Source organism: Paenibacillus sp. tmac-D7 (assembly GCF_006519665.1).
Taxonomy (GTDB): domain Bacteria; phylum Bacillota; class Bacilli; order Paenibacillales; family NBRC-103111; genus Paenibacillus_G; species Paenibacillus_G validus.
The window spans coordinates 113,694-229,036 of sequence record NZ_VIDW01000002.1 but is presented as its reverse complement, the minus strand read 5'-3'; the positions used below and the strand labels follow the sequence as shown (position 1 = coordinate 229,036).

At 50.4% G+C, this 115,343-nt stretch carries 112 protein-coding genes, 2 tRNA genes, 2 pseudogenes and 2 riboswitches (2 of these 118 cut by a window edge); of the genes and pseudogenes, 87 read left to right on the top strand and 29 right to left on the bottom strand.

Features of this window, described 5'->3' with window-relative positions:
- On the top strand, window positions 1-1,598 hold the 3' portion of the coding sequence (gene pnpS / locus FKP33_RS02625) for a two-component system histidine kinase PnpS (RefSeq protein ID WP_141333874.1). Its footprint begins 205 nt before the window's first position; only the last 1,598 of its 1,803 coding nucleotides appear in the window; the start codon falls outside the window, past its left edge; the stop codon is at window positions 1,596-1,598.
- Window positions 1,599-1,703: 105 nt separating this feature from the next.
- Window positions 1,704-2,429, top strand: a complete 726-nt coding sequence (locus tag FKP33_RS02620) for a response regulator transcription factor (protein WP_127608738.1) — start codon at window positions 1,704-1,706, stop codon at window positions 2,427-2,429.
- A gap of 108 nt (window positions 2,430-2,537) precedes the next feature.
- Here the strand turns inward: FKP33_RS02620 and FKP33_RS02615 are convergent.
- Window positions 2,538-3,584 (bottom strand): annotated as a pseudogene (locus tag FKP33_RS02615) (transposase).
- A 289-nt stretch (window positions 3,585-3,873) separates the two neighbouring features.
- Here FKP33_RS02615 and FKP33_RS02610 point away from each other — a divergent pair.
- Window positions 3,874-4,962 carry a Gfo/Idh/MocA family protein gene (locus FKP33_RS02610; RefSeq protein WP_141333873.1) on the top strand — a complete coding sequence of 363 codons (1,089 nt, stop codon included), beginning with the start codon at window positions 3,874-3,876 and terminating at the stop codon, window positions 4,960-4,962.
- Window positions 4,963-5,113: 151 nt separating this feature from the next.
- On the opposite strand, the gene FKP33_RS02605 is transcribed toward FKP33_RS02610, so the two are convergent.
- Window positions 5,114-7,090 carry a methyl-accepting chemotaxis protein gene (locus FKP33_RS02605; protein ID WP_141333872.1) on the bottom strand — a complete coding sequence of 659 codons (1,977 nt, stop codon included), beginning with the start codon at window positions 7,088-7,090 and terminating at the stop codon, window positions 5,114-5,116.
- Window positions 7,091-7,343: 253 nt separating this feature from the next.
- Here FKP33_RS02605 and FKP33_RS02600 point away from each other — a divergent pair, with 253 nt between their 5' ends.
- From FKP33_RS02600 to FKP33_RS02575, 6 genes are all read left to right on the top strand, one after another.
- Complete coding sequence (locus FKP33_RS02600; RefSeq protein WP_373423820.1) at window positions 7,344-8,324, top strand: PstS family phosphate ABC transporter substrate-binding protein; 981 nt, start codon at window positions 7,344-7,346, stop codon at window positions 8,322-8,324.
- A gap of 105 nt (window positions 8,325-8,429) precedes the next feature.
- Entirely contained in the window at window positions 8,430-9,359 is a 930-nt protein-coding gene (gene pstC, locus FKP33_RS02595) for a phosphate ABC transporter permease subunit PstC (RefSeq protein ID WP_141333870.1), read from the top strand.
- Complete coding sequence (gene pstA / locus FKP33_RS02590; protein ID WP_141333869.1) at window positions 9,359-10,228, top strand: phosphate ABC transporter permease PstA; 870 nt, start codon at window positions 9,359-9,361, stop codon at window positions 10,226-10,228. The genes pstC and pstA overlap by 1 nt, the downstream gene beginning before the upstream one ends.
- 25 nt (window positions 10,229-10,253) lie before the next feature.
- The gene (pstB, locus tag FKP33_RS02585) at window positions 10,254-11,009 is read left to right on the top strand and encodes a phosphate ABC transporter ATP-binding protein PstB (RefSeq protein ID WP_127608732.1); all 756 of its coding nucleotides are present in this window, start codon (window positions 10,254-10,256) and stop codon (window positions 11,007-11,009) included.
- Window positions 11,010-11,040: 31 nt separating this feature from the next.
- On the top strand, window positions 11,041-11,700 hold the full coding sequence (phoU, locus tag FKP33_RS02580) for a phosphate signaling complex protein PhoU (RefSeq protein ID WP_127608731.1): 660 nt from the start codon (window positions 11,041-11,043) through the stop codon (window positions 11,698-11,700).
- 194 nt (window positions 11,701-11,894) lie between these two features.
- On the top strand, window positions 11,895-13,736 hold the full coding sequence (locus tag FKP33_RS02575; RefSeq protein WP_181410027.1) for a GGDEF domain-containing protein: 1,842 nt from the start codon (window positions 11,895-11,897) through the stop codon (window positions 13,734-13,736).
- Here FKP33_RS02575 and FKP33_RS02570 read toward each other — a convergent pair.
- Window positions 13,712-14,479, bottom strand: coding sequence for an HAD family hydrolase (locus FKP33_RS02570; RefSeq protein WP_141333867.1), 768 nt, complete (start codon window positions 14,477-14,479; stop codon window positions 13,712-13,714). The two genes, FKP33_RS02575 and FKP33_RS02570, sit on opposite strands and share 25 nt — an antisense overlap.
- 180 nt (window positions 14,480-14,659) lie before the next feature.
- On the opposite strand from FKP33_RS02570, the gene polA reads away from it, so the two are divergent.
- From polA to FKP33_RS02545, 5 genes are all read left to right on the top strand, one after another.
- Window positions 14,660-17,395 (top strand): DNA polymerase I, encoded by a 2,736-nt coding sequence (gene polA, locus FKP33_RS02565; protein WP_141333866.1) that lies wholly within the window; start codon window positions 14,660-14,662, stop codon window positions 17,393-17,395.
- 19 nt (window positions 17,396-17,414) lie between these two features.
- Window positions 17,415-18,278 (top strand): DNA-formamidopyrimidine glycosylase, encoded by an 864-nt coding sequence (gene mutM / locus FKP33_RS02560; RefSeq protein WP_054797452.1) that lies wholly within the window; start codon window positions 17,415-17,417, stop codon window positions 18,276-18,278.
- Between the two features lie 159 nt (window positions 18,279-18,437).
- Window positions 18,438-19,151: a sporulation membrane protein YtaF gene (gene ytaF, locus FKP33_RS02555; protein WP_141333865.1), complete on the top strand. Its 714-nt coding sequence runs from the start codon at window positions 18,438-18,440 to the stop codon at window positions 19,149-19,151.
- Window positions 19,152-19,190: 39 nt separating this feature from the next.
- The gene (gene coaE / locus FKP33_RS02550; protein ID WP_054797453.1) at window positions 19,191-19,787 is read left to right on the top strand and encodes a dephospho-CoA kinase; all 597 of its coding nucleotides are present in this window, start codon (window positions 19,191-19,193) and stop codon (window positions 19,785-19,787) included.
- Window positions 19,784-20,359, top strand: coding sequence for a lytic transglycosylase domain-containing protein (locus FKP33_RS02545; RefSeq protein ID WP_127608725.1), 576 nt, complete (start codon window positions 19,784-19,786; stop codon window positions 20,357-20,359). Before coaE ends, FKP33_RS02545 begins: the two co-directional genes overlap by 4 nt.
- Window positions 20,360-20,449: 90 nt before the next feature.
- Here FKP33_RS02545 and FKP33_RS02540 read toward each other — a convergent pair whose 3' ends face one another.
- Window positions 20,450-20,674 carry an alpha/beta-type small acid-soluble spore protein gene (locus tag FKP33_RS02540; protein ID WP_054797454.1) on the bottom strand — a complete coding sequence of 75 codons (225 nt, stop codon included), beginning with the start codon at window positions 20,672-20,674 and terminating at the stop codon, window positions 20,450-20,452.
- A gap of 95 nt (window positions 20,675-20,769) precedes the next feature.
- On the opposite strand from FKP33_RS02540, the gene nrdR reads away from it, so the two are divergent.
- A complete protein-coding gene (nrdR, locus tag FKP33_RS02535) occupies window positions 20,770-21,252 on the top strand; it encodes a transcriptional regulator NrdR (protein ID WP_054797455.1) in 483 nt (160 codons plus the stop codon).
- Window positions 21,253-21,392: 140 nt separating this feature from the next.
- Window positions 21,393-21,468 (top strand) — tRNA-Ala (locus FKP33_RS02530).
- Between the two features lie 473 nt (window positions 21,469-21,941).
- On the opposite strand, the gene FKP33_RS02520 is transcribed toward FKP33_RS02530, so the two are convergent.
- Window positions 21,942-22,406, bottom strand: coding sequence for a helix-turn-helix transcriptional regulator (locus FKP33_RS02520; RefSeq protein WP_181410026.1), 465 nt, complete (start codon window positions 22,404-22,406; stop codon window positions 21,942-21,944).
- Between the two features lie 99 nt (window positions 22,407-22,505).
- On the opposite strand from FKP33_RS02520, the gene FKP33_RS27570 reads away from it, so the two are divergent.
- The 3 genes from FKP33_RS27570 (at window position 22,506) to FKP33_RS02500 (ending at window position 24,241) form a co-directional block, all read left to right on the top strand.
- Window positions 22,506-22,673, top strand: a complete 168-nt coding sequence (locus tag FKP33_RS27570; protein WP_258313359.1) for a DUF2281 domain-containing protein — start codon at window positions 22,506-22,508, stop codon at window positions 22,671-22,673.
- A 501-nt stretch (window positions 22,674-23,174) separates the two neighbouring features.
- A complete protein-coding gene (locus FKP33_RS02505; protein ID WP_236595974.1) occupies window positions 23,175-23,693 on the top strand; it encodes a DUF6933 domain-containing protein in 519 nt (172 codons plus the stop codon).
- 347 nt (window positions 23,694-24,040) lie between these two features.
- Window positions 24,041-24,241 (top strand): DUF2642 domain-containing protein, encoded by a 201-nt coding sequence (locus tag FKP33_RS02500; protein ID WP_141333891.1) that lies wholly within the window; start codon window positions 24,041-24,043, stop codon window positions 24,239-24,241.
- A gap of 246 nt (window positions 24,242-24,487) precedes the next feature.
- On the opposite strand, the gene FKP33_RS02495 is transcribed toward FKP33_RS02500, so the two are convergent.
- A complete protein-coding gene (locus FKP33_RS02495) occupies window positions 24,488-25,171 on the bottom strand; it encodes a cupin domain-containing protein (RefSeq protein WP_141333862.1) in 684 nt (227 codons plus the stop codon).
- Window positions 25,172-25,398: 227 nt separating this feature from the next.
- Between FKP33_RS02495 and FKP33_RS02490 the strand changes: the two genes are divergently transcribed.
- From FKP33_RS02490 to FKP33_RS02480, 3 genes are all read left to right on the top strand, one after another.
- The gene (locus tag FKP33_RS02490) at window positions 25,399-26,301 is read left to right on the top strand and encodes a LysR family transcriptional regulator (RefSeq protein ID WP_054796549.1); all 903 of its coding nucleotides are present in this window, start codon (window positions 25,399-25,401) and stop codon (window positions 26,299-26,301) included.
- A 121-nt stretch (window positions 26,302-26,422) separates the two neighbouring features.
- Complete coding sequence (locus FKP33_RS02485) at window positions 26,423-27,559, top strand: 5-methyltetrahydropteroyltriglutamate--homocysteine S-methyltransferase (RefSeq protein WP_141333861.1); 1,137 nt, start codon at window positions 26,423-26,425, stop codon at window positions 27,557-27,559.
- A gap of 89 nt (window positions 27,560-27,648) precedes the next feature.
- Window positions 27,649-27,724, top strand: a tRNA-Ala gene (locus tag FKP33_RS02480).
- Between the two features lie 255 nt (window positions 27,725-27,979).
- Here FKP33_RS02480 and FKP33_RS02475 read toward each other — a convergent pair.
- Together FKP33_RS02475 and FKP33_RS02470 are read right to left on the bottom strand one after the other, a co-directional pair.
- Window positions 27,980-28,342, bottom strand: coding sequence for a tyrosine-type recombinase/integrase (locus FKP33_RS02475; protein WP_230876339.1), 363 nt, complete (start codon window positions 28,340-28,342; stop codon window positions 27,980-27,982).
- 248 nt (window positions 28,343-28,590) lie between these two features.
- On the bottom strand, window positions 28,591-28,953 hold the full coding sequence (locus tag FKP33_RS02470) for a helix-turn-helix domain-containing protein (RefSeq protein WP_141333859.1): 363 nt from the start codon (window positions 28,951-28,953) through the stop codon (window positions 28,591-28,593).
- Between the two features lie 240 nt (window positions 28,954-29,193).
- Between FKP33_RS02470 and FKP33_RS02465 the strand changes: the two genes are divergently transcribed.
- From FKP33_RS02465 to FKP33_RS02455, 3 genes are all read left to right on the top strand, one after another.
- On the top strand, window positions 29,194-30,936 hold the full coding sequence (locus tag FKP33_RS02465) for an S-layer homology domain-containing protein (RefSeq protein WP_141333858.1): 1,743 nt from the start codon (window positions 29,194-29,196) through the stop codon (window positions 30,934-30,936).
- A 77-nt stretch (window positions 30,937-31,013) separates the two neighbouring features.
- Window positions 31,014-31,199 (top strand): hypothetical protein, encoded by a 186-nt coding sequence (locus FKP33_RS02460; protein ID WP_141333857.1) that lies wholly within the window; start codon window positions 31,014-31,016, stop codon window positions 31,197-31,199.
- A gap of 1,062 nt (window positions 31,200-32,261) precedes the next feature.
- Window positions 32,262-32,918: a hypothetical protein gene (locus tag FKP33_RS02455; protein ID WP_258313358.1), complete on the top strand. Its 657-nt coding sequence runs from the start codon at window positions 32,262-32,264 to the stop codon at window positions 32,916-32,918.
- 529 nt (window positions 32,919-33,447) lie between these two features.
- Here the strand turns inward: FKP33_RS02455 and FKP33_RS02450 are convergent.
- Together FKP33_RS02450 and FKP33_RS02445 are read right to left on the bottom strand one after the other, a co-directional pair.
- The gene (locus tag FKP33_RS02450; protein ID WP_141333856.1) at window positions 33,448-34,287 is read right to left on the bottom strand and encodes an Rpn family recombination-promoting nuclease/putative transposase; all 840 of its coding nucleotides are present in this window, start codon (window positions 34,285-34,287) and stop codon (window positions 33,448-33,450) included.
- A gap of 424 nt (window positions 34,288-34,711) precedes the next feature.
- Window positions 34,712-35,926, bottom strand: coding sequence for an MFS transporter (locus tag FKP33_RS02445; RefSeq protein ID WP_054799624.1), 1,215 nt, complete (start codon window positions 35,924-35,926; stop codon window positions 34,712-34,714).
- A 242-nt stretch (window positions 35,927-36,168) separates the two neighbouring features.
- Between FKP33_RS02445 and FKP33_RS02440 the strand changes: the two genes are divergently transcribed.
- The 4 genes from FKP33_RS02440 to FKP33_RS02425 all read left to right on the top strand — a co-directional run bounded on the left by FKP33_RS02440 (window position 36,169) and on the right by FKP33_RS02425 (window position 40,595).
- A complete protein-coding gene (locus FKP33_RS02440) occupies window positions 36,169-36,591 on the top strand; it encodes a MarR family winged helix-turn-helix transcriptional regulator (protein WP_127608719.1) in 423 nt (140 codons plus the stop codon).
- Between the two features lie 458 nt (window positions 36,592-37,049).
- Window positions 37,050-37,463, top strand: coding sequence for a VOC family protein (locus tag FKP33_RS02435; protein ID WP_127608718.1), 414 nt, complete (start codon window positions 37,050-37,052; stop codon window positions 37,461-37,463).
- A gap of 229 nt (window positions 37,464-37,692) precedes the next feature.
- Entirely contained in the window at window positions 37,693-38,487 is a 795-nt protein-coding gene (locus FKP33_RS02430) for a helix-turn-helix domain-containing protein (RefSeq protein WP_141333890.1), read from the top strand.
- A 257-nt stretch (window positions 38,488-38,744) separates the two neighbouring features.
- Window positions 38,745-40,595: a PAS domain S-box protein gene (locus FKP33_RS02425; protein WP_141333855.1), complete on the top strand. Its 1,851-nt coding sequence runs from the start codon at window positions 38,745-38,747 to the stop codon at window positions 40,593-40,595.
- Window positions 40,596-40,674: 79 nt separating this feature from the next.
- Here FKP33_RS02425 and FKP33_RS02420 read toward each other — a convergent pair whose 3' ends face one another.
- On the bottom strand, window positions 40,675-42,039 hold the full coding sequence (locus FKP33_RS02420; RefSeq protein ID WP_074730150.1) for an ISNCY family transposase: 1,365 nt from the start codon (window positions 42,037-42,039) through the stop codon (window positions 40,675-40,677).
- A 168-nt stretch (window positions 42,040-42,207) separates the two neighbouring features.
- Between FKP33_RS02420 and FKP33_RS02415 the strand changes: the two are divergent.
- Window positions 42,208-42,498, top strand: a pseudogene (locus tag FKP33_RS02415) (ATP-binding protein); the annotation flags it as partial.
- A gap of 218 nt (window positions 42,499-42,716) precedes the next feature.
- On the opposite strand, the gene FKP33_RS02410 reads toward FKP33_RS02415, so the two are convergent.
- Entirely contained in the window at window positions 42,717-44,030 is a 1,314-nt protein-coding gene (locus tag FKP33_RS02410) for a hypothetical protein (RefSeq protein WP_141333853.1), read from the bottom strand.
- A gap of 357 nt (window positions 44,031-44,387) precedes the next feature.
- Here FKP33_RS02410 and FKP33_RS02405 point away from each other — a divergent pair, with 357 nt between their 5' ends.
- From FKP33_RS02405 to FKP33_RS02330, 16 genes are all read left to right on the top strand, one after another.
- Window positions 44,388-45,380, top strand: coding sequence for a P1 family peptidase (locus tag FKP33_RS02405; RefSeq protein ID WP_141333852.1), 993 nt, complete (start codon window positions 44,388-44,390; stop codon window positions 45,378-45,380).
- Window positions 45,380-47,143 (top strand): CocE/NonD family hydrolase, encoded by a 1,764-nt coding sequence (locus FKP33_RS02400; protein WP_181410025.1) that lies wholly within the window; start codon window positions 45,380-45,382, stop codon window positions 47,141-47,143. Before FKP33_RS02405 ends, FKP33_RS02400 begins: the two co-directional genes overlap by 1 nt.
- Before the next feature lie 19 nt (window positions 47,144-47,162).
- Window positions 47,163-47,876 (top strand): HAD family hydrolase, encoded by a 714-nt coding sequence (locus FKP33_RS02395; protein WP_054799623.1) that lies wholly within the window; start codon window positions 47,163-47,165, stop codon window positions 47,874-47,876.
- A 38-nt stretch (window positions 47,877-47,914) separates the two neighbouring features.
- A complete protein-coding gene (locus tag FKP33_RS02390; RefSeq protein ID WP_141333851.1) occupies window positions 47,915-49,519 on the top strand; it encodes an ABC transporter substrate-binding protein in 1,605 nt (534 codons plus the stop codon).
- Window positions 49,520-49,549: 30 nt separating this feature from the next.
- The gene (locus FKP33_RS02385) at window positions 49,550-50,491 is read left to right on the top strand and encodes an ABC transporter permease (RefSeq protein ID WP_141333850.1); all 942 of its coding nucleotides are present in this window, start codon (window positions 49,550-49,552) and stop codon (window positions 50,489-50,491) included.
- Between the two features lie 10 nt (window positions 50,492-50,501).
- Window positions 50,502-51,314: an ABC transporter permease gene (locus FKP33_RS02380; protein WP_141333849.1), complete on the top strand. Its 813-nt coding sequence runs from the start codon at window positions 50,502-50,504 to the stop codon at window positions 51,312-51,314.
- Between the two features lie 11 nt (window positions 51,315-51,325).
- The gene (locus tag FKP33_RS02375; RefSeq protein WP_258313357.1) at window positions 51,326-52,351 is read left to right on the top strand and encodes an ABC transporter ATP-binding protein; all 1,026 of its coding nucleotides are present in this window, start codon (window positions 51,326-51,328) and stop codon (window positions 52,349-52,351) included.
- Window positions 52,338-53,306 carry an ABC transporter ATP-binding protein gene (locus FKP33_RS02370; RefSeq protein WP_141333848.1) on the top strand — a complete coding sequence of 323 codons (969 nt, stop codon included), beginning with the start codon at window positions 52,338-52,340 and terminating at the stop codon, window positions 53,304-53,306. The genes FKP33_RS02375 and FKP33_RS02370 overlap by 14 nt, the downstream gene beginning before the upstream one ends.
- A 17-nt stretch (window positions 53,307-53,323) precedes the next feature.
- Entirely contained in the window at window positions 53,324-53,722 is a 399-nt protein-coding gene (locus FKP33_RS02365) for a metallophosphoesterase (RefSeq protein ID WP_141333847.1), read from the top strand.
- 328 nt (window positions 53,723-54,050) lie between these two features.
- Window positions 54,051-55,385 (top strand): LLM class flavin-dependent oxidoreductase, encoded by a 1,335-nt coding sequence (locus tag FKP33_RS02360; RefSeq protein WP_219996634.1) that lies wholly within the window; start codon window positions 54,051-54,053, stop codon window positions 55,383-55,385.
- 13 nt (window positions 55,386-55,398) lie between these two features.
- Entirely contained in the window at window positions 55,399-56,184 is a 786-nt protein-coding gene (locus FKP33_RS02355) for an ABC transporter ATP-binding protein (protein WP_127606347.1), read from the top strand.
- 18 nt (window positions 56,185-56,202) lie between these two features.
- Window positions 56,203-57,201: an aliphatic sulfonate ABC transporter substrate-binding protein gene (locus FKP33_RS02350; protein WP_181410024.1), complete on the top strand. Its 999-nt coding sequence runs from the start codon at window positions 56,203-56,205 to the stop codon at window positions 57,199-57,201.
- A 35-nt stretch (window positions 57,202-57,236) separates the two neighbouring features.
- A complete protein-coding gene (locus tag FKP33_RS02345; RefSeq protein WP_127606345.1) occupies window positions 57,237-58,070 on the top strand; it encodes an ABC transporter permease in 834 nt (277 codons plus the stop codon).
- A gap of 216 nt (window positions 58,071-58,286) precedes the next feature.
- The gene (locus FKP33_RS02340) at window positions 58,287-60,569 is read left to right on the top strand and encodes a xanthine dehydrogenase family protein molybdopterin-binding subunit (protein ID WP_127606343.1); all 2,283 of its coding nucleotides are present in this window, start codon (window positions 58,287-58,289) and stop codon (window positions 60,567-60,569) included.
- Complete coding sequence (locus FKP33_RS02335) at window positions 60,556-61,389, top strand: FAD binding domain-containing protein (RefSeq protein ID WP_054796572.1); 834 nt, start codon at window positions 60,556-60,558, stop codon at window positions 61,387-61,389. The genes FKP33_RS02340 and FKP33_RS02335 overlap by 14 nt, the downstream gene beginning before the upstream one ends.
- 1 nt (window position 61,390) lies before the next feature.
- Window positions 61,391-61,888, top strand: coding sequence for a (2Fe-2S)-binding protein (locus FKP33_RS02330; RefSeq protein WP_230876129.1), 498 nt, complete (start codon window positions 61,391-61,393; stop codon window positions 61,886-61,888).
- A gap of 25 nt (window positions 61,889-61,913) precedes the next feature.
- Here the strand turns inward: FKP33_RS02330 and FKP33_RS26930 are convergent, their stop codons facing one another.
- Window positions 61,914-62,114: a peptidoglycan-binding domain-containing protein gene (locus FKP33_RS26930; RefSeq protein ID WP_196426917.1), complete on the bottom strand. Its 201-nt coding sequence runs from the start codon at window positions 62,112-62,114 to the stop codon at window positions 61,914-61,916.
- Here FKP33_RS26930 and FKP33_RS27945 point away from each other — a divergent pair.
- Both FKP33_RS27945 and FKP33_RS26925 read left to right on the top strand, forming a co-directional pair.
- The gene (locus tag FKP33_RS27945) at window positions 62,070-62,813 is read left to right on the top strand and encodes an ABC transporter ATP-binding protein (protein ID WP_141333845.1); all 744 of its coding nucleotides are present in this window, start codon (window positions 62,070-62,072) and stop codon (window positions 62,811-62,813) included. The genes FKP33_RS26930 and FKP33_RS27945 overlap by 45 nt on opposite strands.
- Entirely contained in the window at window positions 62,765-62,944 is a 180-nt protein-coding gene (locus FKP33_RS26925) for a hypothetical protein (protein ID WP_164751759.1), read from the top strand. Before FKP33_RS27945 ends, FKP33_RS26925 begins: the two co-directional genes overlap by 49 nt.
- Before the next feature lie 88 nt (window positions 62,945-63,032).
- Here FKP33_RS26925 and FKP33_RS02310 read toward each other — a convergent pair whose 3' ends face one another.
- Complete coding sequence (locus tag FKP33_RS02310; RefSeq protein WP_141333843.1) at window positions 63,033-64,331, bottom strand: NCS2 family permease; 1,299 nt, start codon at window positions 64,329-64,331, stop codon at window positions 63,033-63,035.
- A 145-nt stretch (window positions 64,332-64,476) separates the two neighbouring features.
- A riboswitch (purine riboswitch) is annotated at window positions 64,477-64,576 on the bottom strand.
- Between the two features lie 183 nt (window positions 64,577-64,759).
- Window positions 64,760-66,226 (bottom strand): aldehyde dehydrogenase family protein, encoded by a 1,467-nt coding sequence (locus FKP33_RS02305; protein WP_127606291.1) that lies wholly within the window; start codon window positions 66,224-66,226, stop codon window positions 64,760-64,762.
- A gap of 1,222 nt (window positions 66,227-67,448) precedes the next feature.
- A riboswitch (cyclic di-GMP riboswitch) is annotated at window positions 67,449-67,538 on the top strand.
- Between the two features lie 43 nt (window positions 67,539-67,581).
- Between FKP33_RS02305 and FKP33_RS02300 the strand changes: the two genes are divergently transcribed.
- The gene (locus FKP33_RS02300; protein ID WP_141333842.1) at window positions 67,582-67,764 is read left to right on the top strand and encodes a hypothetical protein; all 183 of its coding nucleotides are present in this window, start codon (window positions 67,582-67,584) and stop codon (window positions 67,762-67,764) included.
- An 18-nt stretch (window positions 67,765-67,782) separates the two neighbouring features.
- Here the strand turns inward: FKP33_RS02300 and FKP33_RS26920 are convergent, their stop codons facing one another.
- Complete coding sequence (locus FKP33_RS26920) at window positions 67,783-67,938, bottom strand: hypothetical protein (protein WP_181410022.1); 156 nt, start codon at window positions 67,936-67,938, stop codon at window positions 67,783-67,785.
- A gap of 648 nt (window positions 67,939-68,586) precedes the next feature.
- On the opposite strand from FKP33_RS26920, the gene FKP33_RS02295 reads away from it, so the two are divergent.
- The 12 genes from FKP33_RS02295 (at window position 68,587) to FKP33_RS02240 (ending at window position 81,552) form a co-directional block, all read left to right on the top strand.
- A complete protein-coding gene (locus FKP33_RS02295) occupies window positions 68,587-69,903 on the top strand; it encodes a hypothetical protein (protein ID WP_127606287.1) in 1,317 nt (438 codons plus the stop codon).
- A 121-nt stretch (window positions 69,904-70,024) separates the two neighbouring features.
- Window positions 70,025-71,080: a zinc-dependent dehydrogenase gene (locus FKP33_RS02290; protein ID WP_230876127.1), complete on the top strand. Its 1,056-nt coding sequence runs from the start codon at window positions 70,025-70,027 to the stop codon at window positions 71,078-71,080.
- Between the two features lie 65 nt (window positions 71,081-71,145).
- Window positions 71,146-71,562, top strand: a complete 417-nt coding sequence (locus tag FKP33_RS02285; RefSeq protein ID WP_141333841.1) for a cupin domain-containing protein — start codon at window positions 71,146-71,148, stop codon at window positions 71,560-71,562.
- 83 nt (window positions 71,563-71,645) lie between these two features.
- A complete protein-coding gene (locus FKP33_RS02280; RefSeq protein WP_127606284.1) occupies window positions 71,646-72,806 on the top strand; it encodes a Gfo/Idh/MocA family protein in 1,161 nt (386 codons plus the stop codon).
- Between the two features lie 73 nt (window positions 72,807-72,879).
- Entirely contained in the window at window positions 72,880-74,280 is a 1,401-nt protein-coding gene (locus FKP33_RS02275; protein ID WP_244932922.1) for an ABC transporter substrate-binding protein, read from the top strand.
- Window positions 74,281-74,350: 70 nt separating this feature from the next.
- The gene (locus FKP33_RS02270) at window positions 74,351-75,235 is read left to right on the top strand and encodes a carbohydrate ABC transporter permease (protein ID WP_127606280.1); all 885 of its coding nucleotides are present in this window, start codon (window positions 74,351-74,353) and stop codon (window positions 75,233-75,235) included.
- Complete coding sequence (locus FKP33_RS02265) at window positions 75,232-76,062, top strand: carbohydrate ABC transporter permease (RefSeq protein ID WP_127606278.1); 831 nt, start codon at window positions 75,232-75,234, stop codon at window positions 76,060-76,062. Before FKP33_RS02270 ends, FKP33_RS02265 begins: the two co-directional genes overlap by 4 nt.
- 67 nt (window positions 76,063-76,129) lie before the next feature.
- Window positions 76,130-77,164: a zinc-dependent alcohol dehydrogenase family protein gene (locus FKP33_RS02260; protein WP_127606276.1), complete on the top strand. Its 1,035-nt coding sequence runs from the start codon at window positions 76,130-76,132 to the stop codon at window positions 77,162-77,164.
- 104 nt (window positions 77,165-77,268) lie between these two features.
- Window positions 77,269-78,873, top strand: coding sequence for an FGGY-family carbohydrate kinase (locus tag FKP33_RS02255; protein WP_141333840.1), 1,605 nt, complete (start codon window positions 77,269-77,271; stop codon window positions 78,871-78,873).
- Window positions 78,821-79,789 (top strand): phosphotriesterase family protein, encoded by a 969-nt coding sequence (locus FKP33_RS02250; RefSeq protein WP_141333839.1) that lies wholly within the window; start codon window positions 78,821-78,823, stop codon window positions 79,787-79,789. Before FKP33_RS02255 ends, FKP33_RS02250 begins: the two co-directional genes overlap by 53 nt.
- A gap of 14 nt (window positions 79,790-79,803) precedes the next feature.
- Entirely contained in the window at window positions 79,804-80,727 is a 924-nt protein-coding gene (locus FKP33_RS02245) for a phosphoglycerate dehydrogenase (RefSeq protein WP_141333838.1), read from the top strand.
- A gap of 24 nt (window positions 80,728-80,751) precedes the next feature.
- Complete coding sequence (locus FKP33_RS02240; protein ID WP_164751758.1) at window positions 80,752-81,552, top strand: DeoR/GlpR family DNA-binding transcription regulator; 801 nt, start codon at window positions 80,752-80,754, stop codon at window positions 81,550-81,552.
- Between the two features lie 16 nt (window positions 81,553-81,568).
- On the opposite strand, the gene FKP33_RS02235 is transcribed toward FKP33_RS02240, so the two are convergent.
- Entirely contained in the window at window positions 81,569-82,363 is a 795-nt protein-coding gene (locus tag FKP33_RS02235) for a DeoR/GlpR family DNA-binding transcription regulator (RefSeq protein WP_236595969.1), read from the bottom strand.
- A 159-nt stretch (window positions 82,364-82,522) separates the two neighbouring features.
- Between FKP33_RS02235 and FKP33_RS02230 the strand changes: the two genes are divergently transcribed.
- From FKP33_RS02230 to FKP33_RS02185, 10 genes are all read left to right on the top strand, one after another.
- Window positions 82,523-83,188 (top strand): bifunctional 2-keto-4-hydroxyglutarate aldolase/2-keto-3-deoxy-6-phosphogluconate aldolase, encoded by a 666-nt coding sequence (locus FKP33_RS02230; RefSeq protein WP_141333837.1) that lies wholly within the window; start codon window positions 82,523-82,525, stop codon window positions 83,186-83,188.
- Between the two features lie 69 nt (window positions 83,189-83,257).
- Window positions 83,258-84,298, top strand: coding sequence for a Gfo/Idh/MocA family oxidoreductase (locus FKP33_RS02225; protein WP_141333836.1), 1,041 nt, complete (start codon window positions 83,258-83,260; stop codon window positions 84,296-84,298).
- Window positions 84,299-84,334: 36 nt separating this feature from the next.
- Complete coding sequence (locus tag FKP33_RS02220; RefSeq protein WP_141333835.1) at window positions 84,335-85,285, top strand: shikimate dehydrogenase family protein; 951 nt, start codon at window positions 84,335-84,337, stop codon at window positions 85,283-85,285.
- 21 nt (window positions 85,286-85,306) lie between these two features.
- The gene (locus tag FKP33_RS02215; protein ID WP_141333834.1) at window positions 85,307-85,891 is read left to right on the top strand and encodes a glucose-6-phosphate isomerase; all 585 of its coding nucleotides are present in this window, start codon (window positions 85,307-85,309) and stop codon (window positions 85,889-85,891) included.
- 150 nt (window positions 85,892-86,041) lie between these two features.
- Window positions 86,042-86,887, top strand: coding sequence for a sugar phosphate isomerase/epimerase family protein (locus tag FKP33_RS02210; protein ID WP_141333833.1), 846 nt, complete (start codon window positions 86,042-86,044; stop codon window positions 86,885-86,887).
- A 102-nt stretch (window positions 86,888-86,989) separates the two neighbouring features.
- Window positions 86,990-88,477, top strand: a complete 1,488-nt coding sequence (locus FKP33_RS02205) for a sugar ABC transporter ATP-binding protein (protein ID WP_141333832.1) — start codon at window positions 86,990-86,992, stop codon at window positions 88,475-88,477.
- Between the two features lies 1 nt (window position 88,478).
- Window positions 88,479-89,528 carry an ABC transporter permease gene (locus FKP33_RS02200; protein WP_164751757.1) on the top strand — a complete coding sequence of 350 codons (1,050 nt, stop codon included), beginning with the start codon at window positions 88,479-88,481 and terminating at the stop codon, window positions 89,526-89,528.
- An 80-nt stretch (window positions 89,529-89,608) separates the two neighbouring features.
- Window positions 89,609-90,670 (top strand): sugar ABC transporter substrate-binding protein, encoded by a 1,062-nt coding sequence (locus FKP33_RS02195; RefSeq protein ID WP_141333831.1) that lies wholly within the window; start codon window positions 89,609-89,611, stop codon window positions 90,668-90,670.
- Window positions 90,671-90,718: 48 nt separating this feature from the next.
- On the top strand, window positions 90,719-91,792 hold the full coding sequence (locus FKP33_RS02190) for a Gfo/Idh/MocA family protein (protein WP_127606251.1): 1,074 nt from the start codon (window positions 90,719-90,721) through the stop codon (window positions 91,790-91,792).
- On the top strand, window positions 91,789-92,664 hold the full coding sequence (locus FKP33_RS02185) for a sugar phosphate isomerase/epimerase family protein (protein ID WP_054796603.1): 876 nt from the start codon (window positions 91,789-91,791) through the stop codon (window positions 92,662-92,664). The genes FKP33_RS02190 and FKP33_RS02185 overlap by 4 nt, the downstream gene beginning before the upstream one ends.
- A 274-nt stretch (window positions 92,665-92,938) precedes the next feature.
- Here FKP33_RS02185 and FKP33_RS02180 read toward each other — a convergent pair whose 3' ends face one another.
- Window positions 92,939-93,751, bottom strand: a complete 813-nt coding sequence (locus tag FKP33_RS02180) for an AraC family transcriptional regulator (protein ID WP_127606249.1) — start codon at window positions 93,749-93,751, stop codon at window positions 92,939-92,941.
- 217 nt (window positions 93,752-93,968) lie between these two features.
- Between FKP33_RS02180 and FKP33_RS02175 the strand changes: the two genes are divergently transcribed.
- Window positions 93,969-94,586, top strand: a complete 618-nt coding sequence (locus tag FKP33_RS02175; RefSeq protein ID WP_127606247.1) for a nitroreductase family protein — start codon at window positions 93,969-93,971, stop codon at window positions 94,584-94,586.
- Between the two features lie 252 nt (window positions 94,587-94,838).
- Here FKP33_RS02175 and FKP33_RS02170 read toward each other — a convergent pair whose 3' ends face one another.
- Entirely contained in the window at window positions 94,839-95,336 is a 498-nt protein-coding gene (locus FKP33_RS02170) for a shikimate kinase (protein ID WP_127606337.1), read from the bottom strand.
- A 197-nt stretch (window positions 95,337-95,533) separates the two neighbouring features.
- Here FKP33_RS02170 and FKP33_RS02165 point away from each other — a divergent pair, with 197 nt between their 5' ends.
- Window positions 95,534-96,610 (top strand): bifunctional 3-deoxy-7-phosphoheptulonate synthase/chorismate mutase, encoded by a 1,077-nt coding sequence (locus FKP33_RS02165; protein WP_054797682.1) that lies wholly within the window; start codon window positions 95,534-95,536, stop codon window positions 96,608-96,610.
- A 173-nt stretch (window positions 96,611-96,783) separates the two neighbouring features.
- The gene (locus FKP33_RS02160) at window positions 96,784-97,983 is read left to right on the top strand and encodes a DUF5643 domain-containing protein (protein ID WP_141333830.1); all 1,200 of its coding nucleotides are present in this window, start codon (window positions 96,784-96,786) and stop codon (window positions 97,981-97,983) included.
- Window positions 97,984-98,065: 82 nt separating this feature from the next.
- On the opposite strand, the gene FKP33_RS02155 is transcribed toward FKP33_RS02160, so the two are convergent.
- Entirely contained in the window at window positions 98,066-99,238 is a 1,173-nt protein-coding gene (locus FKP33_RS02155) for a MalY/PatB family protein (protein WP_141333829.1), read from the bottom strand.
- A 277-nt stretch (window positions 99,239-99,515) separates the two neighbouring features.
- On the opposite strand from FKP33_RS02155, the gene pruA reads away from it, so the two are divergent.
- Window positions 99,516-101,081 carry an L-glutamate gamma-semialdehyde dehydrogenase gene (gene pruA / locus FKP33_RS02150; protein ID WP_141333828.1) on the top strand — a complete coding sequence of 522 codons (1,566 nt, stop codon included), beginning with the start codon at window positions 99,516-99,518 and terminating at the stop codon, window positions 101,079-101,081.
- Window positions 101,082-101,170: 89 nt separating this feature from the next.
- On the opposite strand, the gene FKP33_RS26915 is transcribed toward pruA, so the two are convergent.
- Entirely contained in the window at window positions 101,171-101,314 is a 144-nt protein-coding gene (locus FKP33_RS26915; protein WP_164751756.1) for a hypothetical protein, read from the bottom strand.
- 275 nt (window positions 101,315-101,589) lie between these two features.
- Between FKP33_RS26915 and FKP33_RS02145 the strand changes: the two genes are divergently transcribed.
- From FKP33_RS02145 to FKP33_RS02135, 3 genes are all read left to right on the top strand, one after another.
- Complete coding sequence (locus FKP33_RS02145) at window positions 101,590-101,871, top strand: DUF1294 domain-containing protein (protein WP_141333827.1); 282 nt, start codon at window positions 101,590-101,592, stop codon at window positions 101,869-101,871.
- A gap of 95 nt (window positions 101,872-101,966) precedes the next feature.
- Window positions 101,967-102,629 carry a CPBP family intramembrane glutamic endopeptidase gene (locus FKP33_RS02140; RefSeq protein ID WP_141333826.1) on the top strand — a complete coding sequence of 221 codons (663 nt, stop codon included), beginning with the start codon at window positions 101,967-101,969 and terminating at the stop codon, window positions 102,627-102,629.
- 136 nt (window positions 102,630-102,765) lie between these two features.
- Window positions 102,766-103,269 carry a hypothetical protein gene (locus FKP33_RS02135; protein ID WP_141333825.1) on the top strand — a complete coding sequence of 168 codons (504 nt, stop codon included), beginning with the start codon at window positions 102,766-102,768 and terminating at the stop codon, window positions 103,267-103,269.
- An 85-nt stretch (window positions 103,270-103,354) separates the two neighbouring features.
- On the opposite strand, the gene FKP33_RS02130 is transcribed toward FKP33_RS02135, so the two are convergent.
- Window positions 103,355-104,074 carry an HNH endonuclease gene (locus tag FKP33_RS02130; RefSeq protein WP_244932920.1) on the bottom strand — a complete coding sequence of 240 codons (720 nt, stop codon included), beginning with the start codon at window positions 104,072-104,074 and terminating at the stop codon, window positions 103,355-103,357.
- Between the two features lie 43 nt (window positions 104,075-104,117).
- A complete protein-coding gene (locus FKP33_RS02125) occupies window positions 104,118-105,062 on the bottom strand; it encodes a helix-turn-helix transcriptional regulator (protein ID WP_141333824.1) in 945 nt (314 codons plus the stop codon).
- 193 nt (window positions 105,063-105,255) lie between these two features.
- On the opposite strand from FKP33_RS02125, the gene modA reads away from it, so the two are divergent.
- Both modA and modB read left to right on the top strand, forming a co-directional pair.
- Entirely contained in the window at window positions 105,256-106,032 is a 777-nt protein-coding gene (gene modA, locus FKP33_RS02120) for a molybdate ABC transporter substrate-binding protein (RefSeq protein WP_127606333.1), read from the top strand.
- Between the two features lie 2 nt (window positions 106,033-106,034).
- Complete coding sequence (gene modB / locus FKP33_RS02115; RefSeq protein WP_372813360.1) at window positions 106,035-106,712, top strand: molybdate ABC transporter permease subunit; 678 nt, start codon at window positions 106,035-106,037, stop codon at window positions 106,710-106,712.
- A 323-nt stretch (window positions 106,713-107,035) separates the two neighbouring features.
- Here modB and FKP33_RS02110 read toward each other — a convergent pair whose 3' ends face one another.
- Window positions 107,036-107,224, bottom strand: coding sequence for a hypothetical protein (locus tag FKP33_RS02110; protein ID WP_127606235.1), 189 nt, complete (start codon window positions 107,222-107,224; stop codon window positions 107,036-107,038).
- A gap of 22 nt (window positions 107,225-107,246) precedes the next feature.
- Between FKP33_RS02110 and FKP33_RS02105 the strand changes: the two genes are divergently transcribed.
- From FKP33_RS02105 to FKP33_RS02095, 3 genes are all read left to right on the top strand, one after another.
- A complete protein-coding gene (locus FKP33_RS02105) occupies window positions 107,247-108,266 on the top strand; it encodes an FUSC family protein (RefSeq protein WP_141333823.1) in 1,020 nt (339 codons plus the stop codon).
- Window positions 108,267-108,418: 152 nt separating this feature from the next.
- On the top strand, window positions 108,419-109,171 hold the full coding sequence (locus tag FKP33_RS02100) for an ABC transporter ATP-binding protein (RefSeq protein WP_141333822.1): 753 nt from the start codon (window positions 108,419-108,421) through the stop codon (window positions 109,169-109,171).
- Window positions 109,164-109,928, top strand: coding sequence for an ABC transporter permease (locus tag FKP33_RS02095; RefSeq protein ID WP_127606229.1), 765 nt, complete (start codon window positions 109,164-109,166; stop codon window positions 109,926-109,928). Before FKP33_RS02100 ends, FKP33_RS02095 begins: the two co-directional genes overlap by 8 nt.
- Here FKP33_RS02095 and FKP33_RS02090 read toward each other — a convergent pair.
- Window positions 109,925-110,872 (bottom strand): SPL family radical SAM protein, encoded by a 948-nt coding sequence (locus tag FKP33_RS02090; protein WP_141333885.1) that lies wholly within the window; start codon window positions 110,870-110,872, stop codon window positions 109,925-109,927. The genes FKP33_RS02095 and FKP33_RS02090 overlap by 4 nt on opposite strands.
- Window positions 110,873-110,984: 112 nt before the next feature.
- Here FKP33_RS02090 and FKP33_RS02085 point away from each other — a divergent pair, with 112 nt between their 5' ends.
- Window positions 110,985-111,263, top strand: a complete 279-nt coding sequence (locus FKP33_RS02085; RefSeq protein WP_127606225.1) for a small, acid-soluble spore protein, alpha/beta type — start codon at window positions 110,985-110,987, stop codon at window positions 111,261-111,263.
- A 117-nt stretch (window positions 111,264-111,380) separates the two neighbouring features.
- Here the strand turns inward: FKP33_RS02085 and FKP33_RS27415 are convergent, their stop codons facing one another.
- Window positions 111,381-111,509, bottom strand: coding sequence for a DUF6254 family protein (locus FKP33_RS27415; RefSeq protein WP_219996633.1), 129 nt, complete (start codon window positions 111,507-111,509; stop codon window positions 111,381-111,383).
- A gap of 173 nt (window positions 111,510-111,682) precedes the next feature.
- On the opposite strand from FKP33_RS27415, the gene FKP33_RS02080 reads away from it, so the two are divergent.
- The gene (locus FKP33_RS02080) at window positions 111,683-112,891 is read left to right on the top strand and encodes an MFS transporter (RefSeq protein ID WP_141333821.1); all 1,209 of its coding nucleotides are present in this window, start codon (window positions 111,683-111,685) and stop codon (window positions 112,889-112,891) included.
- A gap of 56 nt (window positions 112,892-112,947) precedes the next feature.
- Here FKP33_RS02080 and FKP33_RS02075 read toward each other — a convergent pair whose 3' ends face one another.
- From FKP33_RS02075 to FKP33_RS02070, 3 genes are all read right to left on the bottom strand, one after another.
- Complete coding sequence (locus FKP33_RS02075) at window positions 112,948-113,145, bottom strand: hypothetical protein (protein WP_054797694.1); 198 nt, start codon at window positions 113,143-113,145, stop codon at window positions 112,948-112,950.
- A 160-nt stretch (window positions 113,146-113,305) separates the two neighbouring features.
- Window positions 113,306-113,482, bottom strand: a complete 177-nt coding sequence (locus tag FKP33_RS26910; RefSeq protein WP_164751755.1) for a hypothetical protein — start codon at window positions 113,480-113,482, stop codon at window positions 113,306-113,308.
- Window positions 113,483-113,606: 124 nt separating this feature from the next.
- Window positions 113,607-114,038: a MarR family winged helix-turn-helix transcriptional regulator gene (locus FKP33_RS02070; protein WP_054797696.1), complete on the bottom strand. Its 432-nt coding sequence runs from the start codon at window positions 114,036-114,038 to the stop codon at window positions 113,607-113,609.
- A gap of 205 nt (window positions 114,039-114,243) precedes the next feature.
- On the opposite strand from FKP33_RS02070, the gene FKP33_RS02065 reads away from it, so the two are divergent.
- A complete protein-coding gene (locus tag FKP33_RS02065; protein ID WP_181410021.1) occupies window positions 114,244-114,684 on the top strand; it encodes a MarR family winged helix-turn-helix transcriptional regulator in 441 nt (146 codons plus the stop codon).
- Window positions 114,685-114,706: 22 nt separating this feature from the next.
- Window positions 114,707-115,343, top strand: the 5' portion of a protein-coding gene (locus tag FKP33_RS02060) for an efflux RND transporter periplasmic adaptor subunit (RefSeq protein WP_141333819.1). 17 nt of this gene lie beyond the right edge of the window; the window shows 637 of its 654 coding nt (coding positions 1-637); its start codon is at window positions 114,707-114,709; its stop codon lies off the right edge, out of view.

The window sequence follows — 115,343 nt, the reverse complement described above, 5'->3', positions numbered from 1 at the left end:
AATATTTCACCGGGAAGGCATTGATGCTGAAGCAATCGGCCGATGCGCGTGTGACGTTCATTCAAGCGGACGGTACGGTGCTGGGCGATTCGGACAGCGATCCGAAAGGAATGGAGAATCACTCGGACCGCGAGGAGATTATTGCGGCGTCCCGGGACGGCATCGGGTATGCGACCCGGTTCAGCAGTACGCTCGGACGCAACATGCTGTATGCGGCTTTGCCGGTGAAGGCAGGCGATGAGAAGCTCGGTTATTTGCGTCTCGCGATGAGTTTAACTGAAGTGGAGCAATCGATCCGCAAAGTCTGGCTCGGTCTGCTCTCCGGTCTGCTGGTCGTGTTCGTGCTGGCCGGGCTGATCAGCTACCGGATCGCTTATGGGGTCACCCGGCCTATCGAGCTGATCACGAGCGTAGCCCAGCAAATTACGGACATGAACTACAAGTATAGGGTCAAGGTGAGCAAGAAAGATGAAATCGGGCAGCTCGGCATAGCCATTAACCGGATGGCTGACAGCTTGCAGCTGCAGATGAACCGGATTCTCGAGGACGAAAGCCGGTTGAAAAGCGTGCTGGAGAACATGATCAGCGGCGTCGTCATGATCGATCGGGACGGTAACATCGTGCTGTTAAACCGTTCTGCCGAGGAGATTCTCGGATTCTCCGCGCCGGAGCTGCTAGGCAAGCGTTTTGATCAAGCGAAGCAGCAGTTCGAATTTACGCAGCTCATTCAAGAGTGCATCGATTCGAAGGCGCATATCCGCGACGAGATGGTATTTTATTTCCCGACCGAGCGTATCCTCGAAATCAACTTGAACCCCATCTCCGAAGTGAGCGCCAAGTGGTCGGGTCTGCTGATCGTCCTGCACGACATTACGGCGGTTCGCCGCCTGGAACGGATGCGCAGCGAGTTCGTCGCCAATGTGTCGCATGAGTTGAAGACGCCGATCGCGGCCGTGAAGGGCTTTGCCGAGACGCTGCTGGCGGGGGCCCTCGACGATAAGGAAACGGCGCGATCGTTTCTGCAGATCATCTTCGACGAGAGCGAACGTTTGAACCGCTTGATCGGCGATATTTTGGAGCTTTCGAAAATCGAATCGAAGCGGATTCCGCTCCATTTTTCACCGGTGCATCTGCAGCCGTTCATCGGGAACTGCCTGAATGTGCTGCGTTCACAGGCCATGAGCAAAGAGATTGAACTGCAAATGTCGGTTCCTGAAGACATCTATATGGAGGCGGATGAAGACCGGCTGCGGCAAATATTGATCAATTTGCTGTCCAACGGCATTAACTATACGCCGGAAGGCGGCAAAGTGAGCATTCGCGTCGAACATATGACGGGCGGTTCCGATGCGGTGGAGAGCGACAAGGTTCGTTTTACCATCACCGATACGGGAATCGGAATTCCAAAGAAGGACATTCCGCGTATCTTTGAACGGTTTTATCGGGTGGATAAAGCGAGGTCGCGAAGCTCAGGCGGGACGGGACTCGGTTTGTCAATTGTGAAACACTTGGTAGAGCTGCACAAGGGCACCATTCGCGTCGAAAGCGAGGTCGGCGTCGGGTCGAAGTTTATCATTGAGATGCCGCTGATACATTGATCTATTTCATAGCGTGTTACGTTTTTAAAAGTTTTTCGGGTTTGTCAGCACGGACAGGCTATGTTAAGCTTAAAGTATATATAGATATGAAGTCGGGGGATTCCCATGCCGCAAAAAATACTTGTTATCGAAGACGAGCCTACGTTAGCAAGATTGCTGTCCTATAATTTAACCCAAGAAGGCTATGAAACCAAGGTCATCGATCACGGAAGCGACGGTTTGCAGGCAGCGCTGCAGCAGCAGTTCGATCTGATTGTGCTCGATATCATGCTTCCCGGGATGAACGGTTTTGATATTTTATCGAAGCTCCGGCAGAAGGGCAATAAGACGCCGGTTATCATTCTAACCGCACGTAATGCGGAAGAGGAAGTCGTGCAGGGGCTGAAGTACGGCGCAGACGATTACATCACGAAGCCGTTCGGTGTGGCCGAGCTGCTCGCCCGGGTGTCCGCGGTGCTTCGCCGTACGATGTCGGAGGAAGCGGCTCACGAGAAGACGGGGAACGGCGAGAAGGTTATCATGGCCGGCGATTTGATGATTTACCCCGAGAAGTACGAGGTTGTTCTGGGCGGAGAATCGATTCCGCTGCGGCCCAAGGAGTTTGAGGTATTGCTGTATTTGGTGCAGCGGCCCGGGGTCGTCGTGACGCGGGACGATCTGATGAACATCGTCTGGGGCTTCGATTATATCGGCGGCCAGCGTACCGTCGATGTCCATGTCAGCTCCTTGCGCAAGAAGCTGGAGATGAACCAACAATCGGTGCAGATCGAATCGATACGCGGCGTGGGATATAAGCTCGTGACCACCCCGGTGAAGAAGGATAAGAGTTAGAGAAACGGCCCTAGTGAAGAGAGCCCTGCAAAATCCTCAATTTTGAGAAAACAAGTTCTCTGAATTGGTAAAAGTGATTGGAAAACTAAAAAAGCAGCTCGTTCCTCGTCAGAGGGCGGGCTGCTTTTGCTCTATTAACCTAACCATTCGTTTCACATTTACAACGAACGCAGTGAGATAGGCCTGTATTCGCATACGAAAAAGACCTCGATATTTGGCCCTTTCCATACCGTGGAACCTCTTCATCTCTGCGTTTTTATGTTCAATGATCGGCCTACGTTTAATCCGCTCTTTAAACGTATCACTTAGTTCGAACTCCATTTGTTCTTTGAAGTGCTCAGCAATGATTCGAATGGAGTATGTCTTGCTTTTGGACTCCGGTTTGTAGCAGCCCTCGCGCAACGGACATTCTTTGCACTTCTCTACGTCAAAGTAGAATACGAGCGAACGGCTGTCTCCAGTATTTTCCTTCGCGATATGCAATTTGTCGCTTATTGCCCCTTCATGGTCCGGCAACAACTCTTCTACCGTTTGACCAAGCTCGGCGAGATAGCGCAACATGACCTTCTCTGCATCTTCTTGCTCACTCTTGACTTTCGGCAAGGGAGGAAGCTTCTTCTCTAGCTTTGGATGCCGTTTTACCACAACACGAAATAGTCGTTTGGCTGCTTCCCGAAGCACGTTCAGCGGCTGTTGACGCTGGGTTGCTGCATACGTATGCGTGGCATCCATAATGATGGTTTTCGACTTGATGAGCCCTTTGTCGATGCACTGGCCTACTACTTGTTTAAGCACATCAGCCACTTGATTTACGCCAAGACGGTGGTTACGGAAACGTGAGAGTTGCGAAGCATCCGGCAATGCATCTTCCGGATTTACCCCGATAAACCATTTGTAAGCCAGGTTAACCTGCGCTTCTTGTATCATTCGCTCATCCGAAAGATTGTATAGGATCTGTAAAAATAGCAAGCGAAAAAGCAGCTCCGGCTCGTTTGCCGGTCTGCCTTAATGCTCACAATATGAATTTTTCACTAGCTCATGGATGAAACTGAAGTCCACAATACCGTGAATCTTCTTAAGTAGATGATCTTCCGGGATAAATTTATATAACTCCGCATGGAACGATGTGGTCATTTGCTTAGCCGAGTGTAGCAATCTTATTCAACTCTCTTTACTTTTCTTCCAGTATACAACAAACCCAATGCCTGCGCGGCATTGGGTTGTTTTTAACAGAATCTGTATTCGTTTTGCAGGGCCCTAGTGAAGGGGCCGTTTTTTTGCGGTAACAAAATATTTCCCGGGAAACGCCGCGCAGCGGCGCATGCCAAAATCGGATGCAAAGAAAGCCAAATACGCCATATCTTTTTCCTTGGACTTGTCTATACTAAATGTAAAGCGCCTTTATCGGCATTATACAAGCTATGTCCAGGGAGGAATATGAATTATGTCTAAAGTGTATAGAATCGGTATTATCGGCTGCGGCGGCATCGCATTCGGCAAACATATGCCTGCGCTTCAAAACCAGCCGAACGCTCAAATGGTCGCTTTCTGCGACATTCATGAGGATCGGGCCCGGGACGCGGCACAAAAATTCGGCACCGCTGAAGCGAAGGTGTACACCGATTACCGGGAGCTTCTGTCGGATTCGAGCCTGGATATCGTCCATATATGTACGCCTAACGATTCCCATGCCGATATTACGATCGCTTCGCTGGAATCGGGCAAGCACGTCATGTGTGAAAAGCCGATGGCCAAGACGGCGGCCGACGCAAGACGTATGGTCGAAGCGGCCAAACGAACCGGCAAAAAGCTGACGATCGGCTACCAAAACCGGTTCCGTCCGGATAGCCAATTCTTAAAGCAAGTATGCGAGGATGGAGAGCTCGGCGACATCTATTACGCCAAAGCGCATGCGATTCGCCGCCGCGCGGTGCCGACTTGGGGCGTGTTCCTCGACGAAGAGAAACAGGGCGGGGGGCCGCTCATCGATATCGGGACGCACGCGCTTGACCTGACGCTCTGGATGATGGACAACTACAAGCCGAAAGCGGTACTGGGTACGGCGTTCCATAAGCTGTCGCAGAAGAAAAATGCGGCGAATGCCTGGGGATCCTGGGACCCGCAAAAGTTTACGGTTGAGGATTCGGCATTCGGGATGATTACGATGCAGAACGGCGCGACGATCGTACTGGAGTCGAGCTGGGCCATCAATATGCTGCAAACCGGGGAAGCCAAGACGACGCTTTGCGGTACGGAAGGCGGCGCCGATATGTGGGACGGCCTGCGCATCAACGGGGAGAAGCACAGCCGGTTGTTTACAAATGAAATCCAGCTTGATGCAAAAGGCGTAGACTTCTACGATGGAGCCAAAGAAAGTCCGGCCGATCTGGAAGCCCGCATGTGGCTGGAAGCGATCGAGAACGATAGCGATCCGGTGGTCACGCCGGAGCAAGCTTGCGTCGTTTCGGAAATTCTAGAAGCGATTTACGAATCCTCCAAAACGGGCAAGGCCGTTTATTTCGAAGAAAAATAACGCAAAAAACGTACCGGAAGCAGACCATGCTTCGGTACGTTTTTTTTTATTATCGGCGCCAGGAAGTTCGCTTTATGTCTCTTTGCCATCCGCCACCTCGCCCGAGGTTCAAGCCCCTGGCGGGGGGCAGCTCTGTGCGAATGAATCGGACCTATACCGTCACCAGCTTCTTCTTCTCCTCTTCGCTCTTCTCTTGCCCTTCGGCTTTCTTCGCTTCTTGGGTGTTCACTGTTGTCCGCTGAGGTTCCCTGAGGGCATCGTTTCGATCCATCCCCGGGTTAAATCCGCTTGCTGTCTCGGCGTTCGGGCGGTTTTCGCTCCCGCCGTTTCGCTCCTCCAGGGCCATGGCTTGCGCCTCCGGCGCTGCCGGATCGCCGTCCGTTGACGGTTCAGCCTCGCCGATCTTGAATTTGTTGATTTCCGTGAACAGCCACTGGGCCAGCTCCAAGATGTCGTCGGCTTCGCGGGCGATCTGGTGTATAGCCGCATCCTGCTGAAGCGAGGAGGAGTTGACTTCTTCGACACCGGCAGCCGTTTCCTGCGCGATGGCAGCGACATGCTGGATCGACTGGACGAGCTGGTTGTTTTTGTCCTCCGCCGCGGCGATACGCGAATGAATTTGTCCGAAATGGCTGGAGAGCTCGTCCATCGATTGGCGAATTTCCTGGAAAGCCGCGAGGCTGTCGCTCATCTTGCCTTTCTGCTGTTCGAACGATTGCTTCGCTTCCCCCAGAGTTGCTTCAAGTTCTTTAATTTGTGTCATCAACGATTTGACGATGACGGCAATCATCTTGGACGAATCATTCGTCTGCCCCGACAGCAGCCGCACTTCCTCGGCGATGACCGAGAAGCCTTTGCCGTGTACGCCGGCTCTGGCCGCTTCGATCGCGGCGTTCAACGCAAGCACATTCGTCTGCGTGGAAATATCCGAAATGGTGCCCACGATTTTGGCGATTTGCGCGGAGCTGCGCGATAACGTCTCCATAGCCTGATACACGTGATGAAGCACTTCTTCCGAGCGCCGCGCCGCGCTCTGCAGCTCTTCCATCGATTCCGAACCGGTATGCGTATTGATAGCCGCTTCGCGGCTCTTGCGCTGCACCGTGTCAGTGAACTTCGCGATATCGCGCACCTGCTCGTCCAGCTCGTTGATCGTCGTCGAGCTGAGCACCGTATATTGCGCCTGCTGCTCGGCGCCTGCCGAAATTTCATGAATGGCGCGCACAATTTCCTTGTTGGCCAAGGCTGTCGAGCCCGAGAATTCGCGGAACATGCTGGAGTGCGTGGACAGCGACGAGGCGATGCGCTGCGAGTTTTGCAGCATCCCGCGAACTTGCCCGATCATATGATCGAAGTCGCGGCTCAGGTTGCCGAGCTCGTCGCGCGACGTGTTGTTGATCCGGCTCGTTAAATCGCCTTGGGCAATTTGCCTTACGGCTTTTTGCAAACGGCTGATCGGTCTCATAAAGGAGCGAATCAACAAGAAGGCCACACCTGCACTAACGACGAGAACAAGCAATACGGCTATTAAAGAGGTGTTCTGCGACTGCTTCACATATTCGTTCGAGCTGGAGATTGCCGCTTGTACATCGGATTCGTAAGCCTGGTTAAACTGATCGACCAGCTCGAAGATGTATTCCTTATGTACTTGCGACAGCTCGTGCACCTTGGCTAACTGCTCGTTCATCTCCACGGGAGACAAATTGGGGTTGCGGACAATCTGCAGGGCGGTGTTGAACGTAGCCGTATATTCGGTAGACGTGTTGGTCAGCTTAGCGCTCCATTTACGCTGGTCGCTGTTGGAGGCGCTGGATGCGATTTGTTCGACCAGCGTGTAAAAGTCTGCGCTCTTTTGTTCGAACTGGCCGATTAATTTCTCATCTTTGGAAATAATATATCCAGATTTAACGGCGTCGATCTCGTTCGTTTTGATTTTCAGCTCCAGAGCGAGCCGCTGCTTGTTCATTTCCGCATTCTGATGAAGCACTTGTTGATGAATGCCGTTCATTTGGCTTCTATTAAAGGCAGACACGGCGACAAAAATGAGCAGCAGGGCTGTAAAGCTAAGAATCAGTTTGGCTTTCAGCGTAAATTCGAGGCTAAGCCATGTTCGAATAGATGAAACCATTCGTTTCCCTCCCTGTAAGGTGTATTTTTCTATGACTATCGTACTATTTGAAAATTAAGCGATTGTACGAGAAATGTTAATTTCATGTAAATGTTTGTCGAATGAGGCAGCGTTCTTGCGGCACTTTGACGTTTCGTTGCAGAGATTTCGAGATTTTTTACATTGCGTTAACAAATGATTGAATTAGCGAAAACAATAAGGAGATAAGATTGTCATTGTGAGCGACAAACACAAATTTTAAGGAGTGGTCAAGTTGTTTAAGAAAAGCACGTTGGCGGTAACTGCGGCAGTAATGGCATTGTCTTTGGCGGCATGTGGTACTAAAGCAAACGAGAATACGCAAGGTGGCGCAACGCCGGCTCCTTCCGCAGCGACTCCGGCTCCAGCAGGTCTGAAGGGCGAGATCAAAATTGACGGTTCTTCCACCGTGTTCCCGATCTCCCAGGCTGTGGCCGAGGAGTTCATGAAGAAAAATAAAGATGTAAAAATTACAGTCGGCGAGTCCGGTTCCGGTAACGGCGCGAAGAAATTGATCGCTGGCGAAATCGATATCGCGGACATGTCCCGTAAGTTCAAAAAAGAAGAATTGGACGAATTGAAAACGAAACAAAGCACCGAAGCATTTGAAATGCCCGTGGCCTTGGATGGCATTACCGTTGTCGTAAACAAAAAGAACACGTTCGCGAAGGATATGACGGCAGAGGAATTGAAAAAGATTTGGAATAAAGACAGCAAATTGAAAAAATGGAACGAAGTTCGTCCGGAATGGCCGGATAAAGAAATCAAGTTGTACGGCCCAGGTACGGCTTCCGGTACGTTCGAATTCTTTACGGAAGCGATCAACGGCAAAGCAAAAGAATCCCGCGCGGACTACACGGCTTCCGAGGACGATAACGTACTTGTGAAGGGCGTAGCCGGCGATGAGTTTGCTCTCGGCTACTTCGGTTTCTCTTACTACAAAGAAAATGAAGATAAGTTGAATGCCGTTGCGATCAAGAAGGATGCGAACGCTCCGGCAGTAGCTCCGACTCACGAAACGATCGAAAAAATGACCTATGCGCCGCTTTCCCGTTACATCTTCGTGTATCCGACGAAGAAAGCGATCGATCAACCGCACATTAAAGAATTTTTGAAATATTACAACAGTGCGGAAGGCATGAAATTGGTTGAAGCCGTTAAGTATATCAAGCTTCCTCAAGATGTTTTGAACAAAAACCTGGAATTATTGAAATAATGAACCTGAATCTGTAAAAAAGTTTGGAAGCCGTGGCACTCCGGAGGTTCGCTGTGGAGTGCCGCGGTTTTCCGACTATTACTTGCTTTACACGGGGGGATGTTTATGGACAAAAAAGTTTCGCCTCAATTGACAAAAGTAAATTATAAAAAGAAAAAAAACGTATTATCCTCCGATGTGCTGATACCCAAGATATTGGCCTTTTTTGCTGTTATTTCGATTATGACGACCGTCGGCATCGTGCTGATCCTCATCGTCGAATCGTTCGGCTTTTTCCGGGAAGTCCCGTTCTGGGAATTCATCAGCGGCATCCAGTGGACACCGCTGTTCGAGCCGCCGCAGTACGGCATTTTACCCCTGATCTCGGGTACGCTGCTCATTACGCTGATCGCCAGCGTCGTCGCCATCCCAATCGGGCTCGGCAGCGCCATTTATTTAAGCGAATATGCACCTGCAAAAGTGCGGAATATCGTCAAACCGATTCTGGAAATATTGGCGGGCATTCCGACGATCGTATACGGCTTCTTCGCCCTGACGTTCGTTACGCCTGTACTCCGGTTCATCATTCCGCAAACGGAAATATTCAATGCCCTTAGTGCGGGCATCGTCGTAGGAATCATGATTATTCCGATTATTTCCTCTTTAAGCGAAGACGCTATGGTTGCTGTGCCAACAGCGCTTCGCAACGGCGCTTACGCGCTTGGGTCGACCAGGTTGGAGGTAGCTTTGAAAATCGTCGTTCCGGCCGCTTTCTCCGGTATCGTCGCATCCTTCGTGCTCGGGTTGTCCCGTGCGATCGGCGAAACGATGATCGTGACACTGGCGGCGGGCAATATGGCTGTAATGGCCTATAATCCGCTGCAAAGCTTGCAAACGTTGACGGCTTATATCGTATCGGTCAGCTCTGGCGATACACGGTATGGATCAATCGAATATTTAACGATTTATGCAGTAGGGATGACGTTGTTCGTCATGACATTGGCTATGAATATTCTGGCAAGCTACATTTCCAGAAAGTTCAGGGAGGAATACTGATGGAAAGCCATAATGAACTTCAGCACATCAACAAACGCAAAAGCAAAAATAAACGTTTCCATCAGTTGTTTTTTGCATCCACCTGCTTCGGAATTGTTGCGCTTGCTTTATTGCTTATACAAATCTTATATCAAGGTCTCGGCTGGTTGGATTGGGACTTCCTGACCAACTATTCATCGCGTTTACCGGATCGGGCCGGCATTCTGGCCGCCTTCGTCGGTACGTTGTGGCTGATGGCGATTACGGCCCCTCTCACGTTCATCATCGGTGTCGCAACCGCGATTTACCTGGAGGAATATGCCAAAGACACTTTATTCAGCCGTATTATCCAAACGAACATCGCGAACCTCGCCGGCGTTCCCTCCATCGTGTACGGACTGCTCGGATTGACGGTTTTCGTCCGGCTGCTGCATTTGGAACGCAGTATCTTGTCCGGCGCGTTGACGATGACGCTGCTCGTGCTGCCGATTATTATCGTCTCCTCGCAGGAAGCGATCAAGACGGTGCCGCAGTCGCTGCGGAACGCTTCATTCGCGCTCGGCGCGAACCGCTGGCAGACGATCACCCGCGTGGTGCTGCCGACGGCCTTGCCGGGCATTCTAACCGGATCGATTCTGTCGTTGTCCCGGGCAATCGGAGAGACGGCTCCGCTTATCGTCGTCGGCGCGGTCGCTTACGTGGCTTTCTTGCCGCAATCGCCGATGGATACATTCACGGCAATGCCGATCCAGATTTTCAACTGGGCGAGCCAGCCGCAGGCGGAATTTCAGAACGTGGCCGCGGCAGGGATTATTTTATTGCTCATCATGCTGCTCAGCATGAATGCGTTCGCCATCTATTTGCGCAACAAGTATCAGAGGAAGCTGTAGAAGACCGTTCAGGAGGAGCCTAGAGATGACAACGATTGTAGATATAAAGCAGCTGGATTTATATTATTCCGAATTTCATGCGTTAAAGAAAGTGGACATGGAAATTTCCGAAAGCTCTGTCACCGCCTTCATCGGACCTTCCGGCTGCGGGAAGTCGACGCTGCTGCGGACGTTAAACCGGATGAACGATATGATCAAGGGCATCAGGATTGAAGGGAAAGTAGCCATCGACGGTCAAAATATTTACGACCCCGATGTGAATGTCGAGCTGCTGCGCAAAAACATCGGCATGGTATTCCAGCAGCCGAATCCTTTCCCGAAATCCATTTACGATAACATTGCGTATGGTCCGCGCATTCACGGCATAAAAGATAAAGAACAGCTCGATCACATCGTCGAGACGAGCTTGAAGGCGGCAGCGTTGTGGACCGAGGTCAGCGGCAACTTGAAAAAGTCGGCCTACGGTTTATCCGGCGGCCAGCAACAGCGGCTGTGCATCGCAAGAGCGCTCGCCGTGAACCCGCGCATTCTGCTGATGGACGAACCGACGTCCGCACTCGATCCGATCTCGACGCTGAAGATCGAAGAGCTGATCCGCGAGCTTCGCGAGAAATATACGATCGTTATCGTCACGCACAATATGCAGCAAGCCGCACGGATTTCCGACTTCACGTCCTTCTTCCTGAATGGCGAAGTGATCGAATCCGATCAAACGGAGAAAATTTTCACGACGCCGACCGACCAACGGACGGAAGATTATATTACAGGACGTTTCGGTTAATAACGACAACGATAATTAGGAGGAGTAGCGGATGGACACGAGGTCGAATTTTCATCAAGCGGTGGAAGATTTGCAGCAAGAACTGCTCAATATGGGCACTCTGGTAGAGAACAGCATCGAAGGAGCGGTTGAAGCGTTGGCGAAGCGGGACGAAACGCTGGCGAAGCAAACGATCGATCAAGACGATCAGATTGACGATAAGCTGCTGCAAATTGAAGAAAATTGCTTGCGCCTCATTGCGCTGCAGCAGCCGATGGCCAGCGATCTGCGGATCATCGGGACGGCGCTCAAAATCGCCGTCGACTTGGAGCGAATCGCCGATCACGCGGTCGATATCGCGAAGATCGCCCGGCGTCTGGCAGGCAAAGACCCGGTGAAACCGCTGGAAATCATCCCGAATATGGCGTTGATCGTTCGGGAAATGCTGAGCGAAAGCTTGCAATCGTACACGCAGCGGGACGTGCATCGCGCAGCGAGGCTCGCCGAACGCGACGACGAGGTCGATAAGCTGTACAGCTCGGTCGTGGAGGAGATCAACGGCCTCATGAACAGTGACTTGGCGCGCAACCGCGAGCTGTCGCAGCTGATGCTGGCCGCGCATTTCCTTGAGCGCGTCGCCGATCATACGACCAATATCGGCGAAGGCGTTATTTATATGGTTACGGGTAAGCGTAAAGATCTGAATGTTTGAGGAGAAGAGTACAGTTTTGGCCAACTGCCGAAGCTGTGCTTTTTTTTAATTTTCCGTTTAACCGGTGACGGATACAAGAAGCATTAATTTACAATATTTTAACATGCGCTGTCGTTTCCATTTAATACTAGGTTGAAGGTCCTATGTTATAGTGAATGTAGAATAAGACTACAATTCGATAAGTAGGGATGGATATGGCAGCAGACCGAAACTTGATCGAGTCGTCAGCGGAAGTGAGGCGAGCGCTGCGGGAAGAGCTTCTCGACCTGTTGCACTCGAAGAACATCCGCTCCGTGTATCAGCCCATCGTCTCCTTGAGCGACGGGGAGGTCCTCGGTTACGAGGCTTTAACGCGCGGACCGGAACGGAGTGCGCTTCATTCCCCGCTGTCGTTGTTTGAGTTGGCCGAACAAGAAGGCTTGTTGTACCCGCTCGATAGGCTGGCGCGGTCGAATGCGATCGGAAGCGTCACGCTGCGCAGCGGGAAGCAGCAGCTCTTTTTGAATTTGTCGGCGGACATCTTGAACGACCCTTTGTTTGCCCCGGGGCAAACGCTAGAGCTGCTGCGCCTTCGCGGTCTCACACCGGCTAACGTCGTGTTCGAAATTACGGAGCGCAGCTCGATTGAAGATTTTGAGAAGACCAAGCATATCCTGGATCACTACCGGAAGCAGGGCTACCGGATCGCCATCGACGATGCGGGGGCAGGTTACTCGTCGCTGCAGGCCATTGCCGAATTGCACCCGGATTATATCAAGGTGGACCGTTCTCTCGTTTCCGGCGTGCATCGGAACAAAACGAAGGAATATATCCTTGAAACGATGGTGACGTTCGCCGAGAAGCTCGGCGTCTATTTGATCGCCGAAGGGATAGAAACCGAGGAGGAGCTGACGAAGCTTACGCTGATGGGGGTCCATTACGGACAAGGTTTCTTGCTGGGACGTCCTGATAAGGAACCGGCGGATCTAACTCCCGAGCTTCGGCAGCATATTGTCTCACACCGCAAAAAGCTCGAGATGTCAGGGCATGTGCTAAGCATTGGCGAGCTGAGTTCCCCCTCCCCGACGTTCGACGCCCAGACACCGATTTCGACCGTAGCCAATTACTTCAAAGAACATGTAAACGCCCAAGGTGTGGTGGTGACGACTGGGAGCGAGCCCGTCGGCCTTATTATGCGCGATCGGTTATTTCAGCAATTGGCCGGGCAATACGGTTATTCGCTCTTTTGGAATCGGCCGATCGATTCAATCATGGACGTTCGGCCCTTAATCGTTGAGGAGCATACGCCGGTAGAATGGGTTTCGCGGCTTGCCACATCCAGGGATATTCGTAATTTATACGATCTGGTCATCGTCACGTCGAAAGGCTGCATGCTTGGCACCGCCTCCATCCGCACCATTCTGGAATGCATGACGAATGTGAAGATGGAGAATGCCAAAGTCGCCAGTCCGCTTACCGGATTGCCCGGTAATTTACAGATTAACCGCGAGCTGAATCGGAGGCTGACCGAGGGCCGTCACTTCTCGGTCATTTATGCCGACCTCGATTACTTCAAATGGTTTAACGACCGTTACGGCTTTCATCAGGGCGACCAGTTGATTCAGTTTACGGCCGATTGCATTCAACAGGCGATCCACCTTGCCGGCATCCCGGATGACTTTGTCGGACATATCGGCGGTGACGATTTCATTGCCATGAGCGGCACCTCCAACCCGGAATTGTTATGTACGGACATCCTTCAGCGTTTTGACCGGGGCGTTCGGGCGTTTTATGAAGTAGACAACTGGTCTTACGTCGAAGACCGGCACGGCAATCGGATGGAGAGCGGTGGTGTGACATTGTCGTTAGCGCTGGTCGTCTGCAAGTCCGGGCTCGGCGTGACGCCCGAGCAAATTTCACAGGTCTCGGCCCGGCTGAAAAAGCTGTCCAAGGCGTATCGCGGCAGCGTGTATTACTGCGACTGCATCGGCTCGGAGGCGACGGCTCCCGCCGCTGATCCGCAGCCTGCGCATCAAGGGAACAAATCGAGCATCTGATCCAGGCGCTGGATTAAATACACTTTTCTTTTTCCCAGCCGGTGCTGGGAAATTTTTTTGTCCTCCGCCGCGGAGTCGCTGTCCTCGTGCAGCCATACGGCGTCGAGCCCGGCTTTAACCGCTCCGCATACGTCGTGCTTCCACGAATTGCCGACCATGACGGCATGTCGCGGAGGGAGCTGCAGCGCCTGCAGCGCTGTCTTGAACAAGAGCGGGGCGGGCTTTTTGTCCGCCGGCTTGAGGGCGGTGTAGATGCGTTCCTGCGGAAAGAACGGATGCAGGCCGAACCTCTGGAGCAGCAGCATCACTTCGGCGCGCGGGCTGTTGCTGATGATCGCGAGCTTGCAGCGCGGAGCGAGCGCGGCAAGCGTTTCGAGCGTGTGCGGGGGCATGGTCTTGGCAGAGACCTGCAGCTGCAGCACTTCCTTCATAAAATCACGGGTCATCGCGGAGGAGAACGGAATCTGCTGTTCCTCGAACGCTTCGCGCAAGCATTGCTGCTGCAGTTCGTCAAGCTGCTTGAAGGTGGCGCGAGCCTTCTTGCGATGATGCCATTTGCCGATATAGGCCTGCCATAATTGCCCGGCGTCCGGCGTGTCGTCAGTACTCCAACGGGCCGTGTAGCGGCTCCACACCTCGCGAAAACTGGCTTCAAAGCTGAGCCCCCGCACGACCAACGTCTGATTGACATCGAAGAATACGGCTTGCTTTCCGCTAAGCGGTTTGTCTTCAGTCACTTTCATCCCTCCGGTTTCCTGGCGCGATGCGAACGCAAAGCGCGGCTAGGAGCGAGTTAGTTCATTTTATGCGAGCTTAGCCCGGGTCACCCCTGTTCCGTCCGCTTTCGTTTATGTTTTTTTCTTCTGGAGTCGTATGCTATCATGTAGGTAGAAGGTAGTCTGCCTGCGAATGGGGTGTAATCGTTGTCCAAGCTTATTTTGATCGATGGAAATAGTATCGCGTATCGTGCGTTTTTTGCGCTTCCTCTGCTCAGCAACTCGAAAGGGCTGCACACGAACGCGGTTTACGGATTTACGACCATGTTATTGAGATTGTTAGAGGAACATCAGCCGTCGCACTTCCTTGTGGCGTTCGATGCGGGGAAGACGACGTTTCGGCATAAAGGTTATGCGGAATATAAAGGCGGGAGGGAGAAGACCCCGTCGGAATTGACCGAGCAATTCCCGCTGCTGCGGGAGCTGCTTGCTTCGTTCGGGATCAAACAGTTCGAACTGGAAGGATACGAGGCTGACGATATCATCGGTACGGTCACCCGGCTGGCCGAGGGTCAGGACGAGCTGAAGGAAGTCGTCGTCGTGACAGGGGATAAAGATATGCTGCAGCTCGCCTCCGACAAGGTTCATATCGCGTTGACGAGGAAGGGGATCAGCGAGATCGAGCTGTTCGACCCTGCTCATATCGACGAGAAGTATGGGCTGAAACCGCAGCAAATCATCGATTTGAAGGGACTCATGGGCGATACGTCCGATAATATTCCGGGCATTCCCGGGGTCGGCGAGAAGACGGCGCTCAAGCTGCTGCATGAATACGGGACCGTAGAAAACGTATTGGAGCATGCATCGCAGATCAAAGGCAAGATGGGCGAGAAGGTCGCCGCACATGCCGACGATGCGCGGATGAGCAAGGAGCTTGCGACCATATACCGCGAGGTGCCGGTCGATATGGAGCTCGATTCGCTCTCTTATGCGGGTTACGACAAGCAGGCGCTCGGAGAGATGTTCCGCAAGCTGGAATTCAAATCGCTGCTGGAACGGCTCGATTTGCATGGCGTCGGTGTCGGCGGAGACGAATCGTCTGAGAACGGGACGGAAGCGGCTCCGGCCGCTTCCGTGGAGACGGTGCGGGTATCCGATCAGTCGCAGCTGGACAAGCTTATCGCTGCGCTGCCGCGTGTAAAAGCGCTCCACGTCGAAGTGATCGGAGACAATCCGCATACGGCCGAGGTGCTCGGCATCGCGTTCTATGAGGCGGACGATGCGGGAGGCTCCTCCGAAGCGCAGGAGGATTCCGGCGCCGAGTCAGGCCGCGTGCACTACGTTCCGTTCGACGTGCTGACGGGGGATGGCGCCGGCGAAGTTCGCGCCTGGCTGGCCGACGAAGGCAAGTCGATCACCGTGTACGACTTGCATAAGGCAGTCGTCGCTCTTTGGTGGAGAGGCCTCGAGCTGCAGGGCGTGGCCTTCGACGTGCTGCTGGCCGGTTATTTGCTCGATCCGACCGAGTCTACGCTGACGCTGTCCGGTCTGACGTCGCGTTACGGCTTGCCGGCGCTGCCTGCCGACGAAGACGTGTTCGGCAAGGGGGCGAAGTTCCAGGTGCCGGAGCAGGACGTACTGGCCGGCTTCATGGGACGCAAGGCGGCAGCCGTGCAGCGGCTGACGCCGAAGCTGATGGCGGCCCTTGAGGCCAGCGAAATGCACGGGTTGTTCTACGAGCTTGAGCTCCCGCTTGCGCTTGTATTGGCTTCGATGGAGAAGAAGGGCATCAAGGTCGATACCGAGGAGCTGAAGGCGTACGGCGCCGAATTGAGCGGACGGGTCGAACAGATTATACAGAGCATCTATGAATCGGTCGGCACGGAATTCAACATCAATTCGCCGAAGCAGCTCGGCGAAATTTTGTTCGAGAAGCTGCAGCTGCCCGTTGTGAAGAAGACGAAGACCGGCTATTCCACCGACGCCGAGGTGCTCGAGAAGCTGCAGGACCGCCACCCGGTCGTTGCTCAAATTTTGCATTACCGCACGCTGGCGAAGCTGCAATCCACGTATGTGGAAGGGCTGCTGAAAGAGGTTCGGTCCGATACCGGCAAGGTGCACACGTACTACAGGCAGACGATCGCGGCTACGGGCAGGCTGAGCAGCCAATACCCGAACCTGCAGAACATCCCGATCCGTCTCGAAGAAGGACGCAAAATCCGCAAGGTGTTCGTACCATCCGAACCGGGGTGGCGTATCTTGACGGCCGACTACTCGCAGATCGAGCTGCGCGTGCTCGCGCACATTTCACAGGATGCGCGGCTCATTGAAGCGTTCCGCAACAATATGGACATTCATACGAAGACGGCGATGGACGTGTTCGGCGTGGCGGAGGAGCAAGTCGACTCGAATATGCGCCGTCAAGCGAAAGCCGTTAACTTCGGCATCGTGTACGGCATCAGTGATTACGGCTTGTCGCAGAACCTGAACATTACCCGTAAAGACGCGGCTCAGTTTATCGAGCAATATTTTGCCGTGTTCCAGGGGGTTCGCCAATATATGGAAGATATTGTGAAGAAGGCGCGGACCGACGGCTACGTCACGACGCTGCTCCACCGCCGCCGCTATTTGCCGGAGATTACGGCGTCCAACTATAACATCCGTTCGTTCGCGGAACGAACCGCGATGAATTCGCCGATCCAGGGATCTGCCGCGGACATCATCAAGCTGGCTATGGTGCAGCTGGATCGGCGCATGCTGGAAGAAGGCGTGCGAAGCCGCTTGCTGCTGCAGGTACACGATGAATTGGTGCTTGAAGTGCCGGAAGAGGAACTGGAGTCGATGAAGCGCATGGTGGCGGAAGTCATGGAATCGGCGCTCCAGCTGGACGTGCCGCTTAAGGTCGACGTCGACAGCGGCACGAATTGGTACGAAGCGAAATAATCGGGAGGGACACAACATCATGCCGGAATTGCCTGAGGTCGAGACGGTCCGCCGCACGCTGCAGCAGCTTGTTGTAGGCAAAACCGTCGAACGGGTGACCGTCCGCTTGCCGCGGATCGTTCAGCATCCGGACGACATCGAAATTTTCGCCGCGCTGCTTGTTGGTGAAACGATCCGTTCGGTGGAGCGGCGCGGGAAATTTTTACGCTTCATCTTCGATCATTATACGCTCGTCTCCCATCTGCGGATGGAAGGCCGATACGGGGTTTACCGTTCAGACGAACCCCTTGAGCCGCATACGCATGTCGTGTTTCATTTCACGGATGGGAGCGAGCTGCGGTATAAAGATGTGCGACAGTTCGGCACGATGCATATTTTTGCCAAAGATCAGGATTTGCAGGAGGCGCCGCTGCGCAAGCTCGGTCTTGAGCCGCTCGACGAGGCGTTCACGCTGAAGGCGATGACCGACCGGCTCGCGAAGCGGACGACCAAAATTAAGCCGCTCCTGCTCAATCAGGAATACATTGTCGGCATTGGGAATATTTATGTGGATGAATCGTTGTTTAGGGCCGGCATCCATCCGGAGCGGGAAGCGAACTCGTTGTCCGCGTCCGAATGGGCCAAGCTGCATGAGGCGATTGTGTCGACGCTGCGCGATGCGGTAGCGGCCGGCGGCTCCTCGATCAAATCGTTCGTGAACGGACAAGGCGAGATTGGGATGTTTCAGCACCAGTTCAACATGTACGGCCGTCAAGGAGAGCCTTGCCCTACTTGCGGGCAGCACATCGAGAAGAAGGTCGTGGCCGGACGCGGCACGCACTACTGCCCGAAGTGCCAGCCGTTGAAACGCAAACGCAGCTCGGGCGGCAAGACCAAAGCGTAACGGCGGCCGCTTATGAACGAATGATGCACCACCCGCCCAGAACTCCCATATAGTAACCAGTGAGACGTTCGCGAGGTATAAGCTTTAGGGCTGACTGCGTCGTTGCACAACGATTGAACCGCCGCTAACTTCGACGGTTTCTAGCTGGGAGGAAAGAGCATGCTGCCGGTCTTTTCATTAATGCTGCTGGCGCTTGCCGTCAGTTTGGACGGTTTCGGCGTCGGCGTCACGTACGGGCTGCGCAAAATTCGGATACCGTTCTTGTCGGTGGCGATCATTTGCTGCGTCTCGGGCTTGATTATTTTGCTCTCGATGCAAATCGGCGTATGGATGAGCGGTTACGTTCATCCGAATGTCGCCAAGGATATCGGCGCTTTCATCTTGATGGGCATCGGTGTGTGGGCGCTGTATCAGCTGTTTATGCAAAAAAAGGATGAGGATCCAGGTCTGGATTCTAACGATGGAGAGGAATCCGTATCGGCAGCCGGGAGGTCTGAAGCAAGCGAGGCGCCGCCAGTTGCGGTCACGGCGAAAGAGATTGTGTACATCGAGCTGAAGCGATTCGGCCTGGTTATCCAAATCTTGCGGAAGCCGTCGATCGCCGATATGGACCGTTCCGGCAATATCTCGGCGTACGAGGCGACGCTGCTTGGTCTGGCACTGTCTCTGGATGCGTTTGGCGCAGGGATCGGGGCCGCGTTGATCGGCTTTACGCCCTGGCTCACAGCGGCAGTCATTACGCTGTCGAGCGGCATTTTTCTCGGATTCGGCTTGAGAATCGGGTTTCGGTACGCAGAGATGAAATGGGTTCGCCGGTTGTCGGTGCTGCCCGGATTTGTTTTGATCGTGATGGGCATCATGAAATTGTTATAACTACGTTCTTGATATGGTGGAATAGGCAGGGATCTTACGATGAATATCGGATTAACCGGCGGCATCGCGTGCGGGAAAAGCACGGTGGCCGCCATGCTCGTCCGCCGCGGCGCACTGCTTGTCGATGCGGACCGCATCGCCCGTGAAGTGGTTGAGCCGGGCACGCCCGTGCTGGCGAAGGTCATTGAACGTTTCGGGGCTGATTTGCTGCAGGAGGACGGCTCGCTCAACCGCAAGAAGCTTGGCGAGCGTATCTTCGGCGACCCCGAGGCGCGCCGTGACTTGGAGGGTCTGCTGCATCCGTCCATTCGCGCAACGATGCGCGAGCGGATGCGGGCTTATGAGAATGAATTTCCGGACAGGCTGGTAGTCGTGGATATTCCGCTGCTGTACGAATCCGGCTTACAGTCGATGGTGGAGCGGGTCATGGTCGTGTACGTTCCGCGCGAAGTACAATTGATGCGGCTGATGGCCCGCGACGGGTTATCGCCGGAGCAAGCGGAGCAGCGGCTTCAATCGCAAATGCCGATTGAAGAGAAACGGCGACTGGCGGACATTGTCATCGATAATACAGGCTCGCTGGAAGAAACGGAAAAGCAAATCGAGGCGTTCTGGAAGGAAAGGGGGCTTACATGAAGTTTTGGCGCAAGAAGCGGGTATTCGCCATATTGCTGCTGACCTTTCTCATTTTTTTATTTTTGAGCAGCTCGTTCATCGGACGTCTATTGTACCCTATTCATTATGAAGACGACATTCGCCGGAACGCGTTTCAGTATGAGCTTGATCCGTTCTTGATTGCGGCAATCATTCGTGTTGAATCCAATTATAAGCCGGATACCGAATCGAATAAGGGAGCCTACGGCTTGATGCAGCTGATGCCCGACACTTCGAATTGGATTATCGAGAAAGCGCCGTTTGACACCGAGTATAAGAAAAAATTAGGCACCCCGGCGGTCAGCATCGAGCTCGGCTCGTGGTATTTGCACTGGATGGACAAACAATTCGGCGGAAATATGCATGCGATGATCGCGGGTTACAATGCGGGGCATGGCAAAGTCAGCCGATGGCTGCAGGAGAAGGCGTGGGACGGTACGTTACAGAACGCCAATCAAATTCCTTACGGTGAAACGAGACATTACATTCAACGCGTGATGTACTACTATAACAAATATCATAAACTGTACGGGGACGAATGGAGCCGGGGTTAGTCCCGACCTTTCAATGCAAAGAAGCATCGGACAGGCAGCCCTTGCGGGAGCCTTGTCCGACACTTCTTGCGTATTCCTCAAAACGTGTTATTATTTGAATTGACCGGCTAGTTGCTGCTCAGCGATTTGTACCAGGCGTCGTGTGATGTGACCACCGATTGCACCAGTATCACGAGTAGCCATGTTACCGTAGTAACCATCCTGAGGAATGGCGATACCCAGTTCCTGTGCTACTTCGTATTTCAGTTGATCCAACGCTGCATTTGCTTGAGGGACTACCAAAACGTTGCTGCTGCGGGATTGACCTGCACCCATGTCTGTTCACCTCCTTGTCGTTGGTAATCCTATTATGTGCGTAATGGCGATCTTCATGTGAGGAAGTCGCTGGAAACTTGAAAGGATGAAATTCGATGAAATGCCCTTATTGCGACTATCCCGGGACGAAAGTGCTTGACTCCCGCCCCGCTAATGAAAATAAATCGATACGCCGCCGCCGCGAATGCGAGAAATGTACGAAGCGCTTCACGACGTTCGAGATGGTGGAAGAGACTCCGTTGATCGTCATTAAGAAGGACGGCAGCCGGGAAGAATTCAGCCGGGAGAAAATGCTCCGCGGCCTTATCCGCGCTTGCGAGAAGCGTCCGGTTTCGGTCGAGCGTCTCGAGATGATCGTCTCCGAAGTCGAGAAGCAGGTGCGCAACACCGCCCACGCCGAAGTAGACAGCCGCGATATCGGCGAAATCGTCATGAGCGAGCTGTACCCCGTGGACGAAGTGGCCTACATTCGCTTTGCTTCCGTGTACCGACAATTCAAGGACATCAACATGTTCATGAAGGAGCTTAACGAGCTGCTCGGCAAGCATCATGTCGGCGGCGAAGGCGGGAAAAATTAATTAACGCAAAAGCGTTGACAAGCTTAGCTCCTCTGTGTTATTATCTTTTTTGTCGCCACACGGATCATTAGCTCAGCTGAGATTCCAAACTTGGCAAATGCACTACCTTAAAGTAAGTGATTGAATTAATTGGAAAATTTGGGGCCATAGCTCAGCTGGGAGAGCGCATCGCTGGCAGCGATGAGGTCAGGGGTTCGATCCCCCTTGGCTCCACCAATATCTATTAAATTAACGCAGCCAGAGCGGCTGCGTTTTTTGGTATGGCGGTAACTCCTGAAGAGTCGGTCTTCTTTTTCTACAGCGGAATAACCATCACACTGTGTTTATTTTCAAATTCTTGTAGGTAAGCCAGTGGATTTTTTCTGAACCTTCGGCGAAGGACGCTTTCTTTTAGTCGGTTATTCCAATGCTGTTTTTGTTGTTTGTAATTCTCATAAGAAACAAGACTTAGTCTGTCAGACAAGTCTTTCTGTCGCAGTGCATCGTCGACAAGCACAATATATTCGCCATTTCGAAGTATGTATTCATTCCAGCTACGACGACCTGTCATCCGACGATGACGCGTCTTCGTCTGTCGGAAAAAACGTTCATGGTCATTGTTTGTTCGTGAACAGAGGTCGAAAACCTCTGTTGTATGGTTATTCCGCTGTAGTTTTTTTTACTTATTTCCAACCTACATACCCTGATTTTTAAAGACTCATCAGTTTCTTTATCAGTTCAGTTTTTCCTTTTACTCCAGCTTTCTCATAAATCCTGCCCAAATGCTTTTTGACGGTGATTTCCGTCACATGAAGTTGTTCGGCCATCTCAGCGATCGAGGAACTGGTCATAGACGATAAGGCAATTTCACGTTCACGGGGAGTCAGGTTGAAAGTTCCCTTAGGTAGGGTTGGATTCAATGAGACCCCAGCTTTTTCAATGAGGCCCTTCACATAATTTTTTAGATTCATCCCGCGTAAATCGATTTTGTTCGATTTGCTCTGTTGCCAACACAAAGGAAACGACTTGTCCGTATTAGCGGCAACGTGCGGTAAAGAAGAGTCAGGCAGGTAGATTGCCTGGCATGACTTTTTTCTCGCCGACACGAGGGCACGTGCGCGGCGACAAAGGCAACCGTTATTATCTATCCTCATCGAAGCTTTAGAAGATGCCATGGTCTGGCGACCTGATGGCATCTTTCTGTCTAAGTTCCGCTCCATTTGCGGTATAATGGGAATAATCTGTTGTTGGTGTATGGAAAGGCGGTGAACGGGTTGAGTGTAGACCGGGAAGAACTGAAAAGAATGATCGATCAAATCCCCGAACAAGACGCAATCGAAGTTTATGATTTTATCGGGTATTTGAATATGAAACGGGAAAGAGCCGTTCTGGAACAATTGGATGTCGCATCGCTCGCGGAGGATGCTGATCTCATTCGATAAGTCGAGCAGAGCCGCGAAGATCGTGAACATGGGCGCATATACAGTAAAGAAGCGGGACTTGACTATTTGCGCAGCAAGGTCAAGGAATTTGAGCATGAACAAAACGTATAGCGTTTATTGGACGCAAACGGCTTTGGATGAACTCAGCAGAATTCTCGCCTATCCGCCGGACGTGAAGGAAAGAATTTATCTGGAATCGTTTAACGACTGCTATTTACACCAACTCTTACCGCCAAACCAATCCTGACAGGCAAATTGAAAGGACAATGGGCAAGGCTGGGGCTGTATCAAGTCATTCTCGTGTTTGAGGTTAACGAAGACGAAGCAGTCGTTTGGATAAATGGCATTAAACATAAAAGAGAGAATGTGTATCATGTCCCGTATGTCAATTCCTACAAGCTGCTTGTTAATCAGCATATTCCGTTCTTTACTTCAGTTACAAGTTATACCGCATTTGTTGAATACTGGAACTCAAAAGTTCATGATATGAGGTAACTGTCAATGATCACAGTACAATGTACAAAAAAGCTGGCAAGCGAACTGGGTGTTCCCTTGTTAATTGAGAAGCCGAAACATTCTAATCCACTGTATTGCTGGCATGCTCATTTATTTTCATTTAGTCGCCGAAAGTGTGTATTGGTTATGAATAACGAAACAAGATACAATTTTGTGATGTTTGGTTTGGTGAAGGTTGATTTTAAACGATTCGATGACTTGATCGTAAAGCAAATCTCCGACAATTTGCTTGCAGATGGAATGGAACAAGTATTGGTTGATAAATATTTACTAAATTGTGGAGATGTTAGTTATACCCCGACAAGCGACAGAAGCATAATTGGTCAAATCAACGAAATGATAATGGTCGCACAATACGAGATGGAAGGCAACATCGATGAGTATGGTGATCCGAAAATTGATCAAGTGAATCGCTTCTTGAACAGATTTGTTATCCTGAAATTACCGAAGCTATATTCGGGTGAAACCATGTATGATGCGTTGCAATATATAGATGTTGAATGATTAAATCTATCGTGTTTAAGCCAAACCTCCCTCAATCTTGCGATCCGGGGAACTTATAGCAATCGAGCAGTTCCAATACCGGATGGACGAACAGAATAAGGCGGGATTATGGGATTGGGAGGAAAAGCATAATTTCATTGTGAATCTGGAAAAAGGAAAGAATGTACCTACATAGGTTAAAGGTCGGTGCACAACTGGTATGTTCCTTGCTGGAATGCCAGTCACACCATTCCTGAGGGCGACTCCAAGGACAAATAAATCCGCTGCGGAAACAAGACGGCTCCAACGAGGCGGGCATCTTGCATAATATAGCTTTAGCGAATTTTCCACGATTTTGTTATTATGAAATGGAGGCCCCTGTGTTTGTGCAACACTTAAGTCGCCATCAAGGCCAAAGAATGGCGTTAATGACGACTGTGGGGAGAATCGAAGGTATAAATGCAGGTGTGGCGGTGGATCACTTCCAAATAAACTTAGAAGACCGCTCTCTTCATATTCGAATTTCACAAATCGTATATTTTGAAGGACCTTTAGCTTCTTATCGGTAAGAAATCGAGTGAGGCGCTTTGGCTTAAATCAGGCGTCTTTCTCAAAGTGAAGTCAGGTTATTATGGTCGTGGAGCTGATGGTACGAAACTTGGCAGAAGCGATCTGGCAGCGTTTATGTACAAACAGTTTCGCGATTCGATGTTCATTGGCAAAGCTCCCGTAATAAGCAGTTGATAGAGATGGATAAATCAAACCACTTCATCCGAAGTGGTTTTTGTTGTGCGTCGTGTCCAGAAACTGCAAACTCAATTTCGCCCGTCATATTTCCAGCCATTACCGATGACGGGCTGTTGCTGCCGGTCATCCAAGTTTGGACGATGAGGGTGACCCTGTGCCTGGTTGTAGTCCCGGTTCGAATAGGCTGGATGAGCCGCTTTTCCTTGGACCTGATTTGGCTTGCAATCGCTAGGCGGTCCGATGACAACTGTTTTTGTAATGGGTGCCAGCGTATCCTTCACTTTTGCTTCATTGAGGCAATACGTATGGGCAAACACACTCGCTGGCGTTAATCGCAACAGGTCGGATCCGCCAATGAATTCCGGAACTGGCGCATCGAATATGGCCAATAAATGCGTGTTGTCGACCGAAGCAATTTCATAATGCCACCATCCCTGAGGCACATTAGCCACTTGGCCCGGCTGGATTGGAAAATTAAGAAGCTCTTTCGTAAACGGATTAATCAAGGAGACAACAGCCGCGCCTGAAATACAGTATACCAATTCTGAAGCATTTTGATGGATGTGGGGCTCGATTACGTTATCCTTGCTAAGATAAATGTCCAGCAGGGACACATTTCCTAATGTGTTTAGCTGGTTGATGGAAAGAAAATTAATAAAATTCCGGCTATCCTTTTTGAAAAATGGGTTGTTGTTTAAATCATACGAAAACTGTACGGATGGTGAAGAAAAGTCCATATAAGAAACCGCCACTTTATTCCCCGCCCTTCATTTAATCATTAGGCTTTTGACTTATGGGTTATCTTATGTATCTTCCCGGATGAAAGTGCACCGTTTATTATATTTGAAGGTATTCGCCATGTTTAGGCCGTGCAGCTAAATGACGCCAGCTGTCCTTTGAATTTAGTATATAATGAGGAAAATACATATCATTCACGCTTCACATTGAATTGACCGAAGCCAAGAGAGGATTAAGTCCATTGACGCTACAACAGTTGAAATATGTGATTGAGGTTGCCAATCGCGGATCAATGAATGAGGCAGCAAAGCGGTTGTTTATATCCCAGCCGAGTCTTTCCAACGCCATAAAGGATCTGGAGGAAGAAATTCATATTACGATTTTCGAACGCACCAATAAAGGCATCTCCCTTTCCAAGGAGGGGGCCGAATTTCTCGGCTACGCCCGACAGGTGATTGAGCAGGCGGAGCTGCTGGAAAGCCGGTATTTGAACGCCAAGCCTTCGCCTCAGCATTTTTCGGTATCTACGCAGCATTATGCTTTTGCGGTGAATGCTTTTGTACATTTGGTTCGTGAATATGGTCAGGATGAATATGAACTAGCATTGCGGGAGACCAAAACGCATGAAATTATCCAGGATGTCAAAACCCAGCGCAGTGAAATGGGGATACTGTATCTCAATGAGTTCAATGGCAAGGTCATTAACAGATTGCTGAAAGACGCTAACCTGAAATTTACCAGCTTGTTTACGGCAAAGCCGCATATATTTATCAGCGTTCATAATCCCCTGGCTAAGCAGTCTATCGTAACCGTCGATCAGCTTCAGGACTATCCTTACCTGTCCTTCGAACAGGGGGAGTATAATTCGTTTCATTTTTCCGAGGAAATTCTAAGCACGCTATCGCATAGTAAGAGCATTCGCGTCAATGACAGGGCAACGCTCTTCAATTTGTTGATTGGTTTGAACGGATATACGATTTCTACAGGAGTGCTCAGTGCCGACTTGAACGGCAATGAGATTATTCCTGTCCCCCTGGCGTGTGAGGAAACGATCAATGTCGGATGGATCAGCCATAAAGATGCTGCGCTCTCCAAGCTCGCCTTGGCTTATATTGAAGCGCTACATCAGGCCATTATCGAGTAATGGGTTGGCTATAGCTTTAAGCTATAACCAGTTATAGTTAATTGGACTTACGGTATAACTAACCATATGTGCTATCTTTCTTATAGCAAATAGAATTATACAGCTAAAGGAGATAGACCGAATGAGCATAGTGATTGAAAGTGCCAAACAAAGAACCGCAACCCCTTTTAGACATGATATGGTCGGCAGCTTCCTGCGTCCGCATGCGCTCAAGGAGGCCAGAATCCAATTTCAGAACAACGAGATTTCCGCTGACGTGTTGAAAAAGATTGAAGATCAGGAAATCATCAAGCTGGTGAAGAAGCAAAAATCGGTAGGGCTTCAAGCGGTGACGGATGGCGAATTCAGACGCTCCTGGTGGCATCTTGATTTTATGTGGGGCCTGGATGGAGTGGAAAAGGCGAACCTAGAAAAAGGCTATCCATTTCAAGGCATGGAGACGAGAGCGGAAACTGCACGTCTGTACGGGAAAATCGGATTTTCCTACCATCCGTTCGTAGAGCATTTCAAATTCTTGAAGGATGTCGCCGGCTCTGATGTCATCGCTCGCCAGACCATTCCGGCTCCCGCACAATTCCTGGCGGAGCTTCAGCGTCCGGAGAACAAGGCGAGCACGGATGCTTTTTACAGCAGCACGGAAGATTTGGCAGCTGATATTGCGAAGACCTATAAAGCTGCGATTCTGGCCTTTTATGAGGCCGGCTGCCGCAGCCTGCAATTAGATGATTGCACGTGGGGGATGCTCTGTGACAAGAACTATTGGGATTCCAGACAGCAGGAAGGAGTTAACGTTTCGGAAATTGCGCAGTTGTACGCCCGTGTCAATGAAGAAGCGATTGCCGGCCTGCCTGACGATCTGATCATTACCACCCACGTCTGCCGGGGCAATTATCACTCCACCTGGGCATCCTCGGGCGGTTATGAGCCTGTCGCGGAAACTCTGTTTGGAATCGATAACATAGACGCCTACTACCTGGAATTTGATACGGATCGCGCGGGGGACTTTGCGCCGCTGCGATATTTGAAAAACCAGCAGGTTGTGCTGGGACTCCATTCCTCCAAAGTTGGAGAGCTTGAGGATCGGGAGGTCATCATCAGTCGTATCAGGGAAGCTGCGCAATATGTAGATATCAATCACATTTGCCTTAGCCCTCAATGCGGATTTGCTTCCACAGAAGAAGGAAATCTTCTGACGGAAGAGCAGCAGTGGAACAAGCTTGCCTTGATCAAGGAGATTGCGGATGAAATTTGGAAGTAATCCACGAATTATTTTCCATTTAGTAGGTGAGTTTGACTAACCGTCTTGAGGAGCGCATCGCTGGCAGCGATGAGGTCACAACAGAATAAGGGGCATTAGCTCAGTTGGGAGAGCGTTGCACTGGCAGTGCAAAGGTCAGAGGTTCGAACCCGCTATGCTCCACCAAAATGCCGATAAACCCTTGATACATAAGGGTTTTTTCTTTTTTTCTGATCGGCTTCTGAGGTCGTTAATGTGTGTAGAGATGACTTTCTGAATCTTAATGGTCGCTTCAGAGTTCACTAATAAAGTGGCCGTGGTCACATCTGTGGTCACAAAACAATTTTATTGGTTGATGTGGTCACAATGGTCACAAACCCGTGAAAACGACAAAAAGTTTCGTTCCGCATGACGCTCGCCATACAGTACAAAACTTTTTGGTTAAAGCATATTTTCTTTTCCGAACAGCATGTCGCCGTACTTCTGAGCGGTTTCTTTGTGGATGCTTGGCAATACATGACTGTAAGTATCGAGGGTAATTCTGATATCGGAGTGTCCTAGAATTTCCTTTACGATCTTGGGGTTTATCCCTTCCTTTAACATCAGCGTTGCAACCGTATGCCGGAGGTCATGAAATCTGATCTTCGGAACTTCGGCTTTTTTGATGATTGAATAAAAGCTTCTCAGCAAATTTCTTGGAATGACTGGCGTTCCATTGCTCGTACATACTACAAGGTTAAAATCTTTGTACAACGGCCCGCAGGCCAGTTTTTCTTTTGCAATGATCCGCTTATGTTTTTTCAACTCATTCCCTCCCGTCATCGTGGAAGCCTCTCACCTTCCATGCTAGTGTCCTCGCTGTCATGCACAATGCCACAAAAAAAGAAAAAGGACTGCCGTCCGCAGTATAACAGCAGAAAGCAGTCCATATGCAACCGGGTGGGGCATGAAACGGCAGACCCCCCCTTATTAAAAAAGCAGGGTGGTGCCTCCGAAAAATGTATGCAATTTTTCCCCTATATGGCCGATTAAACCAACCTCTAATGTAACCGTCAACGTTTCTTGCGGTCAATTGTGTTCAGGAATTCCCGGGCCACATTAATCACAAAGTCTACTTCATCAACTTGACGCCCACTCAGTAGAGCGTTCAAATACTCGATCTTGGTGCGGATTTCATCACTGCCAAAATGCATCGGTAGCTCTTCTATATCCTCAAACAGTTTAGCGGGTTTTACACCCAATGCACTGATGATTTTGCCCAACGAATCCAGCGATATATTACGAGTGCCTCGTTCCACGTCACTTATATAGCTGAAGCTAAGACCGAATCGCTCCGCCAGCCGCTCTTGCGTCATGCCTTTGAGCTTCCGTATCTTGCGGATTTGCTCACCTACTATATGGATAAACTCTGCCATGCCATCACCTCTACATCAGATTAGTAGAGTGAAAGCAAGACTTTTATCCTATCATAGTGACACTTAATATCTTAACTTATAAGTGTAATTCGTTGTATAATAGGCCTATCTGGCTATTGCCAAGATTCTACAATTTTCATCAGAGAGAGGGAGGGCATCACCAATAGAAAAATAGAGAAAATCCTGATTTCATCAAAAGTCACTATTTTCAAAGACAATCAAAGGAGGAGAAAGAGCCCTATGTCAGTGAAGAAAATTACATCTTTACTCGTCACAGCAATATTAGTGTTCAGCTTGTTCGGAACGGCATCGGCGGCACTGCCTGGGTATGGTGAGGAATTGCAGAATGCACCGTCCAATACGCCGACCATCACCTTTACAGACGTGCCGACTACGCATTGGGCAAGCAAATACATAAGTGAAATGGCGTCCCGTAAAGTTCTCGAAGGCTACCCGGACGGTAAGTTCAGGCCGGAAAATCAGGTATCCCGAGCCGAATTCGCAACAATCATTGTCAAAGCATCGGGTCTACAGGCGAAGAAAGTAAACTATTCTTCATTTTCGGATGTCAAAACGACGGACTGGTACTCTCCATTCATTGAGGCTGTTAAAGATTACATGACGGGCTATCGCACCGCCGACGGTAGCTACATCTTTAACCCGACTGCACCTGCATTACGCGAAGATATCACGGTTGCACTTGTGAAGCTCAAAGGATATGACGTTTCCCGCCTTGCGAACCAGAGTATCATTGAGGCCATGTTCCAAGACTACGCAGGTATCTCGGAAGCCGCAAAGGATTACGTCGCTGTCGCTGTCGAAAATGGGCTGGTATCCGGCTATCAGGACGAAACATTCCGTCCGCAGGCTTCGATTACCCGAGCTGAGGCGGCAACGCTTCTCTGGCGGGCTTATCAGTACGGTAATGATAACAAAGGCGTAGGTGGCGGAAACCAAACGACCCCAGCAACGCCTACGCCACCGGCAACAAATCCGACAACACCAAGCCAGCCGCAACAACCATCTCAAGCGGCAAAATTTAGCGTGGATACCTTGGTTGGCGGGATTGGCCAAGGGGATACGGACGGGCCTGTAAGCATAGCTAAAATCAATGCTGTTAATAGCATGGTTGTTGATAAGAACAACAATATTTACTTCTTGGACAAAGATAAGAAAAAAGTGCGTAAATTCAACAATTCTAACGGCACCGTAGAGACTTTTAAGGCCATAGACAGCACCTTTAACTGGGGAAATTCTTCCGACGGAAAGACTGTTACGAACTATCTGTTTAACTATATGACCCCAATGAAGCTCGCCTACAATGTGGCGAATGACAGTGTTTACTTGGGGATTAAATATGCATCAAGTCCAAATTACGCTTCGCTTCTTTATCAACTTACACCTAACGTTCAAGTATCGGTTTATGGCATACCAAAAAGGGTTGCAACAGGCACCTTCGACTTCATCAGCTTTAGTAATCAAGGAGTAATTTTCAGCGGCTCCAATCGGAACTATAACGACCATTATGACGCTGTTATTTATAGCGGACAATTGGGGGGGCAAGCGGACGAAATTGCATCAACAACTGACAATACGTGGGTTCGCTATATAGGCGGTCGATATAAATACTCACCCTTAGTAGATGCTATCGCCCTCGATAATCAAGTTTATGTATTCGATGGTAACGAAGGTACTCTTTCAAAAATCCAGTTGTTCCCGAGAAAACTAGATACAATTGTTACGCAAGACAGTATTTCCTTTGATGCAGTAGCGGCTTACAATGGCAAGTTTTACGCATCCAGCGGTGCAACGATCTATGAAGTCAGTCTTGATGGCAGATTGACCACCTTCATTGACGGCAAAGACCTGACTTATAAAGATGGCAATCCGATCAAGAAAATCAGTCAATTGAGTTTCGACAGTAAGGGGAACGTCATCGTCTACGACGACGACAACAAAGCAATCCGCCGAATCAATCTGTAAACTTCATAATCAATTCAGGGGAGCCGCCGTGCTCCCTCTATTTACATCGACACTCCAAGCGAAAGAAGGTGTATTCCTTGGCATTATTGTTAAAAATCATCGGTGCTGTTTCCCAAGTCTCCAGCATTGTATATATCATTACCGCGATCATCAAGAAGAAAAAAGGGCATGTCCGAATCGGATTTATCATTTTGGTTGTAGCTTGCATTTTGCTTATTATTGCGACTCGCATGGAAGATAGCCTTCGAGCAGGGTACCGCTAAGCAGAAGGTGGAACAAAGAGAGCATGGAAGCAATCGCGGCTCCGCAATTGTCCGTCTGCTTGAATACCATAGTTATCATCACAAGGTTGCCTGTCCAACAGCTTCGACTGAGCGATGAAGGTGGATATGCGTTCGGCGGAGGGGATAAGTCTCTCCGCATTTTTTATTGTAAAAACAACATGGCCGAAAGGCGGGATTTGGGTGGATAAATTCTTCGAAATATTTTTAGGTGAAGCCTTTAAGTATGGGTTGAAGAAGCTGTTTGGAGTCAAGGAGGAACGGAGTTCAGATACCGCTGGCAGTCTCGGATGTTTGATGATAATGTTGATGGCTGTGCTATATCCTATCGGCATTTACTGGCTGAAGCCGCGGCTAACAACAGGCTCGTTTTGGTACGAGCATATCTATACTTGGCCGCTGTATATCATCGGGTTATGGCTTTCATTGTACATTCTTCGGTTTATTTTTTACTGTCTAAGGGTAGCTCCGTTCTATACTTTGCTGTTAGCCGGAATCATCTGGTTTGGGTGGTACGCCCATAAAAGAGGATGGATGTAGACGCTACTACAAGTTCACCGTTAATACTGAATATAACTTCACGATCCGATTCAAAACGAATTCGGCTTTTATTATGCCATTGCTACGTTACAAATCTTCAATATTTACGATATATAGAATATTGATTTACCGACATCAACCCATCATCGGCTGAAACGTGAGCTATGGATTGATTTCATCGGGATTTATGCCCGCGTTAAGAGGTACCGGCCCGGAAATTTATCAATCTGCCGATTCTATTCCCAATTCACGTTACATAACCCGGTTCAGATAGATATATTGAAGAAAACAGGAACAAAGACCTAAATTCTGGTAAAATCAAACATATCGAATGCGAGATGCTCATCATGGTCAGAAGGTACGAATAAAGGTAATTTCCAACTTTCCTTCGTGGATTAAAGAGATTGACCAACTGTGCATCTGCCCACAAGCATTCTCCTCTTATAAAATAAAAGGCACGCAAAGCATATAAAATTGGAGAACACGAATGCTGAAGGCGTAAAGATGCTGCGATCATATATTGAATTCGCAATGAATGGGCCCGATGCAATACTTAATGAACTGACATATTCCGATACGGTTAACGTTGACTCCCCTTTTGAAGATTCTGTGTATGATTTCTTAGTAAAAAATGGATTTATGGTCGCTACTCAAGTTGGTTGCTCCGGATATAGAATCGATCTTGCCGTCAAACACCCTACGTTAAGCGGCAGATTCGTCCTTGGGATAGAATGTGATGGAGCTACCTACCACTCAGCTAGAACTGCTAGAGAACGCGATAGGCTGCGTCAAACGATCGTAGAGGATATCGGTTGGAAAATATATCGCATATGGTCCACTGACTGGATTAAAGATCCTTTAACAGAAGGTCGGAAATTACTAGATGCTGTCAACAAAGCCATAAGCGAGTACACGGAAAGCAACGTTAATTCTGGAGCGATGCATAAGCTTCAAGATGCACTACTACAGCAAACGATTGATATCGAGGTTATAGAGTCTCCCGCGGCTCTTGATGAGTCCTCTTACGATAACCCCTATTCGTTTGATTATTACGAAGAAGCGAATATCTATGAGGTTAAACGGCCAGCAAATGATGCGACATACTTAAAAAATGTAATAAATTATGTTGTACAATTGCCTCTCCTTTGTTTTTTTCACTAGAATTCATTGTGGTTGATTGCGAAATTTCTTTACAGTGTCAACTTGGCGATAGATGATTAGGATAATATGTCTCTGTCGCGGAATCAGAAGAAAAAAATCAAGTTGTCTTTCCCGTTGATTTAAGTTCTATAATTCTTCGATAGTATTGCTTAAAAAACCTCCAATCCTTACCATTTGAAAATCGTTTTCTGTGGTCAATACTTTGGTCATAAAAATACCTAAAAACAGCCGGAAACATGGGGATACATAAGAACAGGAAGACACCCGAAAAACCTTATGGGAGTAGGCTTCCGGGCATCTTAAGAAACATACGATAGTACATCCGAAGACAAGGGGATATATTTTTAGTTTACCATATCAAGTGATACGGTGAGTCTTATCATTAGTTTACAACCGTTATTACGAATAACCTTCCGAACTCCTGGGATATGAATCACTGTTCAGTCGAACAAAGTCCCGTCCGTTAAAACAATAAATGCCGAAAACCATGTAGCGTATAGCGGCTTTCGACAATTGTGATTGCTTGTCATTACTGAAGGGTTATCAGTTTTTCAATTTCGTCCTTGGTAAGCCCGGTGGACGAAGCAATAACCGCTACATCGACGCCCGAATCAAGCAAGTTTTTGGCGATTTCTATGGCCTTCTTACGTTCCCCCTCGGCCTTGGCTCCCTCGATCATCGATGCCTCGTCATGAAGATATTTCTGCCGGGCTTCATACAATCGACGAGCCTCTGCATCTTGGCTCAGAAACTCTAAGGTCGTCATCGCTTTCTTCAACATCGGCTCATTCATCATCAGCACCTCCCAAGTCGATTTGTCCACGCCTTTTAGAAACAATAGCCAGTTGATCAAACCGCCTTCAACCGGAACGCTTGAAGCATCAAGCTTAGGCAATTCCAAGAAATGAATCTCGAGATCATCAGTAAGCGGGATGGAAGATCGTTGCTCGCGTAAATGAAAGACGTTATGGTATTGTTCATTCGGCAGATAAGTAAAATCGAGAATATTGATTGTAACGCACTTCTTCAATTCCCGATAAGGCTGGCCTTCTACAAGCTGATCCGAGTACATCTTGCTCCAGTAGTATAGAGTGCGTTTGTCAATGTCGTAGCGGTTAAATAGCTGGATTTCGATGTTAATGAGCTTGCCGTCAATTGTCCGGGCTTTAATATCAAGGATGGATTGTTTAGCTTGCGGAGCGTCTTTTTCCGTGTATGGGTTCATTAAAATGATGTCCGTTAACGGTGGCTCATTGGTTTCCATAAACGTCCGGTTCAGGAAAGCCAGCAAAATATCCTTGTTCTCTTCGCTACCGAAGATGCGTTTGAATACAAAGTCATTACGCGGATCAAGCAGACGGTCACCCATTTTGAAATCATCTCCAATCGTTATCATTATTATACCACGAACGCGAATGTTCAGTAATGAGTAATAGCTGTCGGCCTTGAATTCGCACTTCAAGTGTGGTCACAGCCTTGGTCACAAAACCCTCGATAACAGTCGGAAACACGAGGGTACACGAAAACAGGGCGATGCCCGAAAACCCTTATAGGAGTAGGCTTCCGGGCATCTTGAGATACGCGAGGACAGTACATCTCCACGCTAGCAGCGATGAGGTCAAGGGACGAACCCCTGGGGCGTCCGCGAGCGCGGAGCAGTGAACCTGAGGTCCCCGCAAAGTTGTTGGCGTATACACCGAAGCGTGGTCATCACTTTGTGGGGCTAAACCAGGATCACGGCATTGAAAATACGCTGCTGTAATCGTCCGTATGCCCGCTACCCTATAGCTGCATCAATGAGCGGCTCCAGCATGGTCGACATGCTTCAGATGCTTCCGATTAAGCGTAATGAACAGTACGGAAATCATGACAAATCCTGCACCAACAATGAACGGTACATGCGGATTGAAGACCTCAGCCAGTTTACCCGCCAAATACGGGGCCGCAGCTCCTCCAAGGAAGCGCAGAAAGCTGTAAGCAGCCGACGCCGTGGAGCGTTCGACAGGGGCCGCATTCATCACGGCTGTCGTAATCAAAGTATTGTTATTACCTAATAACGCACCGGCAAAAATAACAGAGGCAATGATGACCCATTGCGTCGATGTCCAAATGCCCATCGTCAACAGGACCAGACCAAACAAGAACAGCATCGCGCACATGGATGTAACGGTTCCGAACCTTTGCTGCAGCTTTGGTGCCATGAAAACAGAGGTGATAGCCAGCAACAAGCCCCATCCTAAAAATACGTAGCCAAGACCATGCTCATCCAAGCCCATGACAAAAGGCGCGTAAGCTAATAAGGTGAAGAACCCGAAGTTGTACAGGCAAGCCGCTATGCCGAATACGACAAGGGAACGGTGCTTCAATGCTCGGAAAGGATCGAGCAAAGAAGTTTTGTGTTTGGTAGTATTAGTCATTTTGGATTTCGGCATCATAATAAGAAGACTGAAAAAGGCAACCAACATCAGCGTGGCGACTCCCAAGAACGGTCCTCGCCATGAAATGGCGCCCAGTTCTCCGCCCAGCAGGGGTCCAACCGAAATTCCAAGTCCTATCGCCGCTTCATACAGTATGATAGCTTTTGCAGTACCGGAATTTGAAAGGGACACAATAGCCGTTAAAGCAGTTGCGACAAAAAGCGCATTACCAAGTCCCCAGCCCCCTCGAAGCCCGATAAGATTCCAAATCCCGTTGGATAACCCTCCGAGCGCTGAAAATAAGGCAATAATAACAATGCCGGTAATCAGCGTCCACTTGATCCCGAGCCTTGACGAAATAGCACCGGTAATTAACATCGCAACCGCCATGACGGCATTGTAGCTGGTGAATAGCAAGGTGACTTCGCTCTGCGAGGCGTGCAATTGTTTGGCGATTGCGGGTAAAATCGGATCAACAAGCCCAAGCCCCATGAAAGCGATGATACAAGCGAAAAATACGGCCCACACCGAACGAGGCTGTTTAAGAAGACTTGTCTCTGCAATGGTTGCTTCTTGGGATATGGTCGACATTTATGGTCACTCCTAACCTCATTTATTTTTCCTAAAGGAAATGGTTTTCTCCTAAATGCAGCTATCTAATTCTAGAATTTCGATCCGTTAACAAGTTGTATGATGAAACTTTATAATTGTATTATGCAACTATATAGGATGTCAATACGACCTTTAAGTCGGGTGTCGTCATTTCAAAAATAATTGGTGTTATGTTACTATGGTTTCAATTGAAATGATGTTCGCAGTGAGGGGGTACAGAAATGAAGGAACAGTCGCTGGAAACGATTGAATTTGAATTGGCGGTCTTGGTTCGTCATATCACATCAATAGCATCCAATAAAAAAAACTGGACTCTCGACCGGTCTGCGTATCTTTTACTGCACCAAATTTTCGCCCATGGTTCCGCTGGAGTTAAAGCTCTGGCTGATGAATTCCGTTTGGATATTTCAACGGTCAGCAGGCAGGCTGCAGCTTTGGAGCAGAAAGGATATGTGTGCAGAATTCCCGATCCGCTGGATGGCAGGGCTTTCTCCTTTCAGATTACGGATTTGGGAAAAAAGGAATTAGTCGAAAACAAACAGGAACGGTTGGCTAGGGTAACGGATAAGCTGCAGGACTGGTCGGATGAAGAATGTCAAAGGTTTGGACAATTGTTAAGAAAGTTTAATCGTACGTTCAAGTAGGCCATAATCCGGCCATCCGGATTAAACAATGGTGGTGGGATCATTTGGAGTAGTGTAAGTGACTATAGCGGGAGAGCGCATCGCTAGCAGCGATGAGGTCAGGGGTTCGATCCCCCTGGGCTCCATCTTAAACGGAAAGCGCCGGGGAGTTAGGGCGTTTTTTTGTTTTTTTGCATACGACAGATTTATATAAATTAGCAATCGATAAGAAATCGTTTCATTTGTTTCATGCTAGTATTATTTGGAACAGGTTTTTGTTTATATGTCGATGTCACTAGATGGCAGATGTGCTGGACACGCAAAAATTAATGTTAAGGAGGGGATCATAGAGAAAAGTAGTCGCGGGTGGTAAGCGGCGATATTGCGGAGGAGATTTCCCTCCTGAAGCAAGCCTGGCAATGCCTCAAGCGATGAATCTGAAGCTTCGTGCATGAAATTTAACTTAGAGGTGATAGATTATGGGAGTTCAAGCAGATCAAGTTTTTGTTAATTTACCGGTCAAAGATCTGAATACATCCATCGACTTTTTTACTAAAATAGGTTTTGAATTTAACGCCCAATATACCGATGAAAATGCAACGTGTATGGTTATCAATGAAAATACATTTGTCATGTTGCTGGTTGAAGATTTTTTTAAGACGTTTACCAAAAAAGAAATTCCGGATGCAGCAAAACATACAGAAGTGATTGTGGCATTGTCTGTTGAAAGCAGGGGGAAAGTTGATGAGATTGTAAATAAGGCTCTGGCAGCGGGCGGTAAGCCTAATGATCCGATTGACCATGGCTTTATGTATGTATGGAGCTTTCAGGATATAGACGGTCATCTATGGGAATTGTTTTATATGGAAGCAAGCGCAGCAGATAAAGCTTAAGATTGAAAAATCACAGCTTGTCATGGATGATTATCCATAAGTAGGAGATGCCCGGAAAAAGGGCATCTTTTATTTTTTTGATGGTGTAGTTGTTTCAAATACTTCAAATATATGGTATCATTGTTGCGAACGTTTGTTCTCTTGAATTTGGAGAATCGAACGGAATAATTGTTCGAACCAGCGTGCGCAAGCACAAAGTATATGGACGGAAAGAAGGTTGAGCACGAAGGTGACGGACCGGTATTCAGAAATAGATGAAGTGATCGCCTATATTCATCAACATATCTATGATCCGCTTCCGCTTTCCCGATTGGCCCAATACGCAGGCTATAGTCCATATCATTTCACGCGCATTTTTAAAGAAAGAATCGGCCTTTCCCCCCTATATTATGTTTCATCCCTCCGATTGCAAAAGGCAAAAGATTTGTTGTTGCGCACGAATCTGACTGTTCGCGATATCGCATTGGAGATCGGGCAGCAGAGTCTGGGAACCTTCACCACCCGATTTACCGAACGGGTGGGGGTGACGCCATCCGAATTTCGGAACTCGACGCTGCAAGCGGGCAACCACTTGTGTTCATTGCAGATGCTTAGCGATTGGCGTATGTCGAGCCCTGCTGTAACTGCACACAACCAAATTAGAGGGACGGTTCAAGCGGAAATTCCTTTTGAGGGAGTTATTCTTATTGGTTTGTTTGCCAAACCGATTCCTGAAGGGCTGCCTTTATACGGAACGCTGCTTTCTTCTTTAGGAGATTTTTGCTTTATGAACGTCACACCGGGCACTTATTATCTGATGGCTACATCAGTCTCTTGGGGAATGTGCGCCATGGATATTCTGCTTCCGTACACCACCTTACGCACCAGATCGAAAGAGCCGCTCCTGGTCAATCCTTTTTTATCCGTTCCGCATCAGCAAGTGACACTCCACGTTCCCCGGCTGGACGACCCTCCCATCCTGATATCTCTACCGATTTTGATGAATCGTTTCCTGAGCAGGGTTTTGCAAAATAGCCATCGCTAAGAGCCGCCTGTTGCTTCTGTCCCAAGTTCCTCACTTGCCGAATGAGGCCGAACAGGTTGAAGTTTCAGCAGTGATTACATAGAGGGCAGGATGTAGCCGAAGAGGTGGTATTTGAGTTCAGTGAACGTTGCAATAGCAGCGGTGCCTAGATATTGAAGGTGATAGACAAATAGTCATTTCGAGGATTAGCAGGAATTTCTTGATAATGAATCGAAATCTGTTACATCTAATCACATCGTTATTGCGGGGGCGGCTACATGAGACATTCAAGTTCTTTTGATAGACCAGGCGCTATAAATGAGAGATGGAAGCAAATTTGCTACGCTAGTCCTACTGGTATCGGCGTATGCCATCTCGATGGCCGCTTTGTTAGCGTTAACCCTGCCTTTTGTCGGATGACCGGCCATCACGAAGAAGAACTGTTGACTATGGGCTGGCATCAGCTTGCGTGGTCGCCGGATGTTTCCGTCCTCCAGATGGATGTAGGGCGGTTATTAGAAGGAAGCATCACTACTTGCGCTTCGGAACAACGCTTAACCGATCCGCAAGGACATGAACACTGGTATGGGCTGCAGATGGAGTTCATGTACGATGCATCCAACCAACCCGAGTTTCTCCTTATTCATATGCAGGACATTTCGTTGTACAAAAGCATGGAGCAGCGCTATCATTCGCTGCTTTACTATAATCCGGCGGCGATGATCAGGATCAACACATCCTGTGAGATCGAGGATGCCAATCCGGCTGCCGAACAAGTAAGCGGGTACACCTTAGAAGAAGCGTTAGGACGCAGCTTGGACGATTTCGTGCTTGCCAAGAATGAAACTATCGTCACGATCCAGCACAAAGGCGGCCACGCGGTGAACCTGGAGATCAAAGTCGTACCCATTATGATGGATGAGCGGACCACCGGCTATCATGTTATAGGCAGAGAACTGACGAGTTTGGAACAAGTAGAGGAATCGTTACGCTCGAAGGAACAGGAGCTTCAGGAGATTATTACGAAGCAGCAGGGAATGACGTTTAAATGCAAGGAAATCGACGGCCGGTTTATCCACACGATGTGCGCGGGGGAATTGGTGTATCGTGCGGGGCATACGCCGGAGCAAATTATCGGTCATGAGCTGCGAGATTTCTTACCTGCCGAAACGGCTCTTCGTAAAGAACAGTATTACCGGCGAGCCTGGCAAGGGGAAGAACATGTGCTGTATGAAGGCTATGCAGGAAACGGAGTCACTTATCTGGCTTCCCTGAAGCCGATCAAACGGAACGGCCAAGTAGTCGAGGTGATCGCTTCATGCGTCGACATATCGGAGAAGAAGAAGGCGGAAGAAGAGCTTCGCAGGACGAAGGAGCTGCTGGAGTCATTTGTTCAGCACACGTCGGATGCTATTGATCTGGTTGATTTGGAGGGGAAGGTCCTCTGGGTGAACCCGGCGTTCGAAACCGTATATGGTTGGACGCTGGAAGAGCTTCGGGATCGGAAATTACCCGTCTTTCCGGAGAATACGGCCAGCGAAGAGGAGAATTCTCTGAAGAAGATTACTTTATTCGGGCAATCTGCGACAGGGCTCGGGACCGTACGGAAACGGAAGGACGGACGCTTGATCGATATCGATCTTACTGTTTCTCCATTAAGGGATAACGACGGGGAAATTATTGCTTATTCCGCTATTTCCCGGGATATTACGGAGCGGAAGAAGACGGAAGAGCTGTTAAGAAAGTCCGATAAACTCGGCGTCGTCGGCCAGCTTGCTGCGGGACTCGCCCACGAAATACGCAACCCGCTCACCGCTTTACGAGGGTTTCTGCAGGTGATGAGAAGCGGGCAAGGAGGTAAAAGCGAATATTACGGCATCATGATGGAAGAGCTCGATCGGATCAATTTTATCGTGAGCGAGCTGCTGCTCATTGCGAAGCCGGAGAAGCATAATCCGAAGCAGGCACAAGTGAACGTCATTCTTCAAGGTGTCGCCACACTGCTTGAGTCACAGGCGTTAATGAACAACGTAACCATAGTCACCCGGATTGCGGAGGGGCTTCCGCCGATTGTATGCTCTCCCGTCCAAATCAAGCAGGTCTTCATTAACCTAGTTAGTTGCTCCTGAAAAAGTCCAATTTTAAAAATGGTCTCGGGGAGCCGAGTGGTTTTGTGGATGTCGGTTCCCCCGGATTTCTATTTCTACCTTAGTTTTGAAGCATTTTTGCTGCTCTTTGCAGATTGTGGGTCAGGATTCCGAAGCCGACCCAGCATTTTGAGCCAGCAAAGCCCCGGTACCTGCTGCGGTTCAAACCGTACTTGCGCTTGAGAAGACTAATCTTCGCTTCTCCGGCTGCACGGTAACGCTGCAAGTCCTTAAACCATTTTTCGTTTTCGTACTCCGTGCGGGCAATGCCTTTCTTGCCCTTTCGCGGCAAGCTGGCTCGCTTTACACCAAGTTCAGTAATGGCTGCTTCATTCTTCTTGCTTGAGAAGCCGCGGTCGGTGGCTACGGCCTGCGGTGCTTTGCCGAACTGCTTGATATGTGCTTCTATGGCGGGAACAAGCAATTCGTCATCAGAGGGATTTCCCTCATAGACGGCGTAACCGGTGACGAAGCCGCTTTCCGTCTCGTCGATTCGCACCTTGTATCCGAACTCCGTGCCTTTGGCTAGCTTGCCCTTCTTGATCGGCCTGGCTTCGGGGTCAAAGAAGCTGACGATACGATCGGCGATGATACGATTGCCGGAGACGACCTGTCTGGCTTGTTCCAGCAGTTTCCCGGTAAGCTCGACCGCCGCCGACAGTTTTGCTTTGCTTTGCTGAACGGCCGTTTTGCCCTTGTCTTGCAGTTTTTCTACGACGCTTTGTGCACCCTTTACGACGCTGTCGGTTACTTCGATTACGCTTTGCGTAATCTTGTCAACTTCTTCCCACGATTCCCGTGTGCGACGCCGCAGTACTTTGGCGATGGACAGAATCTTTTCTTTAACTTCAGCCGTACGATCTTCAAAGCCTTGAACGGCGTGGGAAGCGACCTTGCGGATTTTCTGAATCATTCGCGTGATGACCTTCACACCATCCTGCAATAGCGTAGCATCTGTCGGGTGATGAATGTCGGATTCCACGACAGTCGTGTCTGTACGGAATTTACGGGTTTTCAGAATCGCTTTTTCTTCACACTGTTTGATAAGCGCAGCGTTGATGTCCTGGGCGATTTTATCGCCGTAGCGTTTGCGGGCATAGATGAGCGTGGACGGATCCGGCATCTTCTCATCGATGGCAATACGGCAGAACATTCGCCAGGTGATGCTGTCGCCAACTTCCTTCACGAGCGACTCGTAGCCCAAATTATATTTGTGTTTCAAGACCATAAGACGGATGTACTTCTCGATCGCCAGCGTAGGGCGACCGCTCTTCTTGCCTTTCGGATGCAGCTTCGCGAATGGTTGAAGAAATTTTTCGTCGTCCAGCAAGCGATCGATGATGGCAAGTTCGGCCGGCAGCGTTCTAACAGCTTCCGGAAGAATCGCATCCCACATCGTTATTTGCTCGTCACGAAGTTTCAACATTTTCATCACCTCAAGGAAGGATTCCCGAGGCTCTGCGTTGAACTCCTTAAACAAAGGAATTCTTCCCTCGGGGATGGATGGATTGTTATCTGGACAATAACAATTTCCATTTTGAGGTGCCGAATTCCTTTTTATTTTGTCAAAATAGCCCGACTTTTTCAGGGGTAACTAGTTAAAAATGCGATCGAGTCCATGCCCGACGGCGGTGAAATTACGATTCGTGCCGATCTCGTAGAGGGGAATCGGATCGTAACGACCGTCGAGGATCAGGGGTGCGGCATTCCCGCGGAGCGGATTCCTTCCTTAGGTGAACCGTTCTACTCGACGAAAGTCAAGGGAACAGGTCTGGGACTCATGATGTGCTATAAAATTATCGAATCCCACGGTGGACAAATCTGTTTCTACAGTAAGTTAAATCAAGGTACTCAAGTGGAGGTTGTTTTGCCGCTGATTCAATAAGGGACGTTCAAACCGTTCTCACATTCGGATGATTGCTGATTGAATTTTACTACACGGGACGCTTTCAGATAAAAACTAGGCGACCGCTCACCGGTTGAATTCCGGAAAGCGGTCGCCGCTTAATCAAGTACAGTCTCTGTTACATGGTCTGCTTGAAGGGGCTATGACCACCACTCGGGAGCATGCTTTTTGGTAGAAGTTTATTCGTTATTTCTTTGTTATTTGGTTATGCTATGCCAACGTTCCAAGTGTTTCGCATGGGTGTGAAGATACGAATGCGGACCGAAAAATTGATCATAGAAATCCAAATCCAGATGATGGGTCTGCAAGTACATCAAGGAATAGACTGACGGAACGGTCGCCGGGAATTTGCCGAACGTGTCGTAAATATATTGCGCTTGGTGGGCGACCGCGCTGCGAAACTGCTCGTCATGGACTTGGGCGCTGCCGCGCACCTTTTGGCTGTCCTTCCAAGGTCCGGGCGTATCCGGATGGAACGGGCCGTTGACACCGAATTTCCTGTCGCAGAAAGCGTCGACGGCAGCACGCATATCCTTAAAGTGCGGCGGAGTGTAAGAAACGAACACGCCTTCCAGCCCGGTAGGATTCGGAAGAGCCCAGCGCTCATCCGCATCATAACGGAAGCCTAAACCAGGAACCGCAGGGTCTGCGCTGGCGCCGAGAACGGTCAGGCGGTCTATGCCGTCGAACATCCAGCCGCCGAGTCCCAGAGCCTGCTGCATAAGCACGCCGGCATAAGTGGAAGTGGCGAGCTCGGCGGATAGTTCCGCAAGCGAATATTGATCGAGAAACGTTAACGGCAGAGGATTCCCGGTATCGATGATGTCCTGGAATTGTTCGATGCCTGGAATGTTCCGTCCATTGATATCGTCATAGATGCTGAGCCCGTTCTGCACATAGAAACATAGATTGGCTATCGTATGTTGTGCCAGATCCCCTACAGGGAAAGCCAGAAAAGTTCCCGGTTTGTTGGCAACCCATGAGTTATGGCCTTCCATGTAGGGCTCGTAGTTCGGGATGTGCAGTCTTTGTTCCGAAATGCGATGAATATGTTTTTTGTAAGTTAGAATCAATTGCTCGACGTCGTGCTTGCCGTCTTCCCCTTTCTTGACTTCGGGAACGGCATCTCTGGTTTTGAAAATGTAGGTGCCGGTATCATCGGTGAAGAAAATTTCCGACGTATGGAAGCCTGCGGCCGAAGGGAAGGTTCTGCCTGTAGCCGAGCCGGAATAGTTGGACAGGTGCGGCTTGTACCGGTCATGCCTGGTGATGGAATGATGCCAACCGGTGACACCGCCGACCGCGAGCAGAATCAAAATTTTCTCAAGGTCGTCCAGTGGCTCAGGTTCATACTTCGATTTGTAGGCGAGCGGTCCGTCCGGGATTTCCGCTCCGCGGAAGAAACGGCGGGATCGCCGGCCGAACAGCGCTTCGACGAGCGGAAATTGAAGCAGTTCCTGCAAGCGCTCGGAGTCAATCGAGAGGCGGGCGTCTTGAAGCGGTTTCGTCATAGGAGATCCTCCAATGTGGTTGGAATAAAAAAAGACATTCTCTTCGCTAAGAAGAAAATGTCTCCAGTTGGACTGGTCGAACGGAGTATTAGGTTATGTTTGCAGAGCTGATTTGTATTTCAGATGATTGCTATAGTAATGACAAATATGGGGATTGTCAACTACATTTTTTTGGAAAAAGATGTATTGACTTCTCAAAAATAGGTGTGATAGTATTATTCCAACCGAACGAGTCGGAATTTCAGCATTGACCAGATTACTGGAAATGTCAGCTACTAATCGAATGATTAGAGCGGCATTTTTTTTATTTCCACAAAGAAATGATTCCGAAGATACTGAGCAACCGGAGGGGGAGACATGGGGTCCGCTGGATCGATTACAGATGTTCCCGGCACGAAAGTGGGACACGCGGAAAACACCAAAGCATTTACAGGCTGCACCGTTATCACTTGGGAGGAAGGTGCGGTGTGCAGCGTTGACGTTCGGGGTTCCGCCCCCGGTACCAGGGAAACCGATTTGCTCGACCCGACCGGGTTGGTGGATCGAGTCCATGCGGTTTGTTTAAGCGGCGGCTCCAGCTTCGGATTGGATGCAGCCGGCGGGGTTGTCGCATGGCTGGAAGAAAAAGGGATCGGGGTCGATGTCGGAGTTGGCGTCGTTCCTATCGTTCCGTCAGCCGTATTGTTCGATCTGTCCATCGGAGATCCGAAAGTAAGGCCTGACCGAGATATGGGATACCGGGCGGCAGCGCTGGCCTCCCCTACGGAAGACAGGGAAGGTAACGTTGGTGCAGGCTGCGGCGCTTCCGTCGGGAAATTGGGCGGATTCGAGGGCGCGATGAAAGCGGGAATCGGCACGGCATCCGTCCGTTATCCGAATGGGCTCGTGATCGGCGCCATTGTGGCCTTGAATGCGATGGGAGAAGTTCGCGATCCCCGAACGGGCGAATTGCTGGCCGGTTCGCTAGACCGCGAAGGCCATCCGGTGGACAGCCGCAGCTGGTTGTACGATAAGCCGTTTGCGTTTACTAACATTCCGCAAGGGACGAATACGACGCTTGCCGTTGTGGCGAGCAACGCAAAACTGACCAAAGCCCAGGCGAAGAAAGTGGCCGAAATGGCGCATGACGGATTAGCCCGCACCATTTACCCCGTACATACGATGTTCGACGGAGATACCGTATTTGCCGCCGCTACGGGGGAGGTCGAGGCCTCGGTGGATTTGGTCGGAGCGGTGTCGGCCGAAGTGCTGGCAACGGCAATCGTAAGAGCCGTCATGACAGCGGATGGAGCGGGCGGACTTCCGGCCTACCGCGACTTGCGGAAGCGCCGGTTGGAAGGTGACGCCTGATGACCGATAGCACGATAACGTCCATCGGATCGGTAACGGTGGAGAAGAACGTACCGGTTCCGATGCGTGACGGCGTGACGCTGTATGCCGATATTTATCGTCCTGCTGCAGGAGACAAGAGCGAGAAGTACCCGGTACTGCTGATGAGAACGCCTTACAACAAAGAAGACGCGCAAACGATGAATTATGCCCATCCTGCTTGGTATGCCCGCCACGGTTATGTTGTCGTCGTCCAGGATGTGCGGGGACGATGGACATCGGAAGGGGATTTTCATCCTTACGTGAAGGAAGCCGAAGACGGTTACGACACAGTTGAATGGGCTGCATCTCTCCCGGGTGTCATCCCGAATGTCGGGATGTACGGTTTCTCCTATGTGGGAGCCGCGCAATGGCTTGCTGCGGTAAGCCGCCCGCCGCATTTGGTCTGTATCGCGCCCGGCATGATCGGTTCCGATTCGTATCAAGGGAAAGCTTACCGGAACGGCGCCTTTGCGCTGGCTTGTACGCTATCCTGGATATTGTTCGTGGCCCAAGATACGGCATTAAGGAATAACCGGCCGGAGCGGGCGGAAGAGCTGTCTTCTCTATATGCCGGTATCCACGGTTATTACAAAGCGCTTCCGCTGAACAGCCCTCCGGAGGCGGTCAAGGAAACCGCACCTTATTATCTGGAGTGGCTGGAGCACCCGGCCCGCGACGACTACTGGCGCCAGATTTCCTTGAGGGAGAATTATAAAGCCATTGAGGTGCCCGCTCTGCACATCGGCGGGTGGTATGACATTTTTATTGACGGGACTATCGAGAACTACTTGGGCGTAAGCCAGCACGGCGCAACCGAAAGGGCGCGGAAAAATCAATACTTGTTTATCGAGCCTTGGTACCACATGCCGTGGTCGAGATACGTCGGCGAAGTGGATTTCGGACCGGAGGCCGCGAATGAAATCGATTCCGTTCAGCTTCAGTGGTTTGACCGATGGTTGAAAAGTGTGGAGCCGGCTGCTCCCCAGCCGTCCCCCGTTCGTCTGTTCGTCATGGGTTCAGACAAATGGTTGGAAGCGGAAAGCTGGCCTGTGCAGGGGAGCCAAGCAGCAGCCTATTACTTGCACAGCTTGTACAAAGCTAGTTCCGTGAACGGCGACGGAAAGCTGAGCCTGACCGAACCGCTGGATGAACCGCCAGATGTATATGTCTATCATCCTTCGATTCCCGTTCCCGCATTGGGCGGCAGGTCGGGCGCGGTTCCCGATCTCACTCCGATGGGACCGAAAAACCAGCTTCCGGTTGAAATCAGAAACGATGTGCTGGTCTATACGTCCGACGTTCTGAAGGAGGATTTGACGGTAATCGGGGAAGTGTCCGTCGAGCTGTATGCATCCACGACAGCGGAGGATACCGATTTCGTAGCCAAACTAGTGGATGTCTATCCGGACGGAAGAGCGATCAACATTGCCGAAGGGATCGTGCGGGCCAGCTATAGAGGAGGTCTTGAGAAACCGGAGCCGGTTCCGCCGGGCGAGGTGATCCAATACGTCGTTTCACTCGGGCCGACCGCCAATGTGTTCAAGAAAGGCCACTCCGTCAGGCTGGACATCACGAGCTCACTGTTCCCGACCTTCGACCGTAATCCCAACCGGATGATGAATCCCGGTCAGGTGACCGCTGCGGATTTTGTAACGGCTACGCAAACAATTTATCACGACCGCCGCTTTGCGTCGAAGCTGACGCTGCCGGTCGTCAACAGCAAGCAGTCATTCGTTCAATGATACGTCAGCGGAGGCACACATGCAGACATCGTATATATGGTTCGATCTTGGCTATACGTTAGTGTATCAAGAGAGAGAGAAGGAGTATCAGCAATTCTGGCTGGAGCAGGGCATCGAACTCAGCTTGGAAGACATTGAAGAAGCTTATCATTTGACCGACAAGCTTTTTATGCGGGAATACCCGGGGGCGTTAGGCAAACAAATCCATACGTATATGCCCTGGTATGTGGGCGTGCTCAATTATACGCTGGGCGTCCGGTTCGACCTGCACGATCAATGCCGTCGGCTGCGGGATATCCAGATAGCTCAGTCTCCCAGGTGGAAGCCGTTTCCGTTCTCCCACCCTGTGCTGGCCCTTCTAAAGAAAGCTTCGGTCGGCATCGGCTTGATTTCGAATTGGGATGCCAGCGCTAGAACCGTCTTGGAGGAAACAGGACTGCTGCCTTATTTGGACCACATTATCGTATCGTCCGAAGTTCAAGTGGAGAAGCCGGATGTCAGGATTTTTCTCAAGGCGGCGGAACTCGCCGGAGTCGACCCCAAGCAATGTTTATATGTGGGAGATAATTATTACGACGACGTAGTGGGCAGCGCGAAAGCAGGGATGAAGCCGATCTTGATTAATCGGTTCGGCACTCTCGGCATCGAGGAGATCACATTCGAACGCACGTTATTGTCTGTCGAAGAGCTGCCGGAGCTGCTGTTCAGGCAGGACAACAAAATCATTTCGTAACCCCAACTGCTAATCTCAAAAAAAAAGGTGGGAAGCCTATGAAAGCAAAGCGGAATGCTCGATCTTTATTTACAGTACCCTTCATCTTGTTGATCTTGGCCTTAGCGGCCTGCAGCAGCGCCGGAGGGACTAACGGTGAAGGCTCGTCCAATGCGGTGAAGCCGGAGTCGTCCGATTCGCAGGATGCGTCCAAGGCAGGTGCACAAAAAATAAGCGGAGGGAAGAAAGAGGGAGGCAACGTTGTAGTCCTTATCCCTCAAGATCTCGACTACCTGGACCCTCATCTTGCGGTTGCTGCGGGCACGTCCGAAGTACTGTTCAATGTTTTTGAAGGACTGCTGAAGCCTAACGAGAAAGGGGAGCTTCTCCCGGCCGTCGCCGAGTCTTATCAAGTATCGCCGGACGGTCTGACTTATACGTTCAAGCTTCGCAGCGGCGTCAAATTCCATAACGGCAATCCCGTTACTTCGCAGGATGTTAAATTTTCCTACGATCGTTTGGCCGGCACCGCTACCGGCAAGCCGCTAAATCCGGCATTCCAGGATGTGCAAGCGATCGAGGCGTCTGATGCAGGCACCGTCGTCATTACATTGAAAAAGAACAATTCTTCATTCTTGACGGCACTTACGGCAACCGTCATTCCTAAAGATTATCAAGACAGCAACAAGCTTCCAATCGGCACCGGGCCCTTTAAATTCAAAGAATACGTCCCGGGACAGCGTCTTGTCGTGGAGAAGTTTGCCGATTACTACGTGAAAGGCGTTCCCTCATTGGACAAAGTCGAGTTCCGGATCATCACGGATGCCAACGCTTCTCTGGCGGCTCTTAAATCAGGCGAAGCCGACATTTATCCGCGGATCGGAAACGACCCGATTTCAACCCTGGGGGATAGCTACACCAAGCTTAGCGCACCGCAAAACCTGGTCCAGCTGATGACCTTCAACATTTCGTGGAAACCGTTCAACGATATTAAAGTCCGTCAGGCAATCAATTACGCCATCGACAAGGATGAGATCATCAAAGGGGTGGCGCTCGGCAACGGAACGAAGCTCGGCTCCAATCTCAGCCCCGTCTTGTCCAAGTACTATCAGGCCGGTCTGGAAGACACCTATAAGACGAATCTCGACAAAGCCAAGAGTCTGCTTGCTGAAGCCGGCTACAAAGACGGCTTTGAAACGACGCTCTCGGTTCCGTCCAACTATCCATTTCATGTCGATACGGCCCAAGTGATCGTGCAGCAGCTGGCGAAAGTCGGCATTAAAGTGAAGATTGAACCGGTGGAATGGGCGGTATGGCTGGACCGGATTTACAAAAACCGCAATTACGATTTGACCATCATCGGACTGGACGGGAAGCTGGATCCTTACCAAATCTTGAATAAATATTTGTCCGATTCCGCGAATAACTTCTTTAACTACAAGAGCGACGAGTTCGATAAAACGCTGAAAGCGGCGGTGACGGAAGTCGACGACGCCAAACGAGTGGCGCTGTATAAACAAGTCCAAACGATTTTGTCGAATGACGCTGCCGCTGTTTATATCATGGATCCGAACCTCAATGTGGCATTGAACAAAAAGCTGGACGGATACAAGCAATATCCGCTTTACGTCCAGGATTTGTCGACGGTTTACTTGAAGGAGTAAGGACCTACGAATCAAGGAGGAGAACTTGCCTTGCCCTATCTAGTACGCAGAATCCTGACCCTCCTTTTGACCGTGTTATTCGTCGTACTTCTTACTTTTTCCGTATTTCGGATCATTCCAGGCAATCCGGCGCTGACGATTTTGGGTCCTGAAGCTTCCGAAGAGCAAATTGCTTTGCTGGAAGCCAAGCTGGGGACGGACCGACCGCTGCCCGAACAGTTTGCAAGCTGGATGAGAGGTGTGGCCGGGCTCGATTTCGGCGATTCGCTTCGCTTCTCGGAGCCGGTGCTGCATCTGATCGGCAGCCGCTTTCCAGTCACCTTGTCGTTAGCGCTGCTTGCGCTGCTCCTTACGACGGTGACGGCTATCCCACTCGGGATCGCAGCCGCAAGGTCAAAGGGTAAAGCCGTGGATATCATCATTTCAATCGGTTCGCAGATCGGGCTCGCTATCCCGTCCTTCTGGATGGGCATCATCCTCATTCTCCTGTTCGCGCTCACGCTCAAATGGTTTTCGGTCAGCGCCTATGTGCCCTGGTCGGAAAACCCGCTGCTGGCATTTAAATCATTGCTGCTACCTTCCGTTGCCCTGGCGCTTCCGCAAATTGCGATCGTCGTACGCTACTTGCGTACGACGATGCTGGAGCAGCTTCATCTGGATTACGTTCGCACGGCCAGAAGCAAGGGATTGAAGGAATCCACGGTGTATTACAAGCACGTGCTGAAGAACGCACTGTTGCCCGTCGTGACGATTGTCGGCATCAATTTTGGAGAATTACTGGCGGGAAGCCTTGTGGTCGAACAAGTTTTCACACTGCCGGGTCTTGGCGGCCTGCTTATCACCGGTATTGGCAACCGCGATTATCCGCTAGTGCAGGGCATGGTCCTTATGATCGCATTTATCGTCATCACGACCAATTTTATCGTTGACTTGTCCTATCGCTGGCTGGATCCGAAAATCCGCTTAAAGTAGAGGTTTGCATATGAGGACGACAAAATTAAGCTTCAGTCTCGTTGTGGGAGCCGTCTGTATAGCGGTTCTCTTTCTCCTTATGCTGGTCAGTCTGATTTACGTGCCGTACGGGGTCAATGACATGAGCATCGCAGACCGGCTGCAAGCGCCCAGCGCCGCTCACCTGCTCGGAACCGACAATTTCGGCCGGGATATTCTAAGCCGCGTTATGGAAGGAACGCAAACGGCTTTTAAGGTGGGTACGGTATCCGTCGCGATCGGGCTTACGGGCGGCCTGCTCATCGGCACGATCGCCGGTTATGTGGGCAAATGGGCCGACGAACTGTTGATGCGGTTCATCGACGCGCTTCTGGCCTTTCCGGGTGTGCTGCTTGCGCTGCTGCTCGTGTCCCTCTTTAAGCCGAGCCTGTTCCAGACGATGATCGCGATCGGGATTTTGTCCGTTCCGGCTTTTTCAAGGGTCGTGCGCAGCGGATTTCTGCACATGAAGGAAGCCGAGTTCGTGAAGGCGGCAAGAGGTATCGGAGCAGGCCATGCCAACATTATTTTCAAACAAATATTACCTAACATCCTGTCTCCGGTTGTTACGACGGCGGCATTAAGCTTCTCCACCGCGATATTGGTAGAAGCCGCGCTCAGCTACCTGGGGCTTGGAGTCCAACCGCCGGACCCAAGCTGGGGCCGGATGTTGAACGAATCGCAAAGCTATATCGGCAAAGCGCCCTGGTATGCGCTCGCCCCAGGTCTATTCATTACCGTCACCGTACTTGGCTTTAACCTGCTTGGCGACGGCATCCGAGACCTGCGTGACAAACGACAATAGAAGGTGATGAGATGGTTTCTGCAAACTCCATGCATCGGGCAGAGTTTCTTCTCGACATACGCGATCTAGAGCTGCAATTAACAACGTCCTCCCGCGAAACGCTGTCCGTCCTTGGCGGAGTTTCGCTTTCGGTGGCTAAAGGGGAGACTGTAGGTATCGTCGGGGAATCCGGCAGCGGAAAAAGCGTTCTTTCGCTCTCCATTCTCGGACTGCAGCCGAAAGCGATGCAGATCAGCGGCGGCGAAATATGGTTTCAGTCGAAGCATCCGCTGCACCGTCTCGGCCAAGAGGAGCTTCGCCGCATACGGGGGAAAGAAATTTCCATGGTGTTTCAAGACCCGATGAGCTCGCTCAATACGGCCTTTACTATTGGCAGTCAAATTACGGAGTCATTGCGGCTTCATTTCGGATGCTCGCGTAAAGAAGCGAGGGAGCGCGCTCACGAGCTGCTCCGGGTTGTCGGACTGCCTCGTCCGGAATCGCTTCTGAATGAATACCCGCACCAGCTGTCCGGCGGCATGCGTCAGCGGGTCATGATCGCCATAGCGATTTCCGGCGAACCGCATCTGCTCATTGCCGATGAACCTACGACGGCGCTGGACGTCACGATTCAAGCGCAAATTTTGGACTTGATGCGGCAAATTCGCGAAGAGAAGGGCATGTCGATTTTGCTCATTTCTCACGATTTGGGTGTTATCGCGGATATGTGCGACCGGATTGCAGTCATGTATGCGGGACAAATCGTAGAGGAAGGCACAGCGGAAGCGGTGTTGGAAAATCCAAAGCATCCCTATACGATCGGATTGAAGCAATCCGTACCGACGCCGCAAAAGAAATATGAAAGGCTGTTTTCCATTCAAGGTACGGTTCCCGGTCTGCGGGAAAGAGGCCCGGGCTGCACATTTAACTCGCGGTGCGCACATGCGACGGATCGGTGTTTTGCGGAAACGCCGGCTTTGTACAGCATGAACGGTCAGCAATCCGTACGGTGCTTTTTGGTGCAGGAGGAAGGAGTTGCGGTTTATGGCGCCGGCTGAAGACATTGTACAGTTACAAAACATCAAGAAACATTATGCCGGCGGTTTCTGGGGAGGACAGCGGCAAACGCTGCGGGCCGTTGACGGCGTGTCCTTATCCATTCGGGCAGGTGAAACGTTAGGTCTGGTAGGTGAAAGCGGCTGCGGCAAGTCCACGGTCGGGCAATTGGCGTCGCTGCTGCTTCCGGCTACAGACGGCACACTGGTGTATAACGGAAAAGACATCACCGGCCTGAGCGGCCCGAGGGCCCGGTCCATGCGCAGACACATGCAATATGTGTTTCAAGATCCTTATACCTCTTTGAATCCGAGACTCCGGATTGGAGAACTGCTCGAGGAGCCATTGAAAATAAACCGGCTTGGAGATAGCCGGGAACGGAAACGGCAGGTCGATGACATGCTGTTGCGAATCGGACTGGACCCCTCCTACGCCCGTCATTATACACATCAATTGAGCGGCGGACAGAGACAGCGGATCGGCATAGCCAGGTCGCTGATGCTGAAGCCGGAGTTTCTCGTATTGGATGAGCCGGTTTCCTCATTGGACGTATCCGTACAGTCGCAAATCCTGAACCTGCTGAAAGATTTGCAGCGGGAGCTGAACTTGACGTATTTGTTCATATCGCATGATCTGAATGTCGTACATTATATGAGCGACAGGGTAGCCGTCATGTATCTGGGCAAAATTGTGGAAATCGCGGAGGTCGAAGACTTGTACGCCAATCCGCTTCATCCTTATACCAAAGCGTTAGTATCGGCCATACCGTCCGAAAATCGCAGAGAAAAAAGGGAACGGATCATCCTGAAAGGGGATATGCCAAGCCCGCTCGATATCCCGAAAGGATGCGCGTTTCAAACCCGCTGCGTCCATGCGCATGAACGATGCAGTACGGAAGCTCCGGTGCTCACCGGTATTCGCGAAGGCCACTTCGTCAGCTGCCACCTATACACCTGACATAGAGGAGAACAAAAATGAGGATAGGCATATTGTCCGACCTTCATGTGGACAAAAACAATGACGACGAATTCGGAACTGTTCAAGAAGCGTTGTGTAGTGCCGCATCGGCAACGAATACGGACCTGCTCATTGTGGCTGGAGATATTTCAAACAATTACGTGCAAACATTAAACGTGTTAGAGGAAATCGAGGAACGGGCGGGCATTCCATGTTTGTTTGTGCCGGGAAATCATGACATTTGGTATAGCCGCTCTGTCAAATATGCCGTTTGCGGACATGTTCATTACCGAAAAAAGATATCCATCGGCTCCACGCAGTTCATTTGCAATTGTCTGGGCGATAAGAAGGAATGGCTGCATTCCAAGCGGGCGTATGAGGAAGTATCAAAGTCTTACGTGACTATCGACATTTAAACCTGTAGCATCGGCCAGCTTTATAAATGAGGCTGAAGTCGACCAGGCCAGGAAAAAAAGGCGAACGTTCCCCGTCCGAGCGGGTGGAGCGATCGCCTTTTTCCGTTGCTTTTAGAAGGGAATTATCCTATAAGAAAGCAAAAAGCGCCTTGACAGCAAAATAGAAAGATGTTAAGTTTTATACACTATAATTCCAATAGGAATTGAAGGTTCGACCAGACAGCTGGAGACCAACACGTTTTGATGTTGTGTTTCCTGCTGTCTTTTTTTACGAAAAAAATGTGAGCTGCATGTCATCAAGAATACGGTATGGAAAGAGGAGAAAGCTATGCATTCAGAAGCCAGACAGATGCATCTAGGAGCCTTCTTATATTATGTCGGGCATCACCTCGCTGCCTGGAGACACCCGGGTGCGAAATCTAATGGAATCATGGACCTGAAATTTTATAAGGAATTGGCCCAAACGGCGGAACGGGGAAAGTTCGATATGATTTTTCTCGCCGATAATGTCGTAGTCCCCAACGATACGGCCGTATCTTATACCGCTTCCGTGAAGCCGGAGCCGATTACTTTATTATCCGCACTCTCGGCGGTGACGGAGTATATCGGTTTAGCGGCAACGGTAACAACAACCTATACAGAACCTTATCATATAGCCCGGATGTTCGCGTCTTTAGATCATCTGAGTGGCGGACGCGCAGCTTGGAATGTGGTCACATCGGCTTATTCTACAGAGGCCTACAATTTTAGCAAGGAGAAACACCCGGATCACGGATTGCGGTACCAGCGGGCCAAGGAATACATTGATGTCGTCAAGAGCTTATGGGACAGCTGGGAAGACGATGCCTTGGTCATCGATAAAGAATCTGGAATTTTTGCGGACTCCAGCAAAATTCACGCGATTAATTACGAAGGTGAATTCTTTTCGGTGCGCGGTCCCCTTAATGTTTCCCGTACGCCGCAAGGGAGACCCGTTATCATTCAGGCAGGCTCCTCCGGAGCGGGAAAAGAACTCGCCGCACAAACGGCGGAAGTTATTTTTACTGCGCAGCAAACACGCGAAGAAGCAGAGGCGTTTTATTCCAGCGTGAAAAAACAATTAATTCAATACGGCAGATCCGCAGATGAAGTGAAAATTATGCCGGGTGTCTTCCCTATTATCGGCTCCACGCTTAAAGAGGCGAAGGAGAAGGAAGCCTATCTTCAGGAACTCGTTCATCCGATGGCCGGCGTGGGTCTTTTATCAGACCTTATGGATCACGATTTGTCGGTATATCCGCTGGACGGCCCGCTGCCTGAATTTGCCGAAACAAACGGCGGTAAAAGCAGGTTCGATCTTTTAGTCAATTTGGCCAAAAAAGAAAACTTAACGATAAGGGAACTGAGCTTGCGCATAGCCGGAGCCCGCGGTCATCGGACCCTTGTGGGTACGCCCGAAATGATAGCGGATCAACTGGAAGAATGGTTCGTAAACGGAGCAGCCGACGGTTTCAATATCATGCCTCCGTATTTACCGGGGGGCTTGGATGAGTTTGTAAATACGGTCATTCCCGTCCTTCAACAAAGAGGATTGTTCAGAACGGAATACGCAGGACGGATGTTAAGGGATCACCTGGGACTTGCTAAACCGCAAAATAAATTTAGTAAAAGTGCAGTCCTATAAGAAGCGGAAAGGAATGCTTGCTTTGTCAGAAAAATCCCTCCGAGTTGAAAAGGTCAGTAAAACGTTCCAAACCGAAAAAGGTCCACTGTCCGTATTGAAAGATATTAACCTGGAAATCGGTCAGGAGCAATTTATAGCGATTATCGGACCGAGCGGCTGCGGAAAGAGCACACTTCTTAAAATTATAGCCGGTCTGGATAACGATTATGAGGGCGCCGTATATTTGGGAGAAGAGAAAGTGAACAGCGCCAGTATCGAGAAGGGGTTCATTTTTCAAGAGCACCGGCTTTTTCCATGGCTGACGGTGGAGCAAAATATTGCTGCGAATTATTCCTTGAAATCGGCCGATATCCGCAGAAAAGTTGACGAACTGCTGGAATTGACACATCTCAAAGGATTTGAAAAATCGTATCCTAGAGCACTTTCCGGAGGGATGTCCCAGCGTGTTTCCATTGCTCGCGCTCTACTGAGAGAGCCTCAGGTGCTGCTGCTGGATGAGCCTTTCGGCGCGTTGGACGCTTTTACAAGAACCCATATGCAGGAAGCCATTCTGGAAATTTGGGAAAACAAAAAGACAACGATGGTTTTAGTGACTCATGATATCGATGAGGCGGTATTTGTGGCCAATAAAATTGTCATTATGGGAGCCAAACCGGGTGTCATCCGTGACGTCATCCCAAACCATCTTCCTTATCCTCGGAAAAAAGCAAGCGAAGCTTTTCAAAATTTCCGCCTGAAGGTATTGAAGGAATTCGAGAGATGGGAAAGCTTTGCTTTGGTCGAAGGAGCAGGAATTTAAATAATGGGGGAAAGAGAAATGAAACCAAACAAATGGATTGTACTCTTGCTATCTTTACTTGTCATGGCTTCTCTCGCAGGTTGCGGAACCAAAACGAGTAACACAGACGGACAAAACCTAACGGTTAATATTGGCTATATTAAAAATGTAGCTCCTTCCTATTTGGCAAAAGAAAAGGGGTTCGTCGAGAAGCAGTTTGCTGCAAAGGGGGCAAAAGTCAACTGGGTTGAGTTTCAGACAGGGCCCGAAGAATTCGAAGCTCTGTCCGCCAATCACATTGATTTTCTGGCATGCGGCAATACGCCGGTCATTGTGGCTCAAGCAGCAGGGATAGACTTTAAAATCATTTCCTTATATAGTAGCGGTTTGAAAAACAATGTGCTGCTTCTGCCTAAAGATAGCCCCATCACAAGCATTCAGGAATTAAAAGACAAAAAAATAGCGGTTGCCAAAGGCAGCACCTCTTACAATCTGATTTACCGGGCCCTGGATCAAGCCGGGCTGCAGCCGTCCGATGTGAAATTAATTCAATTGGCCCCTTCCGAAGCGAAGCCTGCCTTCGAGAACGGTACGGTAGATGCATGGGGAATTTGGGAGCCGTTCATCAGTACGGAGCAAGCTACCGTCGGAGCGAAAATATTGGTATCGGGCGAAGATCTCAAGATGCCGAGTCCGAACTTTACCGTAGCCAGCACCAAATTTGCGAAAGAGCATCCGGAATTCGTAGAGCTGTATTTAAAAGCGCTGGACGAAGCCGTTGCCTGGCAGACCCAAAACCAAAACGAGGCCGTAGATCTGTATGCCCAAGTGCTCAAATTGGATAAAGCCATTGTGGCCAATATCGTGAAAAATACGGATTTCCGAAATGATCCGGTGTCGGATGATTATATCAAAGAACATCAAAAAACGGCGGACACTCTTTACGATCTTGGTGGAGTCAAAAACAAGGTCGAGGTCGCAAAAGTTATTGACAATACGTTTATTACGAGGGCAAAGCAGGAAACTAAAACAAATTAGTGGGTGGGAAAATGAAGCCATTTCTTTCAGTCTTGATGGCAGGAACAAAATCCAGACCCGAAAAGATCAATCCTGAATCGGGTTCCAGCGGGACAGTCAGAAATAAATCTCTAAGCGCAAGTATAATCAGAGGGCTCTCGTTGCCGGTTTTAGTAATTATCATTTGGCAATTAGCCGCTTATTTCGAAGTCGTCTCCAGTACGATTTTACCTTCTCCCATTCAGATTGCTAAAGCGTTTTGGGAATTGATTGTTTCCGGAGAATTGATCAGCCATTTGAATGTCAGTTTATATCGCGCTTTCTTGGGTTTTCTGCTTGGCGGCTCGCTCGGACTCCTATCCGGCATATTAGCGGGATTGTTTCGGAAGTTCGAAGAAACGATTGATCCGTCCGTGCAAATGTTAAGAACGATTCCGCATCTCGCCATAACCCCGCTTTTTATTCTTTGGTTTGGTATCGGAGAAACATCGAAGGTTCTGCTTATTGCGCTGGGAGCTTATTTTCCGCTATACATCAATACCTTTACCGGGATACGCGGGGTGGATTCAAAGTTGTTCGAAGTCACCAAAGTGCTGGAATTCAGTAAATGGAAGCTCGTTTCAAAACTGATTGTCCCTGCTGCCTTGCCTAATATTTTATTGGGTTTACGGCTATCGATCGGTGTTTCCTGGCTAGGCTTGGTCGTGGCGGAATTAATGGGATCCAGTGAAGGCGTAGGCTACATGATTAATGACGCCAGACAATTCTCCCAAACGGCCGTCGTCATCGTAGGCATCCTCATATTTGCGATTGTCGGTAAACTATCCGACTCGTTCGTTCGCTTTTTGGAGAAAAAATTGTTGAAGTGGCGGGATAGTTATTCCGGATAAACAGGTTGATGAAACGCATGAATCACCGTGACCGGCACCTCTCTTTCAGAGGTGCTTTTCCTTTATTCGGACTGTCATAAGCATCCTTCGGGATTCGTATAATTAAACAATTGGAGGTAAACGGTTAGTACTAAAATTTGACAGGCGAGAAGGGAGCGGAAATCTTTGGAAACGATAGGCAGAAGCATTCCAAAAAAAGAGTCGTTCGACAAGGTGATGGGTACGGCTCTATATACCGGGGATCATCTCGATAACCGAATGCTGTATGCGCGCATGGCGATAAGTCCCTTTGCACATGCCCTAATTTTGGGCATAGACACGAGCGCGGCTTGGCAGGTTCAAGGGATTCGTGCTATTTTGACCGGGGAATGCAGCGAAGTACTGACCGGAGAAGAGATTCGAGACCGTCCGATAATAGCGAAAGATCGGGTTCGTTTTTTCGGAGAAACCGTTGCTGTCGTAGTAGCCGATACCGAAGTGCAGGCGAAGCGTGCCGCGGATTTAATCCGGGTACGGTACGAGCCGCTGCCGGTTGTCAACTCTCCCATGGAAGCTCTGCGGAAGGACGCTCCGCTCGTTCACGAAAGGCTGGGTGAGTATACAAAGGCAGAGGGGGTGGTCTCCATTCCCGGCACCAATATCGCCAGCCTCATTAAAATCCGCAAAGGAGACATGAACAAGGGGTGGAGGGAAAGCGAAGTCATCCTCGAGAACACCATTTCGTTTATGCCCTCGGATCATGCAGCGATGGAAACACGAAGTGCCATTGCTGAGATCAGGCCGGACGGCTACATTCACATCGAGTCGTCAACGCAGGCCCCTTTTGCCGTCAAAAAATTTATGGGCCTATATTTCGGCTTCGATCCCGGCTGGATCGTGGTCAAAACACCGCTGGTCGGAGGCGCTTACGGCGGTAAAGCGGCGATTCAGTTGGAGCTTGTTGCCTATTTGGCTTCCCGGGCGGTCGGAGGCCGAAAAGTCAAAATTATCAATACCCGAGAGGAAGACATGGTTACCTCCCCGGTTCATATAGGGCTTGATGCCACCGTCCGGCTGGGCAGCAATCTGGCAGGGAAAATTACCGCGGCGGAAATTGTCTACCGGTTCGATGGTGGCGCCTACGACGACAAATCCAGTGACGTTGCGAGAGCGGCTGCGCAGGACTGCTCGGGGCCTTATGCGATCGAACATCTCTATTGTGACTGTCTGACTATCTATACCAATCATCCATATGCTTCGGCCTTTCGAGGTTACGGACATGCTGAGCTTACTTTCGCGATGGAAAGAGCGCTGGACGCGCTGGCCGACAAACTCCAAATGGATCCGTGGGAGCTTCGCATGCGGAATATAGCCGTGCCGGGCGATTCTGCTCCGACGCGGGATGTACTTACGTCCAGCAATCTGGGGGATCTTACGACTTGTATGCACCGGCTTCGCACGCTAGCAGGCTGGGATGATTGGAAGGTGATGCAGGTGAACGCGAATACAATCCGGGCCAAGGGCATCAGTTGCTTTTGGAAAAACTCATCGATGGATCCCAATGCAAGCTCGGGCGCTATTATCTCTTTCAATTCCGACGGCAGCTTGAATCTGGAGACCGGGGTCGTGGAGATCGGAACTGGCACGAAAACGGTGCTGGCCCAGATGCTCGCGGAGCGGATGAAAATGAATCCGGAGAGGATTCACGTCAAGTTCGAGGTGAATACGGAAATAACACCGGAGCATTGGAAGACGGTTGCGAGCCGCGGAACTTTCCTGGCCGGCCGTGCGGTTCTTAAGGCGGCGGACGACGCGATCCGTCAACTGCTCGAGATCGCGGCTTGTGTGCTGCGGGCCGATCCGGATGACCTTGAGCTCGGATGGGGTAAAGTGATGGCCAAGGCTGATCCCTCCATCCAAATCGAGGTCAAAGACATCTGTTACGGTTACACGTATCCGAATGGAAATTCCATTGGCGGCCAAATTATAGGGCGAGGTCACTACATCCAACGGCGGATGAATAACCTTGACCCACAAACCGGGGAGGGAACGCCCGGACCAGAATGGAACGTTGGGGCCCAAGCGGTGGAGATCGAGCTCGACACGAGGGATTATTCATACAAGCTGCTGAAGGCGATTTCCGTTAATGACGCCGGCAAAGTGTTGAATCCAAAAGCGGCTTTAGGCCAGATCATGGGTGCGATTTCCATGGGGCTCAGCTTTGCGAACCGTGAAACGTTTGTATTCAGTGATCAGGGAACCGTCGATAATCCTACGCTCCGTGATTACAATCTGATCCGTTACGGCGAAAACCCCGAATATATCGTGGAGTTCATCGAGAATCCGTGTCTGGATGGACCGTTCGGTGCCCGAGGGCTCGGTGAGCACGGACTCATCGGGATGCCAGCCGCGCTCGCTAGTGCGCTTTCCCGGGCCGCCGGGGTCCAGCTAAATCGGTTGCCCCTTTTCCCGGAACGGATTTGGAGAACAAAAATGGGGGAGCCGCATGATACCTTATAATTTCGAATATTATCGGCCTGCCACTCTCCACGAAGCCGTCAGTCTTTTTCAGCAGTTGGATGCTCATGATAAGAGCCCCCTATATTATTCCGGCGGAACTGAAATCATCACACTGGGAAGAATCAACCAGGTTTACACAGGGGCAGTTATTGATCTGAAGCAAATCCCGGAATGCCGCATGCTTGCGGTCCTTGAGCAAAAGATGGTTCTCGGATCTGCTTTGACTCTATCCGAGCTTCACGATTCCCGAGTGTTTCCTCTACTTGGGGAAACGGGGGCCGGCGTTGCCGACCGAACCTCAAGAAACAAAATTACATTTGGCGGGAATATTTGCGGACGATTCATTTACAAGGAAGCGGTGCTGCCTCTGCTGTTGACGGACAGTGAAGTGAGGATCGCTGGTCCCACCGGATTTAGGCAAGTACCAATCGGTCAAGTGTTTGACCGTACCCTGAAGCTGAGTAGGGGAGAGTTTCTCGTTCAAGCGCTCACCGAAGTCAGCTATATAGGTATGCCTTATGTGACGGTGAAAAAGCGCAAAGTGGCTTCTATTGATTATCCGCTGGTGACTGTCACCGCTCTCCGGTCAGATTCGGGGATTCGTGTTGCTTTTAGTGGCGTCTGTTCCTTCCCATTCCGGTCCGCTGCCGTCGAAGAAATATTAAACCGGCGCGAGATTCCTTTGGAGGACCGAATCAATCAGGCGGCGGATCAATTGCCCGCGCCGATCCTCAGTGATATAAAAGGCTCGGCGGCTTACCGCAAGCTAGTTTTGAAAAATACGCTGCACGATACAATAAGGACATTGGGAGGGGGATGACATGTCAAGTAATGACTTTTATGCGGTAATGCTTAACCTGAATGTGAACGGGGAGCTGCGGACCGCAACCGTCCGACCGGCGGATCTTCTTTTGGACGTTCTGCGGGAATCGTTCGGTCTGACCGGTGCAAAGCCTGGCTGCCGGAATGGGGATTGCGGTACTTGTACGGTGCTCCTGGACGGTTCGCCGATGAAATCGTGTCTGATGCTTGCGGTGGAAACGGCGGGAAAAAAGGTTACGACTGTTGAAGGTCTAAAAGACACAGCCGTCCAAAGAGCCTTTGTCGAAAAATTTGCTTTTCAGTGTGGATACTGCACCCCAGGATTTATCATGAATATTTATGCGCTGACCCAAACTTATCCCGAAGCCGACGAGGAAACGATCAAAGATTGGCTGCAATCTAACATTTGCCGTTGCACAGGTTATGAGGAAATTCGGGAGGCCGTCCAATCCGTCTTGAACCGGAGACTTTTGTCGATGGACCAGAACCATCTGTAGAATAGAGTGCCGACTCATAAAACGCTTATTCTACAAGTCCAAGTTCTAAATAATCATGTTGAATCATAACTCCATCCACAGGAAGGGAATGCCCCTCTCGAAGGCTTATGAGTGCTTTTTCGGTTGATGGACCAAATTTTCCATTACAAGCGCCTTTATAATAACCAGCGATTTTCAGCAAATGTTGGATCAATTGCACATCATCCCCACTATCCCCTTTAGCCAACCAAACGACGACTCTTCGTATGATCGCCGGCCTGCAAGTTCCTTCATCCGGATCGATCTTGTTGGACAATCGGGATTTGACGTTTGTGCTGCCTCGGAATCGGTTCAGCTGAGCGGCTATATGGACCGATTTCCCGCCCAATTATCCGGAGGGCAGCAGCAGCGCGTCGCTTTGGTCAGAACGCTCGTCCTGAAGCCGCCGCTCGTGCTGTTCGATGAGCCGCTTAGCAATCTGGACGCCAAGCTGCGGCAAGCTCTAGGCATAGAAATCCGCTCGTTACAGAAGGAGTACGGATTTACCGGCATTTTCGTAACGCACGATCAGGAAGAAGCCATGGTCTTGTCGGATCGTATCGCCGTCATGAACCAAGGACGGATTGTACAAATCGGAACGCCGCAGCAAATTTATACGCAGCCGGCCGATCCGTTTGTGGCTAATTTCGTGGGCGAATCCAATCCGGTGCAAGTATCCGGGGCGGAGGAGGAGCACGGGCGATGGCGGATGAAATTGGCGGGGGACCAGACCATTGCGGCGGAGAGGACTGCCGGACAGCAGACGCCGACCTACGCAATGGTTCGTCCGGAAGCCGGCGAAGTGCTGCCCGGGGGAGTGGAAGCCCGGCCTGCGGGGGCTCGGATGGTTACAATTCGTTGTCCGGCACGGTTTCGTTCATCCATTATACCGGCGCTTCCTACTTGATCGGCGTTGTCATTGAAAAGCTGGACAAGCATTTTACGGCCAGGATGCAGTACGCAACGAAAGAGACCGGCCTGCGGGTTGGCGGGCAGGCGATCGTACGCTGGCCGGTAGAGGCGACTCTGTTATTTTAAATGTACGATCCTTGAGTGGCTGCCGCTGGGCAGCCTTTTTGCATTCCTGCGTTTCGGATACCGGGAACCCCATGAATGACTTCCTGTCTCAATGACTGAAAAACACAATTTGAATAAAAAACAACACGGCGAACGCATAAAAAATCGGATGAACGTCTTTCCTTTTACCACGAACAAGCTTTAAGATCGGATAGACGATGAACCCGATGCCGATTCCCGTAGCAATGCTGTAGGTTAGCGGCATCAGTACAACAATAAGAAAAGCAGGGAAGGCTTCCTCCAGATCGTGCCAATCAATTTTCCGCAAGACATTCATCATGAGAAAACCGACAATAATTAATGCCGGAGCTGTTATCGCAGGAATATTGGCAAGCACGGCAACCGTCGGCGAGAAGAATAGCGTAAGCGCAAGCAGCACGCTGACGGTTACAGCGGTGAGACCCGTTCGCCCGCCTACGGCAACTCCGGAGCTGGACTCAATATAAGCGGATGTCGGACTTGTTCCGAGGAGAGCGCCGGCGGTTGTGCCTATGGCGTCTGCAACGAGCGCCCCCCGTGAACGCGGGAATTTATTATCCTTCAGCAGTCCGGCTTGCTCCGCAACCCCCAGCATCGTTCCCGTCGTATCGAACAGCGTAATCAGCAAAAAGGTAAACACAACCGCATATAGACCGTTTGTAAACACCCCGGCGATATCTAACTGGAAGGCCGTTGCCGCAAGTCCGGTCGGCCAAGATACCCAAGCATCCGGAAAATGAAGCAGCCCCAGTAACCAAGCCAGAATTGCAGTGATCAGCATGCCCACAAAAAGAAATCCTTTAACCTGATAAGCCATGAGGATAAGGGAAACAGCCAGTCCGATAATCGTTAACATCGTCATGGGTTCCTTCAAATTCCCAAGGGTGATTAAGGTGGCCGGAGAATCGACAATAATTTTAGCGTTTTGCAGCCCGATAAACGTGATAAATAAGCCGATGCCCGCCGTAATGGCATGTTTCAGGCTTGAAGGAATCGCATCCAGCAGCATATAGCGGAACGAGGTCAGCGATAACAGCACAAACAAGATCCCCGCCACAAATACGGCGCCAAGCGCAACTTGCCATGAAACGCCGCCGCCCCCCACAACACTAAAGGCAAAGTAAGCGTTCAACCCCATGCCTGGCGCTATCACGATCGGGTAGTTGGCAAATACCCCGATAATCAGCGTTGCGACAATGCTCGCGAGCACTGTCGCAATGAACACACCATGGAAATCCATCCCCGCCTTGCTCAGAATGCCGGGATTCACAATAACGATGTATACCATCGTTAAAAATGTAGTGACACCGGCCATCAGCTCGGTCGAAATCGATGTGCCTCGTTCTTCCAACTTAAACAAGCTCTTCATTCATCTCGCCTCCAATTTAAATAGGACAGGGTTGCTCCAGCCTCATCACAGACAATCGAGCATTGCCTTATCCATTCTCTCCTTACTTGGGATCGCTTAGTAATGTGGAAAAAATAAAATCCTGACTGCGAATATAGGATAGCAGATACACGTATCCCATATTCGTAGTCAGGATTCTTTGGCTCCTTGTAGAAACCCTCAAACCATATTATTGAGGATATACGAACTTGTCTGTCATTTCATTCAATTGATCCTTCCATAGATTAAATGACGGATATACCCGGTGTCAATGTTTTTCTCATATTTTTTCGTAAATTTCCGAACACTTCACAACAATTAGACTAATACGTTCGGTTTTTACGATGTTTGTTGAAATGAGAGAAACCCATGCCTTAACAAGGCACAGGTTTCTCGATTCGGCTTTCGTTCTAGAACGGGAAATCCCGATATTCCCGCTGGACCGATACCCACTTCCGGGTTGTAAATTCCTCAAAGATCCATTCTCCGTTAAATCGGCCGAGACCGGACGCTTTTTCACCGCCGAAAGGAGCGTTAGGATCGTCATTGATGGTCTGATCATTCACGTGGGCCATGCCGCTTTCAATGTGACGGGCAAACTCGATGCCTCGTTCCAAATCGCTGGTGAAAACGGAGGCCGATAGTCCGTACGGCGTATCATTCGCTAGGGCGAGCGCTTCTTCTTCGGTATCAAACGGAATAATCGTGGCTACGGGGCCGAAAATTTCGGTTTGAGCCAGGGTACTGTCATTTTTCGCATCAGCGAATACAAACGGCGTCAGCACATTCCCAATTCGTTGTCCTTCCAGCACCAAACGCGCTTCTGTTTTCCCTGCTTCAATGACGTTCAGCACCTTTTGCATCTGTTTTTCATTAATAATCGGCCCGATAAAGACGTTGGGATCGACGCTAGGATCGCCGTACGGAATTTTTTGCGCCCTTTCTACAAAACTGCTGACGAATTGATCGTAAAGGGAGCGATGCACGAAGATCCGATTCGTAATCATACAAATTTGTCCTTGGTGAAAAAACTTGCCGAAGAGCGCTGCGCTTAACGCTTTCTCCAAGTCGGCGTCTTCCAGCACCACGAAGGGGCTGTTGCCGCCAAGCTCGAGTGACACGCGTTTTAAGTTTCGGCTTGCCACTTCTCCGACGTGGCGGCCGACTGCAGTCGAACCGGTGAAGGATATGACTTTCGGAACAGGGTGCGCGATAAAGTAATCGCCAATATCGGCAATATCCACGGTGAGGACATTCAGCACGCCTTTAGGGAGACCGGCTTCTTCAAAAATTTCGGCAATGACGAGACCGCCGGAAACGGCAGTTTGAATATCGGGCTTCAATACGACGGCATTTCCCGTCGCGATAGCCGGAGCTACGCTGCGCATGGACAGCACGAGCGGAAAATTAAACGGTGAAATGACGCCAATGACGCCAACCGGAACGTGGTAGATCAAATTTTCCTTACCCGGAATGACGGACGGATTGACTCGCGGATTCGTCATCAGTTCGGGATATTGCGCTGCGGCCCGAATGATGCCTGCGCTATTTTTAATTTCAATTTGGGCTTTGGCCATAGAACTTCCTGTTTCCTTGATCATGATGGCCGCTACTTCATCTTTTCTTTGTTCAAGCAGTTCCGCAGCACGCATCAGCACTTGTTTTTTCGCCTCAACAGAGGTTTCTTTCCATGCCTTCTGCGCTTCTTTGGCCGCGGAGTAAGCTTCGTCCACATCCGTTTCATTTCCAAGAATGAAGGTGGCGACGACTTCATTGTTGTATGGATTCAGATCCTGATACGTTTTACCGCTCGACCCGTCCTTCCAAACCCCCGCGATAAACTGTTTGCCGTATGATTTCGAAATAGCCAGACTCATAGACTTGTCCTCCTTCATAAGGTTTGAGCGTTTTTCGTTCCAGTTATTCGTTCAATATGTATGCAGCGATATGTCTTTTATGAATCGACATTCATTTATTGCCAGCGATAAGTTCATTCGTTGAAGACGCCTGACAAGGGGAATGACAGAAGAAGGCAGGATAATACTCAAATATGTAATCGCTTACAAACTGATTTGCATATGTCGGGTAAACGGTTCTTTGATCCACTTATCCTCGTCTCATCCTCCTTATTGAAATTTTGGTATTTGACTCCCGTTTCAAACTATTCGACATGGTGTTAATGAAACAACTTGATAGGACTATGTTACCATGGGAGTATATTCCAATTCAATACCAATATTCCAAATGCTGTCCACATCCGTAACGTATAAAATCATTCGCCGCTGTTCCCGGCTCGCGGATCGGTTACGCCCGCTCCTTACAGCCTCAAGCTCCTCGATATTCGCCGCAACCGATGGGAGCACGTTGATCGGGTTGGCCAGCAGCTATGCGGACGCATTCGAGGCATTACGGGGCAGGACTTGTTCCGTTGCAAACTTCGTTGCTGCTGAGCAAGATTATTTCCTGATATCCTGTTTCAAGGACCGGACCTGCGGGTTATATAGAATGAAGGGGAGGTATGCTATGCCTGCAAGTTATGATCAGGCCATTATGATTTAAGGATATCGTTTTCTCAAGTAAAACAAGTGCCATCTTAAATAAATCATACCGAACAGGTAGAAGGGGACGGAATACCATAGCTTCCACCCTTTATATATCAGGTAACCGGTTAAAATCGACAAATATTCAAAAAGAATGGAAATGAGCACGACTCCTATCAGATAAACAAAGAAGTGCTGCACTTTTTTGGGCATAAAATTGAGGAAAATAAGGCCTATAGAAGGAGGCAGTAACGCTTGAAGGGGGAGATCGGCAAAATTCACCGTAGGCTCAAAAAAATCATACAGATCCAAAATGAAACCGAATGAGAGATCGGTGTAAATGGTTAAGGCAGCCATCCAACCCCATGTGATATAAGCTGGTCAATAACATTTTAAACAACAAATACCGGTTATAAACGGCAGTCGGACAAAAAATTTGACAGGACCCTCATGATTGCTGTGAAAAAGTATAAATAATTGATTAAGCGCTGGATAAAATATGATTCGTTATATTGTAGGGTATGGAAATATTAGGTATAGTAGAAGTACAGATGAAGTCAACGACAAACGGCAAAATCATCGAAAGATGATGACGCAAAGCTATAGGGGCTAATTTGGACGAAGTCCAGAACGCTTGCCAGCTGCCGAAATGACGCCCGTTGACCATTGTGGATTAACGGAGGAGGAAATCGATGTTGGGAAAAGTAGACATGGAAGTTCAGCAGCTGGTTGATATGCTGCATCTCGATGTAGAGGAAATACTTCGTCAATTTCATTTTACCTTCGAAGGCAAGCGATTAACGGAAGCAGAGTCTATTCGCTTTATTATGTATCTGAGAGAGGAACTGGAAAAAAAGAACGACCCGCAAAGGTGACCGGAAACGGTCGCCTTGTTATTTGAAATGATCCTTTATTTCTTCGGAGTCTTTGTCTGTCATAACGGCTGCAAGCAGCTGTTCGATATCAAGCCCGAGTTTAATCCCGACTTTAATGATGTCTAATTCAGCGGCTACTAATTGGAAGTTTGAGCTATGCGGCACGATGATCATGACCTCCTGTAAACCTGTTTATATAGTACTATTATAATGGAATAACGGGAAAAAGCTGTCGAAGAATGGCTGTACAAATCTAAAAAAATTCTGATCTTTATTTGACGCAAGTCTTCGCCTCTCGAAGTCCGCTCCCTGATCCTTTCAGTATGCTCCGTATGGAAGCCCAGCCTGAGCCGCTCCCAAGCAAACCATTGCGATAGAAAAGCTCGCCCCGTAGTCCGTCTGCATTTTAATGTCGGCACGTCTTTATCTATCAATCAAGGCGCCCGTCACAGCTCCCATTGGAGGGCGCTTCCGGCCGTTCTTCGGTATCTTTGCTTAATCCCCATGCTCCTGGATACGGTGCCGCGCAATGGAGTTAGCGGATCTGGAGGTTACAAGGTCTAAGGACTTTGTAGCCTTCTTTTTATTTCGCAGGCAAATCAACACAATATAGTATAATTTAAACTCAATTTCGATGAATTGTTTAATAATGGGAAAGAACCTATGATTAGGCTACAGGTGTTGGATTGAAGAATGAAAGCGCTGTATGGGTTTGGCGGAAATACACGTTATTCATTTAAACATTGACAGAATAAAATGTAATAAAATAAAATAATATTAGATATAAAACAATAATAAATGAAAGGTTAGAGGTGATATGATATGAAAGCGCAATTAGTTCCCATGTACTTCAAGTCCGAAAGAAATAAAGAATTTGATGACCAGGTAAACAGGTTAAGAGAGATGCTGGCCGAGGAAGCCGAAATTTTAGAGCCAGTCGCGCTCGGCTCACCAATTCCCGAAGCGGATGCCGTTATTTTTCCGCAATTGGTGGGAGAAGCTTATCGAGAAATCGAACAGCTGAAAAAAATCAATAAGCCATTTCTGATTGTAACGTCGGAATTTGGAACGGTTGCGATGTGGGACTGGGAAATTATAACATTTTTTAAAGCGGAAGGTATCGAGACATTTGCTCCATATAGTCTTGATCTAACGAAAACCATTTGCCGGACTTTGGCTGTCAAAAGCCAGATGAGAGAGACGAAGTTTCTTATTTTTCAAGACAATCCGGGCGACGGGATGCAGGCTAGTATTTTCAAGCGTTTCTTTTGGTGGGAAGAAGAGTGTATCCGGCGAATTAAAGATAAATTCGGGATTACCGTCGTGAAAAAAAGCTTCAAGAAGCTTGCCCAGGATGCCAAAGATATTCCGGACACGGAAGCGGAACAGGTTCTTAAGGCATGGAATCATCATACGGAAGGCGTTGCACCCAGGGCGCTAAAAAACGCTGTGAAAATGTATATCGCTGTCAAGCAGGAAATTGAACTCGATGAAACGATCCGGGGTGTAGGCATGAACTGTCTGAACGAATCGTTCTATTCGGATACGACGCCTTGCATGACATGGAGCATGCTGTATGAAGAAAAAGGAGTCATGTGGGCTTGTGAAGGCGATATCATGTCGCTGCTTAACAAATTTATTCTACATAAGTCCTTGAAGGCGCCTGTCGTGATGAGTAACCTATACCCTTTCCTGGCTGGAATGGCAGCTATCAAGCATGAAAAGATAGACCAATTTCCTGATGTCGAAGAGCCTGAAAATCATATTCTGGTCGGCCATTGCGGCTATTTTGCTTGTATGCCCAGATCGTTTGCGTCAGAATGGACATTAAGGCCGAAGGTGCTGGGTATCGTGGATGAACAGGCAACGGCCATCGACGCGCGTTACCCGATCGGTGAAATTACGATTGCGGAACTGCATCCAACACTTGGAAAAATGCTGGTCGTCGAAGGCGCCCTGAAGGAATACGTCGGATATCCCGGTTCGGACTGCAGGAATGGCGCATTAATTCAAATTAACGACGGTCACAAGCTGATGAATGCGCTTTATTCGCACCACGGCATATTGATTCCGGGACATAAAAAGGTAGAGATGGATATGGTGCTTCGCGTGTTGGATATGCAGATCGAAGAAATCTAATTTTTATAAAAAATAGTGATTGACTAACAAATGACAATAAAATATAATAAAAACAAGAAAACAATAAGTAAAAATAAGATATAACGATAAAAGAGAACAGAGACGAACGCATTCGGAAAGGATGAATGAGAAGATGCTAGCAGCTATGTTGTATGGCCCCAAAGATTTGCGGCTGGAGGAAATTGCAGATCCGGTAATAACCGAGAATGAAGTGTTACTGGAGGTAAAGAAGGCTGCCATTTGCGGTACGGATGTCCGAATGTTTAATAACGGCTACGCCGGCATCAGCAGTGCTACGCCAAGAATTTTAGGACATGAGATGGCAGGTGTTATTAAACAGGTTGGAAAAAACGTAAAGAAGTATGAGCCTGGCATGAGAGTGACCGTGGCTCCTAATATGGGCTGCGGGATGTGCAGGCAGTGTGTAAGCGGCAATACTCATTTATGCAAGGAATATCAAGCTCTTGGCATCAATATTCATGGAGGCTTTACCCAATACGTGAAAATTCCCGAATCAGCGGTAAGGCAGGGGAACATTTGCGCGTTGGCGGATCATGTATCTTTCGAAGAAGCGGCTCTCGTTGAGCCTTTGGCATGTGTGTACAACGGGTTCCTGAAGGTGGATATTAAACCCGGGGATCACGTGCTGATCATCGGTGCCGGTCCCATCGGATTAATGCATGCCAAGCTGGCCAAGATGGCCGGAGCTTCTAAAGTCATTATGAATGATATTTCCGAAGAGCGGATGGCAATGTGCCGTCAGATTGACGATTTTATTATAACCGTGTCTTCTGACGACTTGAGGAATTACGTAGCTGACATCACGAATGGCGAGGGCGTAGAAGTCGTAATTACGGCCTGCCCGGTACCTCAAGTTCAAGCAAGCTCGCTTGAATTGGTGGCCATGAACGGAAGAATCAATTTCTTCGGCGGTCTTCCCAAAGAAAAGGAAATTGTTCCGTTGAACACCAACCTGATTCACTACAAACAAGTCATTGTAACAGGAAGTACAAGGTCGAGCATTTTGCAATATGTTCAAGCGCTTGATTTTGTTAAACACGGTTTGGTTGATGTAAAATCGCTGATTTCGGCTAATTTCAGCCTGGATCAAATCAATAACGCCTTCGATCACGCAACAAGAGGTATAGGCTTGAAAAATGTCATTTCCATCGGTTGATGGGCGTGTTACCCCTATCGGCAGTACTTTCATTTATATAAATTATACTGAGGAGTTGATTCGAAATGGCTTATGTAGTGAGAGGAAGAAACGATGTAGTGAATTTTCCGGTGGATGAGTGCCATGATGGTCAAGGGACGATTCTCGTCAGACAACTGCTGGGCTATGAACCGCTGCTCCCTGTTCCCGGAAATCCGGAAGATTTTGACTCGCTCATCAATTTTATGCATGAAACGACGCTGCCTGTAGGCACAACAATCGGTTTGCACCCTCATGTGGGTAATGAAGAGATTTACTACGTTGTGGAAGGCAAAGGGGAAATGACGGTTGACGGAGACACGTTTGTTATGGATCCCGGCACCGCGTGTCTGACCAAAAGCGGAAGCAAGCATACCTTCCGGAACATTGGCGACTCCGATTTAAGAATTATTGTTATTGAAGCGGTATTTGACAAGAAAGATAAGAAGAGCAAACAGCATTAATACCGATTGATGAAGAAAGTGCTTAACGCCCTTTCTTTCATAACGCATGCGATGGATTGAAATTTCACAGGAGGTGTCCATTTGTGCAAGAGATCAATGTTGCGTTAATTGGTTATAACTTTATGGGGAAGGCACATAGCCATGCATTTGAGAATGTGCCGTTCTTCTTCGATCATGGCGTGAAGCCCGTCAAAAAAGTAATTGTCGGCAGAACGGAGCATTTGGTCAAGCAGGCGGCGGAAAGGTTCGGCTGGGAAGAATTTGCTACCGACTGGAGAGATGTAATTCATCGGGAAGACATCCACGTGATCGATATTGCAACGCCGACGTCTTCCCATATCGAAATCGCTCTTGAAGCGGCGAAAGCAGGGAAGCATATTTTTTGCGAGAAACCGTTAGCGATGGACGCTCATGAAGCGCACCGTATGTTTGAAGCTGCGGAACAAGCCGGAATTGTCCATATGCTGGGCCACAATTACCGGAGAGTACCGGCGATCGGGCTTGCCAAAAAGCTTATTCAGGATGGACGGCTGGGGGACATTCACCACTTCAGAGGCGTATATTTGCAGGATTGGCTGCTTGATCCTAACTTCCCTGCGAGCTGGAAGCTGAATAAGAAGGTTGCAGGGTCTGGGCCGCACGGGGATTTAAATGCGCACATCGTCGATTTGGCGAGATATTTGGTCGGAGAGATCGATAAAGTGGTCGGCATGGAGAAAACGTTTGTGGACAAACGCCCCAAGGTGAAAGTCGATGATCAATTAAGCTCCAAGCTAACGGCAAAAGGCGAAATGACGGAATATGAAGCGGTTACGGTTGACGATACGACAGCCTTCCTGGCTAAATTTAAAAACGGGGCGGTCGGAACTTTCGAAGCAACGAGATTTGCCGGCGGACGAAAAAATCATCAACGCATTGAAATTAACGGAAGCAAGGGATCGCTCGTCTTCGACTTTGAACGCATGAACGAATTGGAATTCTGGTCTAACGAAGATGATCTGGAAGTGCAAGGCTTTAGACGCATTATGGTGACGGAAGATGTTCATCCGTATATCAATGCCTGGTGGCCGCCGGGACATATCATCGGCTACCAAAACACATTTGTGAATGAATTTGCAGACTTCTTCAAAGCGATCAAGGATAAGCAGCAGGTGTATCCAAACTTTTACGATGGCGTGATGAACAATAAAGTGCTCGATGCGGTTACGAAATCGATTCAATCTCTAACATGGGAAAATGTTTAAGGGCGGGCTGTTCAAAGATTGATTGTAAGCGATTTCATTTCAATAGAAATTTCTGGAGGGTACGACTTTGAGAGTGAAAAAAAATTTTTCATTCATGATTTTATTAAGCACTCTGCTTCTGCTTAGCGCATGCTCCACTGAACCCGGGAGCAGTCCCGCGAATCATGCCGGCGCCTCGGCTTCGGAATCCGGCGGGACTCCGAAAACCGGCGAACCCGTAACCTTGAACAGCGTTTTCCTTGCTTCCACTTGGGGGACCAGCGTACAAGAATTAGCCAAGCAATATGAGAAAGAAACGGGAGTCAAAGTGAACGTCGAGCTGGTCGGACGCGATGTCATTTATCAGAAAATCGCCACGTCAATTGCCGGTAAAGCAAACTATGACCTTTTCAGCGTCGATTACAACTGGATCCCCGAGTTCGCGTCGCAAAACAGCCTCGTGCCCTTGGACGATATGATCAAAACGTATCATTTTGATACTTCCAAATTATTGCCGAAAGCTTTGGCCGCAGGACAATGGAACGGAAAAAACGGTTCTTTCGGCGAAGGCGGCACGATTTACGGTTTACCGCAAACGGTACATCCTCATTTGCTCTGGTACCGTTCGGATTTATTCAATAATGAGACCTTTAAGCAAGAATTTAAAGCCAAGTACGGATATGATTTGGCTCCTCCGAAAACGATGAAGGAATTCCGTGATGCGTCCGAATTTTTCAACGGCAAAGTCGTGGACGGGCAAAAAATATACGGTTGGGCGGCCCAGGCCAGCAAAGGGTTCGGGAATGTACATACGTGGCTGACCTTCCTTTATTCGAATGAGGGCGATGTATTTGACTGGAATACGATGAAATCGTCCTTGTCCACACCGGAGTCCATCGAAGCGACGAAAACCTGGGTCGATCTGCTGCAGTTTTCGCCTCCGGGCATTAATGATTATACGTTCGTCGAAGTGGCTTCCGACGCCGCTCAAGGCAGATTGGCTATGGCGATTCACTGGTCCTGGTCAGCATTTGAAGTCGATGATCCCACCAAGTCCAAAACGCTTGGGAAATGGGATTTCGCGCAAACGCCCGCTATGAAGAAATCCGTCGCCGATTATTCGTCCTGGCCTATGGTCATTCCGAAATCGTCGAAGAACTCCGATGAAGCCTTTAAATTTATGGCTTGGCTGGAGTCGAAAGAAAACGACGTGAACCAGGCCCTGCTGGGCGCAGGGGACCCGGTGCGTGAAGAATCGTACTCCGATCCCGCTTTAACCAACAAGCTAATCGACGGAACGAATGTCAAGCAATTCCGCCGTTACGATGCGCTTAAAGAGACGATGAAAACAACAAAAGCCCGTCCCTGGTTCCCTCAGGATGAGAAGTGGGAGACGACGGTATCCGAATACTTGAGCGCCGCTCAGCACAAACGCATGTCAGTCGAAGAGGCGTTGAAAAAAGCGGATGAAGCGGTTAATAAAATGATGAAATGATAAGTCCATGTTGGAAATCGATTGGAGGGGGACCCCCCTCCCCCTCCATTAGGAATCGGGAGAATAAATCATGAAAAAATTTGGATTGCGATACAGCGGGCCGTATTTGGCCATGGTCCCGGGCATGCTGCTGCTTCTTCTCTTTTCCGTCTACCCGACTGTTTTTCTATTCAAAATCAGTTTTCAGCAATACAGCCCCATCAGTGCGGTGAATCCGTTCATTGGATTGGATAACTATATCGATGTATTCCAGGATCACAATTTTTGGAATGCGCTCAAGGTGACATTTATTTTCGTAGTCAGCACGGTCATCCTGGAATTTGCCATCGGACTGGTATTGGCCGTTATATTGAATAGACTTACTTCGGGAGAACGATTTTATCAGTCCGTCGTGCTGCTTCCGATTGCCATGGCGCCTACGGTCGTCGGGCTGATGTTTCGGTTTATGATGAATGATCAATATGGAATTTTCAATTATTTTATAGAGCTGCTGGGCATGTCCAGAACCGCTTGGCTATCCGAACCGCATCTGGCGCTGCCTGCTTTAATTGTTACCGACATTTGGCAGTGGACGCCGTTTATGATGATTATTTTATTGGCAGGACTTAAAGGACTTCCGGATGAGCCTTATGAGGCGGCCATGATCGACGGCGCGTCCTCCTGGCAATCGTTCCGCTATATCACAATTCCGCAGTTGTCCAGAATTATTTATATCGCTTTATTGTTAAGGACGATTGATGCGATTCGAATTTACGACTCGATTTATATGATGACCAAGGGAGGCCCCATTAACGTTACTTCGACGATGAGCTGGATCGTGTATGACCGGGGGTTCAAATTTCTCGATTTCGGTTATGGTGCCGCCATATGTATCGTTCTCCTCGTGATTGTCGTCACCCTGCTGACGCTGGTTTTGAAAAAGTTTGATTTATTCGAAGTGGAGGGCAGATCATGAGGTCATCTCCGAGCAAGCCGGTCACCGTCCTGAATTACGCGGTCATTATAATCGCGATGCTCGTTTTTATTTTCCCTATAGTATGGATGGTTCTGACATCGCTGAAGCAGCAGGTCGACGCCTACGCCTCGGTGCCCAAATGGTTGTTTAAGGCTACCTTTTCCAACTATCAAACGGTGCTGTTTGAGCGGGACTTTATGAAATATTTGCTGAACAGCTTGTATATCTCTTTCCTCTCCACAGTGCTGGCTCTCTTGTTCGGAAGCGGTATCGCGTATCCGTACGCCAGATATCGTTTAAAAGGCGCGAAAAATGTCCTGTCCTGGATTTTGACGCTGCGTATCGTTCCGCCCATCGTAGCTATCCTGCCGATCTATCTCGTGTTCTCTAAATTAGGGCTGCTCGACACCTATACTTCGCTTATTTTAGTGTATACCTTCATGAATCTGCCGCTGGCCGTTTGGCTGTTATACGGCTTTTATAAAGATGTGCCCGGGGAAATCGAGGAGTCCGCGCTGGTGGATGGATGCAACCGCTTTACGGCGTTTGTTCGCGTTATTTTCCCGATTATCGGGCCTGGTCTCGTGTCTACGGGCTTGTTATCGTTTATTTTTTCCTGGAATGAATTTTTGTTCGCCAATTTGTTGTCCGGTTCCACGGTAAGGACTGCGCCTGTCGGACTTAATGAATATGCGACGCCCGTCAGCGTGCTGTGGGGACAAATCGGAGCGGCAGGAACGATGATCGTCTTGCCGGTCGCGATCATCACGATCATCCTGCAGCGCAAAATGGTGCGGGGACTTACGATGGGGGCTGTCAAAGGTTAGCACCAAGCAACGCCGTTATTGCGGCTTGCTTGCTAAAATAATGCTCATGCTGAAGGAGACGTTGAAAATGAGAGCCGTAATTTTACCTGGAAAAAAAGAAGTTCAAGTCGTCGACCGTCCGAAACCTGTGCCGGGGGACGGCCAAGTCTTGGTCCGCATGCGTGCATCGGCGATTTGCCGAAGCGATATGAGTCTGTACTACGGCGGGAAGCCGCTCGTAGGCGGGGAAGCGGCCAAGACAGGCACCATCATTCCCGGCCATGAGCCTGCGGGCGATGTCGTCGAGATCGGTCCGGGGGTTAGAGGGCTGCAGCCCGGAGACCGCGTCGCCGTCTATCTGGCCATTGGCTGCGGGCATTGCACGTACTGCCTGAGCGGTTATTTATCCTTGTGTTCGCAGTGGAAATGTGTCGGTTTTGACGTGGACGGCGGAGATGCCGATTATATGGTCGTCCCGGCGCAAAATTGTCTGAAGCTTCCCGATCCGATGTCTTATGAAACGGGCGCTCTTCTGCTGGACAATATGGGGACTCAATATCACGCGCAAAAAACGTTGGGCGTATCCGGCAACGATACGTTAGCGATTTTCGGTCTGGGACCGATGGGCAGCGCCGGGGTATTGATTGCAAAAGCGCGTGGAGCCCGAGTCATCGCCGTCGACGTACTCGATTCCAGGCTTGAAATGGCCAAAGAATTGGGAGCGGATGTCGTCATTAACAGTACGAAAGAAGATGCGGTAGAAGTTTTGCGCGAATTGACGCATGGCGAAGGGGTAGATAAGGCGATTGACAGCTCGGGGAACCCTGCCGCCCAGAACGCCGCTCTGGATAGCGTGCGTAAGATGGGGTCCGTTGCTTTGATCGGAGAGACGAGTGCGACTACGATAAATCCAAGCGAACAAATGATCCGGAAATTATTGAAAGTGTACGGTATTTGGATTCACCCGATTTGGATGTTCGAGGAAATCGCCAACTTTGTTATCGACCATAACATTCCGGTGGACCGGTATATTACCCATAGATTTAATATTGAACAGGCTGCCGAAGCCTTCCGCCTGTTTGATGAACGAGTCACGGATAAAGCCGTCTTTGTCTGGGATTGACCTGCCCGGAAAGGAAAGGCATTTTCCTTGAAGACGCATGCGCTGCCCCCGGAAGTCGTGAATTTGATAGGACCCGGCTCATCGTTTGATATCGGGGGCAGCCCGTGTACGCTAAACCATATTGGAAGGGACTGCTTGTCTACATGACCCAAACCCAATTTTTTATCGGGATCGATATCGGTACTCAGGGAACCAAGGTCTCTTTAGTTAATGATGGAGGCAGCATCGTAACGAATTCATTTGTGCCCTCGAATCTGATACGCCTGGACCACGGGATTGTCGAACAAATGCCTGAAGAAATGTTCGCTTCTGTCGTAGACGGGATGACCGAAGTGATGAAACGCTCGGGTGTCGAGCCCGGCCAAGTCGCTGCCATCGGCCTGGATGGACAGATGGCCGGCATTATGGGGATCGATCGCGATTGGAATGCGGTAACACCGTATGATTCATGGCTGGATACCCGATGCGAGAAATATATGCCCCTGATTAAAGAATGGGGGGAAGAGCCGTTTATCCGGATTACGGGCTGCCCGGTTACGTATGCTCACGGCCCCAAGGTGTTATGGTGGAAGCACGAAAGGCCGGAAACTTATCGTAAAATTGAAAAATTTGTCCTTCCGACAGCTTATGTTGCGGGGCGTTTGGCGGGGCTTAAAGCGGATAACGCTTTTATAGACTATACCCATCTGCATTTTTCCGGCTTCAGTGACGTCTCGAATCATTCGTGGTCGGACGATTTGCTCGATGCTTTCCAGGTCAGCAAAGACAAGATGCCCCGCATTGTCAATCCGTGGGACGTCATTGGATATTTATCCAAATGTTATGCCGACAAGTGCGGTTTACTGGAGGGCACTCCGATCGTGGCCGGTTGCGGGGATACCGCTGCTACCATTCTCGGAGCCGGCATTACGACCAAAGGCGCCATTCTGGATGTGGCGGGAACCGCGTCTGTGTTAAGCTGCTGCGTAGATGAATATAAGCCGGATGTGAATACGAAAACATTAATTTACGCGCGCTCCGTCATTCCCGGGCTATGGAATCCGCTAGCTTATATCAACGGGGGAGGGCAATGTTTGGCGTGGTTTAGAGACCTCCTTGCAGCGCAGGAAGGGAGCCTCCCGTTCGATGAATTAAATGCGCAGGCGGCTCATGTAAGGGTGGGAAGCGACGGGATTTTTTTTATTCCTCATTTTGCCGGAAGAGCTTGTCCCAACAATCCCTTCTTGAGAGGCAGCTGGCTTGGACTCAATTGGTCGCATCGTAAAGGCCACATGTACCGGTCGATTCTCGAATCGATTGCTTACGAATATCAAGGTTATTTGGCTACGCTGAAACAGTTGATTCCAGGTCTTCACTTCACCCATGTCAATGTCGTCGGAGGCGGGGCCAAGAGCGAGCTGTTCAACTCGATCAAAGCCGATGTAATGAACGTGCCCTATACGACGCTAAACAACAGCGACACGGCTACAGTTGCGACTGCCGTCATTGCGGGGTATGGCGTCGGGTTCTATCCGGATATCGCGGATACGATGAACCGCATGGTTTATCCCCATAGCACGGTGGCGCCTAACCCTCACCATATAACGAATTACCAAAGCTATGCAGATTGTTATCACATGCTTGTTGAAAAATTAACGCCCATTTATAAGGCCATGGATGAAGGACGTGGTACGTTTGGCCATTCACACCGTGTTAGGTCCGATTCATAACGAGCAATTAGGTTTTTGCCATAGCCATGAACATTTATTTATTGCGGACGGGCAGCCGGCCCGTGTCAATGCGGCTCTGCGAATTGACGATATCGCCTTAACGATTCAAGAGCTGCTGCTGTTTAAGGAGGTTGGGGGACGCAGCCTTGTAGATGCTCAGCCTCTGGGATGCGGCAGGATGGAGAAGTCCCTGGTCTTGGCAGCCCAGGAGACGGACACCCATATCGTGGCCTCCACGGGATTTCACAAGATGATATTTTACCCGTCGGAGCATTGGATTCACACCTATGATGAAGCTGCGCTATACGAGGTGTTTGTGCACGAATTAACCGTCGGCATGTACACGGGAACCGATCGCGGAGAGCCGAATGATTTCATTGATGCGCAAGCCGGGGTCATTAAGACGGCGATCGATGAGGAACGGATACAAGATCCCGAGAAGAAATGGTTTCGTGCCGCCGCCAGGGCCGCGGTTGAAACAGGCGCCCCTCTGTTATGCCATACCGAATCCTGTGTCCAAGCCGTTCAGTTGGTCGACTTGTACCGGACGGAGGGCGTGCCGGCGAATCAAATCATCGTCTGTCATTTAGACCGCAATCTGGGCCAGCTTGAAATTCATAAACAGCTGGCTGATCTTGGCGTATATCTGGAATACGATACGATCGGCAGATACAAGTATCATAGCGACGAAGAGGAAGCGGATTTAATCAGGCATATGGTGGAAAGCGGATATGAGGATCTTATTTTATTAGGACTGGATACGACCCGTCATCGGTTGCGAAGTTACGGCGGGACGATCGGGTTAGATCATCTTTCGCGCCGGCTTTTGCCGTTATTACAGCAATATGGAGTACCGGAAGCGGCCGTTCGTAAAATGATGGTACATAATCCGGCTCAAGCGTTTGATATCAAATGAGGATGTGAATGGACATGAACCGGAAGGTTCTGATCACCCCCCGTTCCTTCGGGAAGAGCAGCTCCGAGCCGTTGGACAGGTTGAAGGATCAAGGCTATGAAATTGTGATGAACCCATATGGAAGAATCATGAGCAAATCGGAAATGCTCCCGCTTATGCATGATATTGACGGCATCATCCTTGGGGTCGATCCTTTGGACAAAGAGGTGCTGCAGCACGCCCCCAACCTTAAAGTGATTTCGAAGTATGGGGTAGGAACGGACAATATTGATTTGGACTATGCCAGGGAGCGGGGAATTCCGGTTACGGTTACTGCCGGAGCCAATAAGGAAGCGGTTGCCGACTATGCCATGGCTTTAATGCTGGGCGTCGCCAGAAGAGTGCCGATGATTGACAAGGCATGCAAGAAATCGAATTGGGGCAAAACGACGACAATTGACATGTGGGGAAAGACACTGGGTTTAATCGGCCTTGGCCATATCGGTAAAGGAGTTGCGATCAGAGCGAACGGCTTTCATATGAAGGTGCTGGCCTATGATGCTATTAAAGATGAAGCCTATGCGAAGCAGCATCAGATTCAATATGTATCCCTGGAAACGCTGATCAGGGAGTCGGATTTTATCAGCATGCATTTGCCGTTAAACGAGAACACCCGCCATATCATCAGCTATCCACAGTTTGAAATGATGAAAAAAACGGCGGTGCTTGTAAACACGGCGCGTGGCGGTTTAATCGATGAAGAAGCGTTGGTTCACGCCTTGCAAGAAAATAAAATTTGGGGCGCGGGCATTGACGTATTCGAACAAGAGCCTCCAAGCCATAAATCGTTTTTCGAACTGGACAATATCATCATCGGCTCACATTGTGCCGCATCTACTTATGAGGCGATCCATGAAATGGGAATGATGGCTACAGCCAACCTCATCCATTATCTGTAGAAAAAACTAGAGGTGATGGCAATTGTGCTAAGCGATAATAACGGACATTTGTTTGCCGACGAAAGAAAAGATCGGATTCTGCAGCTGATTGAAACCCGGGACAAAATATCCGTACCGGAATTGGTGCGGCAATTTAACGTATCTCCGGCCACGATTCGAAATGATTTAAGGGAATTGGAGCAGTTAGGCTTATTAAGAAGAATACACGGCGGAGCTCTTTCGATGGATGTGCCTACGGTCGGTTTTGAAAAAGGAAATGAAATGAAGAACCAGAAATTTCTGAATCAAAAGCACTCCATTGCCAAAAAAGCAATGGAGTTTATTGAAGACGGGGATGTCATTGTGTTAGATGCAGGGACGACGTCCATAGAACTGGCCAGGCTGATTCATAAACGAAGCAATATTACGGTAGTCGTCAACGATCTGGATATTGCGGAATGTTTCGAAGGGGTTGACGGCATTCAAGTTCTGGTCATCGGCGGCATCGTAAGGAAAAAATTTCATTGCACGGTCGGCCCCTTCGCCACAAAAATATTGAACGAGTTAATTGTCGACAAAGTATTCCTGTCCACGAATAGCTTCAGCCTCGAGAAAGGGTGTACGACACCGGATGTCAGCCAAGCGGAAATTAAACATACGATGGCGAAAATCGCCTCGAAAGTGATCGTGCTTTGCGACAGCAGTAAAATCGGCGCCAATTCCTTTGTGCAGTTTGTTCCGATCACAGAGATCGATGTGCTGATCACCGACCACCACATCGAGGAACACATTTTGCAGAAACTCGAAGAATCCGGAATTGAGATTATCGTGGCAAAGGGGAGTTAGGTGCAGCGGTTCCGTGCTAAGTGACAATAACCTTAATCCCCAGGCTTGTTGCTTGCTCCAAGTCGCTTTGCGCGATCCCTTGATCGGTGACGAGCGTTGTAATTTCGGACGCAGAAGCAAAATGGACAAATGAGGTTTTGCCTATTTTGCTGCTGTCGCATAATAAGATGGCTTCATTGGAAATTTCCACGAATTTCTTTTTGATTTCGGCCTGGTTAATATCCGGTGTGGTGCATCCGCGATTGAAGCTGAATCCGTTGGCAGCCAGAAAGACTTTATCCACATTGATTTCAGACAACATTTTTAAAGCGAAAGGACCGACGGTTGACCTGAATTTTTTCCGTAAATTTCCGCCAATGAGAACGACCTGGATATTCGGATAGTCTTCCAGGCATCTGGCAATATCGATGTCGTTGACGATGACGGTTATATTCATGTTTGTTAACATTTTGGCCAATTCCAACGTCGTTGTCCCCGTATCCAGGATGATGATATCGCCTTCTTCAATAAAGTCTAAAGCCGCCTTGGCTATTAATCTTTTTTGTTCGATATGTTCTACCATTTTTTGTTGATAAAACGGTTCAAAGCCTACTTTAGGCGTCTCGATGGAAATGGCCCCGCCGTGCGTTCTTTTAATGAGCTTCAGCGTCTCCAAATCGCGAAGATCATTACGTATCGTGGCAGGAGAAACTTTAAAATGCTGAACCAGCTCGGGAACGAGGACTTTTCCCTTTGTATTGATGAGCTTAACAATTTCATTTTTTCTTTCTTCTGAAAAAAGACTGTTGGAATCGTTATCGAGTTCTTTCACATTCATCATCCTTTATTGTTGATATGTACATTTATTTTACCATTATAACAGCCAATAAAAAAGAATCTTTTAATTATTTTCATTTCTATTCTCTTATTTAGTATAAACACTCTCGGCACAGCGTATTCCATTTATAGAATAGATAAGGAGAAAAATCCTATGAATCCTAAGCAGAACGTGATTAATAAAATTCATCAAACCGGTATTGTTAGCGTCGTCAGGTCCGAAACTAAAGAACAAGCTTACCGAACGATTGAGGCATGCCTGGCAGGCGGCATCTCGGCCATCGAAGTCACGTTTACGGTTCCGAATGCACATCACATCGTTGAAGATTTGGCGGGTAAGTATTCGCACGATGAAATGATACTGGGAGCAGGCACCGTATTAGATGCGGAAACCGCAAGAATTGCCATTCTGTCGGGAGCCCGATATATCGTCATGCCTTACTTCAACCAAGACGTTGTCCGCATGTGCAACCGGTATGCCATTCCTTGCATGCCTGGGGTCATGACCATCAAAGAAGTAGTCGAGGCTATGGAATCCGGGGTGGAGATCATGAAGCTGTTTCCCGGCGAACTGTTCGGTCCAAGCATGATTAAGTCGATTAAGGGGCCTCTTCCCCAGGCTCAACTGATGCCTACCGGCGGAGTGGATCTGGATAACGTCGGCGAATGGCTGGAGGCCGGGGCGATCGCGGTTGGAATCGGGAGTCATTTGACGCGCGGAGCGCTGCGCGGGGATTACGCTTCGGTAACCGAGATCGGGAAAAAGTTTGTTGAAAAAGTAAGGGAAACGAGAAACAAAATGAAAACAAAAAATCGTTGACATGATACATAACAATAAAATATAATAATATATGAGAACAAAAGATAGAAATAAAAAGGAGTGGAGAGCTTGAGAAATACAGAAATTGGAGTATGCGTGATCGGTTCCGGCAGAGCCGGGATGATACACGCCGCCAACTTTAGAAGAAATGTACCTCACGCATCTTTAGTCGCCGTGGTTGATCCGAATGAAGCCGTGGCGAAGCAGGCTGCCGAAAGTCTGGGCATTGATACTTATTATACTGATTATAAAGAAGCGCTAAAAAGCGATAATATCGATGCGGTTATCGTCGTAACGCCAACTATTTTTCATAGAGATATCGTCGTAGCGGCAGCCGAAGCGGGTAAACATGTTTTTTGCGAAAAGCCGATGGCCATGAACGCTAACGAATGCGAGGATATGATAGCCGCAGCGAAGAGGAATAAGGTGAAACTTCAGATCGGGTTTATGCGCAGATTTAACGATAGCTTTATTCAAGCCAAAGAGGAAATAGACAGCGGGGCAATCGGAGACGTCGTGCTGGTTCGTTCCTTGACCCGGGGACCCAGCATTCCGCAGCCGTGGATGTACGATCTTTCAAAAAGCAACGGCCCGCTGGCCGAGGTTAACAGCCATGATATCGATACGCTGAACTGGTTTGTCGACGCCGATATAGAAAGCGTATTTGCCCTTGCCGGCAATTTCAGATGCCCGCAAGCACAGGCGGAATTTCCCGATTTCTATGATAACGTGGTGCTAACCGCCAGATTTGCGAATCAGAAGCAGGGGATGATCGATGGAGCGGTATCCGTCAAATATGGCTATGATTCCCGTGTGGAGATTCTTGGAACGGAAGGCGTCATATTCATTGGTCAAGTGCATGAGAAGACCATCGTAACGGCCAATCGGAACGGGTTGACCCGTCCTGTGATGAACAGCTGGAGAACGTTGTTCAGCGATGCGTATTTGGCGGAGGATGTGCATTTTATCGAATGCATACTCGAAGATAAGGAACCTAAAGTATCCGGGAATGACGGGAAAAAGGCAGTCATGGTCGTCAATGCGGGCAATCAGTCCATTAAGGAAAGAAAAGAAATCCTGTTATCTTCCGTATTAGCGGTAAAAGCGTAATTCCATTTATCTTCCCATGAAAAGGAGATTAACAAGATGATCCTGCCTGCAAAAGCGACCCAGCCTACGATGTATTTTATCGGCGTGACCACGACGCAATCTTCAATTATGAAGCTGTTCCCCTTATGGGCGAGAGAGCTTGGACTGAAAGATGCGGTCATTAAAGGGATTGATATCGACATTCATGCCGACCCAGAGCAGTACCGCGAGTGTGTCCGATTCATTAAAGAGGACCCCCTGTCGTTAGGCGCGCTGGTCACTACACATAAGATCGATTTATATCACGCCGCCCGGGATTTGTTTGATTACCTGGATCCTTACGCGACGATGTTCGATGAAATTTCATCGATTTCCAAACAAGACGGCAGGTTGGAGGGGTATGCCAAAGACCCGATCTCCAGCGGACTGTCTATGGAAGCCTTCATTCCGGTTAACTACTGGAAGCGTCACGGCGGCGAAGCGCTGATTATGGGAGCCGGCGGAAGCGCACTGGCCATCAGCTCTTATTTAACCAGAGCGGATCACGGCGACGATGTTCCTTCCAAGATCATCATCAGCAACCGGAGCGAAGCGAGGCTGTTATCGGCTGAGAAGTTGTTAAGCAACATCGATACGAAAGTAAAGTTTGAATATGTGTTATGTCCAAATCCGGCGGATAACGACAGGCTGCTGAAAGCTCTGAAGCCCCGGTCCCTCGTCATTAATGCGACGGGATTGGGCAAAGACCGGCCCGGATCGCCGTTAACCGACCCATGCGAGTTTCCGGAGCACAGTCTGGTTTGGGAATTGAATTACCGCGGAGAATTGGATTTCATGCATCAGGCGCTGAAGCAAAAGGAACAGAAGCAGCTTCATGTCGAAGACGGCTGGATTTATTTTATTCATGGATGGACGCAAGTCATTGCGGAAGTGTTTCATATCGATATCAAGGGCGATACGTTCGACAAGCTGGAAAGCATTGCGATGAACTTGAGAACGGTAAAATAAATCGGGAGGGTGAGCAGGTACATGGAGAATCTCGAGCAATACTTACAACCATTTTCCGTTTATTTCAGCTTAAACAACGGGTTATCCGATACCAAAGCTTCGATAAAAAGAAATTTGTCCAAAATGAAGGGGATGTACGCGAACGAGCACGCTTATGAAGCGATGACGGTAAACGGCGACCCTCTCATTTACGAGTTTCATGAGTTGGGTGTCCCGGAGAAACCGGGCAATCTTGCCTTTGGAACGAGTATCGTCTATCCGGGTAAAGTGGGCGATGAATATTATATGACCAAGGGACATTTTCATACGATTTTGGATACGGCCGAGGTGTATTACTGCCTGGGCGGTAAAGGTTATATGCTGATGGAGAGCCCGGAAGGCGATTGGGCTGCCGAGCCATTCACGCCGGGGAAAGCGGTGTACGTACCTGGAAGGTACGCGCATCGAAGCATCAATACCGGGACCGAACCCCTGATCACGTTTTATGTGTTTCGGGCGGATGCCGGGCATGATTATGGAACGATTGAAAGCAAAGGGTTCAGGAAGATCGTGATCGAGCAAGCAGGGGAAGCCGCAATTGTAGATAATCCGAAGTGGAATAACTAACCCTGCTGCGTGTTGAATTTCTATTTATTATTATTTATTCCACAATATATTATAATTTGTTCTCAATTTTAGTGAATTGTTTTCATTTGTGTAGATGTTATGATGGATTTAAAGATATCGACAACAAATTTACGGTTTGGGGAGGTTCTCATGAAATTCGGTGCCAGCACGTTCATTTGGGCATCACCCTTTTCACCTGAAACGTTCCATTTGGTTGATAAAGTGAAGGCGTTTGGCTTCGACATTTTAGAAATTTGCATCGAGGACCCACGGACGATACCGGCAGCGGAAACCCGTGCGTACATGGAGGCGCGGGGCATCCAAGCACTCGTATGCGGGGCTTTCGGCCCGAATCGGGACATCAGCTCCGAGGATAGCCGTGTCCGGGAAGAAGGGCTGGCCTACATCCGAACATGTGTGGACTTCGCCGTACAGCTGGGCTCGCCCTTAGTTTCAGGCCCGATGTACGCCGCTACCGGAAAAACAAGGCTGCTCACACCGGCGGAAAAAAAGCAGCAGCTGGAGTGGACGGTTGAGAACTTAAAGGCGGCGGCTGATTATGCCGGAGAGAAGGGCGTCAAGCTTGCGATCGAACCTTTAAACCGTTTCGAGACCGATCTGATCAATACCGTGGAGCAGGGTGTGAATTTGCTTGAAAGGGTGAATCATAGCAACGTCGGCTTTCTGCTGGATACGTTCCACATGAATCTTGAAGAGAAGAGCATTGGCGATGCGATCCGTGCAGCGGGAAAGCACATCTTGAATTTCCATTCTTGCGAGAATGACAGGGGGATTCCGGGAACAGGCCATATTCCCTGGGAAGAAGTTTCGAAGGCCTTGCAAGATATTCAATATGACGGCTATGTCGTCATTGAGGCATTCACGACGGACATCAAAGAAATTGCCAGAGCGGTTTCCCAATGGAGACCGCTGGCAAGCTCGCAGGATGCAATAGCAGCGGAAGGGATTACATTCTTGAAGAGCGTATTGCGATAACCTGCCAAAGTCAAAGAAAACTGAAAGCGTTCACAGCAAGCGGCAAGCGTCTAATGATAAGGAGCGTAATGAGCACAAAGAAAGGTATCGGGAGGTGACAGCATGACTTTATTGCAAGCGAATAACGTACATAAAAGATTTCATGGAGCAGTCGCTCTGGATGGTGTCCATTTTGAGCTAAAGGCAGGCGAAGTTCACGCGCTTCTTGGCGCCAACGGCGCTGGAAAGTCTACCTTAATCAAAATCATTTCCGGATATCATGCTCCTGACAGCGGAGAGATCCTGATCAATGGAACCGGCATCCGCACGAATGATCCGGCTGCCTCTCACGCTGCCGGCATTGCCACCATCCACCAAGAGCATAATCTGGTGCCGCATATGAGCGTGATTGATAACGTCATGTTAGGACGGTGGCCCGGGCGTTATGGAGTCGTTTCTGACGAAGCATGCAGGAAGAAAGTGGAGGAAGCGGTTTCGCGCGTTGTGCCCGGTCTCGATCTGGATTTGTTAGGACATCAGCTAACACCCGCCGAAGGGCAATTAATCGAAATTGCCAGGGCTCTCTCGGAAGATGCGCGCGTCTTAATTATGGATGAACCGACGACCTCCTTGTCGCCAAGGGAAGTGGACCGCCTGTTTCAGGTCATGCGCGAGCTCAAGAATCAGGGGATCGGCATCATCTTTGTCTCGCACTGGCTGGAAGAAATTTTTGAAATTTGCGATCGGGTCACGGTATTTAGAGACGGCCGTTATGTCGGAACGGAACAAATCAAAGAGATTAACGAAAACATCCTGGTCCGAATGATGGTCAATACAGACGTTCCTGAAGTGCCGCCCGTCAAACGAATGCCGGGCAAAGAAATATTGACGGTTAACAACTTGTCAAAGCAAGGGGTTCTGCAGAACGTTTCATTCAGCTTGCGTGAAGGCGAAATTTTAACGCTTGCCGGACTGGTGGGCGCAGGGCGTACAGAGCTCGTCCGGTGTATATTCGGCATTGATCCTTATGACTCGGGCGAGGTCATGATTAACCGCAAGCGAATTAAACGAAACTCGCCCGCTGCTGCTGTCAAGGCCGGTGTCGGTTTTGTACCGGAAGACCGCAAAGGGCAGGGTCTTGTCGGATTGCTTACGGTACGCGAGAATTTTACGCTAAGTCTTCTGGATTTGGTCGCGCCTGCCGGTATGATTCATAAGAATCATGAAATCGATATATCGAACGAACAAAGCGCCGCCTTGAAAGTGAAAGCCGCTTCGATCGAATCGAATATTATGACGCTATCCGGAGGCAATCAACAAAAAGTGATTATTGGACGCTGGCTTGCGCGCAAACCGAGCATCTTAATTTTAGATGAACCGACCAAGGGGGTCGATGTCGGGGCCAAGGCGGAAATTCACCGCTTGATCGGTGAATTGGCGGAATCCGGGGTGGCCGTCCTGCTGGTGACTTCCGAAATGCCTGAGGTGCTGCTGCTAAGCGATCGGGTATTGGTGATGCGGGAAGGGAAATTGACAGGACACTTGAAACGGTCGGAGCTTTCGCCGGAACGAATCATCAAATATGCGACGACAGAGGAGGTTACGATTTAAGATGAACATTATTCGGTCATTAGGAGATGCTCTCCGGCGGATGCAGGTGCAGGGGCTATTGTTCGCCATTCTCCTGCTGGGCATTATATTAAGCTTCGCATCCAGCTCCTTTCTTACGGGGACCAACATCATTAACATTTTATACCAATCCACCATTTTAGCCGTTGTCGCGATTGGCCAAACCTTCGTTATTCTGGTTGGCGGGATTGACCTGTCGGTAGGGTCTCTGATTGCGCTGTCTTCCGTGCTTTCAGTTGGTTTAGCAGTCAAATTGGGGCTGCCGGTTTGGCTTAGTATTCTTATTGCCTTACTCGTCGGAGTCGCTTTCGGGATATTCCACGGTTTGGCTGTAACGAAGCTGAAGATGCCTCCGCTCATTGTAACCCTGGCAAGCTTAAGCCTCGCAAGCGGTTTAGCGTATGTGTTCTCCGGAGGTAAAAATATTATCCCGGTGCCGGATATATTCGAGACGGTCGGCAATGCCCAACTATTCGGCGACAAGATTCCCGTATTTATTCCTTTTGCACTCGCGGTCGCGCTCATCAGTTATTTTGTGCTCTCGAAGACGAGCTTCGGAAGAATGATTTATGCGGTAGGCGGAAACAAAACGGCTTCCCGTCTCGCCGGTATCCCCGCTGACCGAATTATTATCATTGCCTTTGTGATTTCCGGCCTTTCCGCCGTTATCGGCGGCCTCATGATGACGGCTCGTCTGCAATCCGGCAGTCCGATTATCGGTGTGGGCATGGAGCTTACGGTAATCGCAGCAGCCGTCATCGGCGGTACGAGTTTGTTTGGCGGCCAAGGCAATGTGATCGGCACCTTATTGGGAGTCATTTTGTTGACGCTTGCTTCAAACGCCATTGTCCTGCTGGCTATCCCTCCGAATTATGACAAGGTTTTCACCGGCGTCGTGATTGCCCTGGCGGCAGCGCTTGATATATACCGGCAGCGTAAAAGCACGAGAAATATGACCCGATTGCATAAACACGCTTCCAATCGTTCCGTTCTGCCCGATAAAAAGCAAGCAACCAAGGAGCAAGGCGCTTAATGAAATGGTGCTTAAGCGATGGTCACCGGCTTATAGCATCATTATTAAGATAAAACTCTTTTGAAAGGAAGGACGTACTCATGAAAAAAACAGTAGGGAGTCTGGCGGCCATGATTCTAATGGCGACAACGGTTCTTTCCGGATGCGGTTCGGGCAGTGATCAGAAGCAGCAGTCTGCGGCTGCGACATCGGCCGTGGATTCTTCGAAAGGAGAATCCGGCGCTGCCGGAGAAAAATCCCCGAAGGGGAAGAAGGTTGCCTTTCCGTTAATGGGCCTAGGGTTTGAATTCATGGTCATGCTGAACGACTCGGCGAAAGAGGTTGCAGACAAATACGGGATGGATGTTAAAGTATTCGACGCGAATGTTGACGCCAACAAACAAGCGGAGCAAATGCAAAGCATTATCGCGACCCAGCCGGACGCCATTTTGTTGAGTTCCGTGGACGGTGAATTGATCGTACCTTCGATCGATGCGGCGAGGAAGAAAAACATACCGGTTTTCGGCGTGGAATCCAAAATTCTTGGCGGAGACTACTTGACTTGGGTGGGGTATGACAATTACAAAGCCGGCGTCATGGCAGCCGATTATATCGCCAAAGCGGTAGGGGACGCGAAAGGAACCGTGCTCGAACAACGCGGTCTGGTAGGTGCGACGGGGGCGGACCTCAGAAGCTCCGGCTTTAATGACCAAATGGAGAAATATCCGAATTTGAAAGTGGTCACTTTAAATAACGAATGGGTTGCCGATAAAGCATTCTCCAATACGCTTGATGCCTTCACCGCCCATAAGGACATTGTCGCTACTTTCTCAGCCAACGACGAGATGCTGCGGGGTGTCGTTTCCGCTCTTAAGAAATTAGGCAGGGATAAGAAGGTCGGAGAAAACGGACATATTGTCATGATCGGAGTCGACGGTACGCCTACGGGACTACAGCGCATTCGGGAAGGCGTTCAAGACGCTTCTTTGAATCAAGACGCGAAGGCCATGGGGTCGGAAGGCATGGAAAGGGTAGCCAAGTATTTCAGCGGTGAAACCAGGTTCGAACGCGATACGATGATTCCTCCTTCCATTATAGATAAGAACAATGTCGATGATCCTAATCTGTGGGGCAACATCATGGCTCAGAAGTCGAAGAAATAACATCCAACAAGAAATAATATTCAACCAACAGAAAGGAGCAAGAATGGAATGCGTGTCATTCAAATTGGTTTAGGCTTTTGGGGTAACGGATGGTCTGGCGTCATTGCCAATTCCCCATGGACGGAGCTTGTCGCGCTGGTTGATCTGAATGAACAGACATTGAACACGGTAGGCGACTCGGTGGGTCTCCCGCATGATCGAAGATTCACCTCGTTAGCGGAAGCTCTGAGCAATGTCGAGGCTGATGCCGCGCTTATCGTTGTCCCGCCCGAAGCCCATGAAGCTGTCGCCCTTGAAGCTCTTGAAGCAGGTCTGCATTGTATGATTGAAAAGCCGTTTGCGCCAACGCTGTCGTCCTCGAACAGGATCGTGGAAAAAGCGGAGCAAGCAGGCCGTTATATCATGGTGACGCAAAGCTTTCGTTTCAGAAGAGGCCCCCGGACGGTAAAGCGCCTTATCGAAGAGGGTGCGGTAGGGAAAATTGAGACCATTTACGGGCGTTTCCGAAAAGCCCCCCCATTTACAGGCTTCCGCACTGAAATGGAGGAACCGTTGATTGTGGATATGGCCATTCACCATTTTGATTACATTCGCGGTATTTTTGGAGTAGAACCCGATTGGGTGCGTGCGCGAAGCTATAATCCGAGCTGGACCTGGTACAAAGGCAACGCCTCCGCTTTCGTCGAGTTTGAAACAAACGACGGCACGATGATTTCGTATACGGGATCTTGGGTTTCGCGCCGTCCGCACACGACTTGGGACGGAGCCTGGGAAATTCACGGCACACACGCTTCTATTCTATGGGATGAAAATCGTGTGCTGCTTTACCCGCATGGCAATATCATTGGAGAAACCGTCTTCAAGGCGAGAACGCTTGAAATGTCCGACGATATTCTGGAAGTGACGCTCGACCCTGTTGAAGAAGAGGAGCGACTAGGCACGGTCAAGGAATTTGTTACAGCCGTCAAGGCGAATAAGCTTCCGGAAACCCACGGAAAAGACAATCTGCGCAGCTTGGGACTCGTATTAGCCGCCGTCGAATCGACAAAACGCGGTGGAGAAAAAATCGATTTTAACCAATTTTACAATACCCATATTCTTAAAGGAGGAGTTTTACAATGAAATTATCTTTTAACAGTTGGTTGTACGGATCTGCTTTCGGTTGGCTGCCATGCCGTTCGCTCGAGGATACGGTCGATACGCTTGCAGAAATGGGATATGACGGCATTGAAATCGGCGCCGCAGCCCCGCACGGTTTCCCGGCGCATACGAATTCCGCCCGCAGAAAAGAAATGCTGAAGCATGTAAAGAGTCGCGGGATGGAAGTATCGGCTTTATGCCCGGCATTGGGCGGCGGTCCCGGTTATAATCCGGCTTCGCCCGATCAAGAGGAGCGCGATGCCAACTTCCAATATATTTCCGAGTGTCTTCAGCTGGCGCATGATCTTGAATGTGAGCGGGTGATTTGGCTGCCGGGTTGGAAGCGCTACAAACAACCTCGTCAGGAAGCTTGGAATTATGCGGTTGAAGCTCTTCACAAATGTGCGGAGGTTGCGCGTCCGCTAGGCGTTAAGCTGGCGATTGAACCTACTTCGGAAGTGTCGGATGTCATCGAGCATGCGGGCGATTCCCTGAAATTAATGGAAGAGGCGGGAGCTGGCGCCGATGTTGCCGGTGTTATGCTGGATACGATTCACGTCTTCTATAGAGGGGATGATGTAAGGGAACAATTTAACGAAGCGGGCGACCGTCTGATCTATGTTCATATTTCCGATGTGAACCGTGACGCGCCCGGCACACATACCGACTTCAGAGGCGCCGTCGATGAACTTGCATTGATTGGTTATGACGGATGGTTGTCCATGGAGATCGGCTTCCCCCGGCGGGATCGCAATCCTGACGGCATCACCCGGCAAGCTATCGAGTATATGCGGCCGGTCATTGAGGGAACGAAGGATCGTCTTGCCGCTTGGAGAAACTTGCCTAATCGATAAGGATCCACCGTATAACCGCTTCCTCATAGGGAGCGGTTATATGCTTTCAACGAACCCATGAGGGAAGAAGGGGCAGGTTTCCGATGAATATTTACACGTTCAAATCCAATCAGGAATTAGACGAGGCGGGAGCCCCCGATGTCACCGTTTTACTGGACAGCGGAGCCGGAACCTGTCTTTCATCCTAAACTTCGGTCAGTGACCTGCTTCGTTCTGGATGAGAGCTGCAGGTCACGGGCCTGCGAATCTGGAAGGCATTCATTAAGGCCATTCCTTATTCGCTAAATATTTTTCTGAATTTGCCCGGAGGTATACCGGTCAATTTTTTAAACAGCAAATTAAAGTATATCCCATTAGGGTATCCTACTTTGAGAGCGATTTCACGAATGGTTAAATTGGTGTACTTCAGGAGTCGTTTCGCTTCGTCGATTCTGCATTGAATTAAATATTGGATAGGAGGGGTGCCCATTTCTTCTTTATAAATATGCGCCAAATGGTAAGGGCTTACATAAACGATTGCGGCCAGATCACTCAAGGTCAGGTCTTGATAATAGTATTCTTCGATGTATTTCTTGACTTCATGAGTGATAGAAGGGGAAATCTTCGGTTTAACCAGATAAAGCTTTCGAATCGTTACAATAAGGATGGTTCTCGTTAAAGATTCGATCATTTCGTTTGAGCCGTACGTGGGATGCTGATATTCGCTATAAATTTCGGAAAAATATCGACTGGTTGAGCTGTAGTCTTTATCCGTTGGAATGACAGGGCACTGGTCCGGGGAGGTTAAATAACCTTTGGGCATTCCTGATATTTGCACATTCGAGATGGAAATTACGATTCCTGAGATCGGTGTCTGGACGGATGAAATAATTTCATAGGAACTTAAAGTTGGAAAAATAACGATATCTCCTCTCGCAACAGTGAAAATCATTTCGCCTATCACACACTGCCCACTGCCGTCTTGTACGAAAAAAATATCGGTACTCTGTTTTTTTTCATTCAACGTTTTACTCCATGAAGGCTCCCCCTTGATCTCATACGCTGCAATAAATTTCGGGTCTTCTAGAATTTCGGGAACTCCTATCATTAGGTTTTATCCCCCTAGGTTTACCTTTTAACTATCACAATTATAGTAGAATCAAGAGTGAATTCAAGAATCATCCAGCAATACAACAATAAATTATAACTTTCGAACAATTTAGATGTATTTACCATAAATACGCCTTTTTTTGAGGCGTTTGTATAGCGGGCGACGACTAAGATCAAAATAACGGAGTATGACATCACATCCGGAGGACAGATACATGGCAGAAGCGGTAGGAACAGGAAAAGATTTTTTAACAGCAGTACGGGAAAGACGCACGATTTATGGGATTAGCCAGGAATCGCCGATTTCGGATGAGCGCATTGTTGAAATCATTCGGGAAGCGGTGAAATATACGCCGTCCGCCTTTAACTCGCAAAGCGCGAGAGTGCTTGTATTGCTGGGAGAACAGCATCATAAGTTATGGGATTTGACGAAGGAAATTTTGCGCGGTATTGTGCAAGCGGATCAATTCGCATCGACCGAACAACGCATAAACGGCTTTAGAAGCGGGCACGGCACCGTACTCTACTTCGAAGATATGACTGTGATTGAAGGGCTGCAGGCGAGCTTTCCAAGCTATTCGGAACATTTCCCCAGTTGGTCGCAGCAATCGAACGGCATGCTTCAATTTGTCATATGGACTGCGCTTGAGAACGAAGGACTGGGTGCTAGTGTACAGCACTACAATCCTCTGATCGATGAAAAAGTGAAGACGTCCTGGATCATTCCGCAATCCTGGAAGCTCATCGCCCAGATGCCATTCGGGAAACCGACGGCCCCGGCCGGAGAGAAGGAATTCAAGCCTTTGGAAGAACGGATTAAAGTATCGAAATAATTCTTGTCTTTGAGGAAGCGAAAAACAAGCCTCCGAGCCCGCTTAAATCGTGGAATTTGGAGGCTTGTTTTATTTCGTATTGACGCCGCTTGCTTGCAAAGGATATAATTTTTCTAGTTATTTTTATCGATTTAATTTGTTTATGTAACCGTTTGCTATCAATTGTTTTCATCATCAGAGTGACGAAAGAATACGATGCGGTCTGCCCCGGACAGGCCGCATGGTGCATGACGAGGCAGCTTTACGACGTAACTACGAGTAAATCTCCCAACCCAGCTTCAGCGTGTTAATAATGTAATCGGCGGCCTCTTCCGGGTCCAGGTGGTCGGTGTTAACGCTTGAATGATTTAATGCGTATAGGTTTTGCCGGGTGTAAAATAAATTTTCAATCTCTTCCAAAGATTTGTTCTGTAAGACAGGTCGGCTGTCTACAATGAGCTGCAGCCTGTCTTTCCAGGTCTCCCAGGTAAGATCAAGGAAAAAGACGATGGACGTGGACAAGCAGATGTTTCTGATTTCTTCCTGCATAAATGCGCCTCCCCCAAGAGAAATAATTTTCAACCGGGAATTTGTGCATAAATTGGTAATATATTCCTTTTCCATTTGGCGGAATTTCGTTTCGCCGAAAGATTTGAAAATTTGCGTGATAGGCATCTTGTACTGCTGCTCAATTTCATAATCGACATCGATAAAATCTCTATACAGTTTTTTGGCGAGAAGATGACCTATGGTCGTCTTGCCCACACCCATAAAACCGATTAAGATTATATTTTTTTCCCGTAAAGGGATATCGGGGTTGTTGTACACGCTCAACACTCTCTTCTGCTTTTAAGTTTTAAAGTGCGGAAGCACGGGTTACTTTCCATTATAAAGGTGTTTTATAATAGGATCAATCGATATATGAACCAGATACTTGGGAGTTTCAGTCAAAAAAGGAGCTGTATAGCATGAGTACTTCAGATTTGGAAGCCCTTAGAAATAAGTTGGACGAAATCAACGTTCAAATTCTCGAATTGATATCCAACCGGGCTGAAATTGTCGAGAAAATAGGCATTGAAAAGCAAAAGCAAGGCATCCCCCGATTCGATCCGGTTCGCGAAAGCAGGATGCTGGAAAATTTAGTCCAGAAAAATAAAGGCCCCTTCGACGATGCAACAGTCAGGCATTTATTTAAACAAATTTTCAAAGCATCCCTGGAGCTGTTGGAAGAGGAGCATAAGAAGCATCTGCTCGTGACCCGAAAGCGAAAACACGAGGATACGGTCATTCACATTAAAGGGGTTGGAATTGGCGGACCCGACAAAGTCCTTGTAGCCGGCCCCTGCACGGTGGAAAGCTATGGTCAAATGTACGAAGTGGCGGCCTCACTTAAAGCGCAAGGCGTTACGATATTGCGGGGCGGGGCTTACAAGTCGAGAACTTCTCCTTACGATTTTCAAGGGCTCGGCAAGGAAGGTCTCGAGATTTTACATAAAGTCGGCGGGCAATTCGGGATGATTACAGTCAGCGAAATCATGGATTCGTCAGAGCTGGAGCTGGCTGGACAATATATCGATATGGTAGAAATTGGCGCGAAAAATATGCAGAACTTTTCTTTATTAAAGGCCGTTGGCGACTCGGGCATCCCGGTGCTGCTGAAAAGAGGTAATTCGGCAACGCTGGAGGAGCTTCTTCTGTCCGCGGAATATATCGTCTCCCGCGGCAACGCTCAGGTCATACTTATGGAGCGGGGCATACGAACGTATGAGAAATGGACCCGGAACACGCTGGACATTTCGGCGGTACCTATACTCAAGAAGGAAAGCCACTTGCCGGTCCTGGTTGATTTAAGTCATTCGACCGGCCGTAAAGATATTGTATTGCCGTGCGCCAAAGCCGCACTTGCTGCCGGTGCGGATGGCCTCTTGGTCGAAGTGCATCCCGATCCGTCCATTAGCCTTTCAGACGGTCAGCAGCAATTAGACCTTAAGCAATTTGCTGAATTTTATCGGGATTTGAATGCGTTCCAACCGTTCGGATCTTAAGGAGATCGCCCATCGGCTTGCCTTCAAGGCAAGCCGATGGGCGATTTTTTGCGGAAAGCGCCGCACCGGTGCAGGTAAAATGAATGTGGGGCGTAATCAAAAAAATGGGCTGCGTGAACCGTTCGAAGAGCTGGGGCATCTAATGCTTAGACAACAAAAGGAGGCAGTTCCATGTGATAACAGAAATAGACGTCCTGCTGGCCCAAAAAGGGAACAAGGAAGCATTCTCCCGGTTGGTGAAGGCTTTGGAGCTTCCTATGTATCGAGTCGCCCGACCGCATTTTTTCAAAACCTGGTTTATGAGAATCTTGATTAACGAGTGCAACCAATTCCTGCGCCAGCGCAAAAGAACGATACCGGTTGCCGTTCTGCCTGAAGAGCATGCCGAATCTGCGGAATATGGCAAGGTGGATTTGTGGGAGGCGGTAAACCGTCTGGAGGATACACTGCGGCTCGTCGTGAAGCTGCATTATTTGGAGGATATGTCGGTCGGCGTCATCTCGGAGTTGTTGGAGCCCGCCCTTAGCGGTACCGGAAGTCCGGTCGATGAGCATACTTATGCAGGGGTCATCGACTTGATGCCGGCAGAGGATTTGCCCAATCACTTTAAACTGCAGATGGATATCAGCCAAATAGGAAGCACGAAAGGGCGGTGGAGCTTTTCGATACCTGTAACAAAGATGGCCTCGACCAATAAAGTGGTCCTGCCAATGATCACTAAATCGTATGGGGATATCACACTAACGGTGAAGAAGGTTCTCTTCACACCTGGCTCAACAGAGCTTGATGTAGAGGTGAAGCAACCTGCTGATGCCGGCCGGTTTATCCAGTACGATCTGTTCGACGATAAAGGCACGCAATTGCAAAGGCGCAGTGGAAGCGGCAGGGGACAAACGGACGGCAAAAATATCCATATCAACCTTCTCACAGCGTTACGGGCCCGTCAGCCCATTGCCAAAACCATTACGATCCGCCCTTTCGTTGATCTTCCATTCCAAGGACCTTTAAAAGAATCGAAGGCGCCTTTAGACCAGATGCCCACAGAAGAAAAGCCGATATCGTTATCGCAGGGAGAAGCCGGTCATCTATTGATCACCCAGGTGGAACGCTTACCCGATAAAACGCTGGTTCATTATAGAACGGAAGGGCTTATTCCTCAGGAGCAGGCAAAACCATTATGGATCGAAGACAGCGGCGGGAACAAGTACCTTCAGCTGCAAAAGCCTTCCATCACCGTGGATCCGGTACATTATAGGTTTGTCAAGGAATTCCCGGCTTTCACTGAAAAAGAACAGCTGACCTTCGTCACCCGTGAACTGACCCCGCCAGGATACTTGAAGGAGCTGGAAATCACGGTTCCGCTCGAACCCTAAAATCAGCAGGAGCTTGCCGGGATACGACTACTGCAGTCTAAACAGAAAAAGACCGTGCAGCGACGGTCTTTTTTCTGTTTCCTTAACGGTTTCGAGCCGCTTGGACGAACTGACGCAGCGCCTGCTCCACGATGGAACGGGGACAAGCCAGGTTGATGCGAAGCCAGCCTTCGCCTTCCGTTCCGAACACCGAACCATCGCTAAAGGCTACTTTGGCTTGTTTAAACATTAGGGCTTTCAGCTCGCTGACGGTTAAGCCCAAATCGCGGCAGTCGATCCACAGCAAGTAGGTGCCGTCCGGCCGCAGCGGCTTCGCTTCCGGCAAATGCTCCTTGAAATAGGCGAGCGTATAGGATAAATTCCCCTCTACATAAGCAAGCATTTCATCCAGCCAAGCTTCCCCTTCGTTATAAGCAGCTTCCACCGCGTCCTGGGCAAAATGATGGGCCATATGCAGACTGAGCGTTTTGATCCGATGATCGAACTTTCGCTTCATGGACGGGTTGGAAGCCACGATATAAGACGTTTGAAGCCCCGGCAAATTAAACGTTTTGGTCGCGGCCAAGCCGGTAAGCGTGATGTCCGCGAGCTCGGGTGACAGGGAAGCGAACGGGATGTGCTTGTGACCGGACAATGCCAAATCGCAGTGAATCTCGTCGGAAATGACGGTGACTCCATGCTTCAGGCATAAGTCGCCGAGCCGGAGCAGCTCCTCGCGCTCCCATACGCGGCCTCCCGGATTATGCGGGCTGCATAAGAGCAGCAGCTTCGCGCCCCCCTGGAACAACGATTCCAAATGATCGTAATCCATCTCGTAACGGCCGTTGCGGAGCACGAGCGGGTTTTTGGCTACGATGCGGCCGTTGCCTTGGATAACGTCATAGAACGGATAATAGACCGGCGACTGCAGGACGACCTGGCTGCCCGGCTCGCTGAACAGCTCGACCGCTAAGCTTAGCGTCGTGACGATGCTGGGGGAATCCGAGATCCATTTCGGATCGATCGACCAGCCGTGACGCCGCTCGAACCAATTTACGATGGCATCGAAGTAGCTGTTGCTCCGAATGGCATAGCCGTATACGCCCAGAGCGGCCCGTTTCTCCAAGACCGCCTGAACGGCGGGAGGACTTAAGAAATCCATATCGGCAACCCATAGGGAAAGAACGTCGGAATCCCCGAAGAGTTTATCGTTTTGATCCCATTTGTAAGAGCGCGTATGCCGCCGATCGATACGGCGGTCAAAATCGTAAGTCACTTAAGATCACCTCAGCTTCGTATAATGATCGATTATATCATCAAATGACCGTACGTTCGAATCCGGCGTTTCGCCGCTGCTTCATACGGAGCTTGAAGAGCAGGAACTGCCGCCCGATCCGGTTTATCGTATGCAGCATGGTCTCCCATTCATGGAGTGGGGGTTTGTTGAATATAGCTGTATCATGGAGCCCGATTCGTCGATCGTGGCGGTCGAAGCTTCGAAATTCTGCGTCTGGACCTAGCGGCCAAACCTGAACCATAAAGGAGACTGCCCGATGACCGAATATACCGTAACCCCCTTTCAAAACGAACCGTTTACCGATTTCTCGCGGCCTGAAAACAAACAGGCGATGGAAGCGGCGCTTCTTAAAGTGAAAGCGGAGCTTGGGCGGGATTATCCGCTCCGGATCGGATCGGAGAAGGTAATGACGGAGCAGAAGATCGTTTCCGTTAATCCCGGGAATGTGGATCAAGTGATCGGACACGTGAGCAAGGCGACTCAAGACTTGGCGGAGAAAGCGATGAACGCGGCCTTGAACACGTTCGAAACGTGGAAAAAAACAACGGCGGTCGACCGGGCCTGTTATTTATTCCGGGCGGCGAAGCTGATGCGCGAGCGCAAGCATGAGTTTTCCGCGCTGATGGTGTACGAAGCCGGGAAAAACTGGGCCGAAGCCGATGCGGATACGGCCGAGGCGATCGATTTTATGGAATATTACGGCAGGGAGATGATCCGTCTCAGCGAGACGCATACACACCGGCCTTTAACGAAGCTCCCAGGGGAAGAAAACCGCTTGACCTACATCCCGCTTGGCGTCGGGATCGTCATTCCGCCTTGGAACTTCCCGCTGGCGATCTGCGTAGGCATTACCGCCGCCGCGGTTGTCAGCGGCAATACGGTGCTGTTGAAGCCGGCATCCGTCACGCCGGTCATCGCCCACAAGTTTGTGGAGCTGATGGAAGAGGTCGGGCTGCCGGACGGCGTCATCAACTTTATTCCCGGAAGCGGGGCGGAAGTCGGCGATTACTTGACGTCGCATCCGAAGACGCGGTTTATCAGCTTCACGGGCTCCAAGGAAATCGGACTTCGGATCAACCGATTGGCCGCCCAGACGAACGAAGGACAAATTTGGATGAAGCGCGTGATCGCGGAAATGGGCGGTAAAGACGGCATCGTCGTCGATGAAACGGCGGATCTGGAAGAAGCCGCCAAGGCCATCGTAGCTTCGGCCTTCGGATTCCAAGGGCAGAAGTGTTCGGCCGGCTCACGGGTTATTGCCGTGGCGTCGGTGTACGACCGTATCGTGCAGCTGGTCAAGGAGCATACGGAGAAACTGACGGTCGGCTTGCCGGAGCTGAACTATCCGTTGGGACCGGTATCCGATCAACAGGCTTACGATAAAATTTTGGCGTACATTGAAATTGGAAAGACGGAAGGACGGCTGCTCGTTGGCGGAGGGAAAGCGCAAGGCAACGGGTATTACATTGAACCTACCGTTTTTACCGATGTGGACGGTAGAGCGCGCATTATGCAGGAGGAAATTTTCGGGCCGGTGCTGGCCATCGGCAAAGCTAAAGATTACAAAGAAGCGATTGCGCTGTACAACGATACGGAATTCGGCTTGACCGGGTCGTATTTCTCGCAGGATGAAGCTCGAATCGCGTATGCGCTCGAAGAGATGCATTGCGGCAATATGTATGTGAACCGGAAGTGTACCGGAGCGTTGGTCGGCGTTCACCCGTTCGGAGGCTTTAATATGTCCGGCACCGATTCGAAGGCGGGAGGGCACGATTACCTCTTGTTATATACGCAAGCGAAACTGACTTCCCGGAAGCTGTAACGGCGAAGGCGCCGGGTAAACCGGCGCAAGGCCATTCTCAGGGCGGAGGATTCCGCTCTGGGAATGGCCTTGCGCGAGTTGCGGCTGGTTCATAGCTTATTCGACTTCTGTAAGTTTTCCATGCTTTTGAAGAGCTTATCGATGTCCTTTTCCAGCTTGCTCATATCGTTGAACATCTTCTTCATGTCTTTATCGTCGGCAAGCACTTTCAGGATGTGCTCCAGCTTGATCATGATCCCTCACCCCCGCTTACTAAAATTAAGGCCCGATCCGGCCGATCCAACAAGACGGTCACATGGCGGATTTCTTCTTTCTGTATGGACTTGCTCTATCGTATGCTCGCTTGCGGCGTACCGCTTAGGCTTTGCAAACGAAATGCGAAAGCAGGAATTTGGCGGAAAAATGTCGAATGTTGGATTCGGAACGCAGCCGGGATTAACCGATCCGGCCGGGCGGAACAGATAAGCGCTGTCAGAACAGGCGGCAGCGGAAACAGGCGGTGGAGCTAATGTACGTGGTCCTGATCTATGGGCTGATCGTGAATGTGATCGGGTTTATCGTCATGGGAGCCGATAAAATGAAAGCGAAGAGGAAGAGCCGGAGGGTGCCGGAAAAACGGCTGTTTCTATGGGCCTTCCTTGGCGGGGCGGCGGGCGTGTGGATCGCCATGCAGGTGTGGCGCCACAAAACGAAGCATGAATCGTTTACCGTAGGCATTCCCTTCATTTTTATTCTCAACGTGCTGTGCATGTATTTTCTTCTCAAGTGGTTGTTTTATCCGCGGCTCTAAATGGGTCGGGGAGATGCCGGCCGAAGTTCGTCCTGTTGGAGCTGGCTGGAATTGGTTACAATAAGCGCAAAAGGACGACGGGATGGAGTTGAAGGATGATGCGTCTCTTTGTGCTGATGATCGGGCCGACGGCGATGATTTTGTTAGGGCTGCAAGGACTGAACAGCATGCTTTACACATTTGCCTTATTTTACGGGTGGCTGCTGCTGATTCCGCTGGCGGACGGCCTGCTTCAAAAAAAGAGTACGTTATCCGAAAACTTGAAGCAGCTCGGATTCCGGGTCCATAAGAAGAATCTGAAATACGGGCTTATCTTGGGCATCGTCTTACTGGTTGTCATCCCGATGACGGTGGCCTTGCTGCGGCCTCTTCTCTTTGATGTGACGGAACTGAAACCGCTGCTGCAGGCATGGGGCTTCTCCAGGCACGCGGTCTGGTACATCGTCATTCTGGTCGTCGTCAATCCGCTCCTGGAAGAAATCTACTGGAGATGCTACATGTACCGGAAGCTGGAAAAACAGCTGCATGCCGGATTGGCGATCGGTCTCACCTCGATTTTCTACAGCCTGTACCATTTGCTGTGGTTAGTCCCGATGTTCGAATGGCCTTGCGATGTGCTGGCCGTTCTTCTGGTGTTCATGGCCGGTCTATTATGGGGCTGGATGTATCGAAAGCAGCGGTCGCTGCTCGGAGGCTTCATCAGTCACGCTTTGGCGGACGGCGGTATCGTAGCGGTTTATTTGATCTATTTGCAGTAATATACGCACGACAAAGAAGACGGCAAATACTGGACTAAAGTCCAGTCGGCTTCCTTACCCAAGCAGGGGGACGCCAAGTTCCGGGATATGGTAAGTTGGTTGTAATGAACTTGGAGCGATAAAGGAGTGTCTACTCATGAACAAACGGACGATCATCGGAGCCGTTTTCATTCTGCTGGGAGCCAGCTTGTTTCTAAACCGCGGGGCAACGTTCGGAGCAGGCGACATTTTCGGTTATTTCTGGCCGAGCTTATTCGTCATTCCGCTAGGATTGTTTTTCCACTGGCTGTATTTCTCGATGACGGCGCCGCGGGGAGCGGGCCTCTTGATTCCCGGGGGCATTTTGTTTACGGCGGGGATCGTGTGCCAAATCTCCATGCTGTTCGATAGCTGGGGGACGATGTGGCCCGGGTTTATTTTAGCGGTTGCGATCGGGCTGTTCGAGTTTTATTGGCTCGGCGGCCGAAACAAGTGGCTGCTGATTCCGATCAACATTTTGATGGTGCTGTCGGTCCTGTTTTTTGCCGTATTCGCCGTCGGTTCTCTCTTCGGTCAATGGATGGTCAATGGACCGATCGTTGGCATCGTGTTGATCGTCGCGGGGGCTTGGACCCTGATGAAGAGAAAGAGCGGGGCGTAAGCTGGTCGGCAACCGGCGAGCGGCGCCGCTGGCAAACAGAAAAGACCGTCCGGGATGGAAGGAATCCGGGCGGTCTTTGGCATGGCTAATCTTCGGATACGATAAACTCATCCAGGCTGCGATCCGCCTTCTCCTGATTGCAGATGTGACAGGCGCAGACGCAGTTGACGGGCGTCGTGTGACCGCCTTTGGCACGGGGGAGCAGATGATCGATCGTATCGCCGTATTCGCCGCAGAAGTGGCAGGTGTAGTGGTCGCGCGTCAAAATGTAAAGGCGGAACATTCTATTGGTATACACGCGACGAATCGTATGCCGGTTGACGACGACGGCTGCAAACTCCCGCACAAGCGTTACCGCCGTTTCAAGATCCGTTTCCTGCTGCCAGCGGCGGCCTTTATCCGTGCGGCCCCGCATCCAGACGAAGCCTTCGCGGTTGACCCGCAGCACAGACACGTCCGGTCCTTTGGGCCTTGGCGGCGGGATAGGCAGCGGCCGGCTGATCCGCCGCTTCGGCGTAAGAACAAGCGCCTCCTCAGCCGCTGGCCGGGCGGCGGCCCGCTTGCGTGAGCGGGGCCGCTTTCGGGCCCTCGCTTCTTGGCCCGGCGTTTCGCCGCTTTGCGGCTTGCGTTCCATCCGGCAAGCGCGGCATGCGCCGCGGCGGGACGATTTGCCGGAACGTCTGCCGGTTCGCCGCAAAAAGTCGGTAAGCGGCTTCATTTCCTGACAGTGCGCGCATCGTTTATGAGACGGGAGCTCCGCATCTGTATACGGTTCCGTTGGCTCTTGGTTCAGCTCTTGATCCACGTGTTCACCTCGACTTGATGTTCGTTTCGACATATTGCAGCGGTCAACACTCATACATGACCGTCCCCGTATGCGTAAGATCGTACCCCTGGATCGAACGAAGCTCTTTCTTGAAAGCATCCGAACGGACAATTTCCGTGATCAGTCCGATCCATTCCTCATTGTGCGGATGTTTCAGCATGACCAGATCATACCGCTCCTGAATAAGCGGAATGAAATCGACGCCCACCATCGACGCTGCCCGCTCGATGCCGACACCGGCGTCAGCTTCCCCGCTCGCCACTTTGCCGGCCACGCCCAGATGGTTCGACTCCTCGTCGTCGTAACCGTTCACATCACGGGAAGAGAGGGCATGCAGCCGCAGCTGCTCGTCGAGCAGCACGCGCGCTCCCGCACCCTTTTCCCGGTTCACGATCCGGATGTCGTCTCTTGCGAGATCGGCCCAACCCAAGATCCGCTTCGGATTACCGCGGCGCACATATAAACCTGCCCCCCGCACGACAAGGTTGAGGACGACGTAGGCATGGCCGGTCAGCAGCTTGCGGACATAAGGGACGTTGTACGTGCCCGTATCTCCATCCAGCAGGTGGGTGCTGACGATGTCGGCTTGGCCTTGATACATCGCGATGAGACTGTCCAGGCTTCCGACATGGGAACGCAGCGGCCGGTACGATTTCGTCCGCTTCTCGATATGCTTCGTCAAGATGTCGAGGCTCACGTCTTGTCCGGTAATGACAAGCGGCCTGACGCCCGCCGTCTCGCGGATCGTGTCCAGACGCACGGTCTCGGGCTGAGGGACGGCCGGACGCAGGTTCCCGCCCTTCGCTCTGGCCTTATATCGTTCCAAGTCGTCGGCGTCGACGCGCATTTGGCGGCCTACCCGGTACGCGGGCAATTCGCCTTTTTTGATCAGATCGTACACCGTGAGCTTGGATATTTTTAAAATTTTTGCAATGTCTTCGGTTGTATACGAAAGTTCGTGGGACAACAGCTTCACCGCCTTAAGGCTATTATACCGAAAATAAGAACATCCCTCCAGCGATGGCCGAAGGGATGTTCGCGTTGATTATAATTAAACATAACTAATTATAACTAAATATATTTAAATAGAACTTAGGTTGTGCTACAATTCGAGACATGAAAGTAAAAAGAATGGGGGCGCGAAGGGGATGACTGGGTTAATGCGAAGGATATTCATTTGTTTGATTCTGTTTGGGGTTGCGACGATGACGGGGTGTACGGCCGGGAAGCCTGCTCCTCAGGTAGAGCTGGTCGTATCGGCGGCTGCGAGCTTAACGGACAGCTTGAAGGAGGTTCAAGCCGACTTTGAGCTCCATAATCCCGACATCAAGCTGACTTTTAATTTGGGAGCGTCGGGCACGCTGCAGCAGCAAATCGAGCAGGGGGCGCCGAGCGACGTGTTTATTTCCGCCGGGAATAAGCAAATGGCAGCTCTTCTCGAGAAGGGGCTTATCGATGGCAAGTGGCAATCGAATCTGCTGACCAATGAGCTCGTCGTCGTCGTTCCGGCGGACGGCGGCGTATCGCTCGCCTCGCTCGAACAGCTGGCCGAGCCTGCAGTGAAAAAGCTTGCGGTCGGTCAACCGGAATCGGTACCGGCCGGCGCCTACGCAAAGGAAGCACTTACATATCAGAAGCTGTGGGATGCGGTTCAGGCGAAGATCGTATATGCCAAGGATGTCCGGCAAGTGCTGAGTTACGTGGAGACGGGCAACACGGAGGCCGGAATCGTTTATAAAACCGATGCGCTGGCGTCCACGAAGGCGAAGGTGGCGTTCACGATCGACCCGAAAAGCTATAGCGCGATCGAATATCCGATCGGTTTGGTGAAAGCGTCGAAGCATCCGGAGGAAGCGAAGCGGCTGTACACGTATTTGCAGTCTGAAGCGGCTTCGTCTGTCTTCGTCAAATACGGCTTCCGCCTGCCGGGACGATAACGATGAGCAGGATGAATGGGGCTGCCTTCCTTGAGCCGGTGGCCTTGTCGCTGAAGGTTTCGCTAATCGCCAGCGCCGTCGTTTTCGTCGCGGCCGCTTGGGTCGCATGGCGCATGAGTCTGGCGAAATTCCGGGGCAGGACGATCGTGGAGACGTTCATCATGCTGCCGCTGGTGCTCCCCCCGACCGTCGTAGGGTTCGTACTGCTCGTCGTGTTCGGTCGGCAGAGTCCGGTCGGTCGGCTGTTCGAGAACGTCTTCGGACAGTCCATCGTGTTCAGCTGGGGAGCGGCCGTCATCGCCGCCGTCGTCGTCGCCTTCCCGCTCGTGTACCAGACGTTGAAGGTCGGTTTTCAGTCGGCCGACGCCGATCTGCAGGATGCCGCCCGTTCGATGGGGGCGAGCGAGCGGCAGGTGCTGCGGTTTATTACGCTTCCTTTAGCGTGGCGTTCGCTCGTGTCCGGTTATGTGCTCGGCTTTGCGCGCGGGCTCGGGGAGTTCGGCGCGACGCTCATGCTGGCGGGCAATATCCCGGGCCGCACGCAAACCGTACCGACCGCCATTTACTTCGCGGTCGATGCCGGCAACCTGGGCTTGGCCTGGCTCTGGTGTTTCGCCATGATCGCGATCAGCTTTGCGATGCTGTACGCGGCGGGCAGGCCGGGTTTCAGCCGACGTTAATGGCGGCCCGCCGGGCAAGCCTTTAATGGCTTCAGCGCGGCGTCGGCATGTGCCCGAAGCGCATCTGGAGAACCTCCTTTTCGATATAGATTGGGATAGGATCCGGATAGGGCGGATACAGGCCGCTGCCGCCGATTTGACGGTTGCTAGAGCGGCTTAAGCCCGGTATAATCGCTAGAGACAGATGTAGTTTCGAGCGCAGCCGCAACCGAGAGCCGCCCCGCTTGCCGCACGTATCGAATACGATTCGCTGCTGACCGGGTCCGGCCAAAGGGGAACAGTCCGCGTTCTCCCGCGGGCACGCTGGAGCCGTCGGCCGGCCATCAAGTCAGGCCGCAGCTGCTCTCGACTACGACCTCATACATCGTCGTGTCCGGCGGCGGAACGTTCCGCTGCAGCGCCTGCGATTGCGCGCTTGAAGCCGGGATAATAGCCTCGTCACTTGGGGAAGAGCTGGTCCGGTACGCCGCAGATGAGGCGACGATCGCTTCCGGATTCGACTGACGGTTCATTAGCTCACAAGGAGGGATCATCGTGACGTTCGGCGCGCGTATGCTGAAAACCGGGATTGCAGTAACCGTTTCCTTATACATCAGTTCGTTTTTGCACATCTCTTCGCCGGTTATTGCCGCGGTGGCAGCCATTTTTGCGATGCAGCCGACGATTTATCGTTCCTGGCGCCACTTTCTTGAGCAGCTGCAGACGAATACGCTGGGCGCGGTGCTCGCGCTTGGGGCAGGTATGTATTTATCGAAAGACCCGTTCGCAATCGGGCTTATGTGCGTGCTGGTCATCATGATTTGCTTAAAGCTGAAAATGGAGGAGACCGTCGGGCTGACGCTTGTCACGGTCATTGCGGTCATGGAAGCATCCGGCCAATGGCAGTTTGCGTTGAACCGCTTTTTGCAAATATTGATCGGGATCGGAACGGCATCGCTGATCAACATTTTCTTCATTCCCCCGAATCCTCGGGAACAGTTCGTGGCGCAGATCGAAAGCGTGTTCGCGAAGCTTTCGCTGCTGCTCCGGACGGCCGTGTCCGACGAGCTGAAGGAGAGCGTGTTTCGCGACGAGAAGCGGAAGCTGGAGGACGCGCTCGGCGGAATCGAGGCCAAATTCAAGCTGCTCGAAGAGGAGTACAAGAAGCTGAAGGGCGCCAAATTCAGCAAAATCCGCGATCTCGTCGTGTACCAGCAGATGCATGCGACGCTGCGCAAGGGGCTTGATGTGCTCGAGGCAGTGGAGCAGCATTATTTTCAGGCCGACCGGAGCGAGGAGATTGATAAGGCCTTCGACCGGCATCTGGAGAAGCTCATTAAGTTTCACGAGCATGTGCTGCTGAAATTTGATGAAAAGCTGAAGGAAACCGAGCCGCCGGAAATCGAGCGCGTGGAAGCCGACAGCAACCGGTTTATGCGCGAAATGATGGCGGAGAACCGGGAGCGCCCGGACGAGGATTTGCGCTTGGCAATCGTGGCTGCGTCGCTCTTCGATTACGGCTACCAGATCGGCAGGCTCGACAAGCTGGTGGAACAATACCACCGGGGCTCGTAACAGTGAAGGGGCAAGAGGAAAGTTCCCGGATTTCTCTCTTGGCGGATTTATTCTAAACTGGTGCATTCCCGCAGATAAGCGCCTATAATGATCTGTATGTATCACGAATCGATGTTATCGTGACGGATCTTTTAATCGGGAGGTCCTTTTCTTTGACTGTTTTCTTATCGATCGATCAATTATCCAAACGCCGGCACGAAGCCCCCGACCGTTATTTGTTTCAAGGGATTACCGCAGAGGTCCATCGCGGTCAGCGGGTAGCCTTGCTCGGCGTGTCCGGGCAAGGCAAAACGACGCTGCTGCGTATCATCGCCCGGCTGGACGCCATGGACGAAGGCGGTCTATCGCTGCACGGTCAGCCAGCCGACAATTGGAAGCCGCAGGAATGGAGAGCTAAGGTGAGCTACGTTGCGCAGCAGGCCGTGATGTTGACCGGAAGCGTCGAGGACAACCTGCGGACGGTCAGCCGCTTGCACGGCACCCCGTTTGACCGGGAGCTTGCCCGCACGTGCATGGAGGCATTAGGCCTCGGAGCTCTCGCCTGGAGCAAGCCGGCGTCCGAGCTGTCCGGCGGAGAGAAGCAGCGCACTGCCCTGGTTCGTACGCTGCTTGCCCGTCCCGACGTGCTGCTGCTGGACGAAGTGACGGCATCCCTGGATCCCGGCAGCAAACGCGCCGTCGAACAGTGGCTGAACGCGTGGTCGGAGCGGGAGGGCACCGCCTGCGTCTGGATCACGCACGATTTGGAGCAAGCGAAGCAAGTCAGCGATCGCGTCTGGTTTATGGCCGATGGACAGCTGCTGGAACAGGGCGATACGGCGTCGTTCTTCCGGCAACCGGAAACGGAACCGGCTCGTCGCTTCATCGAGTGGCCTGCGGCCGGAAAGGATGAAGCGAATGTCTAACGCCGCGCTTGCCTGCACCTTGATCTTCGTGGCGGTGACAATGGTTCTATCCATTCGCCAGAAGCTCGGATTGGAGAAAGAAATTGCGATCGGCACGATTCGTTCCGCCGTTCAACTGCTTGCCATCGGTTATGTGCTGCACTTCGTATTCGATTCGCGGCATCCCGCGCTCATCGTGCTGCTCGTGCTGATGATGATCGGCGTAGCCTCATGGAATGCCGGCGGACGGGCCAAACGGCTGAAGGGCTTACGCCTTCGGATCGCGGCGGCGATCGGCTGCACTGAAGCGGTTACGATCGGATTGCTGCTCGTGCTGCGCATGATTGAACCGACTGCCCAATACATAATCCCGATCAGCGGCATCACGATCGGCACCGCGATGATCGTATCGGGCTTGTTCTTGAGTCAAATGAAGCGCGAGATGGAGACGTCGCGCGGTGAGATGGAGACGCTGCTCGCCTTGGGAGCTACGGCCCGGCAGGCGGTTCAAGGCTCGCTGAAGCGTGCGGTTCGCGCCAGCATGATTCCGACGGTGGACGGGATGAAAACCGTCGGACTGGTACAGCTCCCGGGGATGATGACCGGCATGATCGTAGCCGGGGCGGACCCGATCGAAGCGGTGCGCTACCAGGTGCTGATCATGTTCATTCTGGCTTCTTCGGCCGCATTGACAGCGATGCTGCTCAGCCTGATCAGCTATAAGTTATGGTTTACCGCCGACTCCCGGCTTAGGGTCACGGAGGATGCGAATCGTTAAATATCGAAAGCCAGCTGCACCGGACGTTGTTCGGTGTTTTTTGCGTTGTCAGGGCTCGGACTAGTATGCTGACCCGACAGCGGTTTATAGGCCGTTAGCCCGTTCGATTGCAGCAGGCGGTCCAGCCGTTCCATAACCTGCTCGCGGTATGGCTTCGGCGCCGACGGCGAGCCTGCATACAGCTGCGCATACCGGCTTACTAGCGGAGCGTAATGCAGGCGAAGCGAATGAAAAAACCATGATTTCACCGCGGCGGTGTTCAAGCGGAGGACGGAGCCCATTACGAAGGTGGCGCCGCTTTGCGCGATGCGCCCGACGAGCGGCTCCAATTGCTCGGCCCCGTCCGTGATCCAAGGCAGCATCGGCGCCAGAAACACGCCGGCGTCCACGCCATGCTCCCGCAAGCGGCGCACCGTGTCCAGTCGCGGTTCGGGCGCGGGCGACATCGGCTCGAAGCTGCGCCATACCGATTTGTCCAGCGTGTTCACGCTTACGTTCACGGTGCAGCCGGGAATTTTCCGCAGCAGGTCCACATCCCGTAAAACAAGGGGGGAACGGGTTGTAATGCTGGCCGGAATATGATAGGCGGCCAACACTTCAAGGCATTGGCGCGTAAGCTGCTCGTTCTTCTCGAGCGGCTGATAAGGATCGGTGGCGGTCCCGATCGCCACTTTGCCGATGCGGCTTCGTCCGTTCTTCTGGCGAAGCATGCGTTCCAGCTGCGATTCCAGCGCCGCGGCCGCATTTTGCTTGAACAAGATATGGCGTTGGAAGGTATCGTCCGTATCCAATCCCAGGAATGTATGAGTTGACCTGGCATAACAGAAACTACAACCGTGCTGGCATCCGCGGTACGGGTTAATCGACCAGTCGAACGGCATCGAGGGACTTTTGACGGGATTCAAAACCTGCTTCGCGTTTATCGGCTCATAGTTCGCTCTCATATCGTACACCTCGAAAGGAAGGATTGACAAGAACATATGTTCTTATTTTTATCATATCGCAGCTTTACTTCCTTTGCAACAAGAACTGCAAAACGGTAAGGAGGATGGCAGAATGGCCAGAAGAAGAAGCAGAAGAACCGTTGTGCCCGGGGCCGGTTACGCCCTGGACCAATTCAAGGCCGAAGTGATGCGCAGGGAGGGATACAGCACGAATTCCGCGCAACCGGACAACGTCAAGTACGAGGTGGCCCGATCTCTCGGCATCCCGCTCCAACCGAACGGCAACGGCCATTTGTCTACGGAGCAGGCCGGGCAAATCGGCGGGCAAATCGGGGGCGCGATGGTGCGCGAGATGATCCGGATGGCGCAGGAGCGGCTGGCAGGAAAATAAACGGTTAGCGCCGCGATGATCAAGAAGCACACCTCCCGGGCGGGAAGGTGTGCTTTGGTGCGAAACACCTGTTCGTTACAATTACGCAGGGCACGAGCAGCTTGCATTTACGACCGCTTACTGCTGCGAATGCCGGGCATCGTATTCGTCCGAATATTCGGCAAGCGACTTGATCTTACCGTGGGGATGCGGGGACTGCTTGCGGATTTTCCACTCGTTTTCCTGGCGGCGTTTGGAATGGCTCATCTTCTTTCACGTCCCTTCTCGGATATAGAAGCAAGGTGCTGCCTTTTTAGGATGGCGGGAGGGCCGGTCCTTTATTCTTCATAAACTCCGCAAACGTTGTTGTAATCTATGCTTTGATCCGTTAAAGTGAAGATTCAGGGGGTAGAAGGAGCAACGGGGACGGAGGCTGGAAAGTGAGAACGTTTTTTTGGACAGGATGCATATCGTATTTGCTCATCGGCTTGGCGCATGTCATTATCGGCGCTTTAATGCCCGAGCTGCTTGCCCATTACAGGAAAGATTACAGCGCGGGGGGACAACTCGTCGCCCTGCAATTTTTCGGATTTTTAATCGGCGTGTTAGCCGGTCCGTGGTTTAGTCAGAAGCTGGGCAAGCGGGGCGCTCTGCTGGTTAGCCTGTTCTGCATGGCCTTGGGCGAAATGGTCTTCTTTACGCTGCCCCCATGGGGAATCGTACTCGCCATCGCTCCGCTCGCCGGCTTCGGATTCGGTATGGTGGAGACGATCATCGGCGCCGTCGTGATCGGGCACTTCGAAGAATCGCGCAAGACGGTCGCCATGGCCCGCATCGAAGTGTTCTTCGGCGTCGGCGCCCTGGTCATGCCTTTGCTGGTGTCGTTGTTCATCGCCGCAGGCTGGTGGCGGGGGTCATTTCTCGCCTTAAGCCTGCTGTCGCTGCTCGTCTTCGTGTTATGGGCCGTGCTGCCGCTCGGGCGAATGTCTGCTGTGATGGCGAAATCGGCGTCGAACGCCGTGCAGGCGGGCGCCGTGCCTTCGTTCAAAGGTCTTCCCGGCGGTTTGATCGGGCTGTTGACTTTGTTTATCGTCATCTTTGCTTTATATGTCGGCGCGGAGATGAGCGTCGCGAATTTCCTGCCGTCCATTATGATTGAAAATGTCGGTGTGAAGCCGGAGATCGGCGCGCTTTCCGTCACCTGCTTCTGGGGCGCGATGGCGGTCGGACGGCTGTTCGCCGCCCAATTGGCCGGCCGCTGGGGAAAAGCCCGTTACCTGCTGGTCAGCTGCGCCAGCGGGGCCGCCGTCTTAAGCTTATTCGCCATGGCCGATACGGTGTTCTCGAGCTATGCGCTGGTGCTGCTGCTGGGGCTATTGATGTCGGGCATGTTTGCGGTTGCGCTCGTGTACGCGAATGGATTTTTCCCGGGCATGGAAGAACGGATAACCAGCATACTGATCGCCTCCGGCGGCGTGGGCGGGGCGCTCATCCCGCTGCTGACCGGGTGGTGTATGGACCAACTGTCCGTATCGGTTGCGTTATGGGTGCTCGTGACGCTCTATGTGCTGCTGCTGGCCCTGGTGTACGGCGCATCCCGGATGCGGTTCCGTGCGAAGGCGGCGAACGTTTCGAGTCCCCGCGTGTAAGCGGCCGGGACTTGAATTTTACCCGTGTAACGGAATGGACACAGCGAAATACCCTTTCAACCGGAGCCGCAGGTTGAAAGGGTTTCTTGTTGTTGACACCATAAGGGAAGCGGGTGTAAGCTGCGGCCGAAGCTGTCCGTCGAGACGGCGGCGAAGAACTTCGCAGACACAGCGGCACGCAGTTCGACGCCCAGGTCTCCGAAGCGCTGCAGAACGTGCTTGTCCGCACCGGGAAGCTTCCGTCCGCGGAGCACGCACCGTCCGGCTCGCGCGGCGCAGCGTTACCCCAATAACCAGGAAAGCCCGGATTCGCGCATCTGCGCGTACTCCGGGCTTTTTATTGTGCGGTTTTGCCGACCGGCGAGCGCAGAACAAGAACGGCCGAACGAAATCGGGCGCCAACGTTCCGCTATCCTATGAATCCTTGCGGTCGAGATGTAAATCTTGCAGCGTATATTGATGGTTCCAAAGAAATTCCATATCGTATTCCGTCGTATCGCGCAGAATGAATTCAAGCAGCATCATCGCAAACGCGAGCGTAATGGAGGCGAACAACATGAGCCACATCAAAAATTCGATAAGCTGGGCCATTGCAAGCAGCTCCTTCCCTTTCCCGGATGCTATCATTCTATGAACGCATCACACAAAAGATGATAAGGAAGGACGCTAAATTTAAGCGCTTTATCGAGCGGTTTCACCCCGGCTTCGAGACGCTCTATAACGTTTCCGTGTCGCTTAGTATGTTCTTGAAAATTCGCGTCAAATACTTCACGTCCTCATCCGATAGCTTGCCGAAGTAACCTTCCACCACTTGCTTGCGGTGCTTCTTCAGCGATTCGGTAATCGTCCGCCCTTGCTCCGTTATTTCCAGATAGACGACGCGGCGGTCTTCCTCCGAACGGGTCCGTTTGGCGAAACCGCCGGAGATGAGCTTGTCCGACAACGAGGTGACGGCGCCTGCCGTAATCCAAAGCGCGTCAGCGATTTGCGAAACCTTCAACGGTCCTTCGTTCTCCAATTTTTCTAGTATGATGCCTTGTGAAGCGGAGACCCCTTGAATTTCAAAGCGGTTCCAGCTTCCTCGAATTCTGCGCATTAATTGGCGAAACGTTACTTCCAGTTCGTACAAATCTTGACGGTTTGGCATGGGAACCCCCTGTATAAACATAAGAAATCAACGGGTAAAAAAGCCCGCTGCAGGATAATACGCAAGAACTGGCGGCAGGTTTCAAAAAAGTTGCTGCCGATCATGAATATTTTAATTGACGGTACAAATTTCCTGTGATATTTTACAACTAAATGATTTCATACATAAACTATTTTATCCTAAATATTTTAGAGGAGGGAACTGTTTGGCTGAAGCGGATCATCGCATCAAACAATTCGAGGAGCTTCTGCATGTCGTACTCCGGCAAACCCGGAAGTGGGCGGTCCCGCCCGAACTGTCCAGACAGCAGGTCGTTCTGCTGCAAACCTTGTACCGTAAGCGGCGTGCCGCGGTGAACGAGCTGGCAGACGATTTGCAGATTTCGGCGAGCGCGACGACGCTGGCTGTGAATCGGCTCGAGCAGACCGGTCATATCGGTCGAACCCGTGACCAAGCCGACCGCAGGGTCGTCTGGCTGGAACTGACGGAGATGGCGGAACGGCAGGTCGAGCAAGTTTGGCAATGTAAACGGCAATTGCTGACACAGTTGCTCAGCAGCTTGCCGGAGGAGGAACAAGAGCAGTTCATGTATCTTCTTCATAAAATGACATCTTCATTACAAGATACGCGACAAGATATGCGATAAGGGTTGAAGGGAGCTCGACAAGATGAAGAAAAAAGCGGTGCTTCTTACCGTGTTGGCCGTGCTGCTCATCGGCGGCGGTGCTGGCGGTTATTACTATTACCGGGAATCGAGCAAATACATAAGCACGGAAGATGCGAAGGTACAGGGCGATCTGCGGGCGATCGGTTCACTGTCTGCGGGCAAATTGCTGGAGTGGCGTTATCAGGAGGGCGAGGCGTTCGCTAAGGGCGACGTGCTCGGGATCGTGGAAACGTCCCCGTCGCGCGGAAATTCACCGGCCACTACAACGGAAATCGTCGCTTCCGAGCAAGGGACGCTCATTCAATCGAACGCCGTCCAGAACCAAACGGTGGCCCCTGGCGCAACGCTGGCGATGAGTGCGGATTTGAACCGCTTGTACATCACGGCCAATCTGCAGGAAACCGATATTACGGAAGTGCAGGTCGGCAATCGGGTAACCTTTACGATCGATGCGTTCAAGGATGTAACCTTCACCGGGCGCGTAGAGAAAATCGGGCTGGGGACGAACTCCTCCTTCTCGCTGCTGCCGTCCTCGAATACATCAGGCAATTATACGAAAGTCATTCAACGCATTCCGGTTAAAATCAGCATCGACGATTATCAAGGCAAGCGGCTTATTCCCGGTTTGAACGCGACGG

What these genes read in the sequence shown, in the direction of transcription:
- FKP33_RS02085 (WP_127606225.1), top strand. Translation starts at nt 110,985, where the DNA reads ATGGCCAGAAGAAGAAGCAGAAGAACCGTTGTGCCCGGGGCCGGTTAC.
- FKP33_RS02420 (WP_074730150.1), bottom strand. Translation starts at nt 42,039, where the DNA reads ATGTTGAAACTTCGTGACGAGCAAATAACGATGTGGGATGCGATTCTT.
- FKP33_RS02345 (WP_127606345.1), top strand. Translation starts at nt 57,237, where the DNA reads ATGGCAGGAACAAAATCCAGACCCGAAAAGATCAATCCTGAATCGGGT.
- FKP33_RS02335 (WP_054796572.1), top strand. Translation starts at nt 60,556, where the DNA reads ATGATACCTTATAATTTCGAATATTATCGGCCTGCCACTCTCCACGAA.
- ytaF (WP_141333865.1), top strand. Translation starts at nt 18,438, where the DNA reads ATGCTGCCGGTCTTTTCATTAATGCTGCTGGCGCTTGCCGTCAGTTTG.
- FKP33_RS02215 (WP_141333834.1), top strand. Translation starts at nt 85,307, where the DNA reads ATGGAGAATCTCGAGCAATACTTACAACCATTTTCCGTTTATTTCAGC.
- FKP33_RS02575 (WP_181410027.1), top strand. Translation starts at nt 11,895, where the DNA reads ATGGCAGCAGACCGAAACTTGATCGAGTCGTCAGCGGAAGTGAGGCGA.
- FKP33_RS02620 (WP_127608738.1), top strand. Translation starts at nt 1,704, where the DNA reads ATGCCGCAAAAAATACTTGTTATCGAAGACGAGCCTACGTTAGCAAGA.
- FKP33_RS26915 (WP_164751756.1), bottom strand. Translation starts at nt 101,314, where the DNA reads ATGATCAAGCTGGAGCACATCCTGAAAGTGCTTGCCGACGATAAAGAC.
- FKP33_RS26910 (WP_164751755.1), bottom strand. Translation starts at nt 113,482, where the DNA reads ATGGCCCAGCTTATCGAATTTTTGATGTGGCTCATGTTGTTCGCCTCC.
- FKP33_RS02095 (WP_127606229.1), top strand. Translation starts at nt 109,164, where the DNA reads ATGTCTAACGCCGCGCTTGCCTGCACCTTGATCTTCGTGGCGGTGACA.
- modB (WP_372813360.1), top strand. Translation starts at nt 106,035, where the DNA reads ATGAGCAGGATGAATGGGGCTGCCTTCCTTGAGCCGGTGGCCTTGTCG.
- FKP33_RS02440 (WP_127608719.1), top strand. Translation starts at nt 36,169, where the DNA reads ATGAAGGAACAGTCGCTGGAAACGATTGAATTTGAATTGGCGGTCTTG.
- FKP33_RS02505 (WP_236595974.1), top strand. Translation starts at nt 23,175, where the DNA reads ATGATCACAGTACAATGTACAAAAAAGCTGGCAAGCGAACTGGGTGTT.
- FKP33_RS02250 (WP_141333839.1), top strand. Translation starts at nt 78,821, where the DNA reads ATGAAGGACGTGGTACGTTTGGCCATTCACACCGTGTTAGGTCCGATT.
- FKP33_RS02375 (WP_258313357.1), top strand. Translation starts at nt 51,326, where the DNA reads ATGGTTTCTGCAAACTCCATGCATCGGGCAGAGTTTCTTCTCGACATA.
- FKP33_RS02295 (WP_127606287.1), top strand. Translation starts at nt 68,587, where the DNA reads ATGAAAGCGCAATTAGTTCCCATGTACTTCAAGTCCGAAAGAAATAAA.
- FKP33_RS27415 (WP_219996633.1), bottom strand. Translation starts at nt 111,509, where the DNA reads ATGAGCCATTCCAAACGCCGCCAGGAAAACGAGTGGAAAATCCGCAAG.
- FKP33_RS02365 (WP_141333847.1), top strand. Translation starts at nt 53,324, where the DNA reads ATGAGGATAGGCATATTGTCCGACCTTCATGTGGACAAAAACAATGAC.
- FKP33_RS02485 (WP_141333861.1), top strand. Translation starts at nt 26,423, where the DNA reads ATGAGCATAGTGATTGAAAGTGCCAAACAAAGAACCGCAACCCCTTTT.
- FKP33_RS02545 (WP_127608725.1), top strand. Translation starts at nt 19,784, where the DNA reads ATGAAGTTTTGGCGCAAGAAGCGGGTATTCGCCATATTGCTGCTGACC.
- FKP33_RS02210 (WP_141333833.1), top strand. Translation starts at nt 86,042, where the DNA reads ATGAAATTCGGTGCCAGCACGTTCATTTGGGCATCACCCTTTTCACCT.
- FKP33_RS02260 (WP_127606276.1), top strand. Translation starts at nt 76,130, where the DNA reads ATGAGAGCCGTAATTTTACCTGGAAAAAAAGAAGTTCAAGTCGTCGAC.
- modA (WP_127606333.1), top strand. Translation starts at nt 105,256, where the DNA reads ATGCGAAGGATATTCATTTGTTTGATTCTGTTTGGGGTTGCGACGATG.
- mutM (WP_054797452.1), top strand. Translation starts at nt 17,415, where the DNA reads ATGCCGGAATTGCCTGAGGTCGAGACGGTCCGCCGCACGCTGCAGCAG.
- FKP33_RS02200 (WP_164751757.1), top strand. Translation starts at nt 88,479, where the DNA reads ATGAACATTATTCGGTCATTAGGAGATGCTCTCCGGCGGATGCAGGTG.
- FKP33_RS02265 (WP_127606278.1), top strand. Translation starts at nt 75,232, where the DNA reads ATGAGGTCATCTCCGAGCAAGCCGGTCACCGTCCTGAATTACGCGGTC.
- FKP33_RS02380 (WP_141333849.1), top strand. Translation starts at nt 50,502, where the DNA reads ATGAGGACGACAAAATTAAGCTTCAGTCTCGTTGTGGGAGCCGTCTGT.
- FKP33_RS02340 (WP_127606343.1), top strand. Translation starts at nt 58,287, where the DNA reads ATGGGTACGGCTCTATATACCGGGGATCATCTCGATAACCGAATGCTG.
- FKP33_RS02450 (WP_141333856.1), bottom strand. Translation starts at nt 34,287, where the DNA reads ATGGGTGACCGTCTGCTTGATCCGCGTAATGACTTTGTATTCAAACGC.
- FKP33_RS02205 (WP_141333832.1), top strand. Translation starts at nt 86,990, where the DNA reads ATGACTTTATTGCAAGCGAATAACGTACATAAAAGATTTCATGGAGCA.
- FKP33_RS02400 (WP_181410025.1), top strand. Translation starts at nt 45,380, where the DNA reads ATGACCGATAGCACGATAACGTCCATCGGATCGGTAACGGTGGAGAAG.
- FKP33_RS02285 (WP_141333841.1), top strand. Translation starts at nt 71,146, where the DNA reads ATGGCTTATGTAGTGAGAGGAAGAAACGATGTAGTGAATTTTCCGGTG.
- FKP33_RS02310 (WP_141333843.1), bottom strand. Translation starts at nt 64,331, where the DNA reads ATGAAGAGCTTGTTTAAGTTGGAAGAACGAGGCACATCGATTTCGACC.
- coaE (WP_054797453.1), top strand. Translation starts at nt 19,191, where the DNA reads ATGAATATCGGATTAACCGGCGGCATCGCGTGCGGGAAAAGCACGGTG.
- FKP33_RS02180 (WP_127606249.1), bottom strand. Translation starts at nt 93,751, where the DNA reads ATGATAGGAGTTCCCGAAATTCTAGAAGACCCGAAATTTATTGCAGCG.
- FKP33_RS02135 (WP_141333825.1), top strand. Translation starts at nt 102,766, where the DNA reads ATGAACAAACGGACGATCATCGGAGCCGTTTTCATTCTGCTGGGAGCC.
- FKP33_RS02190 (WP_127606251.1), top strand. Translation starts at nt 90,719, where the DNA reads ATGCGTGTCATTCAAATTGGTTTAGGCTTTTGGGGTAACGGATGGTCT.
- FKP33_RS02470 (WP_141333859.1), bottom strand. Translation starts at nt 28,953, where the DNA reads ATGGCAGAGTTTATCCATATAGTAGGTGAGCAAATCCGCAAGATACGG.
- FKP33_RS02140 (WP_141333826.1), top strand. Translation starts at nt 101,967, where the DNA reads ATGATGCGTCTCTTTGTGCTGATGATCGGGCCGACGGCGATGATTTTG.
- pstA (WP_141333869.1), top strand. Translation starts at nt 9,359, where the DNA reads ATGGAAAGCCATAATGAACTTCAGCACATCAACAAACGCAAAAGCAAA.
- FKP33_RS02405 (WP_141333852.1), top strand. Translation starts at nt 44,388, where the DNA reads ATGGGGTCCGCTGGATCGATTACAGATGTTCCCGGCACGAAAGTGGGA.
- FKP33_RS27945 (WP_141333845.1), top strand. Translation starts at nt 62,070, where the DNA reads ATGTTGGATCAATTGCACATCATCCCCACTATCCCCTTTAGCCAACCA.
- FKP33_RS02230 (WP_141333837.1), top strand. Translation starts at nt 82,523, where the DNA reads ATGAATCCTAAGCAGAACGTGATTAATAAAATTCATCAAACCGGTATT.
- FKP33_RS02195 (WP_141333831.1), top strand. Translation starts at nt 89,609, where the DNA reads ATGAAAAAAACAGTAGGGAGTCTGGCGGCCATGATTCTAATGGCGACA.
- FKP33_RS02245 (WP_141333838.1), top strand. Translation starts at nt 79,804, where the DNA reads ATGAACCGGAAGGTTCTGATCACCCCCCGTTCCTTCGGGAAGAGCAGC.
- pstB (WP_127608732.1), top strand. Translation starts at nt 10,254, where the DNA reads ATGACAACGATTGTAGATATAAAGCAGCTGGATTTATATTATTCCGAA.
- FKP33_RS02300 (WP_141333842.1), top strand. Translation starts at nt 67,582, where the DNA reads ATGTTGGGAAAAGTAGACATGGAAGTTCAGCAGCTGGTTGATATGCTG.
- FKP33_RS02170 (WP_127606337.1), bottom strand. Translation starts at nt 95,336, where the DNA reads ATGGGTGTGGGCAAGACGACCATAGGTCATCTTCTCGCCAAAAAACTG.
- FKP33_RS02175 (WP_127606247.1), top strand. Translation starts at nt 93,969, where the DNA reads ATGGCAGAAGCGGTAGGAACAGGAAAAGATTTTTTAACAGCAGTACGG.
- nrdR (WP_054797455.1), top strand. Translation starts at nt 20,770, where the DNA reads ATGAAATGCCCTTATTGCGACTATCCCGGGACGAAAGTGCTTGACTCC.
- FKP33_RS02425 (WP_141333855.1), top strand. Translation starts at nt 38,745, where the DNA reads ATGAGACATTCAAGTTCTTTTGATAGACCAGGCGCTATAAATGAGAGA.
- phoU (WP_127608731.1), top strand. Translation starts at nt 11,041, where the DNA reads ATGGACACGAGGTCGAATTTTCATCAAGCGGTGGAAGATTTGCAGCAA.
- FKP33_RS02500 (WP_141333891.1), top strand. Translation starts at nt 24,041, where the DNA reads ATGGAGGCCCCTGTGTTTGTGCAACACTTAAGTCGCCATCAAGGCCAA.
- FKP33_RS02570 (WP_141333867.1), bottom strand. Translation starts at nt 14,479, where the DNA reads ATGAAAGTGACTGAAGACAAACCGCTTAGCGGAAAGCAAGCCGTATTC.
- FKP33_RS02070 (WP_054797696.1), bottom strand. Translation starts at nt 114,038, where the DNA reads ATGCCAAACCGTCAAGATTTGTACGAACTGGAAGTAACGTTTCGCCAA.
- pruA (WP_141333828.1), top strand. Translation starts at nt 99,516, where the DNA reads ATGACCGAATATACCGTAACCCCCTTTCAAAACGAACCGTTTACCGAT.
- FKP33_RS02145 (WP_141333827.1), top strand. Translation starts at nt 101,590, where the DNA reads ATGTACGTGGTCCTGATCTATGGGCTGATCGTGAATGTGATCGGGTTT.
- FKP33_RS02455 (WP_258313358.1), top strand. Translation starts at nt 32,262, where the DNA reads ATGCTGCGATCATATATTGAATTCGCAATGAATGGGCCCGATGCAATA.
- FKP33_RS02520 (WP_181410026.1), bottom strand. Translation starts at nt 22,406, where the DNA reads ATGGCATCTTCTAAAGCTTCGATGAGGATAGATAATAACGGTTGCCTT.
- FKP33_RS02350 (WP_181410024.1), top strand. Translation starts at nt 56,203, where the DNA reads ATGAAACCAAACAAATGGATTGTACTCTTGCTATCTTTACTTGTCATG.
- FKP33_RS02395 (WP_054799623.1), top strand. Translation starts at nt 47,163, where the DNA reads ATGCAGACATCGTATATATGGTTCGATCTTGGCTATACGTTAGTGTAT.
- FKP33_RS02185 (WP_054796603.1), top strand. Translation starts at nt 91,789, where the DNA reads ATGAAATTATCTTTTAACAGTTGGTTGTACGGATCTGCTTTCGGTTGG.
- FKP33_RS02435 (WP_127608718.1), top strand. Translation starts at nt 37,050, where the DNA reads ATGGGAGTTCAAGCAGATCAAGTTTTTGTTAATTTACCGGTCAAAGAT.
- FKP33_RS02305 (WP_127606291.1), bottom strand. Translation starts at nt 66,226, where the DNA reads ATGAGTCTGGCTATTTCGAAATCATACGGCAAACAGTTTATCGCGGGG.
- FKP33_RS02540 (WP_054797454.1), bottom strand. Translation starts at nt 20,674, where the DNA reads ATGGGTGCAGGTCAATCCCGCAGCAGCAACGTTTTGGTAGTCCCTCAA.
- FKP33_RS02165 (WP_054797682.1), top strand. Translation starts at nt 95,534, where the DNA reads ATGAGTACTTCAGATTTGGAAGCCCTTAGAAATAAGTTGGACGAAATC.
- FKP33_RS02465 (WP_141333858.1), top strand. Translation starts at nt 29,194, where the DNA reads ATGTCAGTGAAGAAAATTACATCTTTACTCGTCACAGCAATATTAGTG.
- FKP33_RS02270 (WP_127606280.1), top strand. Translation starts at nt 74,351, where the DNA reads ATGAAAAAATTTGGATTGCGATACAGCGGGCCGTATTTGGCCATGGTC.
- FKP33_RS26920 (WP_181410022.1), bottom strand. Translation starts at nt 67,938, where the DNA reads ATGATCATCGTGCCGCATAGCTCAAACTTCCAATTAGTAGCCGCTGAA.
- FKP33_RS02410 (WP_141333853.1), bottom strand. Translation starts at nt 44,030, where the DNA reads ATGACGAAACCGCTTCAAGACGCCCGCCTCTCGATTGACTCCGAGCGC.
- FKP33_RS02605 (WP_141333872.1), bottom strand. Translation starts at nt 7,090, where the DNA reads ATGGTTTCATCTATTCGAACATGGCTTAGCCTCGAATTTACGCTGAAA.
- FKP33_RS02360 (WP_219996634.1), top strand. Translation starts at nt 54,051, where the DNA reads ATGCATTCAGAAGCCAGACAGATGCATCTAGGAGCCTTCTTATATTAT.
- FKP33_RS02355 (WP_127606347.1), top strand. Translation starts at nt 55,399, where the DNA reads ATGCTTGCTTTGTCAGAAAAATCCCTCCGAGTTGAAAAGGTCAGTAAA.
- FKP33_RS02090 (WP_141333885.1), bottom strand. Translation starts at nt 110,872, where the DNA reads ATGAGAGCGAACTATGAGCCGATAAACGCGAAGCAGGTTTTGAATCCC.
- FKP33_RS02330 (WP_230876129.1), top strand. Translation starts at nt 61,391, where the DNA reads ATGTCAAGTAATGACTTTTATGCGGTAATGCTTAACCTGAATGTGAAC.
- FKP33_RS02220 (WP_141333835.1), top strand. Translation starts at nt 84,335, where the DNA reads ATGATCCTGCCTGCAAAAGCGACCCAGCCTACGATGTATTTTATCGGC.
- FKP33_RS02370 (WP_141333848.1), top strand. Translation starts at nt 52,338, where the DNA reads ATGGCGCCGGCTGAAGACATTGTACAGTTACAAAACATCAAGAAACAT.
- pstC (WP_141333870.1), top strand. Translation starts at nt 8,430, where the DNA reads ATGGACAAAAAAGTTTCGCCTCAATTGACAAAAGTAAATTATAAAAAG.
- FKP33_RS02110 (WP_127606235.1), bottom strand. Translation starts at nt 107,224, where the DNA reads ATGAACCGTCAGTCGAATCCGGAAGCGATCGTCGCCTCATCTGCGGCG.
- FKP33_RS02445 (WP_054799624.1), bottom strand. Translation starts at nt 35,926, where the DNA reads ATGTCGACCATATCCCAAGAAGCAACCATTGCAGAGACAAGTCTTCTT.
- FKP33_RS02290 (WP_230876127.1), top strand. Translation starts at nt 70,025, where the DNA reads ATGAATGAGAAGATGCTAGCAGCTATGTTGTATGGCCCCAAAGATTTG.
- FKP33_RS02610 (WP_141333873.1), top strand. Translation starts at nt 3,874, where the DNA reads ATGTCTAAAGTGTATAGAATCGGTATTATCGGCTGCGGCGGCATCGCA.
- FKP33_RS02390 (WP_141333851.1), top strand. Translation starts at nt 47,915, where the DNA reads ATGAAAGCAAAGCGGAATGCTCGATCTTTATTTACAGTACCCTTCATC.